Source organism: Nocardioides sp. Soil796, from assembly GCF_001429525.1.
Taxonomy (GTDB): domain Bacteria; phylum Actinomycetota; class Actinomycetes; order Propionibacteriales; family Nocardioidaceae; genus Nocardioides.
Genome location: NZ_LMSQ01000018.1, coordinates 999,111 through 1,111,009, shown reverse-complemented (window position 1 = coordinate 1,111,009; position 111,899 = coordinate 999,111). Strand labels below are relative to the sequence as shown.

At 70.6% G+C, this 111,899-nt stretch carries 107 protein-coding genes, 4 tRNA genes, 1 other RNA gene and 2 pseudogenes (1 of these 114 only partly in view); 70 read left to right on the top strand and 44 right to left on the bottom strand.

Translation table 11 applies throughout. The features are described 5' to 3' along the window. A protein-coding gene (locus ASH02_RS16700) for an enoyl-CoA hydratase-related protein (protein WP_082620916.1) crosses the window boundary here: on the top strand, positions 1 to 579 show its 3' portion. Its footprint begins 168 nt before the window's first position; only the last 579 of its 747 coding nucleotides appear in the window; the start codon falls outside the window, past its left edge; it ends in the stop codon at positions 577 to 579. A gap of 24 nt (positions 580 to 603) precedes the next feature. Further along, positions 604 to 1,221, top strand: a complete 618-nt coding sequence (locus tag ASH02_RS16695) for a rhomboid family intramembrane serine protease (RefSeq protein ID WP_057295111.1) — start codon at positions 604 to 606, stop codon at positions 1,219 to 1,221. Between the two features lie 27 nt (positions 1,222 to 1,248). Here the strand turns inward: ASH02_RS16695 and ASH02_RS16690 are convergent, their stop codons facing one another. Further along, complete coding sequence (locus ASH02_RS16690) at positions 1,249 to 1,668, bottom strand: DoxX family protein (RefSeq protein ID WP_057295110.1); 420 nt, start codon at positions 1,666 to 1,668, stop codon at positions 1,249 to 1,251. Positions 1,669 to 1,823: 155 nt separating this feature from the next. Here ASH02_RS16690 and ASH02_RS16685 point away from each other — a divergent pair, with 155 nt between their 5' ends. Both ASH02_RS16685 and ASH02_RS16680 read left to right on the top strand, forming a co-directional pair. After that, positions 1,824 to 3,974 carry a HelD family protein gene (locus ASH02_RS16685; protein ID WP_056890363.1) on the top strand — a complete coding sequence of 717 codons (2,151 nt, stop codon included), beginning with the start codon at positions 1,824 to 1,826 and terminating at the stop codon, positions 3,972 to 3,974. 24 nt (positions 3,975 to 3,998) lie between these two features. Continuing rightward, entirely contained in the window at positions 3,999 to 4,808 is an 810-nt protein-coding gene (locus tag ASH02_RS16680) for a hypothetical protein (protein WP_056890362.1), read from the top strand. A 10-nt stretch (positions 4,809 to 4,818) separates the two neighbouring features. Here the strand turns inward: ASH02_RS16680 and upp are convergent, their stop codons facing one another. Then, on the bottom strand, positions 4,819 to 5,460 hold the full coding sequence (gene upp / locus ASH02_RS16675; protein WP_056679657.1) for a uracil phosphoribosyltransferase: 642 nt from the start codon (positions 5,458 to 5,460) through the stop codon (positions 4,819 to 4,821). Positions 5,461 to 5,571: 111 nt separating this feature from the next. Between upp and ASH02_RS16670 the strand changes: the two genes are divergently transcribed. Together ASH02_RS16670 and ASH02_RS16665 are read left to right on the top strand one after the other, a co-directional pair. Further along, positions 5,572 to 6,054 carry a tRNA adenosine deaminase-associated protein gene (locus ASH02_RS16670; RefSeq protein WP_056679659.1) on the top strand — a complete coding sequence of 161 codons (483 nt, stop codon included), beginning with the start codon at positions 5,572 to 5,574 and terminating at the stop codon, positions 6,052 to 6,054. 34 nt (positions 6,055 to 6,088) lie between these two features. Beyond that, a complete protein-coding gene (locus ASH02_RS16665; protein ID WP_057295175.1) occupies positions 6,089 to 6,532 on the top strand; it encodes a nucleoside deaminase in 444 nt (147 codons plus the stop codon). Between the two features lie 27 nt (positions 6,533 to 6,559). Here the strand turns inward: ASH02_RS16665 and ASH02_RS16660 are convergent, their stop codons facing one another. Next, positions 6,560 to 7,357 carry a helix-turn-helix domain-containing protein gene (locus ASH02_RS16660; RefSeq protein WP_156409787.1) on the bottom strand — a complete coding sequence of 266 codons (798 nt, stop codon included), beginning with the start codon at positions 7,355 to 7,357 and terminating at the stop codon, positions 6,560 to 6,562. A gap of 86 nt (positions 7,358 to 7,443) precedes the next feature. Here ASH02_RS16660 and ASH02_RS16655 point away from each other — a divergent pair, with 86 nt between their 5' ends. The 4 genes from ASH02_RS16655 (at position 7,444) to ASH02_RS16640 (ending at position 8,678) form a co-directional block, all read left to right on the top strand. Next, positions 7,444 to 7,860 (top strand): hypothetical protein, encoded by a 417-nt coding sequence (locus ASH02_RS16655; RefSeq protein WP_057295109.1) that lies wholly within the window; start codon positions 7,444 to 7,446, stop codon positions 7,858 to 7,860. Continuing rightward, positions 7,857 to 8,255 carry a PaaI family thioesterase gene (locus ASH02_RS16650; protein ID WP_235539061.1) on the top strand — a complete coding sequence of 133 codons (399 nt, stop codon included), beginning with the start codon at positions 7,857 to 7,859 and terminating at the stop codon, positions 8,253 to 8,255. Before ASH02_RS16655 ends, ASH02_RS16650 begins: the two co-directional genes overlap by 4 nt. Before the next feature lie 38 nt (positions 8,256 to 8,293). After that, positions 8,294 to 8,383 (top strand) — tRNA-Ser (locus tag ASH02_RS16645). Positions 8,384 to 8,483: 100 nt separating this feature from the next. Beyond that, on the top strand, positions 8,484 to 8,678 hold the full coding sequence (locus tag ASH02_RS16640; RefSeq protein ID WP_057295108.1) for a hypothetical protein: 195 nt from the start codon (positions 8,484 to 8,486) through the stop codon (positions 8,676 to 8,678). A 3-nt stretch (positions 8,679 to 8,681) separates the two neighbouring features. Here ASH02_RS16640 and ASH02_RS16635 read toward each other — a convergent pair whose 3' ends face one another. Continuing rightward, on the bottom strand, positions 8,682 to 9,317 hold the full coding sequence (locus ASH02_RS16635; RefSeq protein ID WP_156409786.1) for a hypothetical protein: 636 nt from the start codon (positions 9,315 to 9,317) through the stop codon (positions 8,682 to 8,684). 146 nt (positions 9,318 to 9,463) lie between these two features. Here ASH02_RS16635 and ASH02_RS16630 point away from each other — a divergent pair, with 146 nt between their 5' ends. Continuing rightward, positions 9,464 to 10,243, top strand: a complete 780-nt coding sequence (locus ASH02_RS16630) for a hypothetical protein (protein WP_057295106.1) — start codon at positions 9,464 to 9,466, stop codon at positions 10,241 to 10,243. A 3-nt stretch (positions 10,244 to 10,246) separates the two neighbouring features. Here the strand turns inward: ASH02_RS16630 and ASH02_RS16625 are convergent, their stop codons facing one another. Next, positions 10,247 to 12,157 carry a CocE/NonD family hydrolase gene (locus ASH02_RS16625; protein WP_057295105.1) on the bottom strand — a complete coding sequence of 637 codons (1,911 nt, stop codon included), beginning with the start codon at positions 12,155 to 12,157 and terminating at the stop codon, positions 10,247 to 10,249. Positions 12,158 to 12,246: 89 nt separating this feature from the next. On the opposite strand from ASH02_RS16625, the gene ASH02_RS16620 reads away from it, so the two are divergent. Genes ASH02_RS16620 through ASH02_RS16610 form a run of 3 tightly spaced genes read left to right on the top strand, consistent with a single transcriptional unit; the run spans position 12,247 to position 15,217 of the window. Further along, positions 12,247 to 12,912, top strand: a complete 666-nt coding sequence (locus tag ASH02_RS16620; RefSeq protein ID WP_057295104.1) for a TetR/AcrR family transcriptional regulator — start codon at positions 12,247 to 12,249, stop codon at positions 12,910 to 12,912. Positions 12,913 to 12,922: 10 nt separating this feature from the next. Further along, complete coding sequence (locus tag ASH02_RS16615; RefSeq protein ID WP_057295103.1) at positions 12,923 to 13,804, top strand: AAA family ATPase; 882 nt, start codon at positions 12,923 to 12,925, stop codon at positions 13,802 to 13,804. Between the two features lie 9 nt (positions 13,805 to 13,813). Then, complete coding sequence (locus ASH02_RS16610; protein ID WP_057295102.1) at positions 13,814 to 15,217, top strand: vWA domain-containing protein; 1,404 nt, start codon at positions 13,814 to 13,816, stop codon at positions 15,215 to 15,217. A gap of 136 nt (positions 15,218 to 15,353) precedes the next feature. Here the strand turns inward: ASH02_RS16610 and ASH02_RS16605 are convergent, their stop codons facing one another. The 5 genes from ASH02_RS16605 to ASH02_RS16585 form a co-directional block, all read right to left on the bottom strand. Then, the gene (locus tag ASH02_RS16605) at positions 15,354 to 16,658 is read right to left on the bottom strand and encodes a hypothetical protein (RefSeq protein ID WP_057295101.1); all 1,305 of its coding nucleotides are present in this window, start codon (positions 16,656 to 16,658) and stop codon (positions 15,354 to 15,356) included. After that, positions 16,655 to 17,587: a hypothetical protein gene (locus ASH02_RS16600; protein ID WP_057295100.1), complete on the bottom strand. Its 933-nt coding sequence runs from the start codon at positions 17,585 to 17,587 to the stop codon at positions 16,655 to 16,657. The genes ASH02_RS16605 and ASH02_RS16600 overlap by 4 nt, the downstream gene beginning before the upstream one ends. Before the next feature lie 3 nt (positions 17,588 to 17,590). Then, positions 17,591 to 17,962 carry a hypothetical protein gene (locus ASH02_RS26155; RefSeq protein WP_156409785.1) on the bottom strand — a complete coding sequence of 124 codons (372 nt, stop codon included), beginning with the start codon at positions 17,960 to 17,962 and terminating at the stop codon, positions 17,591 to 17,593. A 194-nt stretch (positions 17,963 to 18,156) separates the two neighbouring features. Then, positions 18,157 to 19,323: a pyridoxal phosphate-dependent aminotransferase gene (locus ASH02_RS16590; protein WP_057295099.1), complete on the bottom strand. Its 1,167-nt coding sequence runs from the start codon at positions 19,321 to 19,323 to the stop codon at positions 18,157 to 18,159. Between the two features lie 78 nt (positions 19,324 to 19,401). Next, positions 19,402 to 20,877, bottom strand: coding sequence for an FAD-binding protein (locus ASH02_RS16585; RefSeq protein WP_057295098.1), 1,476 nt, complete (start codon positions 20,875 to 20,877; stop codon positions 19,402 to 19,404). An 86-nt stretch (positions 20,878 to 20,963) separates the two neighbouring features. On the opposite strand from ASH02_RS16585, the gene ASH02_RS16580 reads away from it, so the two are divergent. Further along, complete coding sequence (locus ASH02_RS16580; protein WP_057295097.1) at positions 20,964 to 22,484, top strand: potassium/proton antiporter; 1,521 nt, start codon at positions 20,964 to 20,966, stop codon at positions 22,482 to 22,484. Between the two features lie 2 nt (positions 22,485 to 22,486). Here the strand turns inward: ASH02_RS16580 and ASH02_RS16575 are convergent, their stop codons facing one another. Then, the gene (locus ASH02_RS16575) at positions 22,487 to 23,005 is read right to left on the bottom strand and encodes a LytR C-terminal domain-containing protein (protein WP_056679702.1); all 519 of its coding nucleotides are present in this window, start codon (positions 23,003 to 23,005) and stop codon (positions 22,487 to 22,489) included. After that, positions 23,005 to 23,301, bottom strand: coding sequence for a type II toxin-antitoxin system VapB family antitoxin (locus ASH02_RS16570; protein WP_056679706.1), 297 nt, complete (start codon positions 23,299 to 23,301; stop codon positions 23,005 to 23,007). The genes ASH02_RS16575 and ASH02_RS16570 overlap by 1 nt, the downstream gene beginning before the upstream one ends. 101 nt (positions 23,302 to 23,402) lie before the next feature. On the opposite strand from ASH02_RS16570, the gene ASH02_RS16565 reads away from it, so the two are divergent. Further along, a complete protein-coding gene (locus ASH02_RS16565; protein ID WP_056679709.1) occupies positions 23,403 to 24,059 on the top strand; it encodes a LysE family translocator in 657 nt (218 codons plus the stop codon). A 5-nt stretch (positions 24,060 to 24,064) separates the two neighbouring features. Here ASH02_RS16565 and ASH02_RS16560 read toward each other — a convergent pair whose 3' ends face one another. Then, positions 24,065 to 24,445: a VOC family protein gene (locus ASH02_RS16560; RefSeq protein ID WP_056679712.1), complete on the bottom strand. Its 381-nt coding sequence runs from the start codon at positions 24,443 to 24,445 to the stop codon at positions 24,065 to 24,067. A gap of 96 nt (positions 24,446 to 24,541) precedes the next feature. On the opposite strand from ASH02_RS16560, the gene ASH02_RS16555 reads away from it, so the two are divergent. Next, the gene (locus tag ASH02_RS16555) at positions 24,542 to 26,158 is read left to right on the top strand and encodes a helicase HerA-like domain-containing protein (RefSeq protein WP_056679714.1); all 1,617 of its coding nucleotides are present in this window, start codon (positions 24,542 to 24,544) and stop codon (positions 26,156 to 26,158) included. A 125-nt stretch (positions 26,159 to 26,283) separates the two neighbouring features. Here ASH02_RS16555 and eccCa read toward each other — a convergent pair whose 3' ends face one another. Beyond that, complete coding sequence (gene eccCa / locus ASH02_RS16550; protein WP_056679717.1) at positions 26,284 to 30,267, bottom strand: type VII secretion protein EccCa; 3,984 nt, start codon at positions 30,265 to 30,267, stop codon at positions 26,284 to 26,286. A gap of 147 nt (positions 30,268 to 30,414) precedes the next feature. Between eccCa and ASH02_RS26440 the strand changes: the two genes are divergently transcribed. From ASH02_RS26440 to ASH02_RS16520, 6 genes are all read left to right on the top strand, one after another. Continuing rightward, positions 30,415 to 31,779 carry a hypothetical protein gene (locus ASH02_RS26440; protein WP_056679720.1) on the top strand — a complete coding sequence of 455 codons (1,365 nt, stop codon included), beginning with the start codon at positions 30,415 to 30,417 and terminating at the stop codon, positions 31,777 to 31,779. 122 nt (positions 31,780 to 31,901) lie between these two features. Continuing rightward, positions 31,902 to 32,222: a WXG100 family type VII secretion target gene (locus ASH02_RS26435; RefSeq protein ID WP_162250924.1), complete on the top strand. Its 321-nt coding sequence runs from the start codon at positions 31,902 to 31,904 to the stop codon at positions 32,220 to 32,222. A 28-nt stretch (positions 32,223 to 32,250) separates the two neighbouring features. Continuing rightward, positions 32,251 to 32,547: a WXG100 family type VII secretion target gene (locus ASH02_RS16535; protein ID WP_056679725.1), complete on the top strand. Its 297-nt coding sequence runs from the start codon at positions 32,251 to 32,253 to the stop codon at positions 32,545 to 32,547. A gap of 112 nt (positions 32,548 to 32,659) precedes the next feature. After that, the gene (gene eccD / locus ASH02_RS16530; RefSeq protein ID WP_056679728.1) at positions 32,660 to 34,018 is read left to right on the top strand and encodes a type VII secretion integral membrane protein EccD; all 1,359 of its coding nucleotides are present in this window, start codon (positions 32,660 to 32,662) and stop codon (positions 34,016 to 34,018) included. A gap of 6 nt (positions 34,019 to 34,024) precedes the next feature. Then, a complete protein-coding gene (locus ASH02_RS16525; RefSeq protein WP_056679731.1) occupies positions 34,025 to 35,425 on the top strand; it encodes a type VII secretion protein EccB in 1,401 nt (466 codons plus the stop codon). Beyond that, a complete protein-coding gene (locus ASH02_RS16520) occupies positions 35,413 to 36,633 on the top strand; it encodes a S8 family serine peptidase (protein ID WP_057295096.1) in 1,221 nt (406 codons plus the stop codon). Before ASH02_RS16525 ends, ASH02_RS16520 begins: the two co-directional genes overlap by 13 nt. A gap of 127 nt (positions 36,634 to 36,760) precedes the next feature. Here the strand turns inward: ASH02_RS16520 and ASH02_RS16515 are convergent. Further along, a tRNA-Ser gene (locus ASH02_RS16515) sits at positions 36,761 to 36,848 on the bottom strand. A gap of 96 nt (positions 36,849 to 36,944) precedes the next feature. On the opposite strand from ASH02_RS16515, the gene ffs reads away from it, so the two are divergent. From ffs to ASH02_RS16480, 8 genes are all read left to right on the top strand, one after another. Next, an RNA gene (gene ffs / locus ASH02_RS25700) (signal recognition particle sRNA small type) lies at positions 36,945 to 37,035 on the top strand. 48 nt (positions 37,036 to 37,083) lie between these two features. Continuing rightward, a complete protein-coding gene (locus ASH02_RS16510) occupies positions 37,084 to 38,061 on the top strand; it encodes a hypothetical protein (protein WP_057295095.1) in 978 nt (325 codons plus the stop codon). Between the two features lie 66 nt (positions 38,062 to 38,127). Then, positions 38,128 to 40,356, top strand: a complete 2,229-nt coding sequence (locus ASH02_RS16505) for a DNA polymerase III subunit gamma and tau (RefSeq protein ID WP_057295094.1) — start codon at positions 38,128 to 38,130, stop codon at positions 40,354 to 40,356. Positions 40,357 to 40,372: 16 nt separating this feature from the next. Beyond that, positions 40,373 to 40,765, top strand: coding sequence for a YbaB/EbfC family nucleoid-associated protein (locus tag ASH02_RS16500; RefSeq protein ID WP_057295093.1), 393 nt, complete (start codon positions 40,373 to 40,375; stop codon positions 40,763 to 40,765). Between the two features lies 1 nt (position 40,766). Further along, entirely contained in the window at positions 40,767 to 41,366 is a 600-nt protein-coding gene (recR, locus tag ASH02_RS16495) for a recombination mediator RecR (protein WP_056679745.1), read from the top strand. Beyond that, a complete protein-coding gene (locus tag ASH02_RS16490) occupies positions 41,359 to 41,955 on the top strand; it encodes a DUF5063 domain-containing protein (RefSeq protein WP_056679748.1) in 597 nt (198 codons plus the stop codon). Before recR ends, ASH02_RS16490 begins: the two co-directional genes overlap by 8 nt. 67 nt (positions 41,956 to 42,022) lie before the next feature. Then, a complete protein-coding gene (locus ASH02_RS16485) occupies positions 42,023 to 43,294 on the top strand; it encodes an aspartate kinase (protein ID WP_057295092.1) in 1,272 nt (423 codons plus the stop codon). Then, complete coding sequence (locus ASH02_RS16480; RefSeq protein WP_082563678.1) at positions 43,291 to 44,343, top strand: aspartate-semialdehyde dehydrogenase; 1,053 nt, start codon at positions 43,291 to 43,293, stop codon at positions 44,341 to 44,343. Before ASH02_RS16485 ends, ASH02_RS16480 begins: the two co-directional genes overlap by 4 nt. Before the next feature lie 112 nt (positions 44,344 to 44,455). On the opposite strand, the gene ASH02_RS16475 is transcribed toward ASH02_RS16480, so the two are convergent. From ASH02_RS16475 to ASH02_RS16465, 3 genes are all read right to left on the bottom strand, one after another. Next, entirely contained in the window at positions 44,456 to 45,559 is a 1,104-nt protein-coding gene (locus tag ASH02_RS16475; protein ID WP_156388555.1) for a hypothetical protein, read from the bottom strand. Positions 45,560 to 45,771: 212 nt separating this feature from the next. After that, positions 45,772 to 45,845, bottom strand: a tRNA-Pro gene (locus ASH02_RS16470). A 263-nt stretch (positions 45,846 to 46,108) separates the two neighbouring features. Beyond that, positions 46,109 to 47,023 carry a metallophosphoesterase gene (locus ASH02_RS16465; protein WP_057295091.1) on the bottom strand — a complete coding sequence of 305 codons (915 nt, stop codon included), beginning with the start codon at positions 47,021 to 47,023 and terminating at the stop codon, positions 46,109 to 46,111. A gap of 26 nt (positions 47,024 to 47,049) precedes the next feature. Between ASH02_RS16465 and ASH02_RS16460 the strand changes: the two genes are divergently transcribed. Then, positions 47,050 to 47,511, top strand: coding sequence for a GatB/YqeY domain-containing protein (locus ASH02_RS16460; protein ID WP_056679929.1), 462 nt, complete (start codon positions 47,050 to 47,052; stop codon positions 47,509 to 47,511). 44 nt (positions 47,512 to 47,555) lie between these two features. On the opposite strand, the gene ASH02_RS16455 is transcribed toward ASH02_RS16460, so the two are convergent. Next, positions 47,556 to 49,922 carry a penicillin-binding protein gene (locus ASH02_RS16455; RefSeq protein WP_156388554.1) on the bottom strand — a complete coding sequence of 789 codons (2,367 nt, stop codon included), beginning with the start codon at positions 49,920 to 49,922 and terminating at the stop codon, positions 47,556 to 47,558. A 194-nt stretch (positions 49,923 to 50,116) separates the two neighbouring features. On the opposite strand from ASH02_RS16455, the gene ASH02_RS16450 reads away from it, so the two are divergent. Then, positions 50,117 to 50,398 (top strand): WhiB family transcriptional regulator, encoded by a 282-nt coding sequence (locus ASH02_RS16450; RefSeq protein WP_200949888.1) that lies wholly within the window; start codon positions 50,117 to 50,119, stop codon positions 50,396 to 50,398. 48 nt (positions 50,399 to 50,446) lie between these two features. On the opposite strand, the gene ASH02_RS16445 is transcribed toward ASH02_RS16450, so the two are convergent. From ASH02_RS16445 to ASH02_RS16435, 3 genes are read right to left on the bottom strand one after another with little or no spacing between them, the layout of a single operon-like run. Further along, a complete protein-coding gene (locus ASH02_RS16445) occupies positions 50,447 to 51,628 on the bottom strand; it encodes an ArsA family ATPase (RefSeq protein ID WP_057295090.1) in 1,182 nt (393 codons plus the stop codon). After that, positions 51,625 to 52,641, bottom strand: coding sequence for an ArsA-related P-loop ATPase (locus ASH02_RS16440; protein ID WP_056679765.1), 1,017 nt, complete (start codon positions 52,639 to 52,641; stop codon positions 51,625 to 51,627). The genes ASH02_RS16445 and ASH02_RS16440 overlap by 4 nt, the downstream gene beginning before the upstream one ends. Positions 52,642 to 52,669: 28 nt before the next feature. Then, positions 52,670 to 53,437, bottom strand: a complete 768-nt coding sequence (locus ASH02_RS16435) for an IclR family transcriptional regulator (RefSeq protein ID WP_056679768.1) — start codon at positions 53,435 to 53,437, stop codon at positions 52,670 to 52,672. 171 nt (positions 53,438 to 53,608) lie between these two features. Between ASH02_RS16435 and ASH02_RS16430 the strand changes: the two genes are divergently transcribed. Both ASH02_RS16430 and ASH02_RS16425 read left to right on the top strand, forming a co-directional pair. Next, positions 53,609 to 54,415 (top strand): CoA transferase subunit A, encoded by an 807-nt coding sequence (locus ASH02_RS16430; protein ID WP_057295172.1) that lies wholly within the window; start codon positions 53,609 to 53,611, stop codon positions 54,413 to 54,415. 1 nt (position 54,416) lies between these two features. After that, complete coding sequence (locus tag ASH02_RS16425; RefSeq protein ID WP_056679771.1) at positions 54,417 to 55,055, top strand: 3-oxoacid CoA-transferase subunit B; 639 nt, start codon at positions 54,417 to 54,419, stop codon at positions 55,053 to 55,055. Between the two features lie 217 nt (positions 55,056 to 55,272). Here ASH02_RS16425 and ASH02_RS16420 read toward each other — a convergent pair whose 3' ends face one another. The 4 genes from ASH02_RS16420 to ASH02_RS16405 form a co-directional block, all read right to left on the bottom strand. Further along, positions 55,273 to 57,711: an ABC transporter permease gene (locus ASH02_RS16420; protein ID WP_057295089.1), complete on the bottom strand. Its 2,439-nt coding sequence runs from the start codon at positions 57,709 to 57,711 to the stop codon at positions 55,273 to 55,275. Further along, on the bottom strand, positions 57,711 to 58,475 hold the full coding sequence (locus ASH02_RS16415; RefSeq protein ID WP_057295171.1) for an ABC transporter ATP-binding protein: 765 nt from the start codon (positions 58,473 to 58,475) through the stop codon (positions 57,711 to 57,713). Before ASH02_RS16415 ends, ASH02_RS16420 begins: the two co-directional genes overlap by 1 nt. 263 nt (positions 58,476 to 58,738) lie before the next feature. Next, positions 58,739 to 59,395: a response regulator gene (locus ASH02_RS16410; RefSeq protein WP_057295088.1), complete on the bottom strand. Its 657-nt coding sequence runs from the start codon at positions 59,393 to 59,395 to the stop codon at positions 58,739 to 58,741. Then, positions 59,392 to 60,543: a sensor histidine kinase gene (locus ASH02_RS16405; RefSeq protein WP_057295087.1), complete on the bottom strand. Its 1,152-nt coding sequence runs from the start codon at positions 60,541 to 60,543 to the stop codon at positions 59,392 to 59,394. Before ASH02_RS16405 ends, ASH02_RS16410 begins: the two co-directional genes overlap by 4 nt. A 98-nt stretch (positions 60,544 to 60,641) precedes the next feature. Here ASH02_RS16405 and ASH02_RS16400 point away from each other — a divergent pair, with 98 nt between their 5' ends. The 7 genes from ASH02_RS16400 to ASH02_RS16375 all read left to right on the top strand — a co-directional run bounded on the left by ASH02_RS16400 (position 60,642) and on the right by ASH02_RS16375 (position 65,498). Beyond that, positions 60,642 to 61,376 carry a DNA alkylation repair protein gene (locus ASH02_RS16400; RefSeq protein WP_235539060.1) on the top strand — a complete coding sequence of 245 codons (735 nt, stop codon included), beginning with the start codon at positions 60,642 to 60,644 and terminating at the stop codon, positions 61,374 to 61,376. A 46-nt stretch (positions 61,377 to 61,422) separates the two neighbouring features. Further along, positions 61,423 to 61,575, top strand: coding sequence for a DUF4177 domain-containing protein (locus ASH02_RS26430; protein ID WP_162262596.1), 153 nt, complete (start codon positions 61,423 to 61,425; stop codon positions 61,573 to 61,575). Next, on the top strand, positions 61,572 to 62,030 hold the full coding sequence (locus ASH02_RS16395) for a RidA family protein (protein ID WP_057295086.1): 459 nt from the start codon (positions 61,572 to 61,574) through the stop codon (positions 62,028 to 62,030). The genes ASH02_RS26430 and ASH02_RS16395 overlap by 4 nt, the downstream gene beginning before the upstream one ends. Before the next feature lie 3 nt (positions 62,031 to 62,033). After that, on the top strand, positions 62,034 to 62,906 hold the full coding sequence (locus ASH02_RS16390) for an NUDIX hydrolase (RefSeq protein ID WP_057295085.1): 873 nt from the start codon (positions 62,034 to 62,036) through the stop codon (positions 62,904 to 62,906). A 10-nt stretch (positions 62,907 to 62,916) separates the two neighbouring features. Next, positions 62,917 to 63,723: an MBL fold metallo-hydrolase gene (locus ASH02_RS16385; RefSeq protein ID WP_327152816.1), complete on the top strand. Its 807-nt coding sequence runs from the start codon at positions 62,917 to 62,919 to the stop codon at positions 63,721 to 63,723. A gap of 117 nt (positions 63,724 to 63,840) precedes the next feature. Then, positions 63,841 to 65,055 (top strand): Na+/H+ antiporter NhaA, encoded by a 1,215-nt coding sequence (gene nhaA, locus ASH02_RS16380; RefSeq protein ID WP_057295083.1) that lies wholly within the window; start codon positions 63,841 to 63,843, stop codon positions 65,053 to 65,055. A gap of 47 nt (positions 65,056 to 65,102) precedes the next feature. Then, positions 65,103 to 65,498 (top strand): phage holin family protein, encoded by a 396-nt coding sequence (locus ASH02_RS16375; protein WP_057295082.1) that lies wholly within the window; start codon positions 65,103 to 65,105, stop codon positions 65,496 to 65,498. An 80-nt stretch (positions 65,499 to 65,578) separates the two neighbouring features. On the opposite strand, the gene ASH02_RS16370 is transcribed toward ASH02_RS16375, so the two are convergent. The 4 genes from ASH02_RS16370 to nth are packed head-to-tail and all read right to left on the bottom strand — an operon-like array spanning position 65,579 to position 68,764. After that, on the bottom strand, positions 65,579 to 66,754 hold the full coding sequence (locus ASH02_RS16370) for a MarP family serine protease (protein ID WP_056679800.1): 1,176 nt from the start codon (positions 66,752 to 66,754) through the stop codon (positions 65,579 to 65,581). Next, positions 66,751 to 67,452: an NUDIX hydrolase gene (locus ASH02_RS16365; protein ID WP_056679803.1), complete on the bottom strand. Its 702-nt coding sequence runs from the start codon at positions 67,450 to 67,452 to the stop codon at positions 66,751 to 66,753. The genes ASH02_RS16370 and ASH02_RS16365 overlap by 4 nt, the downstream gene beginning before the upstream one ends. Further along, positions 67,449 to 68,063 carry a TlpA family protein disulfide reductase gene (locus ASH02_RS16360; protein ID WP_056890329.1) on the bottom strand — a complete coding sequence of 205 codons (615 nt, stop codon included), beginning with the start codon at positions 68,061 to 68,063 and terminating at the stop codon, positions 67,449 to 67,451. Before ASH02_RS16360 ends, ASH02_RS16365 begins: the two co-directional genes overlap by 4 nt. Continuing rightward, the gene (gene nth, locus ASH02_RS16355; protein ID WP_235539058.1) at positions 68,060 to 68,764 is read right to left on the bottom strand and encodes an endonuclease III; all 705 of its coding nucleotides are present in this window, start codon (positions 68,762 to 68,764) and stop codon (positions 68,060 to 68,062) included. The genes ASH02_RS16360 and nth overlap by 4 nt, the downstream gene beginning before the upstream one ends. 136 nt (positions 68,765 to 68,900) lie before the next feature. On the opposite strand from nth, the gene ASH02_RS16350 reads away from it, so the two are divergent. Then, positions 68,901 to 69,578 carry a Crp/Fnr family transcriptional regulator gene (locus ASH02_RS16350; protein ID WP_056679811.1) on the top strand — a complete coding sequence of 226 codons (678 nt, stop codon included), beginning with the start codon at positions 68,901 to 68,903 and terminating at the stop codon, positions 69,576 to 69,578. A gap of 174 nt (positions 69,579 to 69,752) precedes the next feature. Here ASH02_RS16350 and acs read toward each other — a convergent pair whose 3' ends face one another. From acs to ASH02_RS16310, 8 genes are all read right to left on the bottom strand, one after another. Next, positions 69,753 to 71,735, bottom strand: a complete 1,983-nt coding sequence (gene acs / locus ASH02_RS16345) for an acetate--CoA ligase (RefSeq protein ID WP_056679814.1) — start codon at positions 71,733 to 71,735, stop codon at positions 69,753 to 69,755. Between the two features lie 158 nt (positions 71,736 to 71,893). Next, on the bottom strand, positions 71,894 to 73,522 hold the full coding sequence (locus ASH02_RS16340; RefSeq protein WP_056679817.1) for a solute symporter family protein: 1,629 nt from the start codon (positions 73,520 to 73,522) through the stop codon (positions 71,894 to 71,896). Next, on the bottom strand, positions 73,519 to 73,881 hold the full coding sequence (locus ASH02_RS16335) for a DUF485 domain-containing protein (protein WP_056679820.1): 363 nt from the start codon (positions 73,879 to 73,881) through the stop codon (positions 73,519 to 73,521). Before ASH02_RS16335 ends, ASH02_RS16340 begins: the two co-directional genes overlap by 4 nt. A 135-nt stretch (positions 73,882 to 74,016) precedes the next feature. Next, entirely contained in the window at positions 74,017 to 75,507 is a 1,491-nt protein-coding gene (locus ASH02_RS16330) for a sodium/solute symporter (RefSeq protein WP_057295080.1), read from the bottom strand. Positions 75,508 to 75,545: 38 nt separating this feature from the next. Further along, positions 75,546 to 75,920, bottom strand: coding sequence for a hypothetical protein (locus tag ASH02_RS16325; RefSeq protein WP_056890326.1), 375 nt, complete (start codon positions 75,918 to 75,920; stop codon positions 75,546 to 75,548). Further along, positions 75,917 to 76,636: a LytR/AlgR family response regulator transcription factor gene (locus tag ASH02_RS16320; protein WP_057295079.1), complete on the bottom strand. Its 720-nt coding sequence runs from the start codon at positions 76,634 to 76,636 to the stop codon at positions 75,917 to 75,919. Before ASH02_RS16320 ends, ASH02_RS16325 begins: the two co-directional genes overlap by 4 nt. Next, positions 76,633 to 77,742, bottom strand: a complete 1,110-nt coding sequence (locus tag ASH02_RS16315; RefSeq protein ID WP_056679832.1) for a sensor histidine kinase — start codon at positions 77,740 to 77,742, stop codon at positions 76,633 to 76,635. Before ASH02_RS16315 ends, ASH02_RS16320 begins: the two co-directional genes overlap by 4 nt. A 25-nt stretch (positions 77,743 to 77,767) precedes the next feature. Next, positions 77,768 to 78,523: a class I SAM-dependent methyltransferase gene (locus ASH02_RS16310; RefSeq protein WP_056890325.1), complete on the bottom strand. Its 756-nt coding sequence runs from the start codon at positions 78,521 to 78,523 to the stop codon at positions 77,768 to 77,770. A 127-nt stretch (positions 78,524 to 78,650) separates the two neighbouring features. Here ASH02_RS16310 and ASH02_RS16305 point away from each other — a divergent pair, with 127 nt between their 5' ends. Next, positions 78,651 to 79,385 carry a hypothetical protein gene (locus ASH02_RS16305; protein WP_056890324.1) on the top strand — a complete coding sequence of 245 codons (735 nt, stop codon included), beginning with the start codon at positions 78,651 to 78,653 and terminating at the stop codon, positions 79,383 to 79,385. Between the two features lie 282 nt (positions 79,386 to 79,667). Here ASH02_RS16305 and ASH02_RS16300 read toward each other — a convergent pair whose 3' ends face one another. After that, on the bottom strand, positions 79,668 to 80,495 hold the full coding sequence (locus tag ASH02_RS16300; RefSeq protein ID WP_056679840.1) for an HAD family hydrolase: 828 nt from the start codon (positions 80,493 to 80,495) through the stop codon (positions 79,668 to 79,670). Positions 80,496 to 80,692: 197 nt separating this feature from the next. Between ASH02_RS16300 and ssd the strand changes: the two genes are divergently transcribed. The 9 genes from ssd to ASH02_RS16255 all read left to right on the top strand — a co-directional run bounded on the left by ssd (position 80,693) and on the right by ASH02_RS16255 (position 87,491). Next, positions 80,693 to 81,757: a septum site-determining protein Ssd gene (gene ssd / locus ASH02_RS26680; RefSeq protein WP_056679943.1), complete on the top strand. Its 1,065-nt coding sequence runs from the start codon at positions 80,693 to 80,695 to the stop codon at positions 81,755 to 81,757. Continuing rightward, the gene (locus tag ASH02_RS16290) at positions 81,754 to 82,914 is read left to right on the top strand and encodes a TadA family conjugal transfer-associated ATPase (RefSeq protein ID WP_414858563.1); all 1,161 of its coding nucleotides are present in this window, start codon (positions 81,754 to 81,756) and stop codon (positions 82,912 to 82,914) included. Before ssd ends, ASH02_RS16290 begins: the two co-directional genes overlap by 4 nt. After that, entirely contained in the window at positions 82,911 to 83,678 is a 768-nt protein-coding gene (locus ASH02_RS16285; RefSeq protein WP_056890323.1) for a type II secretion system F family protein, read from the top strand. Before ASH02_RS16290 ends, ASH02_RS16285 begins: the two co-directional genes overlap by 4 nt. Further along, a complete protein-coding gene (locus ASH02_RS16280) occupies positions 83,675 to 84,397 on the top strand; it encodes a type II secretion system F family protein (protein ID WP_056890322.1) in 723 nt (240 codons plus the stop codon). Before ASH02_RS16285 ends, ASH02_RS16280 begins: the two co-directional genes overlap by 4 nt. Positions 84,398 to 84,535: 138 nt before the next feature. After that, a complete protein-coding gene (locus ASH02_RS16275; RefSeq protein WP_056679849.1) occupies positions 84,536 to 84,718 on the top strand; it encodes a DUF4244 domain-containing protein in 183 nt (60 codons plus the stop codon). Further along, on the top strand, positions 84,715 to 85,074 hold the full coding sequence (locus tag ASH02_RS16270) for a TadE family type IV pilus minor pilin (RefSeq protein ID WP_056679852.1): 360 nt from the start codon (positions 84,715 to 84,717) through the stop codon (positions 85,072 to 85,074). The genes ASH02_RS16275 and ASH02_RS16270 overlap by 4 nt, the downstream gene beginning before the upstream one ends. Beyond that, positions 85,064 to 85,411: an Rv3654c family TadE-like protein gene (locus tag ASH02_RS16265; protein WP_082563681.1), complete on the top strand. Its 348-nt coding sequence runs from the start codon at positions 85,064 to 85,066 to the stop codon at positions 85,409 to 85,411. Before ASH02_RS16270 ends, ASH02_RS16265 begins: the two co-directional genes overlap by 11 nt. 89 nt (positions 85,412 to 85,500) lie before the next feature. Beyond that, positions 85,501 to 86,865, top strand: coding sequence for a sensor histidine kinase (locus ASH02_RS16260; protein WP_057295078.1), 1,365 nt, complete (start codon positions 85,501 to 85,503; stop codon positions 86,863 to 86,865). After that, a complete protein-coding gene (locus tag ASH02_RS16255; RefSeq protein WP_056890320.1) occupies positions 86,856 to 87,491 on the top strand; it encodes a response regulator in 636 nt (211 codons plus the stop codon). Before ASH02_RS16260 ends, ASH02_RS16255 begins: the two co-directional genes overlap by 10 nt. A gap of 28 nt (positions 87,492 to 87,519) precedes the next feature. Here the strand turns inward: ASH02_RS16255 and ASH02_RS16250 are convergent, their stop codons facing one another. Continuing rightward, a complete protein-coding gene (locus ASH02_RS16250; RefSeq protein WP_156388553.1) occupies positions 87,520 to 87,798 on the bottom strand; it encodes a hypothetical protein in 279 nt (92 codons plus the stop codon). 121 nt (positions 87,799 to 87,919) lie between these two features. On the opposite strand from ASH02_RS16250, the gene ASH02_RS16245 reads away from it, so the two are divergent. Both ASH02_RS16245 and ASH02_RS16240 read left to right on the top strand, forming a co-directional pair. Continuing rightward, positions 87,920 to 88,420 (top strand): SigE family RNA polymerase sigma factor, encoded by a 501-nt coding sequence (locus ASH02_RS16245; protein WP_056679867.1) that lies wholly within the window; start codon positions 87,920 to 87,922, stop codon positions 88,418 to 88,420. Continuing rightward, on the top strand, positions 88,413 to 89,060 hold the full coding sequence (locus ASH02_RS16240; RefSeq protein ID WP_057295077.1) for a hypothetical protein: 648 nt from the start codon (positions 88,413 to 88,415) through the stop codon (positions 89,058 to 89,060). Before ASH02_RS16245 ends, ASH02_RS16240 begins: the two co-directional genes overlap by 8 nt. Positions 89,061 to 89,064: 4 nt before the next feature. Here the strand turns inward: ASH02_RS16240 and ASH02_RS16235 are convergent, their stop codons facing one another. Further along, positions 89,065 to 91,383 carry a DEAD/DEAH box helicase gene (locus tag ASH02_RS16235; RefSeq protein WP_235539056.1) on the bottom strand — a complete coding sequence of 773 codons (2,319 nt, stop codon included), beginning with the start codon at positions 91,381 to 91,383 and terminating at the stop codon, positions 89,065 to 89,067. A gap of 146 nt (positions 91,384 to 91,529) precedes the next feature. Here ASH02_RS16235 and ASH02_RS16230 point away from each other — a divergent pair, with 146 nt between their 5' ends. From ASH02_RS16230 to ASH02_RS16195, 8 genes are all read left to right on the top strand, one after another. After that, positions 91,530 to 91,865, top strand: a complete 336-nt coding sequence (locus ASH02_RS16230) for an STAS domain-containing protein (protein ID WP_057295076.1) — start codon at positions 91,530 to 91,532, stop codon at positions 91,863 to 91,865. 141 nt (positions 91,866 to 92,006) lie between these two features. Then, positions 92,007 to 94,316, top strand: a complete 2,310-nt coding sequence (locus ASH02_RS16225) for a sodium-translocating pyrophosphatase (protein WP_056679875.1) — start codon at positions 92,007 to 92,009, stop codon at positions 94,314 to 94,316. Between the two features lie 183 nt (positions 94,317 to 94,499). Further along, on the top strand, positions 94,500 to 95,981 hold the full coding sequence (locus ASH02_RS16220) for a DUF7059 domain-containing protein (RefSeq protein ID WP_057295075.1): 1,482 nt from the start codon (positions 94,500 to 94,502) through the stop codon (positions 95,979 to 95,981). A gap of 66 nt (positions 95,982 to 96,047) precedes the next feature. Further along, a complete protein-coding gene (locus ASH02_RS16215; protein ID WP_162262595.1) occupies positions 96,048 to 97,136 on the top strand; it encodes a DUF2510 domain-containing protein in 1,089 nt (362 codons plus the stop codon). A gap of 114 nt (positions 97,137 to 97,250) precedes the next feature. Further along, the gene (topA, locus tag ASH02_RS16210) at positions 97,251 to 99,977 is read left to right on the top strand and encodes a type I DNA topoisomerase (protein ID WP_056679884.1); all 2,727 of its coding nucleotides are present in this window, start codon (positions 97,251 to 97,253) and stop codon (positions 99,975 to 99,977) included. Positions 99,978 to 100,013: 36 nt separating this feature from the next. Next, on the top strand, positions 100,014 to 100,664 hold the full coding sequence (gene tmk / locus ASH02_RS16205) for a dTMP kinase (RefSeq protein ID WP_056679955.1): 651 nt from the start codon (positions 100,014 to 100,016) through the stop codon (positions 100,662 to 100,664). After that, positions 100,661 to 101,851: a DNA polymerase III subunit delta' gene (locus ASH02_RS16200; RefSeq protein WP_056679887.1), complete on the top strand. Its 1,191-nt coding sequence runs from the start codon at positions 100,661 to 100,663 to the stop codon at positions 101,849 to 101,851. Before tmk ends, ASH02_RS16200 begins: the two co-directional genes overlap by 4 nt. Before the next feature lie 16 nt (positions 101,852 to 101,867). Continuing rightward, positions 101,868 to 103,436, top strand: coding sequence for an alpha/beta hydrolase (locus ASH02_RS16195; protein WP_056679890.1), 1,569 nt, complete (start codon positions 101,868 to 101,870; stop codon positions 103,434 to 103,436). A 125-nt stretch (positions 103,437 to 103,561) separates the two neighbouring features. Here ASH02_RS16195 and ASH02_RS16190 read toward each other — a convergent pair whose 3' ends face one another. Continuing rightward, positions 103,562 to 104,479, bottom strand: coding sequence for a LysR family transcriptional regulator (locus ASH02_RS16190; protein WP_056679892.1), 918 nt, complete (start codon positions 104,477 to 104,479; stop codon positions 103,562 to 103,564). Positions 104,480 to 104,596: 117 nt separating this feature from the next. Here ASH02_RS16190 and ASH02_RS16185 point away from each other — a divergent pair, with 117 nt between their 5' ends. From ASH02_RS16185 to ASH02_RS16175, 3 genes are all read left to right on the top strand, one after another. Continuing rightward, a complete protein-coding gene (locus ASH02_RS16185) occupies positions 104,597 to 104,803 on the top strand; it encodes a hypothetical protein (protein ID WP_056679895.1) in 207 nt (68 codons plus the stop codon). A 119-nt stretch (positions 104,804 to 104,922) separates the two neighbouring features. Then, a tRNA-Thr gene (locus ASH02_RS16180) sits at positions 104,923 to 104,998 on the top strand. A 71-nt stretch (positions 104,999 to 105,069) separates the two neighbouring features. Continuing rightward, positions 105,070 to 106,041, top strand: coding sequence for a TAXI family TRAP transporter solute-binding subunit (locus tag ASH02_RS16175; protein WP_056679898.1), 972 nt, complete (start codon positions 105,070 to 105,072; stop codon positions 106,039 to 106,041). Here the strand turns inward: ASH02_RS16175 and ASH02_RS16170 are convergent. Together ASH02_RS16170 and ASH02_RS16165 are read right to left on the bottom strand one after the other, a co-directional pair. Beyond that, entirely contained in the window at positions 106,020 to 107,396 is a 1,377-nt protein-coding gene (locus ASH02_RS16170) for a sensor histidine kinase (protein WP_057295073.1), read from the bottom strand. The two genes, ASH02_RS16175 and ASH02_RS16170, sit on opposite strands and share 22 nt — an antisense overlap. A gap of 4 nt (positions 107,397 to 107,400) precedes the next feature. Next, positions 107,401 to 108,072 carry a response regulator transcription factor gene (locus ASH02_RS16165; RefSeq protein ID WP_056679904.1) on the bottom strand — a complete coding sequence of 224 codons (672 nt, stop codon included), beginning with the start codon at positions 108,070 to 108,072 and terminating at the stop codon, positions 107,401 to 107,403. A 99-nt stretch (positions 108,073 to 108,171) separates the two neighbouring features. Between ASH02_RS16165 and ASH02_RS16160 the strand changes: the two genes are divergently transcribed. From ASH02_RS16160 to ASH02_RS27570, 4 genes and pseudogenes are all read left to right on the top strand, one after another. Beyond that, complete coding sequence (locus ASH02_RS16160; RefSeq protein WP_082599339.1) at positions 108,172 to 110,328, top strand: TRAP transporter permease; 2,157 nt, start codon at positions 108,172 to 108,174, stop codon at positions 110,326 to 110,328. Between the two features lie 67 nt (positions 110,329 to 110,395). Beyond that, positions 110,396 to 111,397 carry a TAXI family TRAP transporter solute-binding subunit gene (locus tag ASH02_RS16155; RefSeq protein WP_056679907.1) on the top strand — a complete coding sequence of 334 codons (1,002 nt, stop codon included), beginning with the start codon at positions 110,396 to 110,398 and terminating at the stop codon, positions 111,395 to 111,397. A gap of 21 nt (positions 111,398 to 111,418) precedes the next feature. Next, positions 111,419 to 111,706, top strand: a pseudogene (locus ASH02_RS27085) (acyl-CoA dehydrogenase family protein); the annotation flags it as partial. Between the two features lies 1 nt (position 111,707). Beyond that, a pseudogene (locus ASH02_RS27570) lies at positions 111,708 to 111,899 on the top strand (acyl-CoA dehydrogenase family protein); the annotation flags it as partial.

Sequence of the window (111,899 nt, the reverse complement as noted above, 5' to 3'; positions counted from 1 at the left end):
GGCAAGGTCTTCTGCTCGGGCGCCGACCTCTCCGAGGCCGCTGAGGGCTCGATGGAGGAAGGCGCCAAGGGCATCGTCGACCTGCAGCGCCGCATCGTGGCATTCGCCAAGCCCGTGGTGACTCGCGTGTACGGCGCGGTGCGCGCCGGCGGCATCGGCATCGTGGCCGCGTCCGACATCGCCATCTCTGCCGACGACGCGACGTTCGCACTCACCGAGGTGAAGCTGGCCCTGGCGCCGGCCGCCATCTCGTTGACCGTGCTGCCCCGGATGACCTCGCGGGCCGGTGCCTACGCGTGCCTGACCGGTGCGAAGTTCACCGGCGCCGAAGCCGCCGAGTGGGGCCTGGTCACCCGCGCCGTACCCGCCGACGAGCTCGACGACGCCGTGGCCGCCGTGTGCGCCGAGCTGGCCACGGGTGCGGCCCAGGGTCTGCGCGAGACCAAGGCACTGCTGGCCCGCGACCTGCTCGACCGCATGGACGCCCGGGGCGACGACCTCGCCGCACTGTCCGGCCGCCTCTTCGGTTCGGATGCGGCCCGCGAGGCGATGCTGGCCTTCCTGAGCAGGAAAAAGTAGCCGACCGCTGGATACGCTGGAGGCATGAGCCTCCCCGACGCACGCACGTCCTCCACTGCGGAGACCCCGCGGTGGGTGCGGGCCGCCACGGTCATCGGCAGCTTCGTCGCGCTGCTCTACGTGATCGAGTTCGTCGACACGCTGATGGGCAACCGGCTCGACGCCGAGGGAGTTCAACCCCGTGAGACCGACGGGCTTCTCGGCATCGTCTTCGCCCCGCTGCTGCACGGCGGCTGGGACCACCTGATCGCGAACACCGTGCCGACGCTGGTGCTGGGTTTCCTGATCCTGCTGTCCGGCACCCGCACGTGGCTCGGCGTCACCGCGATCGTGTGGGTCGTCGGCGGGGTCGGCACCTGGCTGACCGGCCAGGACAACTCGGTGCACATCGGCGCCTCGGTGCTGGTCTTCGGCTGGCTGGTCTACCTGCTGGTGCGTGGCTTCTTCGCCCGCAAGGCCGGGCAGATTGTCCTCGGCGTGCTCATCCTGCTGATGTACGGCGGCGTGCTCTGGGGCGTGCTCCCCGGACAGCCCGGCATCTCGTGGCAGGGACACCTGTTCGGCGCGATCGGCGGTGGGCTGGCCGCCTGGCTCCTCGCCGAGCGCAAGGGCGCCGAGCGGCAGCGCGACCTGCTTGCCTGACGCAGGTCGGGCGCAGAGCGCGGTGGGTCAGCGCGTGTAGAGCGCCTTGACCCGGTCGTCCCGCAGCCACAGGCCGCCCCAGACCAGGACCGCCATCGCGAAGGCGAAGACGGAGCCGAAGACCGCCTGGTCGTCGAGGTAGATGTTGACCGCGATCGCGCCGCCGAGGTAGCCGGTGATCAACACGGCGCCGAGGACCGCGGTGCGCGGGATCAGATGGACGATCAAGGCGATGCCGAGCGAGATGCCCAGCGGATAGCTGAACCACTCGGGGGCGCCGTACTTCTCGTTCCAGTCCTGCGCGGTCTGCACGTTGAGCAGGTGGCTGATCGAGTCGACGGCGAGGAAGAGACCGACCAGGCCGCTGATCACGTAGCTGACGGTGCGCTTCGTGCTCCTCGTGGTGGCGGTGGTGGTGGTCTCGGTGGCGAAGGTCGTGGTGCTCATGGCGGTTTCTCCTGAAGTGGTGGGTGGGTCGATGCCCATGGAGACCACGCAGGTTTCGGGAATTCATCGCTGGCCGATCTGGTTTTCCGCTGGCAGGCGCGGCCCGGTAGTCTTGCCTGCTTGGTTCTTGTGCATCTTCGAGGGGTGGTCCTGCGTTGTCCGATGACGTTGCCGAGCGGGAAGTCGCTGCGGAACAGGCGTTCGTCGACCGGGTGTACGACCAGCTCGAGGAGTCGACGGCGGCGGCCCAGCAACTGGCCCGCGAGGGCCACGAGCGCGGTCGCCTGGGTCACGAGGGTGGCCTGGTCGAGCGCGACGCCATGGTCTTCCAGGCCGCGAAGCGGATGGCCCAGCTCGACGCGGCCCACGAGGGCCTGGTCTTCGGCCGTCTCGACATGCGCCCCGAGCTCGATCCCGAGCCCCGCTACGTGGGCCGCATCGGTCTGCGCGACGCCAACCGCGACTCGCTGCTGATCGACTGGCGCGCCCCCGCCGCCGCGGTGTTCTACCAGGCGACGGCGGCCGAGCCGCACTCCGTCGTACGACGCCGGGTGCTGCGCGCGACCGGCCCGAAGGTGGTCGGTGTCGAGGACGAGCTCCTCGACGACCAGGCCGGGACCGACCTGCCCATCGTCGGCGAGGGCGCCCTGATGGCGCAGCTCTCCCGCGCCCGTGACCGGTCGATGCACTCCATCGTGGCCACCATCCAGGCAGAGCAGGACAAGGCGATCCGGGCCCCCTCGAAGGGCGTCGTCGAGATCTCCGGCGGTCCGGGCACCGGCAAGACGGTCGTCGCCCTGCACCGTGCCGCGTTCCTGCTCTACACCGACCGTCGCCGCTACGAGGGCGGCGGTGTGCTGATCGTCGGTCCGTCCGGCGTGTTCATGCGCTACATCGAGCGGGTGTTGCCGTCCCTCGGCGAGACCGCCGTGGCGCTCCGCTCGCTCGGCGAGGTCGTCGACGGCGTCCGCGCCACCCGTCACGACGAGCCGGCCGTCGCCGACGTGAAGGGCTCGATCCGCATGGCCGAGGTCGTACGCCGGGCCGCGCGCCAGGCCGTCCCGGGTGCGCCCCGCGACTTCCGGATCTTCTACCGCGACGACACGATCGTGCTCGACCGCCAGCTGCTCGGCCGACTGCGTCGCCAACTGCTCAACCAGGGCCACCGCAACCGCCAGATGCCGCGGGTGGCGATGACCCTGCTCGACGCGATGTGGCGTCAGGTCCGCGGTGAGCGTGGCCGTGAGCGGGGTCGCGACTCGTTCAACGACGAGATGCTCGGCGACGACCAGTTCCTCGAGTTCGCCCTGCAGTGGTGGCCGCCGCTCGACGCCGCGCAGGTCATGGCGTGGCTGCGTGACCCCGACTTCCTGGCCCGCGTCTCCGACGGCGTGCTCGGCCAGGAGGAGCAGGCCCTGCTCAACAAGCACTGGTCCGAGACGCTCACCATCGAGGACATCCCGCTGCTCGACGAGGCCCGCTACGAGCTGGGCGACCTGCCCGAGAAGTCCAAGGACGGCGACGAGTTCTCCGACCACCTCGGCGGCGACCTGCAGGAGCTGACCACCGCCTCCGAGCGTGAGTTCGCCACCGGGCCGTCGTGGAAGCCGCCGACGAACCGCATCGAGGACGACCCCTTCGCCCACGTGCTGATCGACGAGGCACAGGACCTCACCCCGATGCAGTGGCGCATGGTCGGCCGCCGTGGCCGCGCTGCGTCGTGGACCATCGTCGGCGACCCGGCACAGTCGTCGTGGCCGGTGCCGTCGGAGTCCGACGCTGCACGCCGTACGGCGCTCGAGGGCAAGCAGGTGCACCGGTTCCACCTGTCGACCAACTACCGCAACTCGTCCGAGATCTACGAGTTCGCCGCGGCGTACGCCTCCCGCGTCGGCCTCGACGCCGACCTGCCCACCGCAGTCCGCTCGACCGGCATCCCGCCCACGGTGCTCGGTCCGGTCGACGACCTCGAGGTGTCGGTGCGCAGCGAGGTGGCCCGCCTCTCCGGCGAGGTCTCGGGCACCGTCGGCATCGTGGTGCCGGTGGCCCGTCGCGCCGAGGTCAACGCGTGGCTGGCGTCCTGGCCCGAGTTCGCCGGCGACGCGCCCTCCGCCGCATCGCCCGGCGTCACGCCGAGCGGTGACGACCGCATCGTCGTGCTGACCGGCCTCGACACGAAGGGCCTGGAGTTCGACGGCATCGTCGTCGTGCGCCCCCAGGAGATCGAGGACGAGTCCCAGACCGGCCGGGCCGTGCTCTACGTCGTCCTCACCCGCGCCACCCAGCTGCTCTCCACCGTCAGCTGAGCGAAGGCGTTAGGGTCAGGCGGCATGAGCGAGCAGCCGCCGTACCCGCCCAGCGACCCGAACCAGCCCGGTTGGGGGCAGCCGCCGCCGGCCGGTCCTCCAGGCTGGGGCCAGCAGCCGCCCGGCTGGGGCCAGCAGCCTCCCGGTCCGCCGCCGGGCGGGCGGGGCTTCGCGGCAACCGAGGCGATCGGCTACGGCTGGAAGGCGTTCACCACCCACACCGGGGCGCTGCTCGGGGCCGCGCTGATCGTGCTGCTCGTACCGATCGCCATCCAGGTGGTGAGCGCACTGACCACGGGTGGGCAGACGTTCTCGTTCACCGCCGACTCCTCCGGGGGAGGCTTCGAGTTCGACTTCCACCCGATGGCACTGGTGCTCAACCTGCTCGGCAGCATCATCAGCCTGATCCTGTCTGCGGCGATGGTGCGCCTCGCGCTCGACGTGGTCGACGGCCAGCAGGTCAGTGTCGGCGCCATGTTCTCCCGCTTCGACCTGGTGCAGGTGCTGATCGCCGCCGTCGTTCTCTCGATCGCCACGACCATCGGCCTGGCGTTGTGTGTCCTGCCCGGCCTGGTCGTGCTGTTCCTGACGTTCCTGACCAACTACTTCATCGTCGGCAAGGGGCAGGACGCGTTCACGGCGATCAGGTCCAGCGTCTCGCTCACCACGGCCAACGTGGGTGAGCTGCTCCTGTTGGCGCTGCTCTGCTTCCTGTGCATGCTCGGTGGTGCCGTCGCCTGCGGCGTCGGGCTCCTGGTGGCCTTCCCGGTGATCACGGTCGCGACTGCGTTCGCCTTCCGCGCACTGCAGGGGGAGCCGGTCCGCCCGCTCTGACCGTGGTCGGTCAGTGGGCGACGCCGTACAGCCGGTCGCCGGCGTCGCCGAGGCCGGGCACGATGTAGCCCTTCTCGTTGAGCTTCTCGTCCATCGCGGCGGTGACGATGGTGACTGGGACCTCGAGGTCGGCCAGCTCCTGCTCCAGCCGGGCGCAGCCCTCCGGCGCGACCAGCAGGCAGATCGCGGTGATGTGGTCGGCGCCGCGGTCGACCAGGAAGCGGATCGCCGCGGCGAGTGTGCCGCCGGTGGCCAGCATCGGGTCGAGCACGTAGCACTGGCGCCCGGAGAGGTCCTCGGGCAGGCGCTCGGCGTACGTCGACGCCTCGAGCGTCTCCTCGTTGCGGATCATGCCGAGGAAGCCGACCTCGGCCGTGGGCAGCAGGCGGACCATGCCGTCGAGCATGCCGAGCCCGGCGCGCAGGATCGGGACGACGAGCGGCTTCGGGGAGGCCAGCTTCACGCCGGTCGCGGGCGCGACGGGAGTGGTGATGGTGACGTCGTCGACGCGCACGTCGCGGGTCGCCTCGTAGGCGAGCAGCGTCACCAGCTCGTCGGCCAGCCGGCGGAATGTCGGGCTGTCGGTGTCCTGGTCGCGGAGGGTGGTCAGCTTGTGGGCCACCAGCGGGTGGTCGACGACGTGGGTACGCATGGAGAAAACCTAGTCCAGTCCGCGTGACGTTTGGGAAAACAGGCTTGGAACCACCCCCAACCTCTGTCACTCTGGACATCGGAGTGCGGTTCACGAGCTGGAGGGACAGCCATGGTTGACGAGTTCGACGTCGACTTCGCCCTGGCCGCATACCGTGAAGAAGGCGTCTGGCAGCTCCAGGAGCTGGTCGATCCGGTGCTCGAGGACCTCGAGACGCTGTCCGGTGCCCTCCGGCGTTTTCCCGGTGACGGCGGCGCCATCGCACTGATCGGCTTCGACGAGGACGTCTTCCTGATCGTCCGGGTCACCGGGCCGACCGTGCGCGTGCTGCTCTCCGACATCACCGCCGTCGACGAGTGGGACCTCGCCCGCACCGTGATCGAGCACCTCGCCCTGCCCTACCCGGAGGAGGACGACGAGTCCGCCCCGGCCGGCGACCTCGACATCCTCGGCGACCTGGGCATGCACGCGATGGACATGGGCGTGCTCATCGACGACTACGACCTCTACCCCGACGAGATGCTCTCCGACGTGGCCGGCCGGCTCGGCTTCGGCCCCGCGTTCGACGACGCCGTCGACCTGACGACTGCGTGAGCGTTCCTTGATCACCGACAGGTACGACGAGGCGATGGGCCTTGCCCTGGACGAGGCGCGTGCCGCCCTGACCACCGACGACGTACCCATCGGCGCCGTCGTGCTCGACCCGTCCGGCGCGGTGATCGGCCGCGGCCGCAACACCCGTGAGGTCGAGGGCGACCCGACCGGCCACGCCGAGGTGGTCGCGATCCGCCGGGCCGCGCAGGCAGTCGGCGAGTGGCGGCTCACCGGCTGCACGCTCGTGGTCACGCTCGAGCCGTGCACCATGTGCGCCGGCGCGATCGTGCTGTCCCGCCTCGAGCGCCTGGTCTTCGGGGCGTACGACGCCAAGGCCGGCGCCGTCGGTTCGCTCTGGGACGTCGTGCGCGACCGGCGGCTGAACCACCGGCCCGAGGTGCTGGCCGGGGTCAGGGCCGACGAGTCCGCCGCCCTCCTCGACTCCTTCTTCCGCAACGCGCGAACCGTGGATGATTGATGCGCGAGCCGTGGGTTCTTGACGCCGTCAGGTGTTGATGCCTCCGCGCAGTGCAGCAGCGGTGAAGGCGTCCGCCGGCAGGAACGCCTCGACGGTGAGCTCGGCGACCGAGATGTCGACCGCGGTGCCGAAGGTGGTGACCGTGCTGATGAACGACAGCTCGCCGGCGTCGGTGCGCAGCCGCATGGGTACGGCGATGCGACCGTCGGGTGATGCGTGGGACAGGCCGCCGGGGTAGTCCATGAGCTCGTCGTGCAGGGCCATCGTGCTCGGCGACCCGGTCACCGCGAACTCCCGCGCCAGCCGGTCGATCAGGTGACCGCGCCACTCCGCCAGGTTGACGATGCGTGAGCTCATCCCGTCGGGGTGCAGGCTCAACCGCAAGACGTTGAGCGGTGGTTCGAGCAGCTCCGGAGCGACGTCGGCGATCAGCGGACCCACCGCGTTGTTGGCCTGCACCAGATTCCAGTCGCGGTCCACGACCAGCGCCGGGAACGGCTCGTAGCCGGTCAGGATCAGGTCCAGCGCCTCACGGATCGCGGTCATGTCGTCGTCCTCCAGCGTGCGTTCGTCGTACGCCGGGGCGTAGCCGGCCGCGAGCAGCAGGGTGTTGCGCTCGCGCAGCGGGACCTCGAGCTGGTCGGCGATCCGGAGCACCATGTCGCGACTCGGCCGGGACCGCCCGGTCTCGACGAAGCTGAGGTGCCGGGTCGAGATGCCCGACTCGTTGGAGAGCTCCAGCTGGCTGCGCCGGCGGCGCTGCCGCCAGTCCTTGAGCAGTACGCCGACTCCGCCGGTCTCCGGACGCGTTTCGGTGATCGTCATGCGCCCATTGTGTCGGCCGGGGGTAGCCGGCTCCATTACCTCCGACGTCATCGACAAGCCTCGCCGCGCGCTTCACGGTTGATGCCATGACCACTCGAACCGAAACCCAGCCCCTGTCCACCCCGACCGCCCGCCGGTCCCCGATCGCCAGGCTGCTGCTGCTCGACGCCGGCGTCTCCGGCCTCAACGCGGTCGCCTACCTCGCCGGCGCCACGCTGCTCGACGACGTGCTCGGCCCGTCCGTGCTGACCCTCGAGCTGCTCGGTGCGTTCCTCCTCGTCTGGGCCGGCGCGCTGGCCTGGATCGCCACCCGTGACCCCGTGCCGACCGGCCTCGCCCGCGAGGTCGTGATCGGCAACCTCGTGTGGGTCGCAGGCTCCGTCGCAGTCGCCTTCGGGCTCCTGTCCCTGACCGGGATCGGCCTGGCCTGGTGCCTGATGCAGGCCGTGGTCGTGGCCGGCTTCGGGGCGGCCCAGTACGTCGTCCTGCGAGGCCGGGCGTGAGCGCACCCGCCGACCTGGTCGCGCTGATGCCCTTCGCCGAGGCCACGGGCGTGGTCCTCGACTCCGCCGACGCAGATCGCGTGGTCGGGCACCTTGACTGGGCCGAGAACCGGTGCACCGCCGGCGGCGCCCTGCACGGTGGAGCGCTGATCACGTTGGCCGACAGCGTCGGTGCGGTGTGCGCGTTCCTCGGGCTGCCTCCCGGCGCCGGTACGGCGACCACGTCCACGAGCACGCAACTGATGCGGGCCGTGCACGACGGAACGGTCACGGCGACCGCCCGACCACTGCACCGGGGCCGCACCCAGGTCGTCGTACAGACCGAGCTGCGGGACGCCGACGGGCGCCTCGTGGCGGTGACCGTCCAGGTGCAGGCCGTGCTGGCGGCGTCCTGATTTCGGCCTCGGGCCGCCGATCTAGTAATCTCTCCGGCGGTGGCGTGTCCGAGCGGCCGAAGGTGCATCACTCGAAATGATGTGTGGGGTCAAACCCACCGTGGGTTCAAATCCCACCGCCACCGCCAGTTGATCTCAGCAGAGATCCGAAGGATCCGAACCCTCGCCGGGTTCGGATCCTTCGCATTTCCGAACAGGTGGCCTGGCGTCCCCGCTACTGTGAGGTGCATGGGGATCTACGTGGCTGTCGGACTAGGTGTCCTGGTCATCGCTTCGCTCGCCGCGGTCTGGGTCTTCGAGGGGCGGCAGAAGAAGCCCGGCTGGAACCTCGACAAGGGCGGCAGCTCGGCGGGCAACTACTCCGCCCTCGAGGCACAGGCGTCCGCCACCCGCAACGGCAGGGGTGGCAGAGGCGGCCTCTGAGTCTCACTCGGTCCGGTCGAGCACGTTGAACGGGTAGTCGATGTTGCCCAGGTGCCACAGGCCGTCGTCCAACGAGATCTCGTAGCGAGCCTTCTTCAGCGTCGCGACCGACAACCGGGCCGAGCCGGACCCGTCGGTGCGCAGCGTCCGTGCGATGACCTCCTTGCCGTTCTCGGTGCGGATCAACGCCTTCACCGTGCGGTCGGCTCCCCACCCCGAAAGGCGTACGACGTCTCCGTCCGCCTGCCACGTGGGCTGGTAGTCCGCGATCGACGTGACGCTCACCATCGCGGTCGACGTACCTTCGCTCGGCACTCCTTCGTCGATCACCTGTACGACGTACAGGCCGTCGGTGAGCCCGTCGGTCGGGCAGGAGAACTTCTCGTCGTCGTAGGAGCAGGCCTGCTCTCCCTGGTCGCGGTGCCCGGCGTACTTGTGGTCCTTCACCACCGGCGAGCTCGCCGACACGATGGTCACGCGGATCTTGCCGTCCGGGTAGATCACCCGGCCCTTCACCGCATCGCCGGGCGCAACTGCCGTGTCGGTGACCTCGGTGCCGAGCGGGGTGTCGGTGGTGCAGCCGGTCGCAGCGAGGAGAAGGAAGGCCGCTGCGGCACCGGCGAGGAGTCGTGTCGTCATGCCCTCCATGCTGGCCGACCCGGAGATCCGACGCATGCGCCCGCGTACTCATCCGGCCGGCCACTCCTGCTGCGCGGGATCCGCCGGCCACGCCCGGTCGGGCGCGACTACGGTGCCGAGCACGCACCCTCGGCAAGGAGAGCTGCATGACCCCGCTCGTCTTCTTCTCGTTCGTCTCCCTCGGGCAGGCCGGTGCCGCTGAGCACCGGGCCTACAACGAGTGGCACCAGCTCGACCACCGGCCGGAGAACCTGGCCCTGCCCGGAGTCGCGTGGGGGGATCGGTGGTCCCGCCCCGACGACTTCAAGGCGGTGTCGAGCGCGAGCGACGAGCACGCCGGCACCGACTACGTGGCGATGTACTGGTTCCGCGATCCGGTGTCCGAGTCGGTGCGCGCCTGGGACCAGCTGGGTGCCGACTCGTTCCAGTGGGGTCGGGGGCCGATCATCCCCGGTGTCTCCAGGTCCCTGCTGGCGTTCTTCCGGCCGGTGCGCGGCTACGTCAATCCGGGCTCGCTGGTCGCTGCCGACGTCCTCCCCTTCCGTCCGGTGCGGGGCATGCACGTGCAGCTCGTGAAGCATGCCGAGCCGATGTCGCTGGCCGTGCACGAACGGCACACCTTCGCCGACCGTGTCGAGATGCCCCGGCTGACCGGTCTCGACGGCGTGGCCGGCGGCTGGACCTTCAGCTTCGACCGCCACCAGCAGCACAGCACGCTGACCTTCGGCGCGGACAAGCAGGACGCCCGCGGATCGATGCGGTTGCGGCTCCTCTACCTGGACGGCGATCCACTCGAGACCACGGACCGCATCGCCCGGGCCGAGAACGAGCTCGCCGAGCACGAGATCGCCGGGCACGACGCCCCGGGCACGGAGATCCTCCTCGACACACCGGTCAGGACGATCATCCCGTGGCAGGACTGGTGAATCTCACCTTCCGGTCGGCAGCGCTCCCGACGCGATCGGCAGGTCGACGTACGACGCCGCCACGGCGTTGCGTTGTACGTCGTACACGCCGCCCAGCGCGCTGAGCAGCCGGCCCGGCGAGGTCAGCAGGTGCGGGGTGTCGCCGCTCTGCACCAGCAGCCGCAGCCGGTGGCCGGCGGGCAGCGTCGAGAAGACCGGCCTGATCTCGATGTCGTAGCGGGTCACCCTGCCGACCGGCACCGGCTGCTCGGCCGCCTCGGTGTGCGGGTGGTAGGGGAGTGCGTAGGAGCCGCCGCGGGAGGCCCAGCTGCGACCCTGCGTGATCGCGCGCGCCGAGCCGAGCAGCGCCCCGGCCGAGAGGTCGGTGACCGAGCCGTCCGGCGCCACGTCCTGGAGCGTCACCACGAACATGGTCTGCGGGCGGTTCGCCCTGACCCGGAGGGTGAGGCCGACCGGGCCGGCGAGACGGGTGTCCCGGGTCAGCGGTGCCGTGTCGTAGGAGAGGTCGCCGGGCTGCGGTGCGGTCAGCTCCTTCACCTTCGAGCACTGGGCGTAGAGGTCGCGGGCCAGACCCGCGGTCCACTGCACGATCGCCCGCTGGCAGGCCAGCGAGACCGGCTTGTAGAGCATGCGGTCGGAACCGGTGGACGCGGTCGGCGCCGCCGTGCCGAGTGACTTGCTCCCCTGCAGGTGCAGGCGTTCGTAGGTCGCGGCCTCCGACGGATACCGCGCCACGGAGTACGACGCACCGTCCGGCTCCTGCACGTGGAACGGTGTCTTCGTGTCGGTGATGCCGTTGTCGACGCCCTTGAGCCAGTGGTCGAACCAGGCCAGCTCGATCGCGTCGAGGTCGACGGTGCTGCCCTGGTTGCCGTGGTCCCAGGGGCCGGTGAGCAGCTGGTAGCGGCTGGTGACCGGCTGCGTGCGGTTCATCGGCGCGTGGACGGACCGGCCGGCCCACGCGTTCTGGAGGCCGCTGTAGAGCAGCGGTTCGCCGCGCTGGAACACGTCGTACTGCCCGCCGACCACGTACGCCGGCACGCCGTTCGCGACGACCTTGTCGAGCACGTTCTGCGGAGCGCGCTCCTGCCAGTAGGGGCCGTCGTACACGCGACCGTTCTCGAGCAGTGCGTTCAGGCCGGTGGTGAGCTCGAACGGAATCCCTGCCAGGCCGTGCTGCAGCGAGAGCCTGAGCGCGTCGAGTGGATCGGAGGCGCGTTCGGCGAACGGGGTCAGTGTGCGCAGGCCGAAGTAGCCGGCGATCAGGCCCAGGCTGGAGGTCATGTTGACCAGGCCACCGGCCACGAACAGGTCGCGGTAGGGATCGGACGCGGTGGCGATCGGGAAGATCGCCTTGAGCGGCGAGTTCTTCCCGACCGCCGCTGCGGTAAAGACCTGGTCGATGCCGAGGTAGGAGCCGCCGAGCAGCCCGACCTTGCCGTTGCTGCCCTCCAACGCGGCCGACCAGCGCACGAGCTCGGCGCCGTCGAGCGCCTCGCTCCTGCCGAACAGCATCGACTGGCCCTCGGACCCGCCGGTCCCGGCGACGTCGACGATGACGCCGATGTAGCCGCGCTTGACGAGGTAGGGGTTCATCGCGCCCAACCCCGAGTTGCCGACACCCTTGCCGTACGGCGTCTGGACCAGGATCACCGGGAACGTCCCCTGTGCGCGCTCGGTGGTCCCCTTGGTCGCCGGTCGGTGGATGTCGGCCCGCAGCACGCGCCCGTCGCGCATGGTGATCGGCACGTCGCGCTCGACGACCACGTCGTACTTCTCGGCCTGCTCTGCTCCCGTGAGGGCACCGACGTTCGTTCGTACGACGACCCGGTCGTCGGCCGATGCCGTGGCGGGTGCCAGCATCGTCAGTCCGAGCAGCAGCGCGACGAGCACGCTCTTGAGAGATCGGGTCATCGGTGTCCTCCGGTGCGGCCGGGAAGTAAACTTGGACGAACGTACAATTTTTTTTGTCCACGGGACAACGAGAAAGGTGACGGGGTGAGATGACGGCCCCCACGAAGGCCTCCTCGAAGGCGCGGCTCAGCCAGGAGCGCAGCCGGGTGCGCCGCGAGCAGCTGCTCGACGCCACCATCGCGCTCTTTGCCGAGGGCGGTGCGCGCGCGGTCACCCATCGCGCCGTGGCCGCCCGGGCCGGGCTGCCCCCGGCCACGCCCGGCTACTACTTCGACTCGGTGGGCGACCTGCTCACCACCGCGCTGACCCGGCACGTCGAGACGTGGATCGAGGACATGACCGCGATGGCCGACCTGTCCCTGGGCCTCGAGATCGACCTCGACGACGCCCGCGGACTGGTCTCGATGGCGTTCGGCGAGCGGAGCCTCGACACCGTCCACCTCCAGCTCTCGACGTTCCTGGCGGTCAGCGCCGACCCCGAGCTCCAGCCGCTGGCGACCCGGGCCCTGGGGGCGGTCGAGAGTCTGGCCGCACGCATGCTGGCCACGGTGGGAGTCACCGACGCCCAGGCGATCGCCGAGTCCCTCGTGCACCTGATGATCGGCTCGGCGGCCACGCGGCTGACCGGCCGGCACGACGACGAGCACACCGCCGACGTGCTCTTCGACGCCGTACGACGCCTGGTGGCGACGGCCACGATGGACCCGCAGGCGATCACGGACGCCCTGCCCAGGGCGGAACGGCCCGCCGACTAGGCTCGCGGGCGTGACCACCGTCGAAGCACAGCCCTGGTTCAAGTCCCCCGACGACGCCCTGAAGCGGCTGGAGGCGACCGGCTACCTGGCCGACCCGGCGACCACGACGACCGCGTTCCTGGCCGGCGAGCTCGGCAAACCGCTGCTGATCGAGGGCCCGGCCGGGGTCGGCAAGACCGAGCTCGCGAAGGCGGTGGCGGCCGCGACCGGCGCCGAGCTGATCAGGCTGCAGTGCTACGAGGGGCTCGACGAGGCCCGCGCGCTCTATGAGTGGAACTACAAGAAGCAGCTGCTGCGCATCCAGGCCACCGGGCCGGACCAGGCGTGGGAGCAGACCCACGACGACATCTTCACCGACGAGTTCCTGCTCAGTCGGCCGTTGCTGACCGCGATCCGCCGCGAGGAGCCGACCGTCCTGCTGATCGACGAGGTCGACAAGACCGATGTCGAGGTCGAAGGCCTGTTGCTCGAGGTGCTCTCCGACTTCCAGGTCACGATCCCCGAGCTCGGCACCGTCGAGGCGGTACGCCGACCATTCGTGGTGCTCACCTCCAACGCCACCCGCGAGCTGTCCGAAGCAGTCAAGCGACGCTGCCTCTACCTGCACCTCGACTACCCGGATGCCCAACGGGAGCAGGAGATTCTCCTCTCCCGGGTGCCCGGTCTCGACGACAGGCTGGCCCACGAGCTGGTCGCCGTGGTGGCCCGGCTGCGCGAGCTCGAGCTCAAGAAGGCGCCGTCGATCGCGGAGTCGATCGACTGGGCCCGCACCCTCATCGCGCTCCAGATCAGGAACCTCGACCCGGCGGCGATCAGCAGCACGCTCGGCGTCGTGCTCAAGCACGTCTCCGACCACGACCGCGCAGTGCGCGAGCTCAAGCTGAGAGGTTAGGACTAACCCATGGGCGGACTCCTGGACCGGCACGTCGAGTTCATCGAGGCGTTGCGCGCCGCGGGGATCCCGGTGTCGCTGGCCGAGGACATCGACGCGGCGCGGGCGGCAACGGCTCTCTCGTGGTCGGGGCGGGACCAGGTCCGGACGGCGTACGCCGCGACGCTGGTCAAGCGGTCCGGTCACCGGGCCCCGTTCGACGCACTCTTCGACCTCTACTTCCCAGCCCTGACTGGCGAAACTCGCGCGCGCGGCCTCGACGAAGAGGTGGAGGGCGAGGATGCACCGGACGGGAGCATGCCGAACGACACCGGCAAGGCACTGAGCAGCTTCCGCGACGAGCTGGCCGACGCGATGATCGGGGCCCAACCCGACGGCCAGCCCGACGCCCTGCGCGACCTGGCCATCGAGGCCGTCGGCACGTTCGGTGCGATGCGCGGACGCGCGCCCGGCCTGTCGTCGTGGAGCGCCTACCAGGCGTTGAAGCGGGTGGCTCCCGACGAGCTCGTCGACCAGATCGTCGCCGGACTCCTGATGCAGGGCGACGACACCCGCACCGCCCGACGCCGGGCCGCCAACCGGGTGCAGCAGTTCACCGCCCTGGTCGAGCAGGACGCGCTGCGCCGCATCGCCGAGGAGAAGGGCGCCCAGCACGTCGCCGACACGACGGTCCGCCCGACGATCGACAACCTGCCGTTCCTCAGCGCTCGCCGTACCGACCTGGAGGCGATGCGCCGGGAGATCCAGCCCCTGGCGCGCAGGCTGGCCACCCGGCTGACGAAGGAGCAGCACGCCAAGCGTCGCGGCCCGCTCGACTTCCGGCGTACGGTCAGGGCCTCGATCTCGACCGGCGGGGTGCCCCTCACCACGCACCACCGGCCCAAGCGGCCGCACCGCACAGAACTGGTGGTGCTGTGCGACGTCAGCGGTTCGGTGGCCAACTTCGCGCAGTTCACCCTGCTGCTGGTCTTCGCACTGCGCGACCAGTTCACCAAGGTGCGCGCGTTCACGTTCATCGACCACGTCCACGAGGTCACCCACCACTTCAAGCCGGGCGCCGACGTGGTCGACGTGATGGCCGACCTGGCCGCGGCGACCAGTCACGCCGCCCTGTGGGGCCGCACCAACTACGGGCGCGCGTTCACCAAGTTCGTCGAGGAGCACGCCGACGCGCTCGGCCCGAAGACCTCACTGCTGGTGCTCGGTGACGCCCGCTCCAACTACAGCGACCTCCAGCTCGACGGCTTCAAGGCGATGGTCGCGCAGTGTCGCAACGCGTGGTGGCTCAACCCCGAGCACGCCCGCAACTGGGGGACCGGGGACTCCGCCGCGCCGCAGTACGCCGAGCTGGTCTCGATGGTCGAGTGCCGCAACCTCGCCCAGCTCGGCGAGTTCGTGCACGACATCGTCTGACGAACCGTGCCTTCTTGATGCGCCAACCGTGGATTCTTGATGTTCGAACACCGGGTCCTTGACGGATCGCATCAAGAACCCACGGTTCGAAGCACAAGAAGCCGGTGTTCGCGCATCAAAAGGGCGGGGTTGGTGATCAGCCGGCGAGGAAGCCCAGCTCGTGGATCCGCTGGATCGCGGCCTTCAGCTCGGGGTGCGTGGCGGTGTCGGCGGCCCGGCCTCCGGCGACGTACGCCGACGCGCCGGTCTGGAGTCCGCCGTCGAAGACCACGGTCAACCGGTTGGTGACCCGGGCGTTGATCAGCGATCCCAACAGTGCGACCGGGTCGGCGCGGTCCTCGAGGGACAGCACCGTGGTCGGCTCCGGGATGTGGGTGACCTGGGCGTTGGGGGCGCCGGCGGTGATGACCTGGTCGACCACGAACTTGTCGGAGCCGGCTGCCGCGGCGATCTCGGCGGCGGCCACGCCACCCTGGGCGTGGCCGACGACCATCACCCGGGCGCCGGGCTCGTCACCGACGGCGGCCTCGAGGGCGTCGATCACCGAGGAGACCCGGCCGGCGACGTCGCTGCCGACCAGCTGCAGGTTGCCGGGCGTGCGCTGGGCGTGGCTCGGCAGGTAGGCGATGAACCGGCCGCCGGGCAGGCGCTGCACCAGCAGATCGCCCTCGACCTGGCTGAGTGAGGTCATCAGCTCCTCGATGGAGGACGGGGTCGGCAGGGTGGACGCGTCGCCGGCAGAAGCAGGCGCCGCCTCCTCCTCACGGAATCCGCCGGCGACGTCGCGCAGGGCGGAGGTGAAGTCGTCGGCGAAGTCGGGGGCACCGACCGCGCGCAGGCCGCCGTGGGTGACTGCCGGACCCTCGTCGCCGCCGAGCACGGCGGCGGTGAGCAGCGAGCGCATCTGCAGGCCCTCGATCAGGCCGCCGCCACCACTGACGAAGTGGTCCATCAGCTCGGGGTTCTGGTCGGCCAGCTCGTTGAGGTAGGCCGCGAGGCCTTCGCGGTCGAGGGCGTCGGTCTCGATGAGGCCGGCCGAGAAGATCGCGCCGCCGAGCGCCACCTCGGGCGCCAGGTAGCCCACCGCGCGGGCCGCGATCGAGCCGAGCGTCTTGTACGCCGCCAGCTGGAGGTCGTCGATCCAGCGGTAGGTCAGCACCGTGGCGCGCACGATCAGCGCGTCGGCGTCGAGCTCGACGGAGCGGACCATGAGCCCGGTCTTGCCGGTGGTCGCGCCGATGATGTCCTGCTCGGCCTGGGTGAAGGTGGCCTTGGAGAGCTCCTCGGACTCCGCGACCGCCTCGTCGGCGAGGATCTCGGCGCCCAGGGTGGCGCGTTCGCGCATCTCGTCGCCGGAGGAGTCGAAGAGGTCGGCCAGACGCATCATCTGGTCGTACTTGTCCTGGGCGGCTGCGGCCTGGGCCTGCTGCTGCTCGCTCATGCGCTGACCTCCGCGAGGATCGGGCCGAGGGTGGCGGCCAGTTCGGTGGCATCGACTCGACGGACCTCGACGCGGTTTGCGCCGTCGACCTGGTGGGATCGCAGGACGTGCCAGCCGTCGGCCAGCAACACCCAGGACACGACACCGACGACGTCGCCGCCGGCGTCGATGTCGGCGACCAGTCCGCGGAGCCGGCCCTGGGTCTCGGTGACCAGAGAGCTGATCACCGACGAGACGGTGGCATCAGGTACGGCGTCTCCGGCGGCATCGCGCACGTCACCGGCGTGGTGGGCCACGATCGTGCCGAGCAGGTCGGCCCGGCCCGAACGGACCGCCTCGCCGCCCGCGTCGAGCAGCTCGTAGGGCAGGTCGATCGCGGCGGGCACGGTGGAGTCGGTGAGCACGTGGTCGTCGGGGAGCCCGGCGACCCGGCCGAGCTCGGCCGGCCAGTGCGGCGCCTCGAACCACGCGAGCTCGAAGACGACGCCGTCGGTGGTGGCCAGGGTGGCCACGGCTCCGCCGCGCTGGCGGTGCCAGGCCCGGGCTCGGATGCCGCTGATGTTGACGTCGAGGTCGAGGGCGACGGCCGGGGTGGCCAGCAGGCCGAGGGCGCCGACGACGCCCGCGTCGGCGGTGCCGTCGACCAGGAGGCCACGCTTCTCGAGGCCCTCGGCGGGGTCGTGCAGGGTGGCCAGCGCCTCGACGTACGACTGGTCCTCTGCGGCACCGCGCGACTGGCCGAGTCGGCTCTCGAACGCGTTGGCGGCGGCGCTGGGTGTCGGGTCCTCGGGAGCGAAGGGCAGGGGCGCTCCGCCGGCGGACTCGGCCAGGAACTCGAGCTCGGGACGGGTCAGGGCGAGCCGGCGCGGCAGGCCTTCGAGGGTCCCCTCGGCCACCGGGCCGGGAGTGGTCAGGTCAATGGTCGCCATGTCTCAGAGTCCCGGGAGGTTGACGGTCAGCCAGTCCTTGTGGCCCGGGGCGGGCGGCACGAACTGGTCGAGGGTGCGGTCGACGTCGGTCGCGTCGATGGTGACGCCGGCCGGAGTGTCCTGGGCCTGTTGTGCGGCGATGCGGGTGCGGGCGTCGGCGACCAGCGAGTGGGCCTTGCGCTCGATGCCGTCGATGGAGTCCTTGAGGCGTTCGACCTCGGCGACGTGCCGGGTGAGTGACTCGGCCGCGGTCTCGTGCTGTGCGGCACAGTCGCGGAGGTGGGCGGCCCGGTCGTGGATGCGGGCCCGCATGTCGGCGGCCGCCCTGCCCTCCCAGTTGATGGACTCGATCTGTGCGATCAGTCGGTCGGCCATCGCACGGATGTCAGTGCACTGCTCTCGCAGTTGGGATGCGCGCCTGCGCATGGCGGCAGAGTCGCCGTACATGGATCACCTCTCAAGTTGCCGGGTGTGTACCCCCGTCTGAGCGGTTCAAACCACTCAACCGAACTTCTCTTCCCCGAGTGGTCAAGCCCTAAACCTTCTCCCGCGCCGAGACTAGCCGAGGCTCAGCCGAGGTACGTCGCCAGACGGTCGAGTCCGGTCGCGATTTCACCGGAGGACCCGGCGAAGCTGAACCGGATCGTGCGGTTCCCCTTCTCGGTGTCGAAGTCGACGCCGGGGGCCACGGCGACGCCCGTCGCGTCGAGCAGGTCCAGGCACCAGGCCATCGAGTCGTCGGTGAGGTGGCCGATGTCGGCGTACGCGTAGAACGCGCCGTCTGCCGGCGCCAGCTCGGTGATCCCGAGTCGCGGAAGTCCCTCGAGCAGCATCGCCCGGTTGTGCGCGTAGCGTCGGACGTGGCCGTCGAGCTCGTCGTACGACGCCTCGGTGAAGGCCGCGATCGCCGCGTGCTGGGCGATCGCCGGAGGGCAGATCGTGAAGTTCCCGGTGAGTACGTCGACGGGCCGGCGCAGTCGCTCTGGAACCAGCATCCAGCCGATCCGCCACCCGGTCATGGAGAAGTACTTCGAGAACGAGGAGAACACGATCGCCTCGCGCGAGGTCTCCCAGGCGCTGCGGCTCAGCGGCTCCTCGGCGTACTCGATGCCGTGGTAGATCTCGTCGCTGACCAGCTGCACCGCGTGGGTCTCGCACCAGGTGGCCAGCGCGGCCAGCTCCTCGGGCAGCAGCATCGTGCCGGTCGGGTTGGCCGGGCTGGCCACCACCAGGCCCTTGATGTCGTCGAGCTGTTCGAGCTGGGCCACGGTCGGCTGGAACCGGGTCTCGGCGCCGCAGTCGAGCTCGACCACCTCGCAGCCCAGGGCGCGGAGCACGTTGCGGTAGCAGGCGTAGCCCGGCCGGGCCATCGCCACCCGGTCGCCCGGCTCGAACGCGGCGAGGAAGGCCAGCAGGAAGCCGCCGCTGGAGCCGGTGGTGACGACCACGTCGTCGCGGTGCACGTCGATGCCGTGCATGCGCTGGTGGTGTCCGGCGATCGCGTCGCGGAGGTCGGGGATGCCGGTGGCCACGGTGTAGCCGAGCGGGTCGCCGCTGCCGAGCAGTCGGATCGCCTCGGCCAGCACCGGTGCGGGGGCGCCGCTGCTGGGCTGGCCGGCGACGAAGTTGACCATGTCGCCGTGGCTGCGCTGGCGCTCACCTGCCGCAGCCAGCAGGTCCATCACGTGGAACGGCGGGACGTTGGCGCGGCTGGCGACGGTGTAGCGGTCGGTCATGGGCCCCAGTGTGGCGTGCGCGTCCGCGGGCGCATCAAGAACCCGGTGTTCGCGCGTCAAGAACCCACGGTTCGCGCATCAGGAAGGCACGGGTTGTGCGGCGTGGCGGCCGGCCCGGCGTCCGAAGTAGGAGCCCTCCCCGAGCTGGGTCCCGGAGGCGTAGCCCTTGGCGTCCTGGGCGATGTTGGACGCGCAGGCGCCGGCGGCGTACAACCCGGTGATCGGCGCGCCGCCCTCGCGCAACACCCGGCCGTCGACGTCGGTGACCAGGCCGCCCATCGTGAAGCCCGCATAGAGCGCCGTGCCGAGGGTGAGGTCGAAGGCGCCCCACGGGCCGGTGTCCTGCGGCTCCAGCCATTCGGGCTGCTTGTGGAAGTCGGGGTCCTCGCCGCGCGCCGCGTTCTCGTTGTACGCCGCCAGGGTGGCAGTCAGCGACCCGACCGGCAGGCCGAGGGCGGTCTCCATCTCCTCGACGGTCTCCCAGCCGTCGATGAACGGCGCCAGCGGGAAGGCGGGGTGCTCGATGTGCGCGCTGTCCACTATGAGGTACGCCGCGTGGTCGGGCTGGTCCATCACGAACGCCGAGGTGCGGGAGTGGTAGGAGTCCTCGGCGACGAAGCGCCGGCCCTCCTTGTTGACCACGATGCCCGTGACCAGCCGCGACGGCGGGTAGAACGGCGCGGTGATGAACGCCTCCTCCATGAAGGCGGTCGCGGCGCCCACCGACTCCCCGAGCCGGATGCCCAGCCCGTCGTCGTACGTCGTCCCGAGCACGAAGGGCTTCTCGGCCAGGTTGGGGGTGAACTTCGCGACCATGTCCTTGTTCATCACGAAGCCGCCGGCGGCCAGCACGACCGACCGGGTCCGGATCAGGCCGGTCTCGGTGAACCTCCGCCAGCGGACGCCGACCACGTCGCCGGCCCCTTCTCCGTTCGAACCGCTGGTGACCAGCGCGTTCGCACCGGTCTCGTAGCGCACGTCGACGCCCTCGTCGGCGAGCCGGTCGCGCAGCAGGTCCATCACCAGCCGGGTGCCCTCGGTGTCACCGGCGACCGGGACCTTGTGGCCGCGCGGTGCCGGCATGGCCTCGGTGAGGAACGGGTGGACCTTCTCGTTGCCGGTGTACATCAGCCCTTCGGTGCCGGGCTGGATGACGGCCTTCTTGTCGTGGAAGGACCGCTCGAAGGAGAAGCCCAGCGCCTCGAGCCAGGTGAAGTGCTCGACGCTCTCCTCGCAGTAGGCGCGGATCTTGGCGGCGTCGGGCTCGCGGGAGACGGCGGTCAGGTAGTCGACCATCGCCTCGACGGAGTCGGGGTGGCCGGTGGCCTCCTGAACCGGCGTACCACCGCCGAGGTAGAACGCGCCGCCGCTCATGGCCGACGTGCCACCGTGCACCGCGGACCGCTCGAGGAGTACGACGCGAGCGCCCGAGCGAGCCGCCTCGAGGGCCGCGCACCCGCCGGCGATGCCGAAGCCGACGACCACCACGTCGCAGTCCTCGTGCTCGGTGAGGGTCGCAGCGTCGAGGACCTCGGGCAGGTCGGTTCCACTCATGCCGAGCAGGTTAGGCGAAAACTAGAACAAGTTCCAGATTTTGTCCACGATAGGATTCAGGCCCGCTCCCGAACTGCGAGGTGCCCTTGACCTTCGACGCCCACCAGCTCGATCAATTCCTGTTGTTGGGCTCGATCGTCACCCTGGCCGCGATCCTCGCGGTGCGCCTCTCCAGCCGGGCCGGGCTGCCCAGCCTGTTGATCTACCTGCTGATGGGCGTCGCTCTCGGGGAGGCCGGCGTCGGCATCGCCTTCGAGGACGCCGCGATGGCCCACGCCATCGGGTTCGGGGCGCTCGCGCTGATCCTTGCCGAGGGTGGCATCAGCACCAAGTGGTCCGAGATCCGGCCGGTGATCGGCCTGGGTGCCTCGCTGGCCACCCTCGGCGTGGTCGTCAGCGTCGCGGTGATGGCGGTCGCCGGCCACTTCCTGCTCGGACTCCCGTGGGAGCTGGCCATCCTCCTCGGCGCGGTGTGCTCGCCGACCGACGCCGCGGCCGTCTTCTCGGTGCTCCGCGTGGTGCCGCTCCCTCGACGGATCACCGGAACCCTCGAGGCCGAGTCCGGCCTGAACGACGCCCCGACCGTGGTGCTCGTCGCACTGATCTCCAGCGGAGCACTGGCCGAGGACTCGATCTTCGAGATCGCCGGCATCATCGTGTACGAGCTCGTGGCCGGTGTCGGGATCGGCCTCGCCGTCGGCTTCGGCGGGGCCTGGATCATGCGCCGCATCGCGTTGCCGTCCTCCGGCCTCTACCCGCTGGCGATCCTCTCGCTGGCCACCGGTGCGTACGCCGTCGCGGCAGCCGCGCACGCCTCCGGATTCGCCGCGATCTACGTGGCCGCGCTGGTCCTCGGCAACACCGAGCTGCCCCACCGCGCGGCCACCAAGTCGTTCACCGAGGGCATCGGCTGGATGGCCCAGATCGGCCTGTTCGTGATGCTCGGGCTGCTGCTCTCCCCCGGGCGCATCACCGCGCAGACCGTCGGGTTCGCGCTGGTCGCCGGCATCGTCCTCACCGTGGTCGCCCGCCCGATCTCGGTGCTGGTCAGCTCGGTGGTGCGCCCGATGCCGTGGCGCGACCTCACCTTCATCTCGTGGGCCGGCCTGCGCGGGGCGGTGCCGATCGTGCTCACCACGATCCCGCTCGCCGAGGGCGTCGACGACTCCCAGCAGCTCTTCGACATCGTCTTCATCATGGTCATCGTCTTCACGGTGGTGACCGGCCCGACGCTTCCGTTGCTGGCCCGGGTGCTGCACGTCGCCCGCCGGTCCGAGCCGCGCGACCTCGACGTCGAGGCCGCGCCCCTCGAACGCATCGCCGCCGACCTGCTGCAGGTCACCATCAGCCCGGTCTCACGCATGCACGGGGTCGAGGTGGGTGAGCTGCGGTTGCCCCAGGGCGCTTCGGTCGCGCTGGTCATCCGCGACGGGGAGTCACGGGTGCCGGAACGACGTACGGTCCTGCGACGCGGTGACGAGCTGCTCGTGGTGACCCCGCGCCGGCTGCGTGCGCGCACCGACGAACGGCTTCGCGAGGTCTCGCGCGGTGGACGGCTCGCCCAGTGGCTCGGCCAGGACCACGACCGCGGCGAACCCGACGACTGACGTCAGTCGACCGGGGGACGACACACGACGGTGTCCTTGGTGACGGGGACGGACTTCTTGGCGCGCTTGCTGAGCTTGGTGTACTTGTCGCCGACCACCACGACGATGCCGATGCCGAGCATGTCCTTGCCGGTGACGACGGGGGTGCCGGGTCCGAACTGTGACGCGACCAGGCGCGCGGCCGGGTTGTTCCTGGCGTCGGCGCGGACCTCCACACGGTCGACCTTGGCCGAGCTGGCGTTGCCGCTGGAGCCGGTGCCGAACCCGCGCAGGATCAGCTTCTCCATGGTCTGGCTGGCCAGCCCCGACGTGCGCCCCGCGTTGTAGACGCTCACTGTGATGTCGCCCGGCCGCACCTTGGTGCCGGCCTTGAGGGTGTGGTCCTCGCAGGCAGGCTTCTCGTCGGCGACGATCGAGTCGGGCAGGCCGCGGGTCAACTGGGAGAACCCGAAGACCGCCATGAGCACGCAGATGACACCGAGCACGGCCAGGGTCACGGTCGAGGTCTGGCGCTCGCCCATCAGTCCTCCAACACGTGCACGCGGGCGTGCAGCACGTTGCGTTGCTGGAGCGCTGCCCGCAGGGCGCGGTGCAGGCCGTCCTCGAGGTAGAGCTCGCGGCGCCAGTAGACGACGTGGGCGAAGAGGTCGCCGTAGAACGTGCCGTCCTCGTCGAGCAGGGAGCCCAGGTGGAGGGTGTCCTTGGTGGTGATCAGCTCGTCGAGGCGCACCTGTCGCGGCGCCACCTGCGACCAGCCACGGGAGTCGAGCCCGTGGTCGGGGTAGGGGCGGCTGTCACCCACGCGCTTGAAGATCACGCGGCCGACTATAACGAGACCGCCCCACGTTCACGGCTTCGGCGGTGCCCGGGAGGCCGGGGACCGGAATCACGTGGCGGACTCTCGGGACAGACCGCACAATGGATTCCGTGCCGTCGACCAATGCCCTGATCGCGTTCGTGATCGCCTCGATCCTGTTCATCCAGGTGCCGGGGCCCAGCCTGCTGTTCACGATCGGCCGCGCGCTCACCGTCGGCCGCCGTGAGGCGCTGCTGTCAGTGCTCGGCAACGCGCTCGGGCTGATCGCCCAGGTGCTCGGGGTCGCCCTCGGTCTCGGGGCGCTGGTCGCCGCGTCGGCCGCGGCGTACACCCTGCTCAAGCTCGTGGGTGCGGCGTACGTCGTCTACCTCGGCGTCCAGGCGATCCGGCACCGGGCCGACGCTCGCCGGGCGATGGAGTCATCCGAGGAGGTGCGCGCGTCGGGCTCGACGCTCGGCTCGGTGTGGACCGGCTTCCTCGTGGGCGCCACCAACCCGAAGTCGATCGTCTTCTTCGCGGCGTTCCTGCCGCAGTTCGTCGACCCGACGGCCCCCGCAGCTCCGCAGCTGCTCCTGCTCGGCGCCGTCTTCGGGGTCCTGGCGGTCTGCTCCGACTCCTGCTGGGCGCTGGCCGCCAGCCGGGCCCGCGACTGGTTCGCCCGCAAGCCGCAGCGGCTCGACCGCCTCGGTGTCACGGGCGGCGTGATGATGGTCGGGCTGGGCGCCGGGCTCGCCGCGACCGGCAACACCACGCACTGAGCCGCTCAGCCGCCGCCGTACGGCACGGTGATGATCTCCATGCTGTGCCCGTCGGGGTCGAGCCAGTAGAGGCCCTTGCCGCCGTCGTTGGTGTTGATCTCGCCCTCGACCCGGTGGAACGGGTCGGCCCAGTAGGTCAGGCCCCGCGCGACGATCCGCTGGCGGATCGGCTCGAACGAGGCGTCGTCGACCAGGAACGCGTAGTGCTGCGGATGCGGCGTGCCGTGGTCGTCGGCGTAGTCGAGGGACACGTCGTTGTCGATCTGCACCACCACGAACGGGCCGTACGTCGTGGGCTCGGGCAGGTCGAGGATCTCGACGAGGTGCCGTGAGGACGCTGCCTTGTCGGTGCAGTGGACGATGGTGTGGTTCAAGCTGATGCTCATCTGTCTTCGCCTCCGGTTCCATCCTGCGCCGGGTCGCCGCCCGATCGCCACCTGATATCCGGGACGGCCTGCCGGGGCACGACCTAGTCTTCGGTCATGAGCGAGACGCCCGCAGCTCCTGAGGCCAGTCCGATCGTCGACGCGGTGCGTCCCGGCTATGCGTTCGAGGGCCCCGCCCTCGAGCTCGGCGGGTTGATGCTGAACGCCACCGACCTCTCCGACGTGCACATCCGCATCCCGCTCGCCATGGTCAACCGGCACGGCCTGGTCGCCGGCGCCACCGGCACCGGCAAGACCAAGACCCTGCAGCTGCTGGCCGAGCAGCTCAGCGCCAACGGGGTGCCGGTCTTCGCAGCCGACATCAAGGGAGACCTCTCGGGTCTCAGCGTGCCCGGCGAAGGTGGCGAGAAGATCAGCTCCCGTGCGGCGAGCGTCGGCCAGCAGTGGACCGCCACGGCCTTCCCGGTCGAGTTCTTCGCCCTCGGTGGCGAGGGCACCGGCTCTCCGCTGCGGGTCACGATGAGCGCCTTCGGGCCGCTGCTGCTCTCGAAGGTGCTCGGCCTCAACGCCACCCAGGAGTCGTCGCTCGGCCTGGTCTTCCACTACGCCGACAAGGCCGGGCTTCCCTTGCTGGACCTGGCCGACCTGCGCGCCGTCGTACAACACCTGACCAGCGACGAGGGCAAGCCCGAGCTGAAGGAGCTCGGCGGGCTCTCGTCGTCCACCGCGGGGGTGATCCTGCGCGAGCTGATCGGCTTCCAGGACCAGGGCGCCGACGCGTTCTTCGGCGAGCCCGAGTTCGAGTCCAGTGACTTCTTGCGTACGACGTCCGAGGGCAAGGGCGTCATCTCTCTTGTCGAGCTGCCGAACCTGCAGGACCGTCCGGCGGTCTTCTCCACCTTCCTGATGTGGCTGCTGGCCGACCTGTTCCACGACCTGCCCGAGGTCGGCGACGTCGACAAGCCGAAGCTGGTCTTCTTCTTCGACGAGGCGCACCTGCTCTTCAAGGACGCCTCCCCGGACTTCCTCGACCAGATCGCCCAGACCGTGCGGCTGATCCGCTCCAAGGGCGTCGGCGTCTTCTTCGTGACCCAGAGCCCGACCGACGTGCCCGACGAGGTGCTGGCCCAGCTCGGCTCGCGCGTGCAGCACCAGCTGCGGGCCCACACGCCCAACGACGCCAAGGCGCTCAAGGCCACCGTCAACACCTACCCCAACTCGGCGTACGACGACCTCGGTGAGGTGATCACCTCGCTCGGCATCGGCGAGGCGGTCGTGACGGTGATGAACGAGCGTGGCGCCCCGACACCGGTGGCGTGGACCCGCCTGCGCGCACCCGAGTCGCTGATGGGCACGGCCGACGCCACGGCGATGGACGCGGCGGTCAAGGCGTCGCCGCTGTTCGCGAAGTACTCCGCCACCGTCGATCGTGAGTCGGCTCGCGAGATCCTCGCCGCCAAGCTCGACGCGGGTGCCGCGCAGGCCGAGGCCGAGGCGGCGGCGAAGGCCGGCGCCGAGGAGCAGACGGCCCTCCAGAAGGAGGCCGACCGGCTGGCGAAGGAGTCGCGCAAGCGGACCACGAGCCGGTCATCGACAAGGAGGGAGAAGAGCACCGTCGAGGAGGTGCTCGGCAACACCGCGGTCAAGCAGGTGCTGCGCACCGCGGCGCGTGAGTTCGTGCGCGGCATGTTCGGGGCAGGCCGCCGCCGATGACCCGTCGCGAACTCTGATCGACCTGTCGCCAGTTCTGATCGACCTGTCGTGAGTTCTGGTCGACCTGTCGCCAGTTTCCGCACGGCGCAGAAACTGGCGACGGGTCGACCGAAACTGGCGACAGGTCAACTCGTGGGGTCGGTCCAGGCGAGCTGAACGGCCTCGACGCCCTGGTCGCGTGTGATCAGGCGACCCCGGCCCGGCGGCGAGGGCGTGGGCCGCAGGTTGCCGAGCAGGGCGCCCTCCTCGGGGTTGCCGGACAGCATGATGCCCGGCATGGCCAGGTCACGGAGGGTCTGGATGACCGGGTCGTACATCGCCCGTGAGGCGCCACCGGAGCGACGGGTGACGATGAGGTGGAAGCCGGTGTCACGGGCCTGGGCCAGCAGCGGGGCCAGCGCGTGCACCGGTGATCCCTGCTGGGTGGCGACCAGGTCGTAGTCGTCGACCAGCACGTAGGCGTCGGCGCCGGTCCACCACGACCGGTTGCGCAGCTGGTCGGGCGTCACGTCGGGCCCGGGCAACCGGTTGGTGAGGTAGGCCGCGAGGTCCTTGAGCGCGGGCGTCGCCTGGGTCGCGCTGGTGAGGTAGTCGAGGTTGTAGTCCTCGGGGATCTCGCCGAGCAGCGAGCGCCGGTAGTCGACCGCGATGATCTGGGCCTCCCTGGGCGACTTCGTGCGCACGATCTCCTGCACGATCGACCGGAGCAGCGCGCTCTTGCCCGACTGGCCGTCGCCGAGCACCAGCAGGTGCGGCTCGGTGTCGGGGTCGAGCATGACCGGGGCCAGCTCCTTCTCGTTGACGCCGAGCAGCAGCGAGCGCGCGGCGGAGTCCCCGGCCTGCTCGCGCAGCTGGTCCAGGGTGATCTTCGACGGCAGCAGGCGCACCTTCGGCCCGGCCGGTCCGCGCCAGGCCGCGGTCGAGCGACGGACCAGCGACTCGATCCCGTCGCCGAGCGTGGTTCCGTCGGCGACGCCGTCGATGCGGGGCAGGGCGCCGAGGAAGTGCAGCTTGCCCGTCAACAGGCCACGCCCGGGGCGTGAGGCGGGCACCAGCTGGGCCGCCTTGCGGTCGATCTCGGAGTCGAGCGGGTCGCCCAGGCGCAGCTCGAGCCGGGTGCCGAAGATGTCGCGCAGCGCCGCCCGGAAGTCGGCCCAGCGTCCGGCCGCGACGAGGAGGTGCACGCCGAACGTGAGCCCGCGTTGGGCCAGCGCCTGGAGCTCCAGCTCGATGTCGTCGAAGTCGGAGCGCAGGGTGCTCCACCCGTCGACGACCAGGAACACGTCGCCGTACCCGTCGTCGGCGCGGCCCTGGGCACGTCGGCTGCGGTAGGTCTCGATCGAGTCGATGCCCTGCTCGCGGAACCAGGCCTCGCGCCGGTCGACGACGCCCTTCACCTCGGCCACGATGCGGCGTACGACGTCGGGCTCGGAACGGGTGCCGATGCCTGCGACGTGGGGCAGGTCGGTGAGCGGGGCAAAGCTGCCGCCGCCGAAGTCGAGGACGAAGAACTGGCTCTCGAGCGGCGTGGTGGTCAACGCGAGGCTGGTCACCATCGTGCGGAGCAGGGTGCTCTTGCCGCTGCGGGGGCCGCCGACGACGGCCGCGTGGCCGGCCGCGCCGGTGAGGCTGACCGTCATCGTGTCGCGGCGCTGCTCACGGGGGCGGTCGACGGTGCCGATCGGGATGGTCAGGCCACCCACGGAGCGCCACAACCGGCTGGTCAGCCCGAGGTCCGGGTGCTCGGTGAGGTCGCCCATCAGCTGGTCGAGGGTGTCGGGGACGTCGAGCGGCGGCAGCCAGACCTGGTGGGCAGGCTTGCCCTCGCCGACCATCTTGTCGACGGCGATGTCGAGCAGGGAGTCCTGCTCGCCCTGTGGGGGCATCGGAGCCGGGCTCGCCTCGACGTCGTCGTCGGCCGGCTCGAGTGACTGCACCTCGGCGATCGTGAACGGGAGAATGCCGCGCAGGTTGCCGCCCTCGTCGCGGCGGATCCGGGCCCGCCCGGACGGTGCACCTGACACGTAGGCGGCCTTGAACCGCAACAGGGTCGACTGGTCGGGCTTGAGGTAGCCGAGGCCGGGCACGGCGGGCAGCTCATAGGCGTCGGGTACGCCGAGCACCGTGCGCGACTCCACGGCCGAGAACGTGCGCAGGCCGACCCGGTAGGAGAGGTGCGACTCGAGCCCGCGCAGCCGACCCTCCTCGAGTCGCTGGCTGGCCAGCAGCAGGTGGAGGCCCAGGGAACGACCGAGCCGTCCGACCGCGACGAACAGGTCGATGAACTCGGGCTTGGCCGTGAGCAGCTCGGAGAACTCGTCGACCACGATGAACAGGGACGGCATCGCGGGAAGGTCCTCACCGGCCGCGCGCGCCTTCTCGTAGTCGCGGATCGAGGCGAAGTTGCCGGCGGCGCGCAGGATCTCCTGGCGCCGTACCATCTCGCCGGAGAGTGCGTCCTGCATGCGGTCGACGAGGGTGAGCTCCTCGGCCAGGTTGGTGATCACCGCCGAGACGTGCGGCATGCCGGACATGCCGGCGAAGGTCGCGCCGCCCTTGAAGTCCACCAGCACCATGTTGAGCTGCTCGGGGGAGTGGGTCATCGCGAGACCGAGCACGAGCGTGCGCAGGAACTCGGACTTGCCCGAGCCGGTGGCGCCGATGACCAGACCGTGGGGACCCATGCCCTGCTGGGCGGACTCCTTGAGGTCGAGGTGCACGGGCGACCCGTTGTCCATGACGCCGATCGGCACACGGAGCCGGTCGCGGGCGGGACGCTGGCGCCACGAGGCACGGGTGTCGAACGAGAAGACGTCGCCGAGGCCGAGCAGGTCCATGAAGTCGGTCGGGCCGGCGGACTCGGTGCCGCCCTCGGCGCCGATCGCGACCCTGTTGAGCGGGGCCAGTCGACGGGCGAAGGCCTCCGCGGTGGCGAGGTCCATCTGGTCGGCGAGACCGGCCATCGGGTCGGCCCGCACCCGCAGCGCGTTGATCGGGAGCCGGCCGCCGACGGCAGGTCGGGCGGCGAAGTCGAGGCGCAGCCGGGTCGGGTCGTCGAGCTCGTCCCAGCGCTCGGGGAGGTCGATCAGGGTGACGCCGTGCAGCCCGTCGGGCGGGATGACGTGGTTGCCGGGTGGCAGGAGGGCCCCGTCGATGACGAGCACGATGTGGGGTGTGGACACCCCCTCGTCGGCGCCGAAGCGGGGACGCTCGGAGAGGTCCGGCGGAAGCATGGAGCCGAGGTCGTCGAGGGAGGTCGTGACCATGCGGCGGGGGCCGACGGCGTCACCCTGCTGGCTGCTCAACGAGTGGGGGAGCCACTTCAGCCAGTCCCACTCGGCCAGGCGGTGGGCGCTGCAGAGCACGGCGACGATCAGGTGGTCGGGGCTGTGGAAGGCGGTCGCGGAGCAGATCATCGCCCGGGCGAGGGCCCGTGCCGCCGGCGCCGGTCCGGTCAACTCGATGCGGTCGAACGCGGCCAGGTCGACGGAGGCCGGGAGGTTCGGCTGCACCCGGTGTACGGCGAGGAGTCGGTGCAGTGCGGACGCCGCTGCCGGGTCGACCTGCTCGATGGGTGCGCTCTCGGGCGGCACGAGCTCGAGGCAGAGAGGCTGGGAGGAGAGTCCGTAGCGGACGTGGAGGAAACGGTCGTCGGAGGGCGTGTGCTCCCACAGGCGGAGCCGGTCCTCGGCGATCGACGGCAGGGCCGACGGGTCGGGGTGGTGCCAGTTCAACGCCGCGCGCTGCTTGTCGGCTGCGTCTCGGGCCACCTCGCGGACTCCCGCCAGGTAGCGGAGGTACTCGGTCCGCGACCCGCCGACCTTCTGCTGGCGCTGTTTCCGCTGCCGGTCGATCTGGAGGACGATGAAGCCGAGGGTGGCGAAGAGGAACAGGCCACCGGCGACCAGCCGCTTGCTTCCCCCGCCGTCGTCGCCGCTCATCGTGGCCAGCACCAGGATCGAACCGACGCTGCCCAGCAGCGGGATCGCCATCATCATGGCGTTGCCGGCGCCCTCGTGGGGCTCCAGCTCCGGCGGGGCCTGGAGCGCGACCTTCCCGGTGGGCACCTCCGGCGGGTCGAGCCGGTGTCCACTGCGGAGCGTCGTCACGGCGGCATCCCCCCGAAAAGTCTGATTGAAGAACGTGTGGTTGAGAAAGCGTGGCTCGGTCTCGACGATCCTAGAGGCAATGACTGACGGGTACGGGACGTCGAGCGCTCGTACTACCCTTCCGGCAACAGCCGAAGGGAGTGCGTCGTGTCGGAAGCGGACGTCGCGGACACCGTGGCCATGACGGTGCACGGACCCTCCGGTGCCGTGGACCTCGTGGTCCCCAACGCGGCCTCGGCCGGCGACGTGGCGCGGGAGTACGCCGTGCAGTGCGGGCTCCAGCACGCGCCGGCCCTGTTCACCACCACCGGAACGGCCCTGGCTCCGACCACTCCGATCGCCCTTGCCGGCCTGCGGTCCGGGGCGATGCTGGTGGCCCTCGACGGTCCCCTGCCCACCGGTCCGACCACTCGTCACCCGTCACCGGTCGACGACTCCAGCCTGGCCACGCCGGGTCGGTCGGTGCTCCCTGTCCTCCTGGCCACGCTCGCCGCGGGCCTGGCCGGACTGCTTGCCGCGCACACCGAGTCCGATGGCCTGCGTGAGGCGACCCTCGTGCTGCTCGCCGCCACGGCCGCGGTCGGCGTACTGCCGCTCGGGCGGTTCGTCGACCAGCGCGCGGTGGCCGCGCCGGCCTTCGGTGCCGCCGCGGCGTGGGTCCCGGCCTGGGACCCGTCGCCGTCGACCCTTCCGTTGACCTTCGGCATCGCCGGCCTCGGCGCCGCCGTCACGGCCGCCGTGGGATGCGCCGGCGGTGCCGGCCCGGCCGTCGTGCAGCAGGTCTGGATCGCCAGCGGGGTCGGCGTCTTCGCAGTCTCCGGAAGCTGTGTCCTGGCCGGCTTCGACCCGCAGGTCGCCTGGGCCGCACTGCTCGTGGTCGCCCTGCTCGCCACCCGGTCGGTGGCCGGCCTGGCCGTGAACGTTCCCGACCAGGTGCTCCTCGACCTGGACCGCCTCGCGGTCTCGGCCTGGTCGGCCCGCGACAAGGCCCTTGCCGGGCGCGGCAGCCTGATGATCAAGCAGCCGGCAGTCGTGGCGATCCTCGCTCGTGGCGCCCGCGTCGTCGATGCGTCGGCCGCCGCGATCCTGGTGGTGACGGTGTTCGCCGCGCCGAACCTGCTGCGCTCGGCGACGTACGACGTCGACCGGCCGGGCGCCCGGTGCCTGGTCCTCTTCGCCGGAGCCGGCCTGTTGCTGGCCGCCCGCAGCTTCCGGCACCCGCGGGCCCGGGGGCTCCTGCGTTGCGCCGGCCTCTTCGCCTGGGCCGTGCTCGTGCTCGACGTCGCGACCACGCTGTCGCACCGCTCGCTCCTGTACGTCGCGCTGGCCTGCCTGGTCCTCGGTCTCGGCACGCTGCTGGCTGCGGTGGCGACCGGCCGCGGCTGGCGCTCGGCGCGATGGGCCCGCCGTGCGGAATGGGCCGAGACGGTCGTCGGCGTCCTGGCGATCGGCTCCCTGGTGGTGGCCAGCGGTCTGGTCAGGATCGTCTGGGAGATCCCCTTCACGCGCTGAAATCGGGCGTTCTCAGGCGTGGCCTGTGGACAACCCACATTCGCCGTTTTCCGGGTGGGGGCCCGGGCAGACCTTCCCCGTCGGCACCCGCACCGGGTCGCCGGAAGACGGAAGGAATCCCGATGAGCACACCCGGATCCGGGTACAAGACAACAGACGTGGTCCTCGCCGAGGCGGCCCACGACGTCGAGGGCACCAAGCTCGACCTGCAGGGCATCATCTCCGAGCTGCGCAGTCGCCTCGACGCCCTGAACGGCTCGTGGCAGGGCCGCGGTGGCACCGCGTTCCAGGGTGCGATCCAGGCCTGGCAGCACACCGCTGACCGAGTGGTGGGGGCGATGGGCAACTTCCACGCCAGCCTGACCGGCACCGAGGCCACCTACACCGAGACCGAAGACATCGTGGCCAGCGGCCTCAACCGCTACCAAGACGGCAAGCTTTGAGCTGCCGACCCGACGGAGGAGATGAGACATGGGCGAGAACATTGCAGTCGGATACGAGGCACTCGACGGTGCCGCGGCCTACATCAAGAACCGCGCGATCGACATCGAGGAGAAGCTCGACGCGATGGAGCGGCGGATGCTGGGCCGGGCCGACCAGTGGACCGGTGACGCGTCGCTGGCCTTCAACGAGGCGCGCACCGCGTGGGATGCCGCGATGAACGACATGAAGGAGGTGCTCCAGGACGTCGGCCTGACCGTCGGGCTGTCCAACTCCGAGTACCAGGCCGCCGAGGCCCGCAACGCGCGGCGCTTCCGAGGAGCCTGAGCGCGCTCGGAGTCAGGTGCCGGGGCGGACGTTCCGACGACGGTAGGCTGCACCCGCGGCCCGTCCGCGTACGCCGATCAGCCCGCTCCGAGCACAGAACTGGGGAGAGAGGATGTCCCAAGCCGCGACTCCCGCGAGCACGTCCGGCCTGGTCCGGGTCACGGTCGCCTCCGGCACCCGCCGCGTCGACCTGGTGCTGCCCGGGTCCATCCCGGTGGCGGAGCTCGTGCCCGAGCTGGCCCGCAGCGTGGGACTCCTCGACTCCTCGACCGTGCACGGCGGCTACCGCGTCGTCACCGGTGACGGTCGCGAGCTGGTCAACGACGCCGGCCTGACCATGCAGGGTGTCGAGGACGGCGGCCTGCTGACGGTCGCGGCCGGTGTCGACGATGCGCCGCCACGGGTCTACGACGACGTGGTCGAGGCGATGGCCGATGCCGTCGAACGCGACCTCGAGCCGTGGCAGCCCGCAGCCGGTCGGCGGACCGCCCTGGTGGCCTCGGCCCTGCTGCTCGCCGTCGGCGGCCTCGCCGTCCTGATGCAGCGGGGCTCCGACGTCGCCGCCGCCGCGGCCGGCATCATCTCCGCACTCCTCGTGGTCGGCGCGATCGTGCTCAGCCACGCGCAGCGCGAACGTGAGGCCGCGGTCTGCCTGGCCTGGATGGGTGCGGCGTACGGCGCCGTGGCGGGCCTGATGCTGGTGCCCGACGCGAGCCTGCTCGGCACGCCGCTGGCCGCGGCCGGTCTCGGTGCCCTGGTCGCCGGAGGCGTCGCCCTGGTCGGCCTGGCCGAGGGGCGCGCACTGGTCATCCCGACCGTCGTGGTGGGCAGCGTGTTCGCGGTGGTGGGGCTCGTCTCCGAGGCCGCCGACCTGGACGCCGCGAAGGCGTTCACGATCGTGCTCGCCCTGGTCGTGATGGCCGGCAGCGTGCTGCCGTGGCTGGCCCTCGGTGTCACGCGCACCCGTGTGCAGCAGCTCTACTCCGAGGCCGACATCACCCGCGACCCCACCTCGATCGACCCCGAGACGGTGCGCGACGACGCCCGGCTCGGCCACGAGATCCTGCTCGCCGTCACCGCGGCGGTCGGGGCACTCCTCGTGCTGTGTGCCCCGCTGGCCGTCTCGCTCGGCCTCGCCGGCACGCTGCTCGCCGTGGCAGCGTCCGCCGTGGTGATGCTGCGCACCCGTCAGTACCTCTCCGGCACCGAGGTGCTCGCCGGGCTGGTCGCCGGCACCCTCGGCCTGGTCTCGACCGCTGCGGCGACGCTGGTGCTGCACCCCGACTGGCGAGCGACCGAGGCCGTGGTGCTTGCCGCCGGTGCCGCCGTACTCCTGGCCAGCACGCTGGTCCCGTCGTCGGCATCGGTGCGCCGTGGCCGACTGGGCGACCTGGCCGAGGTTGCTGCGCTGCTGTCGTTGATCCCCCTGCTGGTCCTGGCCAGCGGCCTGTTCGAGCAGCTGCGCGGGTGATGCGCGGTGTCCACCAAGCGTGACCTGGTTGAGGCACACGCCTTCAGCCGCCGGCGCCTCGTCACCGCCTTCGTCAGCGGCGTCCCGGGTGGGCGCGAGGTCGAACCGGTCCGCCAGTCCCGGGTGGTGATCGGCGGACTGGCCCTCGGCGTCCTGCTGGTCGCCGGCGCGGCACTGGCCGCCATCCTGGGCGGCGGCCGCTCGCCGTCCGACTGGCTCGACCCCGGCGTGGTGATCTCCAAGGAGGAGGGCAGTCGCTACGTCGTCCTCACCGAGGGCGGGGACCTCCACCCGGTCCTGAACCCGGTCTCCGCCAAGCTGCTGATCGGCGACTCCGAGCCCAAGGTGGTCCGGCAGGAGCTGATCAACGACCAGCCGCTGGCCGCCCAGATCGGCATCTACGGTGCCCCCGACGGAGTGCCCGACCCCGACTTCCTGCGCTCGACCAACTGGACCGCGTGCACCACTCCCGAGGCGGCCAGCCAGCTGCACATCGGCGACCACCCCACCGCGACCCCGACGCCGGGCGAGGCGATGGTGGCCGTCGTGCGCACCGGCAGGTCCCGCGAGACCCTCTATCTCGTGGCGCCCTCGGCGGAGGCAGAGAACGGCTACTTCCGTTATGAGCTCGGCGCCCGCTCGGTGGCCGGCCCGTTGCTCGGCGACCTCGGTCTGGTCGGTGCCGAGTTCGCGGTCTCGACCCGCTGGATCAACCTGTTCCCTGAGGCCCCGGCCCTGACCCGGGCCAGCTTCGGGCTCCCGTCCGGTTCGCCCCGGATCACCTACGACGTCGGGGCCGGGGCGCGCAGGCTGAAGGTCGGCGACCTGGCCCGCAACCCCAGCTCTGGCCAGGTGTACCTCCTCGGCCCCGACGAGCCGTTGCTGCTCACCGAGTTCTCCGAGCGGGTCTACGGTGCAGTGTCCGATGTCGGCGAGCCCGCGGACATCGAGGGACTCTCCGGGGCGACCCCCGACGATCTGGCCGACTGGCCGGCCACGCTGCCCACCCCGCTCCAGGCCGACGAGGCGTGTGCGCTGCTCGAGTCCGATGCCGGAGAGCCGGCCCGGGTCCTGCTGGCCAGCGATCCCTCCGAGGACGAGAGCGCCGAGGCACTCGACCCCGGCATGGAGAACGTGTCGGTCGAGCCGTCCTACGGCGCCTACGTCAACGTCGGCCAGTTCGGTGACGCCACCGGCGGGTCGCCGGTGCTGATCGACATGAACGCCACCCGCTACCGCCTCGGCGGTGAGGCGGGGCTGGCGGCGAAGATGTTCGGGTACGCCGACTACGACCCGCCCACGGTCCCCGATGCGTGGACCGAGGGGTTCGACTGCGGCCCGGAGCTGTCACAGGAGGCGGCCCGACGGGCTCCGGATCCCCGCGGCATGGCGCGATGCGACGGCTGAGCCTGCTCGCCACGGCCCTGCTCGCGTCGTCCGTGGTGCTCGCGCCCGTGCCGGCGTACGCCGACAGCACGGTGTGCACCACGTCGTCCCCGGGCGACGACGCGCGTTCCACCGATGTCAGCCCGCGTGACGACGAGGAGAACGCCGCCCTCCGGTCGCTGCGCCTCGACGACGTGCACGAGCTGGCCACCGGCGCCGGCGTGGGCGTCGCGGTCATCGACTCCGGCGTGCAGTCCGGCACGGACCTGGTGGCCCGCGAAGGCGCGTCCTTCGCAGGCAAGGGTGCGGTCAAGGACGGGCACGGCACGATCGTGGCCGGCCTGATCGCCGGACGCGGCGACGCCACCGGCCTGGCGCCCGACGCCGACATCGTCTCGGTGCGGGTCAGCTCCTCCGAGCCCGAGCCCGACGACCCCCGGTCAGGGTCGGTGTCGCCCGACGCCGTCGCCTCGGCGATCGAGTGGGTGGTGGCCCACCCCGGCAACGTCCGGGTGATCAACCTGTCGCTCGGTTTCACGTCCCCACACCCCGCGATCACGTCCGCGCTCGACAAGGCGGTCGAGGCGGGCTTCGTCGTCGTGGCCGCGGCCGGCAACCGACCTTCGGTCGACGGCGAGACGCAGACCGACGAGGGCGCGCCGGGCTCGGTGCTCGACGAGGTGCTGTTCCCGGCGAGTCTCGACGAGGTGATCGCGGTGACCGCCCGCGACGCGAGCCTGGCGATGACTGCCGAGTCGGTGCTGACCGGGCCCGAGATCGACGTCTCCGCGCCCGTCGTCGGCCTGCGGTCGGTGATGCTCGACGGCATCGTCTGCGACATCTCCGAGACCGCGTCGAGCTGGGCGGCCGCCGAGGTGTCGGGTCTGGCGGCGCTGATCCTGCAACGCGACCCCGACCTCACTCCGGCCCAGGTCAAGACCCGCATCGAGGTCACCGCGCAGGGCGGCTACCGCGACAGTGCCCTCGACGGGCACGGCATGATCCAGCCGCACGAGGCGCTGACCGCCGTGCTCGACGTCGCGGCCGACGGATCCCTTCGCGGTGCCGGCGACCGTGAGCGGCTGGCGTACCAGGCCCCGCGGCCGCGGGCACAGCACGACGACTTCGCCGAGGGACGCGATCGCGTGCTGTGGTGGGGGATCGGCGCCGGCGGACTGCTGGGGCTGGCCCTGCTGCTGCGTCCGTTGACCGCCCGCCGCCGCTCCTGACCCGCGCCTCACCCCGCATGTAACGCGCCGTCCATGACACTTCGCTCCTGACTGGCAGGGGGCAAAGTGTCAACAGGGGCGCACAAGTGCAAGAACGCCCGGACTGCGAGCAGTCCGGGCGTCCAGGTGGCGGAGGTAGGGGGATTCGAACCCCCGAGGGCGTTAACCCAACCCGCTTTCCAAGCGAGCGCCATAGGCCACTAGGCGATACCTCCGCGGAGGAGATTACCGGTGACTCACGATGGGGAGAAATCCGGCCGACGTGTGCGGCCGCTTTGGCCCTCGCGGAGGCGCTGACCTAGACTCTCCGCAACCCCCCGCGTGGCGGCATCTCGCTGAACTCCCCCAGGGCCGGAAGGCAGCAAGGGCAGGTGAGCTCTGTCGGGTGCGCGGGGGGCCTTTTCGTTCCCGGGCCCGCCCCGACTCGTCGACGCCGCCTATCCTCACCGGATGGACTTCCGACGACGCGGCCTCTCGCTCCTGCTCGTCGGAGCGCTCGGCTTGGCGCTGTCGTCCTGCTCGGACGGCGCCGGCGACGCCTCGTCGGAGTCGCCCACCGGCTCTGCTCGGGCGTCCAGCACGCCGCCGCCGGACGCCGTACGCACCGAGGACCTGCCCGCCACGACGGCACCCACGGAGAACCTCGTGCCGAGCGACCTCGCCTCGATCGTCGACGACTACAACGCCAAGGCCAAGCGTCGCCTCGACCACCTGCGCGGGGCCGACGTCAGCTGGCCGCAGTGTCCTGAGGGCGTCGGCATCCCCGAGAAGCGCGGGCAGGGCCAGCCGATGCCGCTCGAGACCGCGCAGTTCGTCATCATCGGCCTCACCAACAGCCCGTCGTTCACCCGCAACCCGTGCCTGGCCGACCAGGTCGCCTGGGTCCGGGACCGCAAGCTGCTCGCGGCGGCGTACGCGATCGTCAGCTACCCCGACGCAGCCACCCTCGAGAAGCTCTCTGACGAGGGGCCGTACGACGGCAGCACCCGCCTCGGCGCGCTGAAGAACGTCGGCTACCAGTCGGCGCTGTTCAACCTCGTCACGATGTCCGACGCCGGCCTCGAGAGCCCGATCGTGTGGCTCGACGTGGAGCCGGTGCCGCTCTTCGAGTGGAGCAACGACAAGCAGGCCAACGCGGCAGTCGTCGAAGGAGCAGTGCGCGGGTACGGCGACCGCGGGGTGCGCGTCGGCTTCTACTCACTTCCGTCGATGTGGAGCAGGATCGTCGGTGACCTGGCCTTCGACGCTCCCGAGTGGCGGCCCGCAGGGATCACCTCGGAGTCCGCCGCACGCGCCCGGTGCGGGGCGGAATGGTCCTTCCAGGGCGGCGACGCGGTGTTCGGGCAGTGGGTCCAGGACAGCCGCGACGTCAACGTGACCTGCCCCGGCGTACGCCTCCAACCCGACCGCTGGTTCCACAAGTTCTGACCCCTGACCGAGCCGGCCGAGCAGTCCGCCTTTCGGCTGTCGGGGCAGGTGGTTAGGGTTCACAACGTGGAAGCACCCCTCGCCCTCTATCGCCGCTACCGGCCCGAGACGTTCGCCGAGGTCATCGGCCAGGAGCACGTCACCGAGCCGCTGCGCGCTGCCCTCGCGAACAACCGGGTCAACCACGCCTATCTGTTCTCCGGTCCACGGGGGTGCGGCAAGACCACGTCGGCACGCATCCTGGCCCGCGCACTGAACTGCGAGAAGGCCCCGATCGCCGACCCGTGCGGCGAGTGCGACTCGTGTCGCGACCTGGCTCGCGGTGGCCCCGGGTCCATCGACGTGATCGAGATCGACGCCGCCTCCCACGGTGGTGTCGACGACGCCCGTGACCTGCGCGAGAAGGCGTTCTTCGCCCCGGTGAAGAGCCGCTACAAGGTCTACATCATCGACGAGGCCCACATGGTCTCCCCGCAGGGCTTCAACGCCCTGCTGAAGCTGGTCGAGGAGCCGCCGCCCCACCTGCGGTTCATCTTCGCCACCACCGAGCCCGAGAAGGTCATCCCGACCATCCGCTCGCGCACCCACCACTACCCGTTCCGGCTGATCCCGCCGCGCCTGCTCTCGGCGTACCTCGGCGAGCTCTGCGAGAAGGAGGGTGTCTCGATCGAGCCCGCCGCGCTGCCGCTGGTCGTGCGCGCCGGCGCCGGGTCGGCTCGAGACACCATGTCGGTGCTCGACCAGCTGCTCGGCGGCGCCGGGCCCGAGGGTGTCACCCACGCGCTGGCCACCGGCCTGCTCGGCTACACGCCCGACTCCCTGCTCGACGAGGTGATCGACGCCTTCTCCGCCGGTGACGGTGCCTCCGTCTTCGGCGTCGTCGACAAGGTGATCGAGACCGGCCAGGACCCACGCCGATTCACCGAGGACCTCCTGCGCCGGCTGCGCGACCTGGTGATCATCGCGGCGGTGCCCGACGCGTCCACGACCGGCCTGATCGACGTCCCCGAGGACGCCGCCGAGCGCCTCACCGCCCAGGCCAGCCGGTACGGCGTCGCGGGGCTCAGCCGCGCGGCCGACCTGTTCGCCACCGGCCTGACCGAGATGCGCGGCGCCACCGCGCCCCGACTCCTGCTCGAGCTGATCTGCGCCCGCGTGCTGCTGCCCGGAGCCGACCACTCGACCGACGGGCTCATGGCGCGACTCGACCGTCTCGAGCGGCGCGTCGACATCACGGGTGGCGTGCCTGCTGGTCCTGCGACCGTGCAGCCCTCCGGGCCTGTCGGCGAAGCAGCCGCCGCTCGCACCGCGACGCCGCCGCCGGCCTCCGGGGTTCCAGGCGAAGCAGCCGCCGCCAACATCGCGACGCCCCAGCCGGCCACTCCGCCGTCCGGCCCTGCGGCCCGCGACCAGCAGCCGGCGCCTGTCCTTTCCGAGCCCACGCCTGAGACTTCCGCGCCGGCGCCGGCAGCGTCGGCTCCCGTCGTGCCGGAGCCGACCCCCGAATCCGTTGCCCCGGCCGCTCCGTCTGTGGCGCCCGAGCCCGCTGCGCCGGAGCCCGCTGCGCCCGAGCCGCCTTCGGCCGCGCCGGCGGCGCCGAGCGGCGGGCTCAGCCTGGGTGACGTACGCCGGCTGTGGCCCGACGTGGTCGAGGCGGCCAAGCTCAAGCGGCGCGTCACCTGGATCCACCTCACCCAGAACTCGCAGGTCGTGGCGGTCGACGGCAAGACGCTGACGCTCGGGTTCACCAACTCCGGTGCCCGGGAGTCGTTCGTCAACGGTGGCAGCGACGAGATCGTCCGCCAGGCAGCGATCGATGTGATCGGCACCGACTGGCGCATCGAGGCGATCGTCGACCCGGGTGCCCAGGCGCAGGGGGCAGGGCCTGCCGCCCCACAGGCCCCGTCGCGCACGGACCCCGCGCCCGAGCAGCAGCAGGCGGCCAGTCAGCCGCAGGGCGACCCGTTCGGTGGCGATGCGGCGCAGGCAGCCCCGGATGCGCCGCCGCCGTGGGCCGACCCGTCGACGCCGGTGCCCGAAGCCGGCCCGCCCTCGGAGGCCGCGGAGGCCCCGACGGCCGAGGCCGTGTCCCCGAGCGCGGTGGCAGCCGCCCGGGAGGCCATCCAGCCGACCCGTTCGGGTGCCGCGGAGCCCAAGGCCGCACCCGACCACGGGGCCGCGGACGCCGACGTCAGCCGCGACGACCCCGACATCGACAGCTCCGGGCTGTCGGCCGCCGAGCTCCTCCAGCGAGAGCTCGGCGCGAAGATCATCCAAGAGATCAAGAACGACTGAGGCGAGAGGCACGACGATGACCGAGAACCCGTTCGGATCCGAGCAGTTCGGCCAAGGTGGCTTCGACATGAACGCGCTGCTCCAGCAGGCCCAGCAGATGCAGGAGCAGCTGATGAGCGCGCAGGCTCGCCTGGGCGACACCGAGGTCGAGGGCACGGTCGCCGGGGGAGCGGTCACCGTGAAGCTCAGCGGCACCGGTGACCTGCTCGGTGTCGCCATCACCGCCGGCAACTTCGCGGGCGACGACGCCGACGACCTCACCGACCTGGGCGACCTCATCGTGGCCGCCTGGCGCGACGCGAAGGCGAAGGCCGACGCGCTGGCCGCCGAGACCCTCGGCCCGCTGGCCGGCGGCGGCATGGGCGGCGCCGGTGGTGGCGGGGACTCCCTGCCCGGCTTGGGGTTCTGAGTTGTACGAAGGAATCGTCCAGGACCTGATCGACGAGCTCGGTCAGCTCCCCGGAGTGGGCCCGAAGAGCGCCCAGCGCATCGCGTTCCACCTGCTGCAGGCCGACCCGGTCGACGTACGCCGCCTCGCCGACGTGCTGATCCAGGTCAAGGCGAAGGTGAAGTTCTGCTCGGTCTGCTTCAACGTCTCCGAGGACGACCAGTGCCGCATCTGCCGCGACCCGCGACGTGACCCGTCGGTGCTGTGCGTGGTCGAGGAGTACAAGGACGTCGTCGCGATCGAGCGGACCCGCGAGTTCCGGGGCCGCTACCACGTGCTCGGCGGGGCGATCTCGCCGATCGACGGCATCGGGCCGGAGCAGCTCCGCATCCGTGAGCTCATGGTGCGACTGGCCGACGGCACGGTCACCGAGGTCATTCTCGCGACCGATCCGAACCTCGAGGGCGAGGCCACTGCGACGTTCCTCACCCGCAATCTCAAGCCGATGGGGTTGCGCGTGACGCGTTTGGCGAGTGGACTGCCTGTGGGCGGAGATCTCGAGTACGCCGACGAGGTGACACTCGGGCGGGCCTTCGCCGGGAGGAGATCAGCCGATGACTGACCAGACCGTGGACCCCCAGCTGGAGGAGTTCGCCCAACAGATTTCCGACCAGGTCGAGAGCTTCCTGGTCGCACTTCAGGCCATCACCCGTGACGCCGACGGCAGCCGGGCGATCTCGCTCCTGCTGCTCGAGGTGTCCCAGGTGCTCCTGGCCGGTGCACGACTCGGCGTGCAGTCCGACTTCACGCCGGCCGAGGAGTTCCAGCCCGACGCCGGGCCCGACCCCGACCTCGACGGCATGCGGCTGCGCCTGGCCCGCATGCTCGACGGCGTCGACATGTACGCCGAGGTGTTCGACACCTACGGCGAGCCTGAGATCGTCACCTCGATGCTCTCCGACGACCTGACCAGCGTCGCCTCGTCGCTGGCCCACGGCCTGCGGCACTACAAGGCCGGCCGGGTCGACGAAGCCCTCTGGTGGTGGCAGTTCTCCTACGTCTCGACGTGGGGCAGCGAGGCCTCCGGCGTACTCCGCGCGCTGCAGTCGATCGTGACGCACGACCGGCTCGACATCGACTTCGAGATCGAGCAGGAGCAGGTCGCCGCCGCTGATGAGATGCTGGAAGGTGCCGAGCCCGAGCCCCGGTAGAATTCAGGCAGCGTGGCCGAGCAGCGTCGCCGGCCCAGTTGTGTCATCACACCGTGAGGAAGATTTCGTGGGCATTGTCGTGCAGAAGTACGGCGGCTCCTCCGTGGCTGACGCGGCCGGCATCAAGCGGGTCGCCCAGCGCATCGTCGCCACCCGCAAGGCCGGCAACGATGTTGTCGTCGTGGTCTCCGCCATGGGCGACAGCACCGATGAGCTGCGAGACCTGGCCGAACAGGTCACCCCGTTGCCGCCCCCGCGCGAGCTCGACATGCTGCTGACCGCCGGTGAGCGCATCTCGATGGCGTTGGTGGCGATGGCGATCGCGCAGCTGGGCCACAAGGCGCAGTCGTTCACCGGCTCGCAGGCCGGGGTCATCACCGACTCCGCGCATGGCAAGGCCAAGATCATCGACATCACGCCCGGACGCATCGAGAACGCCATCAAGAGCGGCGCGATCGCGATCGTGGCCGGCTTCCAGGGCGTCTCGCAGGACACCAAGGACATCACCACGCTCGGACGCGGCGCCTCCGACACCACCGCCGTCGCGCTGGCCGCGGCGCTGGGTGCCGACGTGTGCGAGATCTACAGCGACGTCGACGGCGTCTTCACCGCCGACCCGCGCATCGTCCCGGCGGCTCGCAAGCTCGACCGCGTCTCCACCGAGGAGATGCTCGAGATGGCCGCCTCCGGCGCCAAGATCCTCCACCTGCGGTGCGTGGAGTACGCCCGCCGCTACAACATGCCGATCCACGTCCGGTCCTCCTTTTCCGAGAAGGAAGGCACCTGGATCATTCCCGACATCGAAGGCGAGACCCCCATGGAACAGGCGATCATTTCCGGCGTCGCCCACGATCGAAGCGAAGCCAAGATCACCATCGTCGGTGTCCCCGACAAGGTGGGCGAGGCGGCTCGCATCTTCGAGACCCTGGCCGAGGCCGAGGTCAACCTCGACATGGTCGTCCAGAACGTCTCGGCCGCCGCGACGGTCCGCACCGACATCTCCTTCACCCTGCCCCGCGAGGACGGCCAGGCCGCGATGAGCGCGCTGGCCCGCATCCAGGGCGAGGTCGGCTACGAGGAGCTGCTGTACGACGACCAGATCGGCAAGGTCTCGCTGATCGGCGCCGGCATGCGCTCGCACCCGGGCATCACCGCGAAGTTCTTCGCGTCGCTGGCGAGCGCGGGCGTCAACATCGAGATGATCTCCACCTCCGAGATCCGCATCTCCGTGATCGTCGACGAGGCCCAGGTCGACACCGCCGTACAAGCCACGCACACCGCCTTCGACCTCGACTCCGAAGAGGTCGAGGCCGTCGTCTACGGAGGAACCGGACGATGACTTCACCCCACGCCTCCCGCCCCGTGCGTCTCGGCATCGTCGGCGCCACCGGCCAGGTCGGCGACGCCATGCGTCGCATCCTCGCCGAGCGCGACTTCCCGCTCGAGTCGATCCGGTTCCTCGCCTCGGCCCGCTCGGCCGGCACCACGCTGCCGTGGGGCGACGGCGAGATCACCGTCGAGGACGCCTCGACCGCCGACATCTCCGACCTCGACATCGCGATCTTCTCCGCCGGCGGCTCCACGTCGAAGGCGCTGGCCCCGAAGTACGCCGAGGCCGGCGTGATCGTGGTCGACAACTCGTCGGCCTGGCGGATGGACCCCGACGTACCGCTCGTGGTCTCCGAGGTGAACCCGGAGGCGATCGGCGAGGCCCGCAAGGGCATCATCGCCAACCCGAACTGCACCACGATGGCCGCAATGCCCGTGCTCAAGCCGTTGCACGAGGAGGCCGGGCTCCAGCGGCTCATCGTCTCGACCTACCAGGCCGTCTCCGGCTCCGGTCTCGCCGGCGTCGAGGAGCTGGCCGGGCAGGTCGAGGCCGCCGGTGACGCCCGCAGCCTGGCCACCGACGGTTCGTCGGTGGAGTTCCCCGAGCCGGTGAAGTACGCCCGCACCATCGCCTACAACGTGGTCGCGCTGGCCGGCTCGATCGTCGACGACGGGCTGAACGAGACCGACGAGGAGCAGAAGCTCCGCAACGAGTCCCGCAAGATCCTCGGCCTGCCCGACCTGCGGGTCTCGGGCATCTGCGTGCGGGTGCCGGTCTTCTCCGGCCACTCGCTGGCGATCAACGCCGAGTTCGAGCGGCCGCTGCCGGTCAAGCGCGCCGAGGAGCTCCTCGCCGACGCCCCCGGCGTCGAGTTGTCCGAGATCCCGAACCCGCTCGAGGCCGCCGGCCAGGACCCGTCGTACGTCGGACGCCTGCGCAACGACCCCGGCGTCGATGACGAGCGTGGCCTGGCGTTGTTCATCAGCAACGACAACCTGCGCAAGGGTGCCGCCCTGAACGCCGTGCAGATCGCCGAACTGGTCGCCGCCACCCTCTGATCGCTCCGCGGCCAGCTGCCCCGCGCCCTGCCCCGTGTAACGCGGGGTTACGGTCGCTCCACACGCGTTGTGACGCGTGGGGAGCGACCACAGCACCGCACAAGTCGCGCGGCTACTCCGGTGTGCCGTGGTCCTCGATGAACAGCGAGGTCAGCCACTGCGAGACCACGAAGGTGACCACCGCGACGGCCGGGATGACCACGACCATCCACGGCGAGAAGATCACCCGGATCAGGAACAGCAGCGCGATCACGGCGACGAGGCCGACGGCCAGGAAGCTGGTGCTGCCGGGGTCGGCGACCTTCCATGCGCCGAGCAGGGCGCTGCCGATCACCACGAGCAGGATCATGATCGCGATCAGCAGGAAGAAGCCGGGCGTGCCACAGCTGCTGGTGCCCTTGACCGCCTCGCAGCCCTGGACGGCCAGGTAGGTCATCGCGACGGCGAGGGCACCGATCACCAGGCCGGTGATCGCTGCGGCGACCCGTCCCGGAAGTGCCGGCAGGGTGAACGTACGCCGCTCGCGGGGCGCGCGACGCCTGGCCGCAACAGCTGATTCGTCCTCGTCGTCTTCGTCGTCCGTGAGGTCCTCGTCCGTGACGTCGCCAGCGGGTTCGGGCGACGGCATGGCGGCGGCCGGCTCGGTCACCTCGTCGGTGAAGAGCGGCCGGTCGTCGATGTCGTCGTCCGCTGCTGGTGCCTGGGCAGGAGCAGCCGGCTCGGCCGTTGGTGCCGGTGCAGCTGTTGCGGGCGACTCCTGCACGGGTGGGGCCGGCTGCGGGTCGACCGTGTCGAGGTCGTCGAGCACCGCGGTGTGGGACGTGTCGTCCGCGTCCGGCGTACTGCCCAGGACGACGGTGGGCTCCGCGTCCGGTTCAGTGGGGGTCTCGGTGACGGTGGTCTCGGGCGCGGTGGCGTCGACAACGGCCGGCGCGGGTGACTCCGGCTCAGCGACGGCTTCCGCGACCGGTTCCTCGGCCACCTCGGGCGTCTCCGTGACGGGCTCCGGGGACTCGTCCGCGGGCGTCGCACTGTCCGCGGGGGGCTCGCTCGCCTCCGAAGGCTTCCGGCCGCGTACGACGGCGTCCAGCTCCTCCTGGGTCGGCGTGAGCGAGTCGTCCGGCGCAGGCTCCTGCTTGCCCTTCTTGCGCCGGAAGAGATTGCCGAGTGAGGGCATCTCCAGTGAGGGGCCGTCCCCAAGATCCTTGTCAGCCATGGAGCGCAGTCTGCCAGAGGTGCAACGTGTCCTACCTGGCATCCGGGTGTTGGGCGTACAGGTGTGCACCGGAGCAGGTTCGTCTTGTGCGCCTCTGTTGACGCTGTGCACCCGGCCGGCAGGGTGCACAGCGTCATGGACAGCGCGTTACACGACGGAGAGGGTCGGAAATGCGTGATGGCCGGACCATGGAGGTCCGGCCATCTACAGGGTCGGGCTGACAGGATTTGAACCTGCGGCCTCTTCGTCCCGAACGAAGCGCGCTACCAAGCTGCGCCACAGCCCGATCGCGGAACGTGCCCGCGAACGGACGCGAGCATACCCGAGGGCAACCGGCCCCCTGAAATCGGTGCCCGGGGACGAGACCGATGTACCGAAGAACGGGCAATCCGCCGGAATGGAGCGGGCCGTCGGGCGTGCGCGGCGTGCGCCGAGCGCGTTGTGCCCGTTCTTCGGCACGGCCCTACGGAACTGGCGACAGGTCGACCCGAACTGGCGACAGGTCGACCCGAACTGGCGACAGGTCGACCGGAACTGGCGACAGGTCGATCAGTTCTCGCGACAGGTCAGGGTGAGGAGGGTGGCCTCGGGGCGACAGGCAAAGCGGATCCGCGTGTAGGGGTTGGTGCCCACACCGGCCGAGACGTGCAGCCAGGCCGAGCCCGGATCGCCGGGCGCCGACTCCGCCGGGTGCCGGTGCAGGCCCTTGGCGCGGGCGTTGTCGAGGTCGCAGTTGGTGGTCAGTGCACCCTTGAACGGCAGGCACACCTGCCCGCCGTGCGTGTGGCCGGCGATGATCGCGTCGTACCCGTCGGCGGCGAACTGGTCGAGCACCCGCAGGTACGGCGCGTGCGCGACCGCCAGGCGTACGTCGGCCCCCGCTGGTGCCGGTCCGGACACGGCCGGGAGGTCGTCGTACGAGAGGTGGGGGTCGTCGACACCGGCGAAGGCGAGCGCGGTGTCGCCGATGGTGAGCGAGCCGGTCGTGTTCGTCAGACCCGTCCAGCCGGCCTCCTCGAAGCCCCGCTGCAGGTCCTTCCACGGCAACTGGGGCGAGTCGACGGCGCGAGTGCCGTCGTCGGGCATGAGGTACCTGAACGGGTTGCGCGGAGCCGGCTCGAAGTAGTCGTTGGACCCGAAGACGTAGACGCCCGGCGCCTCGAGGAGCGGTTCGAGCGTGGAGAGCACCACGGGTACGGCGTCACGGTGGGCCAGGTTGTCACCGGTGTTGATCACCAGATCGGGCTGGAGCGCGGCCAGCCGGCGTACCCAGTCCTGCTTGCGTGACTGGTCAGGGGTCATGTGGATGTCGGAGAGGTGCAGCACCCGCAGCGACCGTTGCCCGGCCGGAAGGATCGGCAGTTCCACCCGCCGGAGCGTGTAGGCACGGGCCTCCGTGGCGGCGTACCCGAGCGTGGCGACGCCGGCGAGCACGCCGAGGCCGAGAATGCGGGTGAACGACATCCCTCAAGGCTGCCACAATGGTCCTCATGAGTGCTCTCAAGGACCGCATGCGCAGTGACCTGACCACGGCCATCAAGGCCCGGGACGAGGTGCGCTCCTCCACTCTCCGGATGCTGCTCACCGCGATCACGAACGCCGAGGTGGCCGGCAAGACCCAGGTGGAGCTGTCCGACGACGACATCATCGGCGTGCTGTCCACCGAGGCCAAGAAGCGGCGCGAGGCCGCGACCGCCTTCGACGACGGCGGCCGGGCCGAGATGGCCGACAAGGAGCGGGCCGAGCTCGTGGTGATCGGCGACTACCTGCCGGCCCAGCTGAGCGAGTCCGAGATCGCCGACCTCGTCACCGCCGCCGTCGAGAAGACCGGCGCCGCCGGCGAGGGCATGCGCGCGATGGGCAAGGTCATGGGCATCGTCTCGCCGCAGGTGAAGGGCAAGGCGGACGGTGGCCTGGTGGCGGCCGAGGTACGCCGCCAGCTCGGCGCCTGAGTTCCACGCGGGCGCCCTGTCGCTCGCGTCAGTGAGTCGGTGAGTCAGCGGCCGCGTCCGCGCCCTGGCTTCTTCTTTTTCTTCTTGGGCGGGTCCTGCTTCGGCGGGACGTACGGCGAGCCGTCGGAGACGTAGATCGTCACCACGTCGCCGGAGGACTGCTGGCCACCCGACCCGGGGTCGGTGTAGGCGACGGTGCCCTGGTTGTAGCTGGAGTCGACCTGGCCGCTGGCCACGATCACCTTGAAACCGAGGTCCTCGAGAGTGGCCTTGGCGTCGTCGACGTTCATGCCACCGGTCGGCGGGATGTCGACGAGCACACCGGAGATCTCGGTCGAGGACGGCGGGGTGAACGTCTCGTCGTCGAGCCACTGCTCGATGACGTGCATGGCGTCGCCCCACATGGGGCCGGCCGTGCCGGAGCCCGAGGCCGAGTAGAGGGTGCTGCCGCCGATGGTCTTGCCGATCAGGGAGTCGGGGCCGCCGTCCTCCTTGACCCCGGCGATCATCGACGCACCGGCCAGGTTGGGCGTGTAGCCGACGAACCACACCGAGTTGGCACTGTTCGTCGTACCGGTCTTGCCGGCCGACTGCTGGCCGAGGGCGAGACCGTTGATGGCACCGAAGCCGTCGCCTTCCTGCACGCCGCGCAGGACGTCGTTGACGGCGTCGGCGACCGCGCTGGGCAGCACCTGCGTGCACTTGCGCGGGTAGTCCTTGAGCAGGGTGCCGTTGGCGTCCTCGATCTTGGTGACCGGTCGCGCGTCGCAGTGCAGGCCGCGGGCGGCGAACGTCGCGTAGGCCTCGGCCATCTCGAGCGGGGTGGCGTCGGCAACGCCGAGCGTGAAGGTCGGCACTCGCTCGGCCGAACCGGAGCTGCTGTCGACCGGGTTGGTCAGGTTGACGCCCATCTGCTTGGCCAGGCGGTACGGCGTGCAGATGCCGGTGAGCTGTTCAAGGGCCATGTAGAAAGTGTTCACGGACTCGCGCGTGCCGGTGTAGAGGTTCTTCGGACCGGAGGTCGTGGAGTTCGGGATGGAGAAGCTGCCGTAGCCGTAGGGCTGGCCGTCACAGTTCTTGTAGTCGGCCTCCTGGAACGTGCGTTCCTTGGGCGAGTCGATCGTGGTGTTGAGGGAGATCTTCTGCCGGATCGCATCGGCGAGCACGAACGCCTTGAACGTCGAGCCGGCCTGGAAGCCCCGGGCGCCGCCCTCTTCCTTGGGCACCGCATAGTTGATGGACGTCTCGCCCATCTTCTCCTTGAGCCCCAGGGGCCTGGACTGGGAGATCGCCTTGACGTTGCCGGTCCGTGGCTGGATCAGGGCCAGGGACCCGATGGCCGACTCGTTCTGGCGCACGTGGTTGCGCACCGACGCGTCGGCGGCGTCCTGGAACCGGAGGTCGAGGGACGTGCGGATGGTCAGGCCGCCGGACTTCAGCAGGGTGAGGCGGTCCTCGGGGGTCTTGCCCAACGCGGGGTCACGCGTGAGGTAGTTGACCACGTAGTCGCAGTAGATCGGTGCCCGCGCCAGCAGGCAGCCGTTGCGGCTGGACGTGATCTTGAGACGCAGGCCCTGGGACTTGATCTTTTCGGCCCGCTCCTCGCTGATCACCTTCAGCTGGGCCATGCGGTCGAGCACGACGTTGCGACGCGAGAGCGCCTTGTCGGGGAACGTGATCGGGTCGTAGCCGACCGGGTTCTTCACCAGCCCGGCCAGGGTGGCCGCCTCGCGGAGGTTCAGCTTGCGGGCGTCCTTGCTGAAGTAGTGCTTGGCCGCCGCCTGTACGCCGTACACGCCGTCACCGAAGTAGGCGATGTTGAGGTAGCGCTCGAGGATCCAGTCCTTGGAGTAGTTCTCCTCGAAGGCGATCGCGTAGCGCAGCTCGCGCAGCTTGCGGGCGATCGTCTCGGCCTGGGCGGCCTTGCGCTCGTCGTCGTCCTTGGCCTGGCTGATCAGGGTCAGCTTGACCATCTGCTGGGTGATCGAGGAGCCACCCTGGCGGGTCGAGCCTGACGCCTGGTTGGTGATGAACGCGCGCAGCGTGCCCTTCACGTCGAGGGCGCCGTGCTGGTAGAAGCGGTAGTCCTCGATCGAGACGATCGCCTGGCGCATGACCTTGGCCATCTGGCGCAGCGGCACGTTCACCCGGTTCTCGTCGTACAGGGTGGCGATCGTGGTGCCGTCGCTGGCGAGAATGCGGGACGACTGGGCCAGCGCCTCGGTCTCGAGCTCGTCGGGCAGTTCCTGCAGGGAGTCCGAGACGTTGCCCGCGGTGAGCCCGGCGACCGCGGCGAACGGGATGGCCAGCCCGGCGGCGACGACTCCCAGGATCACCGAGACAGCGAGCATCGAGCCGAGGTGGGAGAGCACGGAAACCGGGCGGGAGCGGCCGTCATCGGGGGCGGACATGCACCTCAGGATACGTGACAGGGCCATATCACCCGCATTGGTGCGGGTTGGCGACTAGTCCTTTCTGACTAGACGAAGTGGCCAACTCGTGTCTGTTTCAACCACCGATCATTGCCTACCTTTACTTGTGGGGATTGGCCCGTGGTGAGTTTCAGATTGGAGCTCATCCATCTCGGTTTGGATGTGGGGACATCATGTGGGTTGAAGACTGGGCGCCGGCAGCGGCGTGTCGACAGGCGCAGCCGGACGAACTCTTCGTCCGTGGTGCGGAGCAGAACAAGGCCAAGCAGGTCTGCGCGGGTTGTCCCGTGCGCACCGAGTGCCTGGCCGAAGCGCTGGACAACCAGATCGAGTGGGGTGTGTGGGGAGGCATGACCGAGCGCGAGCGCCGGGCACTGCTTCGTCGTAGCCCCGCCGCGTCCTGGCGCAGCGTGCTGGAAGCCGCCAAGGCCGGCCACTCGGGCGCACTCGTCTGAGCGACTGGCCACTGGGGTCGACCCGGTCCTGACTGACTACTTCGGACGTCAGGCCGCCGGGCCGGCCAGCAGCGAGCCGATTCGACGGAGCCCGTCGAGGTCGTGCACGTCGGTGGCCAGTGCCGGGACGACCGCCGTGGCGACCCTGGGGTTGGCCGCGGCGAACCTGGCCCGCAACCCGGTCTCACGCTCGACGATCCGCACCCGGTCGGCGTGCAGCCGCAACAGGCCTGCCGTGACCTCGGCCCCGCCGTCACGCCTGGCGAGCCGCTCGACGGCGGCCATCGCCTCGTCGGCGCTGAGCTCGCTCTCCGGCCTGATGCCGGCCCGGTTGACCACCAACCCGGCGAGCGGCATGTTCTCCCCGCTGAGCCGGTCGACGAAGTACGCCGCCTCGCGCAGCGCGTCGGGCTCCGGAGCCGCGATGACAAGGAACGCCGTACCTTCGGCCTGCAGCAGCTCATAGGTCTTCTGGGCCCGCTGGCGGAAGCCGCCGAAGAGGGTGTCGAACGCCGCGACGAACATCTGGAGGTCCTGGAGCACGGTCGCCCCGAGGATCTTGGTCAACGCGTTCGTGATCAACCCGAAGCCGGCGGTCATGATGCGTGCCGGGCCCCGCGCCGGCGCCAGCAGCAGCCGGATGAACTTGCCGTCGAGGAAGCTGCTCAGCCGCTCGGGAGCGTCGAGGAAGTCCAGCGCCGAACGCGACGGGGGCGTGTCGACGACGATCAGGTCGTAGGCCCTCGACTGCTTCGCGTCGCGGTAGAGCTGCCCGAGCTTCTCCATCGCCATGTATTCCTGGGTGCCCGCGAACGAGCTGGACAACGCGATGTAGAAGGGGTTCTCCAGGATCTGCTTCGCCTTCTCGGGGCTGGCCTGGCTCTCGACCACCTCGTCGAAGGTCCGCTTCATGTCGAGCATCATCGCGTCGAGCGACCCGGTGCCCTCGGCGACGCCGGCCACCGGCCGGGGCGTGTTGTCGAGGGCCTCGATGCCCATCGACTGCGCCAGCCGTCGGGCCGGGTCGATGGTGAGTACGACGACCTTGCGGCCACGCTCGGCCGCCCGCAGTGCGAGGGATGCCGAGGTGGTGGTCTTGCCTACCCCGCCGGACCCGCAGCACACGATGATCTCGGTGGCCGGGTTGTCGAGCAGTGCGTCGATGTCGAGGGTCGGGGCGACCTCGCCCGTCGAGGCCAGCGGGCCGACCCGGGTGCGTTGCCGGCTCATGCCATCCCTTGCTCTCGCAGCGTCGCGGCCAGTTGGTAGAGGCCGCCCATGTCGACTCCGGACGGGAGTCGGGGCAGCTCGTAGATGGGGACGCCGATCTCATGGACCAGGGCCCGTTGGCTCTCCTCGAGGGCGCGCCGCTCGGCGTGGTCGTGGGCCTCGGTGAGCAGCCCGTCGACGAGCACCTTGTCGACCTCGACGCCGGCCGAGCGGAGGTCCGCCTCGATGCCGTCACGGTCGAGGGTGCCGTTGCGGGCCGCGTCGAGCTGCTCCGCGCTGAGGTCGCGTGGCCGGACCAGGTTCACGATCACCCCGCCGACGGGGAGCTTGGCCTGATGCAGCTCGCCCACGCCGTCGGCGGTCTCCTGGACCGGCATCTCCTCGAGCACGGTGACCAGGTGGATGGCGGTGCGGGGAGAGCGGAAGAGCGTCATCACGGTGTCGGCCTGCTTCTTGATCGGCCCGGCCTTGGCCAGCCCGGCCAGCTCGCCGTTGACGTTGAGGAACTGGGCGATCCGGCCGGTCGGAGGAGCGTCGAGCACGATCGCGTCGTACTGCTGGCCGGCCTTGCTGGAGGTGCCCTTCTTGCGGCCGTCCTTGGCGGCCTCGAAGACCTTGCCGGTGAGCAGTACGTCGCGTACGCCGGGGGCGACCGTGGTGGCGAAGTCGATGACGCCGAAGCGGTCGAGCGCCCGCCCGGCACGACCGAGCTTGTAGTACATCGCGAGGTATTCGAGTAGGGCGGACTCGGCGTCGATGTGCAGGGCGTAGACCTCGCCGGCGCTGCCCTCGGAACCGGGGAGCCCCGACGCGATGCGGCGCTCCTCGTAGGGCAGGGGCGAGACGTCGAACATCTGGGCGATGCCCTGGCGACCCTCGACCTCGCAGAGCAGCACGCTCTTGCCACGGCTGGCCAGGGCAAGTGCCAGTGCAGCGGCGACCGTCGACTTGCCGGTTCCGCCCTTGCCGGTGACGACGTGCAGCTGGACCTTCGGCCAGTCGGTGGTGCTCACGGGACGAGAGCCTAACCGGGCGGTCGGACTACTGGGAACGGAACCGGCGGATGCGACGCGACAGGTCATGGGCCTCCTGGAGCAGGAGCCGGCCGAGCTCGGGACGCCGGTCGTCGGCGAACCGGTGGTCGATCCCGGTCAGGCTCAGCGCCCACTGGGGTGACTCGTCGGAGTCGAAGACCGCGGCACCTATGCCCCAGCTGCCGCGCACGATCAGCCCGGGGTTGAACGCGTAGCCCTGGCGCTGCGTCTCGGCGATGCGTTGCTCCACCGCCTTGCGGGCGTGGGTGGCGCCGTACCGCTCGGTGAGGTCGTGGTCGTCGAGGTACTCGGTGATCTCCCGCTCCGGCAGGTAGGACAGGATCACCTGGCCGGCCGAGGCGACGCCGAGCGGGAACCGGATGCCCTCGTGCAGCACGTGGGAGCGGATCGGGAAGCTGCCGTCCTCGCGGACCAGGCAGATCGTCTCGTCGCCGCGCCGGGCCGAGAAGAACGCGCTCTCGCCGGTGGCCTCGCTCAGCCTGCGCAGGCTGGCGCCGGCCAGGTGGCTGACGTCGTAGCGTGCGGCCGCGGCGCTGCCGAGCAGGAACGTCTCGGGCCCGAGCTGCCACAGGCCGGCCGGCGTCCGGTCGACCAGACCCTCCTGCTGCAGCGCGACCAGCAACCGGTGGGCGGTCGGCCGGGCGAGATCGGCGGCGACCCCCGCAGCGGTCGTCGTGACACCGTCGGGCTCGTGCTGGGAGACCGCACGCAGCACCCGCCCGATGCGCGCGACCACCTGGTGTGAGGCCTGCATGGGACGACGATACTGCGCGTTCATCCAGTGAACGCATCCGCTCGAATGTGTGCGTCGTACGAGAGATCCGCGTCCATCTCCCGACCGGACGTTGACGCCGTCCCCAGGGTGCGGCAGAACAGGGGGTGGGCCTTCCGGATCGGTGGGCACGTCGAGGAGGAGGAGACCTTCGTGGACAAGGTGATGGCCAACGCCGCCGAGGCGGTCGCCGACATCGGCTCGGGGGCGACCCTGGCCGTGGGCGGCTTCGGACTGTGCGGCATCCCGTCGGTGCTGATCGACGCCCTGCTGACCCAGGGAGCCGACGAGCTCGAGGCGGTCTCGAACAACTGCGGCGTCGACGACTGGGGTCTCGGCCGGCTGCTGATGGCCCGACGCCTGCGCCGGATGATCGCGTCGTACGTCGGGGAGAACAAGGAGTTCGCCCGGCAGTACCTCTCCGGTGAGCTCGAGGTCGAGCTCACGCCGCAGGGCACCCTGGCCGAGCGCATGCGCGCCGGCGGCTCGGGCATCCCGGGCTTCTACACCGCCACCGGCGTCGGCACCCAGGTCGCGGACGGCGGCCTCCCCTGGAGGTACGACGACGCCGGCAACGTCGTGGTGGCCTCGCCGCCCAAGGAGGTGCGCAGCTTCGGGGGTCGTGACTTCGTGCTCGAGGAGGCGATCGTCGCCGACTTCGGGCTGGTCCGGGCCTGGAAGGGCGACCGGCACGGCAATCTCGTCTTCCGCGACTCCGCCCGCAACTTCAACCCGCTCGCTGCGATGTGCGGTCGCCTCACGATCGCCGAGGTCGAGGAGCTCGTCGAGCCGGGCGAGCTGAACCCCAACGACGTGCACACCCCCGGGGTCTACGTGCAGCGCGTGGTCGCGCTGACTCCCGAGCAGGCTGCCGACAAGCGGATCGAGAAGAGGACTGTCTCTGCTCCGTTGGTTGAGGAGGTTGCGCAGCAACCATCTCGAAACCAGGAAGGAAACTGACATGGCATGGACACGCGAGCAGATGGCGGCCCGGGCGGCCGGGGAGCTGAGCGACGGCTCCTACGTCAACCTCGGGATCGGCCTGCCGACCCTGGTGCCGAACTACGTGCCCGAGGGCACCGAGCTGGTGCTGCAGTCCGAGAACGGCATCCTCGGCGTCGGGCCCTACCCGACCGAGGAGAACGTCGACGCCGACCTGATCAACGCCGGCAAGGAGACCGTCACGCTCAACCGTGGCGCGTCGTTCTTCGACTCCGCCACCTCGTTCGGGATGATCCGCGGCGGCAAGATCGACGCCGCGATCCTCGGTGCGATGCAGGTGTCGGTGAAGGGTGACATCGCCAACTGGATGATCCCCGGCAAGATGGTCAAGGGCATGGGCGGCGCGATGGACCTCGTGCACGGCGCCAAGAAGGTGATCGTGCTGATGGAGCACGTGGCCCGCGACGGCTCCTACAAGATCGTCAACGAGTGCTCGCTGCCCTACACCGGCCTCGGCGTCGTACAACGCATCATCACCGACCTCGGCGTCATGGACATCCTCCCGGCAGCCGAGGGAGGCGGGCTGAAGCTGGTCGAGCTGGCTCCCGGCGTGACCGAGGACGAGATCCGCGAGAAGACCGAGCCCGAGCTGCTCTGACCTGCTCGTCGGTCGAGGGGCGAGCGCTGCCCTCGGTGGTCGAGTGGCGAGCGCTGCCCTCGGTGGTCGAGTGGCGAGCGCCAGCGAGCGTATCGAGACCAGGGCCAGTTGCCGAAGGTCTCGATACGCCGCTCGTTCCTCGCGGCTACTCGACCACCGAGAGGGCGCGCTGGCCACTCGAACGACGCGAGGCACTCGACCGACGAGGAAGGCGCGCTCACTCCATCGTCAGGCCCGCGGCCGGCGTCACCCGTGCCGCGCGGCGGGCAGGCAGCACACAGGCCAGGAGCCCGGCTGCAGCGGACACGAGTACGACGATCGCGAGCTGGCCCAGCGGCAGGGTCATGGACGCGTTCTCGACGTACTTCGCCAGCATGGTCTGGACGCCGACCCAGGCGAAGCCGATGCCCAGTGTGGTGCCGAGCAGGGTCGCCACCACGGAGAGCAGCACCGCCTCGGTGGCCAGCGTGGCCCGAAGCTGTCGACGGGTCAGGCCGAGGGCCCGCAGCAGGGCGTTCTCCCGTCCTCGTTCGAGCACCGAGAGACCGAGCGTGTTGGCGATGCCGATCAGCGCGATGACCACGGCGATGCCGAGCAGGCCGACGATCGCGCCGGTCATCACGTCGAGCTGGAGGTCGACGAAGGCCCACTTGCCCAGGGTCGAGACCACGTCGGCGTCGGAGGCCGCGGCCACGGCGGACAGGTCGCCGCTGAAGTCCTCGGCGTCGGTGTCGAGATCGGCCCGCACCCAGATCGCCTGCGTGGACGGTGCCGCGTCGAGCCCGGCCAGCGTCTGCGGGGCGACGACGGCGACGTTGCCCCAGTCCTCCCCGGCGTTCACCCGCAGGGTCTCCGTGCGCTCGCCGACGGTGACCGTGACCGTGCGTGGCACGTTGCCGTTCTCCAGTGCGTCGATCGGCAGGTAGATCTCCCCGGCGCGGGGCGCGGCGAAGTCCGGCGTGCTCCGCATCAGGTCGGCGGTGTCCGGGCCGGGGGCGACGACCCGCATCCGGCCGATCCCGCGGTCGAGGGTGCCGACCGTGCCGGGGACCTCCACGGCACTCTCGACGGCGGGCAGGTCGCGCACTCCGGTGAGCACCTCCGGTGCCAGTCCGGCCCCCGTGGTCGCCGAGACGGTGGCGTCGAGAGGATGGTCGGTGGCCATCTCGTCGTCGATGATGCTGCGTCCACTGGCCAGCCCGGTGAGGACGGCGGTCGTGAGGGTGACCCCGACGAGCAACGAGGCGGTCGTGGCCGCCGTACGCCGTGGGTTGCGGACTGCGTTGGAGGTGGCCAGTCGTCCGGGCGGGCCCATGACGCGGGCGGTGAGCGATCCGGCGACCCGGATCAGGGCGGGAACGATCGTCGGCCCGAGCAGGACCACCCCGAAGAACGTGGCGCCTCCGCCCACCACCATCAGTGGGACCGCGGCTCCGGCGATGGCCGCGGCCATCGCCAGCACCCCGGCGGCGACGACGAGGATGCCGAACCCGATGCGGAGACGGCCGGCCGTCGTGCGTACGTCGACACCGGTGTCCGGACGAAGTGCGGCGAGCGGGCTGACCCGGGTGACCCGGCGGGTAGGAAGCCAGGACGCCATGACCGTGACCGCGGTGCCGACAAGGAAGGCGCCGGCGAACCAGACGGGGGAGAAGGACGCCTCGCCCAGTCGAGCGCTCGGGGCGAGGTCACGGATCAGCGCGACCAGGCCGAGTCCGAGTCCAGCGCCGGCCACCAGGCCGACCAGGGCGGAGACGACACCGAGCGCGAGGGCCTCGAGGCGGATCGAGCGAAGCACCTGCCGCCGGGTGGCGCCGACGCAGCGCAGCAGGGCGAAGTCGCGGGTCCGCTGCGCGAACAGGATCGAGAACGTGTTGGCGATGACCATCACCGAGGTGCCGATGGCGATCGCCGCGAAGAGCAGCAGGATGAACGCGATGACGTCGACGCCGTTGGTGGCCGCCTTCTGCTGGTCAGCCACGAAGTCGTCGGTGGTCTGCACGGTCGCGTCCGGGTAGGCGCTCTCGAGGGCACGGATCTGCTCGTCCGCGGAGCCGGCGCCGTTCCAGGCGACGCTGTTGATCATGCTCTGGTCGAGCCACCGGTCCTGGGCGTCCTGGGTGAGGTAGACCGCGGACCAGACCATCGACGACGGGCTGTCGACGCTGCCGACGACCTTCACGTCGAGGGCCTGCTTGCCGGTTCCGATGGTGAGGGTGTCGCCGATCCCGACGTCATTGGCCTTGGCCGCGTTCGCGTCGACGACTGCCTCGTGGTCGGTGGAGGGGAAGCGGCCGTCGACCAGCTCCTGCCAACGCATCGCGTTGTCGCGGGGGAGGGCGCCGACGTCGGCGCCGTCGGTGATCTCGGTGCCGTCGCGTGACACGGAGAGCCACGCCCAGCCCAGCACGGAGGCCGAGGCGCCCTCCTTCTCGGCGCGGTCCAGGAGTCGGGCCGCGTCGGGGCCGTCGATCCCGGAGACCACCACGTCGGCATGTGCGAACGGCGCGTCGAGGCCCGAGGTCAGGCCGTCGCGGGCCGCGGAGGAGAGCGCGTTGGTGACGATGATGAAGGTGACCCCGATGGCCACGGCCAGGCTCGCGGCGACGTACCGCCGGGTGTGCCGCCGCATCGAGGCGAGCAGGACGGTGCGCATCACGCCGCCCGGTGGCGCAGGGCCGCGACGAGCTCGTCGCGGGTGGGCGTGGTGAGGTGGGTGCGGATGGCGCCGTCGGCGATGACGAGCACGTCGTCGGCATAGGCGGCGGCGTCGAGCTCGTGGGTGACCATGACGACGGTCTGGCCGAGCTCGCGCACCGAGTGGCGCAGGAAGTCGAGGACCTCGGCGCTCGCGGTCGAGTCGAGGTTGCCGGTCGGCTCGTCGGCGAAGACGATCGCGGGCTGGGCGACCAGGGCGCGGGCGATCGCCACGCGCTGCTGCTGTCCGCCGGAGAGCTGGCTGGGGAGGTGGCCGGTGCGGTCGGCGAGTCCGAGCACGTCGACGACCATCTCGAACCTGGCCCGCTCCTCGCGCCCGACCTTGCGACCGGCGAGCTCCAGCGGGAGCAGGATGTTCTGGCCAGCGGTCAGCATCGGCAGCAGGTTGAACGACTGGAAGACGAAGCCGACGTGGTCGCGCCGGAACTTCGTCAGCGCGGTGTCGTCGAGCGACTCCAACGCCACGCCCGCCACCTCGACCGTGCCGGCGGTCGGCTGGTCGAGCCCGGCCAGGCAGTGCATCAGTGTCGACTTCCCGGAGCCCGAGGGGCCCATGATTGCGGTGAACCGGCCGGCCGGGAGGTCGAGGTCGACTCCTCGAAGCGCATGCACCTCGGCGTGGGTTCCGACGCCGTAGGTCTTGGTCAGGCCGCGGGCAGTCGCGGCGGTTCGGAGGGCGGTGGGGACGGTGGTCTCGATCATGACCACCACGCTAGGAATTCTGCGGCTCCCGAACGTCAGGCCGGCGGTGGAACCCGTCGTACGACCTGGGGATGACGCGGGCGTTCGTCGTACGACCCGTGGGTCTCGCGCCCGCCAGCGGGGGCCGCTCAACGGCCCTAGGTGGTCCGGCCCGGTCGGACCGAGTGGGCCCCGGCACTCGGCCCGACCGGGCCGGAGTCCCGAGTGCCGGCCCGGTCCTGTTCCAGCGCCGGTGCTTCCGGGCGCTGGTCTCGCCCCGGGCCTCAGCCGACCAGGCCGGACTCGTAGGCGAGCACGACGAGCTGCACGCGGTCGCGGGAGCCGGTCTTGGCCAGGACCCGGCCGACGTGCGTCTTCACCGTCGCCTCGGCGACCACCAGGTCGGCGGCGATCTCCGTGTTGGAGAGCCCGCGCCCGATCAGGGTGAGGACTTCGTGCTCGCGCTCGGTGAGTACGGCGAGGCGGGAGTCGCGCGAGCGTTCAGCGCCGGGTTCGGGCAGCGTCGAGGCGAAGTGGTCGAGCAGTCGCCGGGTGGTGCTGGGGGCGACGACGGAGTCTCCGGAGTGCACAGAGCGGATGGCGTCGAGCAGGTCGGCCGGCCGGGCGTCCTTCAGCAGGAACGCGGCCGCGCCGGACTTGATCGCGGCGAACGCGTATTCGTCGAGGTCGAAGGTGGTCAGCACGATCACCCGTGGCGAGTCGGGCCGAGCGGCCAGGAGCCGGGTGGCCTCGACACCGTCCATGCGCGGCATCCGGACGTCCATGAGCACGACGTCAGCTGCGGTCACCGCGAGCTTCTCGGTGGCCTCGGCGCCGTCGCCGGCCTGGCCGACGACCGACATGTCGTCCTGGGACTCGACCAGCATCTGGAAACCGGCGCGGACCATCTCCTGGTCGTCGACGAGGAAGACCCGGATCATGTGGGAATCCTTGCAGAGACAGCGAATCCGCCACCATCGGCCGGGGCCGCGGTCAGGGTCCCCCCGTGCACCGTGACCCGTTCGCGCATGCCCAGCAGGCCGAGCCCCTTGCCGTCGGAACGCGACGCGGCTCCGCGGCCGTCGTCGGTCACGTCGAGGTGCAGCTCGCCGTTCCGGTGCACGAGGTCGAGTCGGACGTGCGCCACCCCGGCGTGCTTGCGCACGTTCGTAAGCGCCTCCTGCGCGATGCGGTAGACGGCCAGGCCCACGCCTTCGGGGACCTCGGGCATCGGGTCGGGCAGATGGGCCACGAGGTCCATGCCACTGGCGCGGGTCTCCTCGACGAGGTGGAGCAGGTCGACCAGGCCGGGCTGCGGGGCGGTGCCGGATCCGCCGTCGGAGCGCAGCAGACCCAGCATGCGGCGCATCTCCGTGAGCGCGTCACGCCCGGTCTCAGAGATCGTCTGGAGCGCCGTGGTCGCGGCGCCAGGGTCCTTGGCGGAGGCGTAGCGGGCGCCGTCGGCCTGCACCACGATCACGGAGAGGCCGTGGGCCACGACGTCGTGCATCTCGCGGGCGATGCGGGCGCGTTCGTCCTGTGCGGCCAGCTGCGCCTGCTGGACGGCCTCGCGCTCGAGTCGTTCGCCGCGCTCGACCAACGAGGCGACGTACGCCGCCCGGGTGCGACCGAGGGTGCCGAGGGCCCAGGCTGCCGCGACGATGGCGGCGATGGACAGGAAGTACGCCGTGTAAGCGGTGGGCGTCCCGGCGGTGGGGTAGGGGCTCAGCCAGTCGTACGACGACACGCCGGCACCGATCACGCCGACCGCCAACACGGCGAATCCCCAACGTGCACTGGCGAAACGCGCCACCGAGTAGACCGCGACCGGGAAGGCGACCTGGCCCCAGATCGGCTCGTCGAGCACCACCGCCTGCAGCAGCGACGCCGCCACCACCACCGTCGCCGAGGCGACCGGATGCTGCCGGCGCCAGAACAGGGGCACGAACTGGACCAGGCACAGCAGGCCGACCGCGGGGTCGAAGCCGCCGAGCAGGGTGCCGGCGACGGCGGTGAAGACGAGGAACCCGGCCAGCGAGGCGTCGAGGACGCGCTGTCCGCGCTCGTCGAGTCGCCACGGCTGCCGCATGGCCAGAGACTATGCGGCGCGGGCCCGTCGTACGTCAGACCGTGGTCTGATCCTCGGTGGCGTCGGGCGGGCGGTGTGTGCGCAACTACGCTGACGGCGTGCCGCACGCGATCCGACCCGACGAGCTCGTCGCGATGGTGCGCGACCAGATCGCCGCCGCGGCCGACCCGGAGAAGGCGCCGGCCATGCAGGCCTACATGAAGTCGACGATGCCCTACCGCGGCGTGACCTCGCAGCCACTCACCCGCCTGTGCCGCGACGTGTACGCCGAGTGGGTGCTGCCCGACGAGGAGTCGTGGCGCGAGGCGGTGCTGGAGCTCTGGGACGACGCGGAGTTCCGTGAGGAGCGGTACGCCGCGACGACGCTGGCCGGCCACCGGCTCTACCGCGAGCACCGGCAGCCCTGCACGCTGGACCTGTGGCGGCACCTGGTCGTGACGGGCGCGTGGTGGGACCACGTCGACGACGTCGCGACCCACCGGGTCCGTGAGCTCCTGGAGCGCTTCCCGGACACGGTCACGCCCACACTGCGTGACTGGGCCGTCGACGACGACCTGTGGCTGCGGCGTACGGCGATCATCTGCCAGGTCGGGCTGCGCGAGCGGATCGACCGCGAGCTCCTCACGCACGCGATCGACGCCAACCTCGACGGCTCCACGCGCACCAGCCCGCCGGAGTCGCCGTACGGCCGGGAGTTCTTCGTGCGCAAGGCGATCGGGTGGGCGCTCCGCGACCATTTCCGAACCGACCCGGACTGGGTGCGCGCGTTCGTCACCGAGCGCGAGGGCCGGCTCTCGGGGCTGTCGCGGCGCGAGGCCCTCAAGCACGCGTGACAGGGCTGCTCGAGGTCCTCGGACGGGCGCGAGTAGGGTGCCGAGCATGACGAAGTGGGAATACCAGGTGGCGCCGATTCCGCTCCACAACGAGGCCCTGATGCTGAACAACTTCGGCCAGGACGGCTGGGAGCTGGTGCAGCTGCAGACCAACGCGCAGGGCGGCACCGTCGCCTTCTTCAAGAGGCCGATCGCATGAGCGCCGTCGAGGACCGCCTCGCCGAGCTGGGCCTGGCCGTTCCGGAGGTGGCCAAGCCGGTCGCCGCCTACGTGCCCGCCGTGCGCTCCGGCAACCACATCTTCACCTCGGGCCAGCTGCCCATGCAGGCCGGCGAGCTGATGGTCACCGGCAAGGTCGGCGGCGAGGTCTCCGAGGAGGAGGCGCTCGCCTGCGCCCAGCAGTGCGCGCTCAACGCGATCGCCGCCGTGAAGTCCGAGATCGGCGACCTCGACCAGGTCAAGCGCATCGTGAAGGTCGTCGCGTTCATCGCCTCGACGCCCGACTTCACCGGGCAGCCGCGGGTGGCCAACGGTGCCTCCGAGCTGTTCGGCAAGGTCTTCGGCGACGCGGGTGTGCACGCGCGCTCGGCGGTCGGCGTACCCGTCCTGCCGCTGGACGCACCGGTCGAGGTCGAAGTCATCGTCGAGGTCTGATCCGTGGATCCCACACGCACCCTGCCGCCCGGCTTCCTCGAGCAGGCCCGGGAGTTCATGGACGGCACTCGTGAGCCGGCCGCGCCGCGGTCGGCCTCGACGGTCGTGCTACTGCGCGACGGCGACGGTCGACCCGGCGGCCTGGAGTCCTACCTGCTGCGCCGTCACGTCGGCATGAAGTTCGCCGCCGGAATGAGCGTCTTCCCCGGCGGCGGCGTCGACCCGCGCGACTCCGAGGTCGACCCCTCGCTGTGGGCCGGGCCCACGCCCGAGGAGTGGGCCTCACGCATGGGGTGTACGCCGGTCGAGGCGCGCGAGCTGCTCTGCGCCGCCGTGCGCGAGACGTTCGAGGAGTCCGGCGTCCTCCTCGCCGGCACCGCCGACACCGTCGTCGCCGACACCACCGGCGACGACTGGGAGCGCGACCGGGCGGCGCTCGAGGCGCACGAGCTGGCCTTCTCCGACTTCCTGACCGCGCGCGGACTCGTGCTGCGCACCGACCTGCTCGCGGTGCTCGGCGGCTGGCTGACCCCGGTGTTCGAGCCCAAGCGGTTCCTCACCTGGTTCTTCGTGGCCGCGCTGCCCGAGGGACAGGTCACCCGCGACGTCTCCACGGAGTCCGACAAGGTGGCCTGGTTCAGCGTGCGTGACGCGCTCCGGCTGGCCGACGACGGGCAGATGATGCTGATGCCGCCGACCTACGCGACCCTCTGCGACATGTACGACGCCACGTCGCCGGCCGCGGCGCTGAAGCACGCGACGTCGGTGCCGTTCGAGATGATCACGCCCACGTTCAACCCGGAGACGAACCGCCTCGAGAGCAACGACCGCATCGTGCAGCTGGGCACCCGCGTCGGCGAGGCGCTCGCCCGATGAGCTGGTCGCGTTGAGCTGGGCCGGCGGGTCGTTCGGCGAGCGGGCGGAGTGCGTGCTCGCTCCCAACGCGAACATGATGACGCTCGACGGCACCAACACCTGGGTGCTGCGCGAGCCCGACGCCCGGCGCTCGGTGGTCATCGACCCCGGGCCGTCGATCATGAGCCACCTCGACGCCATCGAGGCCGCCTCCGGGCCGGTGGCCGCCGTACTCCTCACCCATCACCACCACGACCACTCCGAGGCCGCGCGCGAGTTCGCCGAGCGCATGGGGTGCGGGGTGCGCGCGCTCGACCCGGCGTACCAGCTGGGCAGTGAGGGCCTGGGCGACGGAGACGTGGTCGCCGTCGACGGGCTCGAGGTGCACGTGGTCGCCACCCCCGGCCACACCGCCGACTCGCTCTCCTTCCTGGTGCCGGCCGAAGGCGCGGTGCTCACCGGCGACACCGTGCTCGGCCGCGGTACGACGGTCGTGGCACACCCCGACGGGCAGCTCGGCGCCTACCTCGACTCCCTCGACAGACTGCATCGGCTGGCCGCAGAGCACTCGATCACCTCGATCTGGCCCGGACACGGGCCGGTGATCGACGACGCCCTCGCGGCGCTCGACTTCTACCTCGCCCACCGGCGCGAACGGCTGGCGCAGGTCGAGGCCGCCGTCGCCACGCTCGAGGCGCGGCCCCAGCCCGAGGGCGTGGCTGCCGACGACGTGCCCCGCCAGGTCGTCGAGATCGTCTACGCCGACGTCGACCCTGTCCTGTGGGGGGCCGCCGAGCTGAGCGTCCGCGCCCAGCTCGCCTACCTCGCCGCGACCTGAAGGACGCGAACGTCAGGGAGTATCGGTAGGGTGGGTTCTGGTGAGCCGGGAAGTCTGGTCGGCCCGTCGCGCGGAACCGCCGGCGGAAGCTCTGCAACCGACTCCTGAACGAGGACCATGTCCAAGCTCACCCGCCTGAGGTTCCTGCCCGACCCGACCACCCGCGAAGACACCTTCGTCGGCGACTTCCTGCGTCGCGAGACGGTCGGCGGAGCGGTCGCCCTCATCGCCGCCCTTGTCGCCGTGGTCTGGGCCAACTCGACGTTCGGCGACGGCTACGAACACCTTCGAGCGTTCGAGATCGGTCCGCTCAACGTCGAGCAGTGGGCCGCCGACGGGGCCCTGACGCTCTTCTTCTTCGTCACCGGGCTCGAGCTCAAGCGCGAGTTCCTGATCGGCTCGCTCAGCAAGATCTCCGACGCCATCGTCCCGGTCGTGGCGGCCGCCTGCGGCGTCGCCGTACCGGCGCTGATCTACACCATCGTCAACGTGGTGGGCGACGGGCACCGCGGCGGTTGGGCGATCCCGTCGGCCACCGACATCGCGTTCGCCCTTGCCGTGCTGGCGATCGTCGGTTCGTCGCTGCCCGGACAGCTGCGCGCCTTCCTGCTGACCCTCGCGGTCGTCGACGACCTGATCGTCATCGTGATCATCGCCGCCTTCTACGCCCACGGCTTCGACTTCGGGGCCCTCGTGCTCGCGGTCCTGTGCTGCGCCGCGTACGCCGCACTCCAGTACCTGCGCGTGCCCAACGTCCTGGTCTACCTTCCGTTCGCCGTGGGAGCCTGGTGGTTCACCCACGAGAGCGGCATCCACGCCACCATCGCCGGTGTGGTGCTCGGCCTCCTGACCCGCGTGCGCACCGACAACGCCGAGGACAGCAGCCCGGCAGAGCGGATCGAGCACGTGCTCTCGCCCTGGTCCTCCGGGGTGGCGGTGCCGTTCTTCGCCCTCATGTCGGCGGGCGTCGTCATCGGTGGTGGAGCAGAGCTGGTCGGCGACCCGGTGGTGATCGGCGTCGTGCTCGGCCTGGTCCTCGGCAAGCCGATCGGCGTGTTCGGCGGCTCCTGGCTGCTGACCAAGCTGACCCGCGCGGAGATCGACGAGGACATCAACTGGGTCGACGTCTTCGGCATCGCCGTCCTGGCCGGGGTGGGATTCACCGTCTCGCTCCTGGTCTCCGATCTCTCCTTCACCGGAGCCGAACGTGAGGCCGCCAAGACGGCCGTGCTGTTCGGTTCACTGATCGCCGCATGCCTCGGCGCGGCGATCCTGGTCGGCCGCAATCGCGTGCACCGTAGGGTCGCCGAGCAGGCCCGTGGTGACGTGTAGAGTCCGCAACGGACTGACTGACCGCGAGACACCAGGGAGCAAACCGCATGTCCCTCGACGAGGTGAAGGGCGAAGAGCCGACCATCGGAAAGCTGGTCGTCGACGCGCAACGTGACATCTCGAGCCTCATCTCCAACGAGATCAAGCTCGCGAAGTCTGAGCTCAAGGTCAGCGTCAAGGCTGGTGGCATGGGCATCGGGCTCTTCGCTGCCGCCGGCTTCATGCTGGTGCTCGCCGTCATCATCTTCTCGATCTTCCTGGCCGAGCTGATCCACTGGAACGGCGACGGCCTCGACCGCCACTGGGCCTACCTGATCGTGTTCGTCCTCTACGTCCTGATCGCCGCACTGCTCGGCTTCCTCGGCGTGCGCTCGGTGAAGAAGGTCAAGGGCCCCGAGAAGGCGATCGCCCAGGCCACCAAGACCGCGCTCAAGCGCTCCTGACGGGCCGGCGCTTCGGCCAGTTTCACAGGTGAGCCTGTGAAACTGCCCAGACGACACGATTCTGCCGCGTGGGCTGGCCTTCAGCCGGCGCAGTCGCCGGTGCTGACCTCGTTGTTGCTGGTCAGACCCTGGGCGGCGGCCTCGGTCACCGCGCCGGCGGTGAGTGCGTAGCCGGTCTGCTCGTCGGTCACCGACGCCGCGAAGATCACTCCGGTCACCTGCCCCTTGGAGTTGACCATCGGCCCACCGGAGTTGCCCGGCCGGATCAGCGCACGCAACGAGTAGACGTCGCGGATCACCGAACCGTGGCCGTAGATGTCGGGTGAGCGCAGGCGTTGCTCGGCGCGCACACGCGCCGGCTGCACGTCGTAGGGGCCGTCCTGCGGGTAGCCCAGGACGGCGGCGTCGTCGTTGGACTCGGCGTTCGTCGCGAAGTCGAGCTTGGGCCGGTCGAGGCCGTCGACGCTGAGCACCGCCACGTCGAGGTCGCTGTTGTAGTAGACGACGTCGGCGTCGACTGTGTCGTCACCGACCACCAGCTCGGGGTCGGAGACGCCGGCCACCACGTGGGCGTTGGTCATCACGCGGCCGGGCGCGTAGACGAAGCCGGTGCCCTCGACGCCACGGCCACAGCTGTTGTCGCCGTGGATCTTGAGCACGCTCTCCTGGGCGTCGGCGACGTCGGGGTCGCGCGCGATGCGTGCGTTCGGCGGGCCGACCTCGACGATGCGCTCCGGTGCGAACGGCTCGAGGTAGCGCGGGAAGAACGTCGTGCCGACCACGTTGTTGAAGGCGTTGAGCGTCTCGTAGGCGCGGGCGGGCAGCACGCTGTCGACCTTGGCCAGCACCACGGACTCGCGCACCATCGGCGTCACCGAGCCGATGCGCGAGCCGGAGACGGCCACGCCCAGCGCCCACGCGACGAGGAGTACGGCGACCGCACTGAGCGCGGCACCGCCCACGGCGTCGACCGCGCGCACGGGTTGCCAGGTGATCTGGTCGCGCACCTTCGCGCCGGCGTACTGGAGCAGCGCCTGGCCGAGGGTGGCCGACAGGACCACGATGAACAGGGCACCCATCGAGACCCACACCGACGGGTCGGCGTTGCCCAGGGCGATCGGCGCCAGCCAGATGCCGAAGAGGCCCCCGAGCAGCAGGCCGGCCGTCGCGAACGCGCCGGTGACGAAGCCCTGCCAGTAGCCCGAGAGCGCGTAGGCGAGAACGAGGAGGACGAGGATCCAGTCGAGGGCGTTCATCGGCCGGGTCCTTCCTGGAAGCGGGTGTTCGGCGGGATCTCCGAACGTGCGGGTTCACCTTGCAGCATGTAGGCGGGCAACTCGCGCACCACGCCGGTGTCCCACTCGCTGGACCACCCGACGTGCTCGAAGAGCCGCGAGATGATGCCGGCGGTGAAGCCCCACAGGATGACGTCGCGGCCGTCGCCGATCAGGAAGCCCGGGCCCAGCCAGCCGCTGGGGTGGCGCACCATGATGCGGTGCGTGGGCTCGACCAGGTCGGAGATCAGCACCCGGTGGATCGCGTGCACCTCCTCGACCGAGTGAGTGGTGACCGGCGACGGGTCGGCCCACCAGGCCAGCACCGGCGTCACTGCGTAGTTGCTCGGCGGCAGCCACAGCTCGGGCAGCTCGGCGAACACCTCGACGCCGTCGGGGTCGAGGCCCGTCTCCTCCCAGGCCTCACGCAGCGCCGCGTCGTGGGCGCTCTCGCCGGCGTCGATGCCGCCGCCGGGGAACGACACCTGACCGGGGTGGCTGCGCATCGTGTGGGACCGCTCGGTCAGCAGCAGCTCACGGCCCTGCTCACCCTCGCCGAAGAGCATGAGGACGGCGCCACGCCGCGGGTCGCTGCCCTCGGGCGGCATGAAGCGGGTCAGGTCGTGCACGGTGATGGACTGCGCGCCCTCGCGGAGCGGCTCGAGCCACTGCGGGATCACAGGGTGACCCCGAGGTGCTTCTCGACGAGGTCCTCGAGCTGGCGGAGCTTCGTGATCTTCTCGAAGCGCTGGTCGACGACCGTGCCGTCCTCGTCGATGAGGATGATGTAGGGCAGCCCGGCGATGTTGGGCAGCGGCTCCTTCAGGCTCAGGTCGGTCTGCGGGTCGGCCAGCTGCGGATAGGTGACCCCCGAGTCGCGGATCAGCTCTAGCGCCGGGCCCGGCTGGGTGTCCTGGAAATCGATGCCGAGCACCGACACCCGGTCGCCGTACTTCTCGTGGAACTGCTGGTAGATCGGCAGCTCCCGACGGCACGGCTCGCACCAGACCGCCCACAGGTTGACCACCATCGGCCCGCGGAGGCTGGAGACGTCGACGTCCTCGCCGCCGCCCAGGCAGGGCAACGTGACCTCGGGGAGGCCGCCGTCGACGTGGTCGCCGGGACCGGGCGCACACGGAGCGACGTCGGCCCGGGCCTTGAGCGTGCGCAGCGCCGGGGTGTCGACGTCGACGTCGGACTTGCCGGCCCGGTCGATCTCGGGCGGCGAGATCTTGTCGCACCCCTGCAACGCCAGGAGGACCAGCAGGGAAGCGGCCAGCGCCCTTCTCATGCGCGGCCCTCGGTGCGGACCAGCTTGGCCGCCTCGTCGGCGTCGGTCGGGCCCTCGCCGTACGCCGGGCACCAGCGCGCGATCGGGCATGCGCCGCAGGCGGGCTTGCGGGCATGGCAGATGCGGCGGCCGTGCCAGATGACGTGGTGCGACAGCATCGTCCAGTCACGCTTGGGGAACAGGGCGCCGATGGCGTGCTCGACCTTCACCGGGTCGGTCTCGTCGGTCCAGCCGAAGCGGCGGACCAGCCGGCCGAAGTGGGTGTCGACGGTGATGCCGGGGATGTCGAAGGCGTTGCCCAGCACGACGTTGGCGGTCTTGCGTCCCACGCCGGGCAACTTCACGAGGTCGTCGAGGCGGGGCGGCACCTGGCCGCCGTGGTGCTCGACGAGCGCGCTGCTGAGCTTGAGGAGCGACTCGGTCTTGGCCCGGAAGAAGCCGAGCGGACCGATGATCTGCTCCATCCTCTCGCGCTCGGCGCCGGCCATGGCAGCGGCGTCGGGATAGGCCGCGAACAGCGTCGGACGCACGGCGTTGACCCGCTTGTCGGTGGTCTGCGCGCTGAGCACGGTGACCACGAGAAGCTCGAAGGGGTTGGCGAAGTCGAGTTCGCACTTGGCCTCAGGGTAGGTTTCGCCAAGGACCCGATCGATCTTGCGGGCCCGTCGAACCAGGACCGTCTGCGATGGAGTCTGGGGCACAGCCACACCCTACGTGGAGACGCCGACAGGGCCCGGATCCTGGTCGCGTTCGGCCTTTTCGCCACCCATGGTTGATGATGTGACGTGGGCCACGGCTAGGATCGGCTCGGAACCCGCTACTACATGGGAGGAACTTGTGGACAACGACGTGCTTCGTCAGGCCCCGCTGTTCAGCGCGCTCGACGACGAGGCAGCGACGGCGCTCCGGTCGTCGATGGCCGAGTCCAGGCTTCGCCGAGGCGAGGTGCTCTTCCATGAGGGCGACTCCGGCGACAAGTGCTACGTCGTACTCGAGGGCAAGGTGAAGCTGGGTCGCACGTCTTCCGACGGCCGCGAGAACCTGCTCGCGATCCTCGGCCCGGGCCAGATGTTCGGTGAGCTCTCGCTCTTCGACCCCGGTCCGCGCTCGGCCACCGTCACCACGGTCACCGACGCCACCTTCGCCTCGCTCTCCCACGAGGACCTGCTCAAGTGGCTCGAGGGTCGCCCGATCGTGGCGCACAGCCTCCTCGGCCAGATCGCGGCCCGGCTGCGCAAGGCCAACGACGTCAACGCCGACCTGGTCTTCTCCGACGTGCCCGGTCGCGTGGCCAAGGCGCTGCTCGACCTCGCCGACCGCTTCGGCCGCACCGCCGACGACGGCGTGCACGTGCACCACGACCTCACCCAGGAGGAGCTCGCCCAGCTGGTCGGCGCCTCCCGCGAGACGGTCAACAAGGCCCTGGCCGACTTCGCCTCCCGTGGCTGGCTGCGCCTCGAGCCCCGCTCCGTGGTCATCATGGACATCGAGCGGCTCTCCCGCCGCGCACGCTGAGGCCACACGCCGTACGACGACGAAACGGCCGCCACTCCCGTGAGGGACGTGGCGGCCGTTTTCGTACGTCGTACGACGAGTGTGGCCCGACTACCGCGCCGGTGTTGACGCTTTGCACCCCGCCAGCAGGGTGCAAAGCGTCATGGACAGCGCGTTACCCGGGAGGGGGCGGGGCTACTCGTCGGAGCCTCCGCCGGACAGGCCGGTCTGGATCAGGCTCATCACCGACGAGTCGGCCAGCGTGGTGACGTCGCCGATCTCGCGGTTCTCGGCCACGTCGCGCAGCAGGCGACGCATGATCTTGCCCGAGCGGGTCTTGGGCAGCTCGGGGACGATCATGATCTGGCGCGGCTTGGCGATCGCGCCGATCTCCTTGGCGACGTGGTTGCGCAGCTCCTGGACGAGGGCGTCACCGGACTCGCCGCCGGCGCTCTCACGCAGGATCACGAACGCACAGACGGCCTGGCCGGTCATCTCGTCGGTGGCACCGACCACAGCCGCCTCGGCGACCTTCGGGTGTGACACCAGCGCGGACTCGATCTCGGTGGTGGAGAGGCGGTGGCCGGAGACGTTCATGACGTCGTCGACGCGCCCGAGCACCCAGATGTCGCCGTCCTCGTCCTTCTTGGCACCGTCGCCGGCGAAGTAGACGCCGGGCCAGCGCGACCAGTAGGTGTCCTTGTAGCGCTCGTCGTCGCCCCAGATGGTGCGCAGCATGGCGGGCCACGGCTTGCGCAGGATCAGGTAGCCGCCCGAGCCGTCGGGCACGGACTCACCCTCGTCGTTGACCACGTCGGCGCTGATGCCGGGCAGGGCCTTCATCGCCGAGCCGGGCTTGCCGTGGGTGACGCCGGGAAGCGGCGAGATCAGGATCTGCCCGGTCTCGGTCTGCCACCACGTGTCGACCACGGGCGTCTTGCCGGCGCCGATGGTGTCGCGGTACCAGATGTAGGCCTCGGGGTTGATCGGCTCGCCGACCGATCCGAGCAGCCGGATCGAGGAGAGGTCGTGCTGGTCGGGTATCTCGCTGCCCTGCTTCATGAACGTGCGGATCGCGGTGGGCGCCGTGTAGAAGATCGTGACGCCGTACTTCGCGACGATCTCCCACCAGCGGCCCTTGCGTGGCGCGTCGGGCGTGCCTTCGTACATCACCTGGGTGGCGCCGTTGGCGAGCGGGCCGTAGACCAGGTAGGAGTGGCCGGTCACCCAGCCCACGTCGGCGGTGCACCAGTAGACGTCGGTCTCGGGCTTGAGGTCGAAGACCGACCAGTGCGTGTAGGACGTGCCGACCAGGTAGCCGCCGGTGGTGTGCAGGATGCCCTTGGGCTTGCCGGTCGTGCCGGAGGTGTACATGACGTAGAGCGGGTGCTCCGCGTCGTGCATCTCGGCCTCGTGCTCGGTCGACTGCGAGTCGACCAGCTCGTGCCACCACACGTCGACGTCGTCGTTCCACGCGACGTCCTGGCCGGTACGGCGCACCACCAGCACGTTGTCCACGAGCCCGTCGACCTTGGTGACCGCCTCGTCGACCGCGGGCTTCAACGCGGAGGGGGCGCCCCGGCGGTAGCCGCCGTCGGAGGTGACGACCAGCTTCGCGCCGCAGTCGGTGATGCGGGACGCCAGCGCGTCGGCGGAGAAGCCGCCGAAGATCACGGTGTGGGGCGCACCGAGACGGGCGCAGGCCAGCATCGTGAAGACGCACTCGGGGATCATCGGCAGGTAGATCGCGACCCGGTCGCCCTTCTGGACGCCGAGCGAGATGAGCGCGTTCGTGGCCTTGTTGACCTCCTCGCCCAGCTGCGCGTAGGTGATGTCGCGGAAGTCCTCCTCGGGCTCACCGACCCAGTGGATGGCGACCTTGTCGCCGTTGCCGGCCTCGATGTGCCGGTCCACGCAGTTGACGGCCGCGTTGATCGTGCCGCCGGTGAACCACTTGGCGAACGGTGGGTTGTCCCAGTCGAGGACACGGTCCCACTTCTGGCCCCAGTCGAGGCGCTCGGCCTGCGTGGCCCAGAAGCCCTCGAAGTCCTCGTCCGCGGCGGCGTAGGCGTCTGCCTTCACGTTGGCGGCGGCGGCCAGCTCCTCGGGGGGAGCGAAGCGTCGCTCCTCGTGGCTCAGGTTGGACAGGGTCTCGCTGGACGTTGGACGCTCGCTCACATTCACTCCTGATTTGATTCGCTCTTCTGTGCCGGCCGTCACATGCAGCCTAGGCCGGTATCCGCTGTGCGACGAGAGCGGTCTCGGCACAAAGCAGGATTCCGGTCCGGAGGTTGCGGCCACGTTGCAGCGACCCCCGGACCGGAATCAGGTGGATCTCACTCCTTGACGGCCGCCTCGGCGCCCGCGCCGGTCAGCGCACGCACCTCCAGCTCGTCGTACGCCGCCTCCGAGTCCGTCTCCTTCGACAGCACCGTGCCGAGCCAGCCGAAGAAGAAGCCGAGCGGGATCGAGACGATGCCGGGGTTGTCCAGTGGGAACCAGGAGAAGTCGACGCTCTTCGGCAGCAGCGCGGCATTGGTCCCGTCGGCGTTCAGCTTCCCCGACACGACCGGCGAGGAGATCACCAGGACCAGGCAGGAGATCAGGCCGCCGTAGATCGCCCACGTCGCGCCCTGGGTGTTGAACCGCCTCCAGAACAGGTTGTAGATGATCGACGGCAGGTTCGCCGAGGCCGCCACCGCGAACGCCAGGGCCACCAGGAAGGCGATGTTCAGCTTCTGGGCGGGGATCGCCAGCGCGATGGCCACACCACCGATCACGAACGCGGAGATGCGGGCCACGTGGACCTCCTGGGTCTCGGTCGCGGTGCCCTTCTTCCACACGTTGGCGTAGAGGTCGTGCGCCACCGACGACGCGGAGGTCAGGGTCAGCCCGGCCACGACCGCGAGGATCGTCGCGAAGGCGACCGCCGAGATCAGGGCCAGCAGTACGGCGCCTCCGGTGGTGCCGGCTCCACCGCCCACGGCTTCGGCCAGAAGTGGTGAGGCCAGGTTTCCGCCGCTCTCCGCGACCTTGCTGCCCGGACCGGTGTCCAGCAGGGCAGCCGCACCGAACCCGAGGGCAAGGGTCATCAGGTAGAACGTGCCGATCAGGCCGATCGCCCACATCACTGAGGTGCGGGCCGCCTTGGCGGTCGGCACCGTGTAGAAGCGGATCAGGATGTGCGGCAGGCCGGCGGTGCCGAGCACCAACGCGATGCCGAGCGAGATGAAGTCGAGCTTGCTGGTCATGTCGATGCCGTACTTCAGGCCGGGCTGGAGGAACGCCTCGCCCTTGCCGGTGTTGTCCGAGGCGGCACCGAGAAGCTCGGAGAAGTTGAAGTCGAACTTCGCCAGGACCAGGAAGGTGATCAGGACGGTGCCGGCCATCAGCAGCACGGCCTTGACGATCTGCACCCAGGTGGTGCCCTTCATGCCGCCGACGGTGACGTAGAAGATCATCAGCAGGCCGACTCCGACGATCACGAGGGCCTTCATGAGCTCGCTCTCGACACCGAGGAGGAGGGTCACGAGTGCACCCGCACCGACCATCTGGGCGAGCAGGTAGAAGATCGAGACCACGACGGTGGACGTGGCGGCCGCCGTACGCACGGGCCGCTGCTTCATGCGGTAGGCCAGCTGGTCGGCCATCGTGTAGCGGCCCGAGTTGCGGAGCAGCTCGGCGACGAGCAACAGGGCCACCAGCCAGGCGACCAGGAACCCGATCGAGTAGAGGAAGCCGTCGTAGCCGTTGAGGGCGATCAGCCCGGAGATGCCGAGGAACGAGGCGGCCGACATGTAGTCGCCCGAGACCGCCATCCCGTTCTGGAAGCCGCTGAACTGGCGCCCTCCGGCGTAGAAGTTCGCCGTGCCCGAGGTCTGTCGGCTGGCCCAGAAGGTGATCGCCACCGTGATCAGGACGACGCCGACGAAGAGGACGGCGGTGAGGAGCTCGGTGCCGTTCATGCGGGCCTCCCCTCGCCCTCGATGACCGCGTCGTAGCGGGCCTCGAGCTGGCGGGCGACCGGGTCCACGTTGCGGTTCATGTGCCGCGCGTAGAGCCAGGCGATCAGGAACGTCGAGGCGAACTGCAGCAGCCCGAAGACCAGGGCCACGTTGATGTGCCCGACGAGCTTGGTGTTCATGAAGTCGTTCGCCCAGTTCGACATGATCACGTAGAGCAGGTACCAGGCCAGGAAGGCCACGGTCCACGGGATGACGAAGCTGCGGTAGCGCCGACGCAGGTCGGCGAACTCGGCCGAGTCGTGGAGCTCTTGGTAGATCGGATGTTGCGAGCGTCGGTGTACGCCGTGTGCATCGGTCACGGGATCGCCTCTCGTGCGGGGGTGTGACACCAGTCACGCTAGGAACTACGGCGCCGCAGCATCAGGGGTGCGACCAGACTGCGCGGCCAGTGGAACGGCCGAATCGGCGGGCGGTGCGATCGGTGCGACGAACGGTCAGCCGCGGTCGAGCGCCACGGCTTCCGGCGTGTGCAGTCGCACCATGAACCGGCGCACGTGTGGCGGCACACGAGAGGCGGTGGCCCGCGAGACGACGTACATGGTGACGAAGGCCAGCGGCACCGACCACGCGGCCGGTTGGCTCAGCAGTGCGTCGACCCAACCGGTGGTCGAGTAGGGGCTCAGGGAGTAGGTGACGCCGATGCCGGACGAGACGAAGCCGGCGCCGAGCCCCGCCAGGGCGCCGACGTCGGTCAGCCCGCGCCACCAGATGCCCAGCACCAGCAGGGGACAGAACGTCGAGGCGGCGACCGCGAAGGCCAACCCGACCGCCTTCGCGATGCCGAGGTCCGGCGCCGAGACGGCGGCCACGCACGGCGTCACCACGGCGACCACGGCCGCGACGCGGAAGGCGCGTACGCCGGTGAGGCGCGTGCCGCGGAAGACGTCCTGGGTGAGCACGCCGGTCACCGCCAGGGACAGCCCCGACGAGGTCGAGAGGAACGCCGCGAACGCGCCGGCGGTGACCAGTGCCGAGAGCAGCTCGCCGGCCGCGCCCGGGACCATCAGCCTCGGCAGCTCGAGCACCAACACGTCGGAGTGGGTCGTGTCGCCGTACACCCGGCCGAGTGCGGCGTACACCGGTGGCAGCAGGTAGAACGCGCTGAGCAGGGCCAGCACCACCACCGTCGTACGTCGAGCCGCCCGGCCGTCGGGGTTCGTGTAGAACCGCACCACGACGTGGGGGAGGCCCATGGTGCCGAGGAACGTGGCGATGATCAGGGACCAGGTCAGGTAGAGGCCCTGCCCGCCGCCCTCGCCGAGGGGGAGGGACCAGTCGCCGCCGGACCCGGCGCCCGGGCCGGGCCGTCCGTCGCCGAGCCACACGCCGCCCATCACCACCGCCGGCACCAGGAGGGCGGTCAGCTTGAGCCAGTACTGGAAGGCCTGCACGAACGTGATGCTGCGCATGCCTCCGGAGAGCACGTTGACCAGCACGACGCCCGCCACGACCATGGCACCGAGCCAGGGCGGCGCCCCGGTCGTCGACTCGAGCGTGATGCCGGCGCCCTGGAACTGGGGGACGAGGTAGAGCCAGCCGATGGCCACCACCAACAGGGTGCACGTCGTGCGCACCCGCGCCGAGGCCAGCCGGGCCTCGGCGAAGTCGGGCAGCGTGTAGGCGCCCGAGCGACGCAACGGCGCGGCCACCAGCACCAGCAGCACCAGGTAGCCGGCGGTCCAGCCGACGGGGTACCAGAGCATGTCGGCGCCGAAGACCAGCACCAGCCCGGCGACGCCGAGGAACGACGCCGCGGAGAGGTACTCGCCGCCGATCGCCGAGGCGTTGAGCGCCGGTCGCACCGACCGGGAGGCGACGAAGAAGTCGCTGGTGGTGCGCGAGAAGCGCAGTCCCCATGTGCCGATGGCCAGCGTGGCGACGGCGACCAGTGCCACCGCGACGACGCTCGGCACCGAGGTGATCATGGCTGCCCCGTCATGGCTGCCCCGTCATGTCTGCACCGTCATGACTCGGCGATCTCGACGAGCTCGGCGAAGTCGCGTTCGTGGCGCTCGGCCCGCCGTACGTAGGACCAGCCGAGCAGGACCAGCACGGGGTAGATGAGGACGCCGAGCAGCAGGATCGCCACCGGGACCCCGGCCACCCGGAGGTCCGAGAACCGCGGGAAGAGGTGGAAGGTCAGCGGCAGCGCGACCGCGAACGCGAAGAGCGGCGCCAGGGTGAGTACGGCGAGCCGCAGCTGGGCGCGCAGCAGCGACTGGATCATCACCGCTCCGAGGAGGGTCTGGTCGTCGATCTCGTGCGCCCGGGTCCGGCGACTCGTCGTACGCCGTGGGGGCCCGGTGACCCGGACCCGCTCGGGGGGACCGGTGCTCATGGCCGGCCCCGGTTGAGCAGCTCGCGCAACGCCGGGGTGTGCCGCCGGCTCACCACGAGCTCGATTCCCTCACCGACCCGCACGGTGCACCGGCCGCTCTCCATGCGCACCTCGCTGATGTGCGCGAGCGCGACCAGCAGGGAGCGGTGGACCCGCACGAAGCCGGCCGGGCCCCACTGCTCCTCGAGCACGGTCAGGGGAGTGCGCAACAGGTAGGAGTCGTGCGGGGTGTGCAGTCGCGCGTAGTCGCCCTGCGCCTCGACGTGCGTGATGTCGCTGCGGTTGATGAAGCGGGTCACGCCGCCGCGTTCGACCGGGATCTGCTCGTCGCCGCTGGCCGCCGGCTGGGCCACGCCCTCGACCACGCGGCGTACCGCCTCGGCGAGGCGCTCCTCGCGCACCGGCTTGAGCACGTAGTCGACGGCCCGCAGCTCGAAGGCGTCGACGGCGTGCTGCTCGTGGGCGGTCACGAACACGATCGGGGGAGGGTTGCGGAAGCGGCTCAGCACCTGGGCGAGCTCCACCCCGGTCAGGCCGGGCATCTGGATGTCGAGGAAGACCGCGTCGATGGTCGTGTCCTGGAGCAGCCGGAGCCCCTCGGTGGCGGAGTCGACGGCCACCACCGAGGCCACGTCTGGGTGGCGCTCCAGCAGGAACGTGAGCTCGTCCAGGGCCGGGCGTTCGTCGTCGACGACGAGGACTCTCAGGGCGGTCATGGGTGCACTCCCGGGGCGAACTTGGGCACCCGGACGATCACTCTCGTCCCGGCGCCGGGGGCGGTCTCGACGATCAGGCCGTAGTCGTCGCCGAAGGTGTCACGCAGCCGGACGTCGACGTTGCCGAGGCCGACCGAGTCGAGGTCGGCGTCGCCGGCCAGCGCCCGGCGTACCCGCTCGGGATCCTCGCCCGCGCCGTTGTCCTCGACCTCGATCACGCAGTCGGCGTCGTGGTCGCGGGCGGTGATCGTGATGTGGCCGTCCCCCTTCTCCGCCAGGCCGTGGCGTACGGCGTTCTCGACGAGCGGCTGGATGCAGAGGAAGGGTACGGCGACCGGCAGCACCTCCGGCGCGATCCGGAGGGTGACGCCGAGCCGGTCACCGAACCGGGCCTGTTCGAGCAGCAGGTAGCGCTCGACGGACCGGAGCTCCTCGGCGAGGGTGGTGAACTCGCCGTGCCTGCGGAACGAGTAGCGGGTGAAGTCGGCGAACTCCAGCAGCAGCTCACGGGCCCGGTCGGGATCGGTGCGCACGAACGACGCGATCGCGCCCAGCGAGTTGTAGATGAAGTGCGGGCTGATCTGGGCGCGCAGGGCCCGCACCTCGGCCTCCATCAAACGGGTGCGCGACGCGTCGAGCTCGGCCAGCTCGAGCTGCCCCGAGACCCATGTGGCGACCTCGTCGGCGGCGCGCACCAGGCCGGCGGTGGCGCTGGGGGTGAACGCCTGCAGGGTGCCGACGATCAGGTCGTCCACGACGAGTGGGGAGACGACGGCGTAGCGGATCGGGCAGTTCGGCACGTGGCACGTGACGCTGCGCTGCGCCACGTGCGTGCGGCCCTCCTCGACGGCGATCGCGGCGAGCTCGGGGCAGTGGGTGGAGTGGTGGTCGCCGGTGCCGTCCCACGCCAGCAGGCCGGCGGTGTCGGTGAGGGCCAGCGCCGGGGCGCCCAGCAGGGCCCGCAGGTGGCGCACGCTGCGCTCGGCGCTGGCACTCGTCAGGCCCTCACGCAGTGCGGGCGAGGCCCGTGATGCGGTGTGCAGGGTGCGGAACGTCGCCCGATCAGCCTCTGTGACGAGGTGGGAACGCCGCCAGCCGAACGCCATGGCCACACACTAGGGCGTAACCGCGCTAGCGGAAGTCGATCAGCAGCAGATCGGACTCCGAGCCGTCCTGCGGTGTGGGCGGCCGCTGGTCGGTGTCGTCACCGGAGTCGTCTGCCTGGTCCGTCGCGTCGGGGTCGTGCTGCTCGTCGAGCCCGTGTGGCGGCGCCCAGGCGTTCTCGACCACGGTCGCCTTGAAGCACCGGCTCAGCCACGGCATCTGCATCCCGTCGGCGCCCCGACCGTAGTCGTCGTACAGCGCGAGTGCGGCCGTCGTACGACGCTCGATCTCGGTGTCACCACGCCCGGAGAGCTCGGTGCGCACCATCGCCTCGAGGGACTCGCGGTTCACGACCTGCCAGTAGCGGAAGGGGGAGTCGCTCACGAAGCCGAAGAGGGTGGAGTTGACCAGGCCGACTGCCGGGGCGTCGCCAGCGGGGGTGTTGCCGAGCACACCGTCGAGCTTGCGGGCCCAGGGGATGCGCTGGTCGCGCTCGTTGCAGACCAGGGCGACCTGGCCACCGGGACGCAGCACCCGCGCGATCGCCTCGAGGTCGTCGGGCACGCCGTGCGTGGAGAGGACGACGTCGATGCTGCGGTCGGGGAACGGAAGCGGCTCGCCGGTGCCCTCCACGTCGGTGACGTCGTGGCCGTCCACGGCGATCGCCTCGGCGACGTCCGCGTCACCCAGCACCACGACGGTGCGCGGCGAGGAGCCCAGCAACCACTGCACGGCCTCGGCCGGGAAGGCGGGTCGGTCCTGGGGAGCGCGCTGGTGGTCCATTGATCCGAGGCTACCTGCTGGACCCGCCGAAGCTGCGTAGCAAGAGGTCCCGCGGACAGGCCGAATGTCGGCTGCCCGCAGCCCCGCTCGACAGCCCCCACCCGCGGCACCTCTAACGTTGCGAGGCATGAGCAGTGTCACGAACGGCGATCCGCTGGCCTCCCTCGCTGCGCTCGAGGGAGTGCCGTCGGCCTTCGCCGGCACCAGGGACGGCGTCGACGCGATGCTGCGGGATCGCGGCCTGCGCAAGACGGCGCCCGAGCTGACCACCGAGTCGCTGCTCCGAGGCGCCTGTGCCAGCGGCGTGCTGGAAGGCTCCGGCTCCAGCCTGGACGAGATCCGCGCCGGAGACGGCGACGAGACCGCACAGGCGGCGATCAGGGTCTCGACCCAGGCGCTCTCGCTGGTGCCGACGCTGAAGACCGCGCCCCTGCAGGCCTTTGCCCGCCTGCACGCCCTGGCCGGCAAGGGCACCCTGGCCGACGAGCAGCTGGGCCGCCCGCGGGACGGCGACGCGGCGGAGCGGCTGAGGATCCTCGGCCAGAGGTTGCTGGCACCCACCACCGCGCCGGCGATGCTGGTCGCGGCCGTCGTACACGCCGAGCTGGCGACGGCGGCACCGTTCGCCTCGCACAACGGCATCGTCGCCCGGGCCGCCGAACGCCTCGTGCTGGTGGCCCGCGGGGTCGACGAGAAGTCGCTGCTGGTGCCCGAGGCGGGCCACCTGGCCCTGCGCGCGGAGTACGAGTCGAACCTGCGCGCCTATGCGAACGCCAGCGGCAGCAGCGGAGTGCACGCGTGGTTGCTCTACGCGGCGGAGGCCTACGCGGCGGCGGCCGAGGCCAGCCCCGTGCGCGGCTGAGTCTGCATCGGTCCGGACATGCGAGCGGCACCCGACTCGCATGGATTCGGGTGCCGCCGCTGACACGCGAAACCCGGGTAACAAGCGTGCACTATCTAACTACTGCCCTCGGGGTCAGACCCGATCTTGGCAAGCGCCCTGAAGAAGGGTAGATCGCCGCGTGGGTACCTGGTTCACGTGCAAACTCTTGAGTTGTATGTCCATGTGTACGCCGGTTCCGGATGCACTTCAAGGGTTGACTTACGGGTCCATTGATGTGTGCCGCGGGGCCACGTGGAGCGGTCAGGCGGGGCCACGCCTGCGCAGGTTCACCGCGATCGCCCCACCGGCTACCATCAGGCCTCCGACCGCCAGTGCGGCCAGTGTCGGCTTGGCCGGAGGCAGCTTCACCCGGCGGCCGAGGTTGACCGGCTTGGTGAAGACCAGCACCGGCCACTCGTGCTCCACGGCCGCCTTGCGCAGCTCCTTGTCGGGGTTCACCGCGTGCGGGTGCCCCACCGCCTCGAGCATGGGCAGGTCGGTGATCGAGTCGCTGTAGGCGTAGCAGTGGGAGAGGTCGAAGCCTTCCTCCGCGGCGAGCTCGCGGATCGCCTCGGCCTTCGTCTCCGCGTAGGCGTAGTAGTCGATCTCGCCGGTGTACTTGCCGTCCACGATCTCCAGGCGCGTGGCGATGACCCGGTCGGCGCCGAGCATCTCTCCGATCGGGCCGACCACCTCGGCACCCGAGGTCGACACGATGATCACCTCGCGGCCGGCCAGGTGGTGCTCCTCGATCAGGCTGACCGCCTCGTCGTAGACCAGCGGGTCGACGATGTTGTGCAGTGTCTCGGCGACGATCTCCCGCACGGTGGCGACGTTCCAGCCGGCGCACAGCTGCGACATGAACTGCCGCAGCTTCTCCATCTGGTCGTGGTCGGCGCCCCCGACGAGGTAGACGAACTGGGCGTAGGCGCTGCGCAGCACGGCCCGCCGCGAGATCAGGCCACCGGCCTGGAAGGGCTTGCTGAACGCGAGCGTGCTCGACTTGGCGATGATCGTCTTGTCGAGGTCGAAGAAGGCGGCTTCGCGAGAGCCGCCCGGATGGTGCGGGCGCTGGGCCGATGCAGGCATGGCCACATCCTAGGTGGACGATTCCAAGGGGAGTGCCGGGCTCGCGGTGCGCCGCTCCCCGATCCGGCACCCTTGGAATCGCCCACCTGGGCAGGCAGCCGGCCGGTTTCCGTGCACAGGCGCGGTCGCGACCAGGTTATCCACAGATGCCGTACGACGAGGAGTCGACCGCCCCTCATGCGGGCAACTCTGGTGGCATGACGAATCCCCTCATCATCACGCGCGACCAGGCCCTCCACGACGAGCTCCAGCGACTGGCCGCGGCGGCCGGTGTGGTTCCCGACGTCACCTCCGACCCGGCCGCCGCCCTGCGGTCCTGGTCGACGGCGTCCGTCGTCCTCCTCGGTGCCGACGTGGCCGACGAGCTGGCCGCGATCGAACCGCCGAGACGCGTGGGCGTCCATCTCGTGGCCTGGGGCCACCTGCCCGACGAGGCGTTCCGCACCGCCCTGGCCCTCGGCATCGAGAACGTCGTCGAGCTGCCGGGCTGCGACTCCTGGGTCCTCGAGGTGCTGGCCGACTCCTCGGAGCGCTTCGACGTCGACGGCGTGACCATCGGCGTGGTCGGCGGGTCGGGCGGTGCCGGGGCCACCACGTTCTCCTGTGCCCTGGCGATGATGGCCGCCCGTGAGGGCCCGGCCTGCCTGATCGACACCGATCCGCTCGGGCCCGGCGCCGACCAGGTGCTCGGCATGGAGCGCCTAGACGGCGTCCGGTGGGACGCGTTGCAGCAGACCACCGGCCGGCTCGGTGCGCGGGCGCTGCGCGATGCCCTGCCCCGGCGAGGCGATCTGGGTGTGCTGACCTTCGGCGCCGGCGGCCCGAGTGGCGTCGAGACCCTGCAGCCGTTCGCTGCCCGGGCGGCCGTGGCGGCGGCGACCCGGGGCCATCGTGTGGTGGTGCTCGACCTGCCGCGCGCCGGGGGCGACCTTGCCGAGGAGCTGATGGCGCGATGCCAGTCGCTGGTCGTCGTGACCCGGGCGACCCTGCCCGGTCTGTCGTCCGCGGCTCGCTTCGCGGAGCTGGCCCGCAGGTCCGGGCCCTTGGCCCTGGTGGTCCGCGGGTCGGGGGTCGACGCGGCCGAGGCCCAGCGACTGGTCGGTGCGCCGGTGCTTGCGGCGATGCCCGACCAACGCGGCCTCGACGAGGCGATCGACCTCGGCCAGGGGCCGGTGAAGTCGCGCCGCGGAGTCCTCGCGAAGGCTGCCCGGGACGTGTTGCGGGCGGTGGGCCCGGCGGCCGCGGCCAGGTCGGCGGCGTGATCGGTGAGGTGCCCGAGGAGCTCCTCGATGAGGTCCGCGAACGCCTGGCCCGCGACGGGCACCTGCTCACCCCGCAGCGGGTGGCGGAGGCACTGCGGTCGGCGGGGCGACCGGTCGGCGACGCCACGGTGCTCGCGGTGCACGAGTCGTTGCGCGCCGACGTGGTCGGCGTGGGCATCCTCGAGCCGCTGCTGCGACAGGAGGGCGTGACCGACGTCCTGGTGAACAGCCCCGACTCGGTCTGGTTCGACCGTGGCCGCGGCCTCGAGTCGGCCGGAGTCCGGTTCCCGAACGAGGAGGCCGTACGCCGACTCGCGCAACGGCTGGCCTCGTCCGGTGGGCGTCGCCTCGACGACGCCACCCCCTACGTCGACGTGCGCCTGCGCGACGGCACCCGCTGCCATGCCGTGCTCGCTCCGGTCGCCCGCCCCGGCACGGTGATCTCGCTCCGGGTGCCGCGGCCGGCCGGCTGGTCCCTCGACGAGCTCGCCGACCGCGGAATGCTGGGTGGCGACGCGCTCACGTTGATCCGCCGGGTGCTGGCCGCGCGCCTCTCGTTCCTGGTCTCGGGCGGCACGGGCAGCGGCAAGACGACCCTCCTGGCCGCGATGCTGGGCGAGGTCGACCCGGCGCACCGGCTGGTCCTCGTCGAGGACTCCAGTGAGCTCCGCCCCGACCACCCCCACGTGGTGGGGCTGGAGGCACGGGTGGCCAACGTCGAGGGCGCCGGCGAGATCCCGATGCGCACCCTCGTGCGCCAGGCCCTGCGCATGCGGCCCGACCGGCTGGTCGTGGGCGAGGTCCGTGGCATCGAGGTGGTCGACCTGCTGGCCGCCCTCAACACCGGGCACGAGGGCGGCTGCGGCACGCTCCACGCCAACTCCGCCGCCGACGTACCCGCCCGCGTCGAGGCGCTGGCCCTGCCCGCCGGGCTCGGGCGCGACGCCGTGCACAGCCAGCTGGCGTCGGCGATAGACGTCTTCCTGCACCTCGGTCGCGACCGCGCGGGCGAGCGCCGGCTGGCAGAGATCGCCGTGCCCGCCCGCGGACCGACCGGCTTCGTCGACGCGCTCACCGCCGTCAGCTTCCCGGTCGACGGCCGGGTGCGTGAGGGGCCGGGCATCGAGCGCCTGGCCGACCGCCTGGCGGAGCCGTGAGTGCCCTGGTCGCGGCTGGCCTCGCCGGAGTCGCCGTGCTCCTGGTCCGGCCGCTACCGCGGTGTCGTCCGCTCGCCAGGCACGTCTGGTTCGCGGGCCTGGTCGTCGCTGTCTGTGCCGTCGCCCTCTCGGGTGGAGTGCCGTGGAGGTTCGCGGCACCCGCGGTGATCGGCGTCGGTGCCGTTGCCGGCCTCGGCTCCCTGCGCACCAAGCGCCGTCGGTCCGTCGAGGCGGCCCGCACCGGCGCGCACATCCAGGAGGTGTGCGAGCTGATCAGCGGTGAGCTCCAGGCCGGCATGCCGGTGGGTCGGTGTCTCTCCGAGGCCGCCTCGGTGTGGCCTCCCATGTCAGCCGTGACGTCTGCCCACACCCTCGGCGGCTCGGTGCCCGACGCGTTGCGTGAGCTGGCGGTGCGCCCCGGAGCGGGTGACCTGCGGCTGGTGGCGGCGGCCTGGCAGGTCGCGGTCCGGTCGGGGAGCGGCCTGGCGGAGGCACTCGCCGGGGTCGCCGAGACCGTCCGGGCTCGCGAGGCGACCCGGCGGCTGGTCCGCTCGGAGCTGGCCTCGGCGCGCTCGACGGCGAGGTTGATGGCAGCACTCCCGGCGCTCACCCTGGCCATGGGGTCCGGCGCGGGCGGCGACCCGTTCCGGTTCCTGGTCGGCACTCCTCTGGGCCTGGGCTGCCTGGCCGTCGGCGTCCTGCTGACCGTGGTGGGGCTGCGCTGGATCGAGTCCATCGCGTCCGGAGTCGAGGCGACGGCGTGACCCCCGCGGTGATGACGGCGCTGCTGGCGGCTGCCGCGGTGTTCCTCGTGTTCCCGCCGCGCCGCACCGTGCGTCGACCAGACCGACACAACCCGGCGGACCTGCAGCGGGAGGCTTCGCTCCTGGTGCGGTTCCGGCCGCTGGTGAGTGCGTGCGCCGCACTCGGGGGAGTGACGTTCTTCTCGATGCCGCTGGGAGGCGTGGTGGCCGTCGTCGGGTTCGTGGCCGCGTGGGTGACCATCGGCCGCTCGGAGCCGGCTGCCGTACGCCGACAACGCGAGGCCGCCGTGCGTGAGCTGCCGCAGGTCGTGCACCTGCTGGGACTCGTGCTGGCCGCCGGCGGGTCCCTGCCCGAGGCGGTGCGACAGGTGTCCCGGGCGCTTCCCGGCCCCGGGGCCGAACCACTGCGTCGGGCCGAGGCCAGGCTCGGCATCGGGATGGCGCCGGTCGACGTGTGGCGCGAGCTGTCCGCCGTGCCGGCGTACGACCGGGTGGGGCGCGCACTCCTGCGGGCGGAGGCGTCCGGTGTTCCCATCGCCGATGTCGTACGCCGGCTCGGCAACGACCTCGAACGCGAGGAGAGGGCCCGGGTCGAGGACCGTGCCCGCACGGTCGGCGTCCGCGCGGCGGTGCCTCTCGGCCTGTTCCTGCTGCCCGCGTTCCTGGTGATCGGCATCGTGCCGGTGATCGCCGCGGCGTTGGGGTCGCTGTCGTGGTGATCCCACCGGTTTCCGTGCACAGGAAGGTTGCTGCAGGTGTTCTCCACAGGGCGGGTCGGGGCGTCCACGAGGGGACCCGGAAACGGCGAGGGTGGAAGCACCGGCCGCGCCCGTGGCCGGAGAAGAAGGAGGTTGTCCATGACAGTGACAGGCACGACGCGCCGCGACGAGCGGGGTATCACCACGGCCGAATACGCGGTGGGCACGGCGGCCGGGGCGGGCCTGGCCGGTGTGCTCTACCAGCTGGTGACCGGCGGCTTCGGCGACCAGATGCTGCGGCAGATGTTCAACCATGTGCTCGGGATGCTCGGCATCGGATGAGGCGCGACGAGCGGGGGGCGGTCACCGCGGAGACGGCGCTCGCCCTCCCGCTCCTGGTCGCGGTGACCCTGGCGATGGTGTGGCTGCTGACCTTCGGCGTCGCCCAGATGAAGTCGACCGATGCCGCGCGTGAGGCCGCTCGTGCGCTGGCCCGTGGTGAGACCGCCGACCGGGCCGTCGCGCTCGCGCACGAGGTCGCTCCCGGTGCGTCGGTGAGCATCAGCGAGGGCGACGGCACGGTGACCGTGGTGGTCAGCGACCAGGTGCCGTCGCCCGGAGGCGTGTTCGACGGGCTGAGCGGCGACACCCACGGCGAGGCGACTGCCCTGCGGGAGGAGTCCGACGATGCGGGGTGAACGCGGCTCGGCGTCCCTGCTCGTGGTCTCGCTGATCGGCGTGGTCGTGCTGCTCGGGCTCGCCGCCGCGTTCATGACGGCGACGGCGGCCGCCCACCGCCGGGCCCAGGCCGGGGCAGACCTGGCGGCGCTCGCGGGTGCGGTGACCCTGCAGGACGCCGGCGATGCCTGCGCGGCCGCGTCGGGAGTGGCGGCGGCCAACGAGGCCGAGCTGACCACGTGTGACCTGTTCGGCGAGGACGTGGTGGTCTCCGTGCGGGTCGAGGGCCCCGAGTTCCTGGGCCACACCTTCGAGATCACCGGCCACTCGCGTGCCGGCCCTCAACCCACCGGGTGAGATCGCCGAGCGGGTGTCGGGTTTCCCCGACAACAGGTGTGGTGCTGGCAGGATCGTTTCCGGACGCCCGAATTCCTAGCGTTGACGACATGAGCCACGCACTGACAGAGCACCCCGCCGAGCCCGCCGTCCCCGGCGAGGACACCACGACCTGGATCGAGCCGATCGCCACACCGTCAGCACCCCACGACACCGCACGACGTTCGCCGTCGTGGGGGCGCCGCGTGCTGCTCGACTCGGCCTACAACGTGAGCGCCCTCGCGCTCGCCGTACCTGCCTTCGTGCTGATGGTCACCGGGCTGGCCGTCGGCGTGGCGCTGGCGGTCACCCTGTTCGGGCTCCCGGTCCTGGCCCTGACGGCGTACGTCGCCCGTGGCTTCGCCCACGTCGAGCGCCGCCGCGTGCGCACCCTGTTGTACGCCGACGCGCCGACGCCGCACTACCGCCGGGCCCGTGACGAGTCGGGCTGGCTGCGACGGGCCGTCGCGCCCCTGACCGATCCGCAGTCGTGGCTCGACATCGTCTGGTCCGTGGTCGGCTTCGCGACCTCGATCCTCGCGTTCGTCGCCACGGTGGTCTGGTGGTCGGTGACCGCCGGCGGCCTGACCTACTGGGTCTGGCAGCGCTACATCCCCTTCGACGACGAGGGCAACCAGACGCTCGCCGAGCTGCTCGGCTTCGGTGACGGGCGCCGGGCCGAGAGCGTGCTGATGCTGATCATCGGCGTCGTGGCCCTGCTGACCCTGCCGTTCGTGATGCGCCTGGTCGCGCTGGTGCAGTCCAGCCTGAGTCGTGTGATGCTCTCGAGCCGGGGCGTGCTGCAGCAGGAGATGACCCGCCTCGAGGACACCCGCCACGCCGCTCGCCTCGCCGAGGCCGGGTCACTGCGCCGCCTCGAACGCGACATCCACGACGGTCCCCAGCAGCGCCTGGTCCGCCTCGGGATGGACCTCGGTCGGGCTCGCAAGCAGCTCGACACCGACCCCGACCTGGCCCGCACCACCATCGACACCGCCCTGAAGCAGGCGCGTGAGGCCGTGGAGGAGCTGCGATCACTCTCCCGCGGGATCGCGCCACCGATCCTCGTCGACCGCGGCCTGGCCGCTGCCCTCCAGGAGCTGGCCGGACGCGCCGCGGTGCCGGTCACGGCGGCCATCGACGACCTGGGTGAGGTGCCGCCCCACGTCGAGACCGCCGCCTACTACGTCGCCTCCGAGGCGCTGACCAACGTCGCCAAGCACAGCGGGGTCGACCACGCCCGCCTCGACGTCCGCCGCGACGGCGACCTGCTCGCGGTCGAGGTCGTCGACCACGGCGTCGGTGGTGCCGCGTCGGGCAAGGGGCACGGCCTGGCCGGGCTCGAACAGCGGGTGCGTGCCGCCGACGGTGTGCTCCGGATCGACTCGCCGGCCGGCGGTCCGACCACGATCAGGGCGGAGCTTCCGTGCGCATAGTCATCGCCGACGACTCCCTGCTGCTCCGCGAGGGGCTGCAGCTGTTGCTCACCGAGGCGGGCCACGACGTGGTCTCCTCTGTGGGCGACGGTCCGTCGTTCGTCGAGGCTGCCCTGGCTGAACGCCCCGACGTGAGCATCGTCGACATCCGGATGCCGCCCTCACACACCGACGAGGGCCTCCGCGCCGCGGTCGACGTACGCCGCGCCTGGCCGGCCGCACCGGTGATGGTGCTCTCGCAGTACGTCGAGGTCTCCTACGCCGACGAGCTGATCGCCGGCGGCCAGGGGAGCATCGGCTACCTGCTCAAGGACCGGGTCAGCGACATCGACGACTTCCTCGACTCGCTCCAGCGGGTCGCCGAGGGCGGCACGGTGATGGACCCGTTGGTCATCTCCCAGCTGATGGGCCGCCGGCCGGACCCGCTCGAGTCGCTGACGCCGCGAGAGCGCGAGGTGCTCGGGCTGATGGCCGAGGGGCTCTCCAACACCTCGATCGCGGAGCGCCTCATGGTCACGCTCGGCGGCGTCGAGAAGCACACCCAGCGCATCTTCGCCAAACTCGGCCTGCTGCCCGACGAGTCCGCACACCGGCGGGTGCTGGCCGTGCTCCGGTTCCTCCGCTGAGGTCTCGCTGAAGCCGTTGAGGTCTCGCTCAGGCCTCGCGACCCGGGTCGGCATCGGCCTGACGCTGCTCGGCGAGCTTCTCGAGCTGCTTGTGCTCGCGACGGGCCTGGATGCTGCGCTTGGTGCCCGAGGCCATCAACTTGGCGCCCAGGCCGATGAACACGACGCTGAGCGCGCCGACCACGAAGAGCGTCACCGGCGGCACCTCCATGCCGAAGTACTCGACGTTGCCGCCGTCGACGAGGAAGACGCCACCGAGGATCGCGATGACCGCGAGGGCGATGAGCAGAAGACCGAGAATCACCATGTCGGTCACGCTACTCCCCGCATCGGTGCAAACCAGATCGATGCAACCGGATCAGCGCGCCATCGCTCTTGTGTTCAGGACTCCGGACACCGTGGAGTCACACCAACCCGGAGGGAGCACCGTGGACGAGGCGGACTTCGACGACTTCTACGCGGCGTCGTTCTCGAGGCTGGTCGGACATCTCTATGTGATGACCGGCAACTTCACCGAGGCCCAGGACTGCGTCCAGGAGGCGTTCGTCCGTGCCTGGGACCACCGACGCACGCTCCGGAACGTCGGTTCGCCCGAGGCCTGGGTGCGCACGGTCGCCTGGCGGATCGCGATCAGCCGCTTCAACCGGGCGAGACGCGGTCGCGAGCTGAACCGGCTCAACGAAGGGCACGCGCCACCCGTGGTCCCCGACGTCGAACACACGGCTTTGGTCACGGCCCTGCGCGGCATCACGGCCGACCAGCGCCGGGCGATCGTCCTCCACCACCTCTGCGACCTCTCCGTCGCGGACGTGGCCCGCGAGACCGGCGTACCGACGGGCACCGTCAAGGCACGGCTGGCCCGCGGACGCGCCGCCCTCGCCGAACTCCTCACAGACAAGTCCGACCAGACGGAGGCACACCATGGCTGACGACGAACTCGGCGCGCTGCTCACCCTCGCGCGCACCGCGCAGGACCGGGCCACACCGGTCAACCCCGGGCTGGTCCGTCGGTCGGGTGCCCAGAGACGCCACCGGCGCACCGCGGCCATCGGCGGACTCGCCGCCGCAGTGCTGATCGGCGGTGCCGGAGCGACCGCCTGGCTGGCCTCGCCCGACGACCACGGTGGCGACAAGGACCAGGTCGTGGCGGCCGAGGCCGACGTGCTCGGACCCGACGGGTACGGCGACCTCAAGCTCGGCATGGGGCTCGACGAGGCCGAGGCGACCGGCGTGGTCGACATCGGCGGGGGCGGTCCGGGACAGACGTGTCGCACGATGTCGCTGACCGCCCACCCGCCGGCCAGGAACACGACGTCCGGCTACTACTCCGAGAAGTACGGCGTCGCGGCGGTCTTCGCGGCCGACGACATGGAGACTCCCGAGGGCATCGGCCTCGGGTCGACCCTCGACCAGGTGCGCGCCGCCTACCCAGGCTTGGAGAGCGGCGTCAACGGGTACTCGATCGCGGTCGACGGGCAGCCCGGGGTGTCCTACTACTTCGGGGTCGCCGAGGACTCGCGCGTCGAGTCGCTTGCCGTCGAGCTCGACAGCCAGGACTGCTTCGGCTGACGGATCACCCCAGCAGCACGTCGAGCAACCGGACCGCCCCCAGCTTGTCGAGGGGGTGGTTCTGGTTGCCGCACTTGGGTGACTGGACGCACGACGGGCAGCCCTCGGTGCAGGCGCAGCTCGCGATCGCCTCGCGGGTGGCGGCCAGCCACTCGCGTGCCACCGTGAAGCCACGCTCGGCGAAGCCCGCGCCGCCCGGGTGGCCGTCGTAGACGAAGACGGTCAGCTGGCCGGTGTCGGCGTGCAGGGCCGTGGAGACGCCGCCGATGTCCCACCGGTCGCAGGTCGCGAAGAGCGGCAGCAGGCCGATGGAGGCGTGCTCGGCCGCGTGTGCCGATCCCGGCAGGTCGGCCTCGGCGAGTCCGGCGTCCTCGAGCACCGCGGCCGGGACGGTCCACCACACCGCAGCGGTGCGCAGCGTGCGCTCGGGCAGGTCGAGCGGCTCCTCCGAGATCACCTCGCCACTGGGGACGCGCCGCTTCAGGAACGAGACCACCTGGTGGGAGACGTCGACCTCACCGAACGACATGCGACAGCGCCCCCACGGCTCGTGGCGCCGCTCCTGGGCGATGCGGATGTCGGTGGTCTCGCGGGCCGACGTGGAGTACGACGGCTCGGCGCGGTCCATCATCGCGACGTTGTCCTCGACGTCGAGCGAGGAGACCAGCCACGTCTCTCCGAGGTGCACGTAGACGGCGCCGGCGTGGGCGGTGCCGTGGGCCGACCCCGCATCGACGGTGCCGATCACGCGACCCGTTGAGCCCTCGATGAGCTGCACGGGCGACCCGCCGGCCGAGCGGATGTCGGCAAAGTCGCTGGCCCGCCGCCGGTCGGTCCAGAACCAGTCCCGGCCGCGCCGGCGCAGGAGGCCGGCCTCGGTCAGCGCGTCGACTGCTTCGCGCGCCGTCTCGCCGAACAGCCCGAGCTCGTCCGGGGAGAGTGGCAACTCCTCGGCGGCGGCCAGCAGGTGCGGGCCCAGGATGTAGTGGTTCGACGGGTCGAAGACGCACGCCTCGACCGGACGACCGATCAGGGCCTCGGGATGGGTGACCAGGTAGGTGTCGAGCGGGTCGTCGCGCGCCACGAGGATGCCGAGCGCGTCCTGGCCCTCACGCCCGGCGCGGCCGACCTGCTGCCAGAGGGCGGCCCGGGTGCCCGGGAAACCGGCGAGCAGCACGGCGTCGAGTCCGCTCACGTCGATGCCGAGCTCGAGGGCGTTGGTGGCAGCCAGCCCGACCAGGTCGCCGGAGCGGAGCCGCTGCTCGAGGGCGCGGCGCTCCTCGGGCAGGTAGCCGCCGCGGTACGGCGCCACCCGGCCGGCCAGCTCGGGGGCGACCTCGCCGAGCGATTCGGCGGCGATGGCCGCGACGGACTCCGCGCCACGGCGGGAGCGCACGAACGCGAGCGTGCGCACTCCCGCGACGACGAGGTCCGTGAGCAGGTCGGCGACCTCGGAGGTCGCGGCCCGGCGTACGGGTGCGCCGTTCTCGCCGAGGTGGGAGACGAACGGCGGCTCCCACAGCGCCAGCGCCACCTGGCCGCGGGGCGAGGTGTCGTCGGTGACCGCGACCATCTCGTGACCGGTCAGGCGCAGGCCGAGCTCGGCGGGTGAGGCGACCGTGGCCGAGGCGAGCACGAACGTCGGGGACGCGCCGTAGAGCGCGCACACCCGGCGCAGCCGGCGCAGCACGTGGGAGACGTGGGCGCCGAAGACCCCGCGGTAGTGGTGGCACTCGTCGATGACCACGTAGCGCAGGGACCGCCAGAACCTGGCCCAGCGGGCGTGCCCGGGCAGCATCGAGCGGTGCAGCATGTCGGGGTTGGTGAGGAGGTACTCGCCGTGGTCGCGGGCCCAGTCGCGCTGCTCGCGGGAGCTGTCACCGTCGTGCGTGGCCGCCCGGACGTCGAGTCCCAGCGCATGCAGGGAGGCCAGCTGGTCCTGGGCCAGCGCCTTGGTCGGGGCGACGTACAGCGCGGTCGCGCCCCGCTCGCCGCGCGGCCCGCGCTGCTCCAGGCAGGCCGTGAGGGCAGGCGCCTGGTAGACCAGCGACTTGCCGGACGCGGTGCCGGTGGCCACCACCACGTGTCGCCCGGAGTGCGCCGCCTCGGCGCCCTCGACCTGGTGCTGCCACGGGCGTACGACTCCCCGAGCGGCGAACGCCTCGCGCACCGGCGCGGCCACCCACGCCGGCCATTCGGCGTACGTCGGGGCGCGCGGGGGCAGCACCTCGACATGACGGAGCCGGTCGGCGCGGGACGGGGTCGCCACGGCGTCGATCAGGCCCCGCACCTCAGGCCGTGAGGGAGGGTGGAGTGGGGGCACGGGACCAGTGTGGCAAGGGCCTCCGACAGCCCGGATTCGCGCCACCACATGCGCGAGGCGGATGTGCATGGTTTGATATGGCGAGAAGTGTCGGGGCAACTGGGGGCTCCGGCGCGCAATGGCCAGCCGGCCCTCGGAGGAGAGACGTGGACCTGACGCTTGTGACACGCGAGGTCGATGGCGCGACCATCGTCGCGGTCGAGGGCGAGATCGATGTCTACACCGCTCCCAAGTTGCGCGACAAGATCACCGAGCTCGTCGCCGACGGGTCCCACCACCTGATCATCGACATGGAGGGCGTCGAGTTCCTCGACTCCACCGGTCTCGGTGTCCTGGTCGGCGGCCTCAAGAAGGTGCGCGCCCACGACGGGTCGCTCCAGCTGGTGTGCAACCAGGACCGCCTCCTGAAGATCTTCCGGATCACCGGCCTGGCGAAGGTGTTCGCGATCCACGCGTCGGCCGACGCCGCCACCTCGGCCTGACCTTTCGTCCCTTCCCGCCGGTTCGTCCCGGTGTTTTCGCGCGCCCTTATGACGAATGTGGCGGGGGTCACATGCAGGTCCCGGCGTCATGCGTAGACTCCGGGCCACTCGTGTTACCCGCGTCACACTCAAAGGAGAGCCATGCCCGGGATCTACCCCGCTGCTGTGGATGTCTCCGGAGGCAACCTCGTCCTGGTGATCGTGGTCGGAGCCATTGCGCTTGTCGCACTTGGCCTGGCCGCGATGTTCCGGGCCGAGGTGTTGGCCGCCGGTGAAGGCACCGACAACATGAAGCGGATCGCTCAGGCCGTCCAGGAAGGCGCCAACGCCTACCTCACCCGCCAGTTCCGCACCCTCGGCATCTTTGCCGTGGTTGCGTTCTTCTTCCTCCTCGCCCTGCCAGCAGATGACACTGCGGTCAGGATCGGGCGCTCGATCTTCTTCCTGGTCGGTGCCGGATTCTCTGCCGCGGTCGGTTATCTCGGCATGTCGCTGGCGGTGAAGGCGAACCTCCGGGTGGCCGCCGCCGCGGAGGAGACCGGTCGAGAACCGGCGATGAAGATCGGCTTCCGCACCGGCGCCACGGTGGGCATGCTGACCGTCGGGCTCGGCCTCCTCGGTGCCAGCGTCGTCGTCCTCCTCTACAAGGACGAGGCGCCCCACGTGCTCGAGGGCTTCGGCTTCGGCGCCGCCCTGCTCGCGATGTTCATGCGAGTCGGTGGCGGCATCTTCACCAAGGCCGCCGACGTCGGTGCCGACCTGGTCGGCAAGGTCGAGCAGGGCATCCCCGAGGACGACCCCCGCAATGCCGCCACGATCGCCGACAACGTCGGCGACAACGTGGGCGACTGTGCGGGCATGGCCGCCGACCTCTTCGAGTCGTACGCCGTGACGCTGGTCGCCGCGCTGATCCTCGGCTCCCAGGCCTTCGGTGACAAGGGCCTGGTCTACCCACTGCTGATTCCCGCCATCGGGGCCCTGACCGCAGTGCTCGGTGTCTACCTGTGCAAGCCCAAGGTCGGTGAGAACGGCCTCAAGACGATCAACCGGGCCTTCTACATCTCCGCGGCCGTCGGCGCGCTCGGCTCCGTGATCCTCTCGTACGCCTACTTGCCCGGCGACTTCGCCGACTTCAAGAACGCCACCGGCCTCGACATGGCCGACGCGTCCGGCGACCCGCGTCTGATCGCCTCGGCCGCGGTCGTCATCGGCATCGTGATGGCGGCCGGCATCCTCGCGCTGACCGGCTACTACACCGGCACCGAGCACCGTCCGGTCAAGGACGTCGGCAAGACGTCGCTGACCGGCGCCGCGACCGTGATCCTGTCGGGTCTCTCCGTCGGCTTCGAGTCGGCGGTCTACACCACGCTGGTCATCGGCGCCGCAGTGTTCGGGGCGTTCCTCCTCGGCGGCGCCACCGTCACGGTGTCCCTGTTCGCGGTGGCGCTCGCCGGTTGTGGCCTTCTCACCACCGTCGGCGTGATCGTGGCGATGGACACCTTCGGTCCGGTCTCCGACAACGCCCAGGGCATCGCCGAGATGTCCGGTGACGTCAGCGAGGAGGGCGCGCAGATCCTCACCGAGCTCGACGCCGTCGGCAACACCACGAAGGCGATCACCAAGGGCATCGCGATCGCCACGGCGGTGCTCGCGGCAACGGCGCTGTTCGGCTCCTACTCGACGTCGGTCGCAGAGGCCGTCGACGACGCGGGCGACCTGACCAAGGGTGACGAGACCCTGCTGAACTTCCTCGTCTACAACCCCGGCGTCCTGGTCGGTGTCCTGCTCGGTGCAGCGGTCGTCTTCCTGTTCTCCGGCCTGGCCATCAACGCCGTCGGCCGGGCCGCCGGCGCCGTGGTCTACGAGGTGCGGCGCCAGTTCCGCGAGATCCCCGGGATCATGGAGGGCACCGGACGTCCGGAGTACGGCAAGGTCGTCGACATCGTCACCAAGGACTCGCTGCGCGAGCTGGTGACACCCGGACTCCTCGCGGTCCTGGCACCGATCGCGGTCGGCTTCGGACTCGGTGCGGCCTCGTTGGCCGGCTTCCTGGCCGGTGCGATCGGCACCGGAACCCTGATGGCGGTCTTCCTGGCCAACGCCGGTGGGGCCTGGGACAACGCCAAGAAGCTCGTCGAGGACGGCAACCACGGTGGCAAGGGTTCCCCTGCCCACGAGGCGACGATCATCGGTGACACCGTCGGTGACCCGTTCAAGGACACTGCCGGCCCGGCGATCAACCCGCTGATCAAGGTGATGAACCTGGTCTCGCTGCTGATCGCCAGTGCCGTCGTCTCGATGAGCGTCGGCGAGGACCAGAACGACGCATTGCGGATCACCATCGCCCTGGTGGCCGTGGCGATCATCGCGGTCGCTGTCTACATCGCCAAGCGGCGTCCGATCGCGATCGGCGACGACGCCACGGCGTCGGAGGTCTCCGCCAGCGCCTGACCTCATCACCCATCGACCCGTCGCCAGATCTTCGAAGATCTGGCGACGGGTCGATCTGTTGGGCCGGACCTTCGCTGCCACTTCCCACGGAATTCATGTGCTCCCCACGACAAAGGTGCCGTGGGAAGCACATGTTTCCCCGGTGCGCCGGGGAAACCGACAGCGCCCGTCTAGGCTCGGCGCGTGCCTTCCTCGAACCCTCCCGCCTCCGACCTGCCGACCCGACTGCGTACGGCGCTCGCCGCGGCGGACTACACCTACGACGGTGTCGCCGACCTGCTCGGGCCCACGGCCCACGGCGCACTGTCCCGCAACGAGACCGTGCCGGGCCTGCAGCGCACCCGCGGTGGCACACCCCTCGAGACCCTGACCCGGCTGTTCCTCCTGCAGACCCCGGTGTCGCTGGCCGACGCCGAGAAGGCACTGCCCGGCTTGGTCGACCGGATGGCGGTCGAGGGCCTCCTCGAGCAGAGCGTCAGCGAGGTGGCGGCCCGCCTCGACGTGCGCCCGTACTCCGACGAGGAGCGCGACCTCTGGGTGGTCAGCGACCTGACCCCCGGCCTGGACGGCACACCGAACAAGGTCGGCGCCGACCACGTTCTCGGGATCAGCTCGGCCTCCACATCCCTTGCCCAGTTGACGATTCGCGAGGCCGTGGGCAGTGCACTCGACCTCGGCACCGGCTGCGGCGTCCAGGCCCTGCATCTCGCCGGGCACGTCGAGCGTGTGGTCGCCACCGACGTCAACCAGCGTGCGCTGTGGATGACCCGCCTCAACGCCGAGCTCAACGAGGTCGCGAGCCGGGTCGACGTCCGCGAGGGGTCGTTCTTCGAGCCGGTCCGTGGCGAGCAGTTCGACCTGATCTCCACCAACCCGCCGTTCGTGATCTCGCCGGCGACGGGGGAGCGGCTGGTCTACCGCGACTCCGGGCTCCCCGGCGACCGCGTCGTCGAGGACATCGTCCGGGCCGCGCCGGCGCACCTGACCACCGGTGGGTGGTGCCAGGTGCTGGCCAACTGGGTGATCGCCGACGACCGTTCCTGGGACGAGCGCCTGGCCGAGTGGGTCACCGACTGCGACGCGTGGGTCGTGCAGCGCGAGGTGGTCGACCCGGCGACGTACGTCGAGCTGTGGCTCAAGGACGCCGGCCTCCAGGGGTCGCCCGACTACGTCCGCCGCTACGACACCTGGCTGGGCTGGTTCGACGAACAGGGCATCGAGGCCGTCGGGTTCGGCTGGATCAACCTGCGCCGCACCGACAGTGCTCCCACCGTGCGACTCGAGGAGTGGCCCTACGACGTGGAGCAGCCGATCGCGCCCACGGTCCACGACTGGGGCGTCGCCGTCGACCGGCTGGCCGGCCTCGACGACGAGGCACTGCTCGCCGCGCGGCTCGTCGTACGCACGGACGTGCAGCAGGAGACCGTCGGTGCCCCGGGTGCGGAGGACCCGCACACGGTGGTGCTCCGCCAGCAGCGCGGCCTGCGCCGGGCCCGGCAGGCCGACACCCTGGTGGCCGCGCTGGTCGGCGCCTGCGACGGCGAGCTCACCGTCGGGCAGATCATCGACGCACTGTCGGTGCTGCTCGAGGTCGACGCGGAGGAGGCCCGCGCGGCGCACCTGCCGACCGTCCGCGAGCTGGTCGCCGAGGGCTTCCTGGCGTAAGCGCTCCGAGCGCCGGCCCGACGTCGGCCGGACGAGAGGTCCGGCTTCGTCGTCTACTCTGTGGGCGTGTCCCAGCCCGCTTGGTATCCCGACCCCTCCGGCCAGCCGAATTCCTACCGTTACTGGAACGGCCAGTCGTGGAGCGCAGAGACCACCTCCAACCCGTACGCCGACCCGCCGCCCAGTGCGCAGGGTCAGGCTCCGGGCGCGCCGCAGCAGCCCCAGCCGTCGGCACAGCAGCCGCAGCAGCAGTGGTCGCCGCAGGGGCAGCAGTCCCAGGGGTGGCCCGGCCAGGAGCCGACGTCGGGTCAGCAGTGGTCGCCGATGCCCAGCGCCGGCGGGGGCAACGGCGGTGGCGGCAAGGGCAAGCTCTGGGTGCTGATCGGCGGTGTGCTGGCCGTGCTGATCCTGATCGGCGGCGGCATCGCCGCGGTGCTGACGCTCGGTGACGACGACTCCGATGACAAGAAGGCCTCCGACGACTCGTCGCAGACCGACGATCCCACCGACGAGCCCACCGACGAGCCGACCACCGACCAGACCGACGAGCCGACCGACGGGCCCACGGACACCGAGACGTCCGGCGCCCCCGTCCTGGAGACCTGCCCGACCGCCGGGCCGGCCGCCAAGGGCGTGTCGAAGCCCGGTCAGGTCAGCGGCGGCGGCATCTCGTTCCCGCTGACCAACGGCTACAGCGATGGCGCCGACGCCGACCAGAACGAGGACGCGTTCGACTTCCTGAGCGCTCCCAACGGGCAGATGAAGGTCATCGAGAAGACCAAGGACTCCGGCTGGATCTCGATGGTCGTGGTCGGCAGCGTGAAGAGGTCTGACGGCTACACCGACGTGCAACAGGCCGCCGAGAGCATCGCCGGCTGCATGGCCAGGTCCACGCGGCTCTACCGCAACGTGACCGACATCCGTCCGGGCGCCTCCGAGGCGCTCGACGTGGGTGGCCACGATGCCTGGCGGGTCGACACCGAGATCGAGATCAACGAGCCCAAGGTCAAGGCGACCGGTGACACGGCGGTCGTGGTGGCGGTCGACACCGGCGACCCGGAGACCTTCGCGATCTTCGCGGGAGTGGTCCCGATCGGTGACACCCAGCTCCTCGAGCAGCTCAACGCCGCAGTGGCCGGCATCACCGTGGACTGACCACCCGTTGGCCGGTCCGGGTCGGCCCGATTGCTGCACGCGCTACCGTAAGCCGCCGAGAGCCCTGTTCGATTCCCGACGGAGCTCTGCTTCGAGAAGGAGACAACGAGTTCAGTGGCACACAAGTTGGTGATCGTCGAGTCCCCCGCCAAGGCCCGCACCATTGCGGGTTACCTCGGCGCGGGATACGTCGTCGAGTCGTCGATCGGCCACATCCGTGACCTTCCGAACAACGCGGCCGACACCCCGGCGAAGATCAAGGACAAGCCGTGGGGCCGCCTGGCGGTCGACGTCGAGCACGACTTCACGCCCTACTACGTCGTCCCGCGTGACAAGAAGAGCCACATCACCAAGCTCAAGGGCTTGCTGAAGGACGCCGACGAGCTCTTCCTCGCCACCGATGAGGACCGCGAGGGCGAGGCCATCGCGTGGCACCTCCTCGACGAGCTGAAGCCGAAGAACATCCCGGTCAAGCGGATGGTCTTCCACGAGATCACCAAGGCCGCGATCCTGGCCGCCGTCGAGAACCCCCGCGAGATCGCGATGGACCTCGTCGAGGCCCAGGAGACCCGCCGCATCCTCGACCGCCTCTACGGCTACGAGGTCTCGCCGGTCCTGTGGCGCAAGGTGATGAGCGGTCTCTCCGCCGGCCGCGTGCAGTCGGTGGCCACCCGCCTCGTGGTGGACCGCGAGAAGGAGCGGATGGCCTTCCGCTCCGCGTCCTACTGGGACATCGACGGCTCCTTCGACGCCGGCGCCGGTCTCGACCCGCGCATCTTCCCGGGCAAGCTGCACTCCATCGACGGTTCGCGGGTCGCCCGCGGCTCCGACTTCGGCGACGACGGCCAGCTCAAGGCGTCCAGTGCCAGCAAGTCCGTCGTACACCTCGACCGCGCCCGTGCCGAGGCCCTGGTCTCGGGTCTCCAGGACACGACGTACGACGTCCGTTCGGTCGAGTCCAAGCCCTACAAGCGGTCGCCGTACGCCCCGTTCCGCACGACCACGCTCCAGCAGGAGGCCAGCCGCAAGCTCGGCATGAGCGCCTCCGGCACCATGTCGGTGGCGCAGCGCCTCTACGAGAACGGCTTCATCACCTACATGCGTACCGACTCCACGACGCTGTCGGGGTCGGCGATCGGTGCCGCCCGCGACCAGGTCCGCGAGCTGTACGGCGCCGAGTACCTCCCCGACAAGCCGCGGGTCTACGCCTCGAAGGTCAAGAACGCCCAGGAGGCACACGAGGCGATCCGTCCCGCCGGCGAGAGCTTCCGTACCCCGGCGCAGACCGGCCTGACCGGTGAGCAGTTCCGGCTCTACGAGCTGATCTGGATGCGCACAGTCGCCTCCCAGATGAAGGACGCCGTCGGCAACTCGGTCTCGATCCGCTACGGCGGGGCCGCCACCTCGGGCGAGGACGTCGTGTTCTCCTCGAGCGGCCGAGTGATCACCTTCCACGGCTTCCTCAAGGCGTACGTCGAGGGCACCGACGACAAGGCCGCCGCACGTGACGACCAGGAGACCCGCCTTCCGCTGCTCGTGGAGGGCAACCGGGTCACCGCGGCGTCGCTGCAGGCCCAGGGCCACGACACGAAGCCGCCGGCCCGCTTCACCGAGGCCACGCTGATCAAGGAGCTCGAGGAGCGCGAGATCGGCCGCCCGTCGACGTACGCCTCGATCATCGGCACGATCCTGAACCGCGGCTACGTCTACAAGAAGGGCACCGCGCTGGTGCCGGCCTGGCTGGCGTTCTCCGTGGTGCGGCTGCTGACCGACCACTTCACCCGGCTGATCTCCTACGAGTTCACCGCCGGCATGGAAGACATCCTCGACGACATCGCCGGTGGCCGCCGCGACCGCAACACCGAGCTGGCCGAGTTCTACTACGGCTCCGACAAGGTCGCCGGGCTGCACCCGCTGGTCAACGGCCTCGGTGACATCGACGCCAAGGAGCTGGCGACCTTCCCGGTCGGCGGACCCGACAGCGGCATCGCGCTGCGCGTCGGCCGCTACGGCCCCTACCTCGAGGGCCCCGGCGACGACGGGGCGCCGGCCGGCAAGCGGGCCAACGTGCCCGACGACCTGCCGCCCGACGAGCTGACCATGGAGAAGGCCAAGGAGCTCCTGGCCAACCCGGCCGGCGAGGAGATCCACCTCGGCGAGCACCCCGAGACCGGCCTGACCGTGGTCGCCAAGAACGGTCGCTACGGCCCGTTCGTCACCGAGGTGCTGCCCGAGGACGCTCCGAAGAAGGCCAAGCCGCGCACCGGCTCGCTCTTCAAGTCGATGTCGCTCGACACCATCTCGCTCGACGACGCGGTCAAGCTGCTCTCACTGCCGCGGGTGGTCGGCGAGGACGCCGAGGGTGTCGAGATCACCGCGCAGAACGGTCGCTACGGTCCCTACCTGAAGAAGGGCACCGACTCCCGGTCGATCGACTCCGAGGAGAAGCTGCTCTCGATCACGCTCGACGAGGCGCTGGCGATCTACGCCCAGCCCAAGCAGCGTGGTCGCGCCGCGGCCGCCCCGCCGCTCAAGGAGCTCGGGCCCGACCCGGTCTCGGGCCAGCCCGTGGTGGTGAAGTCCGGTCGTTTCGGTGACTACGTGACCGACGGCGAGTACAACGCCACCCTGCGCAAGGACGACACCGTCGAGGCGATCACCATCGAGCGCGCGGCCGAGCTGCTGGCCGAGCGTCGCGAGAAGGGCCCGGCGAAGAAGACGGCCAAGAAGGGCGCGAAGAAGGCCCCGGCGAAGAAGACCGCCAAGACCTCCGCCAAGAAGGCTGCGGCCAAGAAGACGACGAAGAAGGCTGCGGCGAAGAAGACTGCCAAGAAGGCGTGAGGCCACCAGTGGGTGGCACCTCATAGGGTGTACGACGTGACGTCACCGGGCAGTTATTCAAGTGTGGGCGTCTTCGTCTGCTTCGAGGGTGGCGAGGGCGCCGGCAAGTCGACCCAGTCGACGCTGCTGCGGGCGTGGCTCGAGGAGCAGGGCTACGCCGTCGTCCTCACCTTCGAGCCGGGCGACACCGCGGTCGGTCGCCAGATCCGGCAGATCGTGCTCGACCCGGCGACCGGCGAGCTGTCCCACCGCACCGAGGCGCTCCTCTATGCGGCCGACAAGGCCGAACACATCGACACCGTGGTCTCGCCGGCGCTGGCCCGCGGCGAGGTCGTGATCACCGACCGCTACGTCGACTCCGCACTGGCCTACCAGGGCGCCGGCCGTGACCTGGTCGTCGACGAGGTCGAGCAGGTCAATCGTTGGGCCACCCACGACCTGCGTCCGCACCTCACCGTCGTGCTCGACCTCGAGCCGCAGCACGGGCTCGGCCGTTTCACCGAGCGCGACCGCATCGAGGGCGAGACCGACGACTTCCACCAGCGGGTGCGCGGGGCGTTCCTGCGGATGGCCGAGGCCAACCCCGATCACTACCTCGTGTGTGACGCCCGGCTGCCGATCGACGCGATCGCCAAGGCGGTGCGCGAACGCGTCGAGCCGATGCTGGGCCAGGCGGCACGCCGATGACCAGCACGACACAACCCGCGACGCGGCCCGGCGACGTCTGGAGCAGCCTGGTCGGGCAGCGGCCGGTGATCTCCGCGCTGCGCACGGCCGCCGGGGGCCACGGCATGAGCCAGGCGTTCCTCTTCACCGGCCCTCCAGGCTCCGGGCGCTCCAACGCCGCGATCGCCTTCGCCGCGGCCCTGCAGTGCGAGAGCGACGCCGGCCCGGGGTGCGGGGTGTGCCACTCCTGCCACACGGTGCTGGCCGGCTCCCACGCCGACGTCTCGGTGATCCGCACCGAGCGCCTCTCCATCGGCGTCGACGAGGTGCGTGACCTGGTCCGCCGCTCGGCACTCGCCCCGGTCGGCCGGCGTTGGCAGATCCTGATCGTCGAAGACGCAGACCGGCTCACCGAGCAGGCCTGCAACGCCCTGCTCAAGGCCATCGAGGAGCCGACCGACCGCACCGTCTGGATGCTCTGCGCGCCCACCGTCGACGACGTGCTGCCGACGATCCGCTCGCGGTGCCGGCTCGTCACGCTGTCGACCCCGTCGACCGCCGACGTCGCGTCGTTCCTCGTGCGCACCCTCGGGGTCGGCGAGGCCAAGGCGTCGTACGCCGCACGCGCCAGCCAGGGCCACATCGGGCGGGCCCGAGCGCTGGCCACCGACGAGGCCACCCTCAACCGGCGACGCGACGTCGTGTCGATGCCGGTGACCCTCACCTCGCTCGGTTCCGCGATGACCGCGGCCACCAACCTGCACGAGGTGGCCAAGGAGGAGGCCGAGGCGATCACCGCCGAGCTCGACGTGCGTGAGAAGTCCGACCTCGACACGACGTACGGCGTGGTCGACCGCGGCCGACGACCGCGCGAGTACAACCCGGCCCTCTCCGCACTGGAGAAGGGGCAGAAGACCCGGGCCAAGCGCCGGGTCCTCGACGTCATCGACCGTGGGCTCATGGACCTCGTCTCGGTCTACCGCGACGCCCTCGTGATCGCCACCGGCGCCGGCACCGACCTGGTCAACGAGGAGCTGCGGCGTGACCTCGACCGACTGGTCCGGGTGACCACGCCCGAGGAGAACCTCCAGCGGATCACCGCGATCTTCACCGCCCGCGAGCAGATGCTCGAGTTCAACGTGCCGCCCGCCCTGGCGCTGGAGTCCATGATGGTCGCCCTGCGCCTGCCCGAGGGGACCCGTCCGTGACCCAGGAGAAGCCAGCGTGAAACGAATCGTCGCCATCGTCTGCCTCGCCGTCCTGGTGCTGTTCGTGGTCGGCACCACGGTGTGGAACCTCGCCCTCGACAACGAGGACGACTCGTCCGGCACGATCGGCGAACCGGCGGTCCCCGACGACGAGAACGGTTCGGTGACCGGTGGCGACCAGGCGGCTCCCGATCCCGCGCTCCAGACCTTCTACGACCAGCGGGTCGACTGGTCGGCCTGCGGTGCCCGCAAGTGCGCGACCATCAAGGTGCCGCTCGACTATGACGACCCGACCGGCGCGACGATCGACCTCAACCTGCTGATGCGCCCGGCCGACGACGACGCCGGCAAGGTCGGCTACCTGGTCGTCAACCCGGGCGGCCCCGGCGCACCCGGCACCAGCTACGCCGACCAGGCCGACTATGCGTTCGGCGACCCGGTGCGCCAGAAGTTCGACATCGTCGGCTTCGACCCGCGCGGCACGGGCAAGAGCTCGCCGGTCGACTGCCTCAGCGACGCCCAGCTCGACCGCTACATCGCCGGGGACCCCGACCCCGACACCCCCGCCGAGGTGAAGGCGTTCCGGCAGTGGAACCTGCGCATGGGCGCGGGCTGCAAGAGGCTCAGCGGTGACGTCGCGGCCCACGTCTCGACGGTCGAGGCCGCCCGTGACATGGACGTCCTGCGCGCTGCCCTCGACGAGGACAAGCTGACCTACTTCGGTGCGTCGTACGGCACGAAGCTCGGTGCGACGTACGCCGACCTGTTCCCCGACCGCTCCGGCCGGCTCGTGCTCGACGGCGCCGTCGACGTGTCGCTGAGCTCGAAGCAGGCCAGCCTCGGCCAGGCCGAGGGCTTCCAGCGGGCGCTGACGGCGTACGTCGACGACTGCGTGGACGGCGGCGACTGCTACCTCGGTGACACCCGTGCCGCGGCACTGAAGACGATCAAGGACTTCCTGGCCGGGGTCGACCGGAAGCCGATGACGGTGGGCAGCCGACAGCTCGCCATCGGCAACGCGTTCTACGGCATCGTGGCGCCGCTCTACAACGCCGACTACTGGACGCTGCTCGACAACGCCCTAGGCGACGCCCTCGACGGCGACGGCACCGGGCTCCTGCAGCTCTCCGACCTCTACTCCTCGCGCAACGCCTCGGGCGGCTACGACGACAACAGCTCCGAGGCGATCTTCGCGATCAACTGCCAGGACGACCCGTCGTTCACCCCGATCCGCAAGGTGCCCTCCACGTTCGCCGCGTTCCGCAAGGCGTCGCCGACCTTCGGCGAGGTCTTCGCCTGGGGCATGGCGGGCTGCGAGGGCTATCAGGGACCCAAGCCGGCCAAGCGTCCGCCGCTCACCGCCGCCGGTGCCGACCCGCTGCTGGTGGTCGGTACGACGCGCGACCCGGCCACGCCCTACGAGTGGGCCCAGGCGCTGGCCAAGCAGCTCGACCCGGCGATCCTGGTCAGCCGCGACGGTGACGGCCACACCGGCTACAACATGGGCAACGACTGTGTCGACGACGTGATCGAGTCCTACCTGATCGAGGGCGAGGTCCCCACCGCCGACGTGGAGTGCAAGTAGCTTCCTCGGTGTGAGGGAGTGGGGAACGAGCGCCCTTCGAGAGGGCTCGTCGCTTCGTTGGTGGATGCTGGTCGTCTCGGCGCCTTGCAACAGCCATGAGCCACCAACGAGTGTTCCCAGGCTGGTCAGATCGGCTCCGCGATCGCCTGGATCCGCGCGGTCGCCAGCTCGATCATCAGCTTCGCGGCGGGGGAGAGCGTGGCCCCCACCCGGTGCACGATCGCGATGGTGTCGACCTGACGCGGTCGCAGCGACACGAACCCGGCCTTGGGTGCCAGCCGGGGGAGCAGCGAGTCCGCCGCACCGCGCGGGATCACCGAGTCGGCCAGTCCCATGCCGACCAGCTCGACGGCGGTCTCGACGTCCTCGACCTCGATGCGGGTCTGTGGGTTCAGGCCGGTCTCGTGCATCATCCCGCGCAGCACGATCCGGGTGGAGTCGTCGGCGCGCCAGGTCGTCTCGGGCATCACCAGTGACGCCTTCGCGAGCCGCTGTGCGGTCACCGGGGTGCGCAGCCGTTCGGGATGGGCGCTGATGTAGACCAGCTCGTCGTGGGCCACCGGGGTCACGGTCATGCCCTCGCTGCTGACCTGCGGTACGGCGATCATGGCCGCCTCGATGCGACCGCGGCGGAGGTCCTCCTGGACGTCGGAGGAGTTCTGGCCGACGAGTTCGACGCGGACGCCGGGATGCCGTTCGAGCACGTCGGCGATCAGCGAGGCGCCGGCGTACAACCGGGCGGTGCCGAACATGCCGAAGCGGATCGTGCCGGTCTCGAGGGCGGTCACCGACTGCACCGCGCGCCTGGCCTCCTCGGCGGACTCGACGGTCCGCTCGGCGTGCGGACGCAGGGTCTCGGCCGCGGCCGTGGGCGTGACGCCGCGACCGACCCGGGCGAAGAGCTGCACGCCGAGCGTCTTCTCCAGCGTGCGGATCTGCTCGGAGATCGAGGGCTGGGCGTAGCCGAGGTGCTCGGCGGCCGCGGTCAGTGAGCCGCGTTCATAGACGGTGAGGAAGCAGCGCAGCTGGTGCAGGGAAAGCATAGGGACTCCCTTGAGGATCTACAGGAAAGAGAGGCTACCCCTATTGGTTGTTCCGTCGGAGAATTGGTAGTGCCAGTTTCAACCAACCGGCATCAACGAGACCTTGAGGGGGTCACCATGTTCGTCAACCACTGCACCGCATGCGACCAGAAGATGCTGATCTTCCCGAGCCAGGTCACGGGCATGGCCCAGATCGACGGCGTCACCGCAATGACCTACACCTGCTGGTGCGGCTCCGAGCAGCTCTGGCACAACGGCACCACGGGCGGACAGTCCGAGGTCGCTGCCAAGCCCGCCGCCAAGACTGCCGCCAACGCGGCCTGATCCACCGGATCCTCCCCCTCGACGACCGGCTCCGGGGCCGGTCGTCGATCTGATTTCGACGGGCGGCGCCAGTCACCGTATACTTCCCCGGGTTGTCCGGGATCCGTCCCGGACAACGCGCCGCCTTAGCTCAGTCGGTAGAGCGAATCACTCGTAATGATTAGGTCGTCAGTTCGATTCTGACAGGCGGCTCCACCACGCAACGACCTCCCTAGGGAGGTCGTTCTGCGTTTCCGCGGCACGTTCCACGCCACTAACCTCGGGTCATGCCCTCCCTCGTCGTCTCCCGCAGGCGACTGCTGGTGACCGGCCTGGTCGCGCCGGCCGCCTGGTCGTTGGCCGGGTGCCTCGGTGACGACTGGTCCGACCTCGCGGACGTCGACCTGACCCTGGCCACCGGCAACCCGGGCGGCGTGTTCATGCGGTACGGCGAGGCGCTGGCGACCGTGCTTGCCCGCCGCCTCGACGGGCTCACCGCGAGGACCATCGCGACTGATGCGTCGGTGGAGAACCTGCGCCTCGTCGCCGAGGGCGGAGCGGACCTCGGGTTCTCGCTCGGCGACACCGCCTCGGACGCCAGCAGAGGCAACGGCAGCTTCGCGGAACCACTGGACGTGCAGGCGCTGACCCGCTCCTACGACAGCTTCGTGCACCTCGTGGTCAGGGCCGACTCGCGCATCACCGCGGTGAAGCAGTTGGCCGGACGCCGCGTCGGTCTGGGTGCGCTGTCGTCGGGAACGCGGGTCACCGCCGAACGCATCCTGGGCCGCAACGGCCTCAGCCTCGACGACGTGTCGGCCTCGGGCCAGTCACTGCAGGACGACACCGCGGCCCTCGAGGCGGGTGACCTCGACGCGTTCTTCTTCGTCAGCGGGCTGCCGAACGAGGCGGTGCTCGACCTGAGTCGGCGTACGACGATCCGCCTGGTCGATCTGTCCGAGTCCGTCGACCCGATGGCCGAGACCTACGGCCCGGAGTACGTCGACGGTCTGGTGCCGGCCTCGACGTACGACCTGCCCGACGTGGTGCCGACGGTCAGCGTGAAGAACTACCTCGTCGTGTCGTCGGGCATGTCGGACGACGTGGCCTACGCCGTCTGCCGGGTGATCTTCGAGGCACAGGACGCGATCGACCGGATCGCACCGGGTGTGCCGCAGCCGAACCTGAACGCGGCGATCTTCACCAGCCCGCTCGACCTGCACCCCGGCGCGCTGCGCTACTTCAGGGAGCGGGGCTGAGCCCCCGTCCAACGCGGCAGCATCACCTCGGCGACCAGCCCGCCGCCCTCGGCCGGACCGATCGCGAAGTGGCCACCGAAGGTCTCCACGCGCGCCCGCACGATCGCCAGGCCGAGCCCGGTGCCGCCGATGTTCTGGTGCTCGCGGCCCCGGAAGAAGCGGGCACCGACCTGCGAGAGGTCATCGGCATGCAGGCCCCGACCGTGGTCGCGCACGCTGAGCACGACGTGGTCGTCGAGCGTGCGCAGCCGCACCTCGACCCGGGACCCGGCGGCGAACTTCGCGGCGTTGTCGAGCAGGGCGTCGAGGGCGACGTCGACGATGTCGGGCGTGGCCAGGGCCGACGCGCTCACGGGCAGGTCGACCTCGAGGTGCTCGATCACCGGCGCCCACATCTCGCAGCGGTGCCGGGCCTGCGCGGCCACGTCGACCGGCTGCGCCGTCACCTGGTGGGCACCCACCTGGCTCAGGTCGAGCAGCGACTCGACGATCGAGTTGAGCCGGTCGGCCTCGTCGAGCGCCAGGTCGGCCTCGCCCTCGTCGCCGGTCGTCGCGCGCAGGTTCTCCAGGCGCAGCCGTAGGGCGGTCAACGGGTTGCCCAGCTGGTGGGAGGCGTCCGCGATCAGGTCGCGCTGTTGCTGCTGGGAGGTCTCCACGTTGTCGGCCATCTGGTTGAACGACCGTGCGAGGTGCCGCAGCTCGGGTGGCCCGGCCAGCGCCGGCACCCGGGTGGACAGGTCTCCCTCGGCCAGCTTCAGGGCCGCCTCGTCCAGGCTGCTGACCGGTCGGAGCACCCAGCGCACGAACGGCCCGACCACGCCCACGGCGGTCAGCACCAGCACGGCCAGACCGGCCAGGACCAGCAGGCCGAGCCGCACCCCGACGTCGGACCGGATGTCGTCGGTGGGCGTCACGAGGATCACCGAGCCGAGGACCTGGGCGTCGCGGCCCACCGGTGAACCGAGCACGATCGGGTTGCCCTGCCACGGCCACGCGGTCGGGGGCGGTGAGGTGCCACTGCCGGACAGTGCCTGCTCGACGGCCCGGGCGACGTCCGGGTCCCGGGCGTCGGCGCCCGGCGTCGATGCGGCGATCACCACCGAGTTGGCGTCGGTGACGACGACGGTGCCGCCGTACACGTCGGCGTAGCGTTCGAGGTCGGTCTCCAACTCGTTGAAGTGGCCGTCCTCCAACGCCCGCTCGGCAAGCACCGCGAAGCGGGTCACGTCGGTGAGGCGGCGGACGAAGACGTCCTGGGTGCGATCCTCGGCGTACGCATTGACCAGCGGCACCATCAGCGCGACCAGCAGCATGCCGAGCAGGGCGGCCGCCACCGTGACGAGTCGGCGCCTCACCCGCTCACGTCCCCTCGGCGCGAGCGGGAGCCACCCGGTAGCCGGTGCCGCGCACCGTCTCGATGAGCTCCGGCCGGCCGAGCTTCCCGCGCAGGCTTGCGACATGTACGTCGATCGTGCGGGAGGCGCCCACCCACGAGGTGTGCCAGATCGCCTCCATGATCGACTCCCGGGTGACCACGTCGCCATTGCCCTGCACCAGCAGGGCAAGCAGGTCCAGCTCCTTGGGCGCGAGCGCGACCGGCTCGTCGTCGACGTACGCCTGGCGGGCCCCGGTGTCGACCCGGATGCCGCCGAACTCCGCGCGCTCGGAGACCGTACGCCGACCGCTGCGGCGCATCACCGCCTCGATCCGCGCCATCAGCTCGGCGAGCCGGTAGGGCTTGGTGACGTAGTCGTCGACCCCGGCACGCAGTGCGGCCACGACACTGGACTCCTCGCGGCGGGCGGTGACCGCGATGATCGGCACGGGGTTCACCTCGCGGATCTGGCGGCACAGGGCGAAGCCGTCCTGGTCGGGGAGCCCCATGTCGAGCAGGATCAGGTCGGCGGCCGCATGCATCGTCATCGCCTGGGCCGCGGTCGCCGCCCGGTCGACGATCAGGTTGGCCCGTTGCAGGGCCGGTTCGAGGGCGGCGACCACTCGGTCGTCGTCCTCGACGAGAAGGATGCGCATGGGTCCTCAGGAGGGATCGGAGCGGCGTACCTCAAGGCTCTGTAAAGTCTCGCAGCCAAGTGTGGATGTGACGTGGTTCACGTCCATACGTTACCCAGCATGCCTACCCCAACCGCCACCCCCCGCGACCGCACGGACGGCCTCGAGCTGTCCGCCGCCGACGCCGAGAAGCTGGCCGCAGAGTTCGACGAGGAGCGGCCCGGCCGACGGCTGTCGCTGCGGGTCGACCGGTTGGTCAACCTCTGGTGCTTCCTGGTCGCCCTGTTCGTGCTCAAGCAGGTGTTCTGGCCGCTGACCCTGGGCAGCCAGTACTACCTCGTGCTGTTCCTGGCCACCACGCTCCCGCTGGCCTTCGTCTGCTACCGGTTCCGGGCCTCACGACACGACCCGATCGAGGCGCTCAACGCCACCGAACGCAACGACAACCCGGGCATCGTCGACTGGGCCCTGGCGTTGATCACCCTGGTGGTCGGGCTCTATCCGGTGCTGCCGATCGCGCAGACGTCGTACGGGTTCGGTGGCTACGAAGGCTTCCTCGACCGGCAGGGATCACTGCTCGACCTCGACATCGCGGCCGGCCTGCTGCTCATGGTGCTGGTGCTCGAGGCCACGCGCCGCACCACCGGCCTGGTCCTGCCCGCCGTCTGCCTGGTCTTCTTCGCCTACGCCTACTACGGCGGCTACCTGCCGATCCACTGGACCATCTCGCACATGGGCCTGAACATCGACCAGATCGTCAACGCCCTCTACAACGAGGCGAGCGGATTCTTCGGGGTGCCGCTCGACGTCGCCGCGACGTACATCGTGCTGTTCACGATCTACGGCGCCGTCCTCGAGCGGATGGGCGCCGGCCGGTTCTTCGTCGAGTTCGCGTTCTCGCTCTTCCGCAAGTCCTCCACCGCGCCGGGGCGCACCGTGGCCACCTCGGGCTTCCTGCTCGGCACCGTCTCCGGCTCCGGTACGGCGACCGCGGTCACCCTCGGCTCGTTCGCCTGGCCGATCCTCAAGCGGGCCGGCTACCCCAAGGAGTCCGCCGGTGGCATGCTGGCCGCCTCCGGCATCGGCGCGATCCTCTCGCCGCCGACCATGGGTGCTGCCGCGTTCATCATCGCGGAGTACCTCAGCGTCTCCTACATCACCGTGCTCGGCTGGGCGATCGTGCCCACCCTGCTCTACTACGTCGGCATCTTCATCGCCGTCGAGATCGACGCCCGGCGCTTCGGCGCGAAGCGGGTCGAGCTGGCGATCGGCAGCCCCTGGCAGCTGCTGGCCCGCTCCGGCTACCACTTCCTCAGCCTGGGCGTGATCATCTTCTTCCTCGCCATCGACGTGCCGCCGTTCAAGGCCGTCGTCTACGCCACGCTGGTCGCCGCGGCCTTCGGCCTGGCCGAGGCGTTCCTCTCCCGCCGCCCGGTGGTCAGCGGGTTCAGTGAGACCGACGAGGGCCCCGGTGAGCGGATGGAGCTGAAGGCCTCGCTGGTCAACTTCGTCTCCCGCCTGTACGGCGCCCTGGCCGGCGGCATCCGCTCCGGACTGCCGGTGATCGCCGTCTGCGCGGCGGCCGGTGTCATCACCTCCACCATCGCCAAGACCGGTCTCGGCCAGGTGCTGGCCGACTTCCTGGTGCAGGCGGCCGAGGCGATCGCGCCGAACCACGCCGTGCTGATCCTGCTGTCGGCGATCTTCTCCGCCATCGCGATCCTGATCCTGGGCCTGGCCGTGCCGGTCACCGCGTCGTTCATCCTCAGCTGGGTGGTCATCGGCCCGGCCCTGATCTCGCTGGGGGTCGGCGCCCCCGAGGTGGCGATGTTCATCTTCTACTACGCCGTGCTCTCGGAGGTCTCCCCGCCGACGGCGCTGGCCGCGGTCGCGTCCGCCGCCATCACCGGCGGCAAGGTGATCCCGACGATGATGCAGGCCTGCAAGTACACCCTGCCGGCCTTCCTGGCACCGCTCGCGTTCGTGGTCACCGACAACGGGTCGCTGCTGCTCGGCCGGGGGAGCCTGGCCGGCGTCGTCGGTGCCACGGTGGTCTGCTGCCTCGCCGTCGCCGGGCTCGCCGTCGCCACCACCGGGTGGATGTTCGGCCCCACCCGCCTCGTCGAACGGCTCCTGTGCCTCGCCGCCGCGCTGCTGCTGCTCTACCTCGAGCCGCTCTCGATGATCGCCGGCGGCGTCGTGCTGGCCGTCGCCGTACTGCTCCACCTGGCGGTGCGTGGGCGCGACCGCACCGCAGAGCCCGCCCCACAGTCCTGAGCATCCCCATTCCCGCCCACGCGTCACCTTCCCTCCGTCCCACCCCATCAGAGAAACGGTCACTCCCATGAAGAAGCAGAAGAAGCTCGCCCTCCTCACCGCCGGCATCGCCACCGCCGCCCTGACCCTGGCCGCATGCGGTGGTCAACAGGCCGGGGACGAAGCCGGCAGCGGAGCCGACGAGTCCAGCTGTGACGCCGGCGAAGGGCGCCTCAGCATCGCCACCGGCAACTCCACGGGCGTCTACTTCGTGGTCGGCGGCGGCCTCGCCAAGCTGATCAACGACGAGACCGACGTGCAGGCCACCTCCGCGGAGACCGGGGCGTCGGTGCAGAACATCCAGCAGCTGGTCGAGGGCGACTACGACGTGGCGTTCTCGCTGGCCGACACCGCTGCCGACGCGGTCAACGGCGAAGGTGACTTCGACTCGGCCGAAGACGTGTCGACGATCGGTCGCATCTACTCCAACTACACCCAGATCGTGGTGCGCACGGACTCCGGCATCGACTCGGTGGCCGACTTCAAGGGCAAGCGGATCTCGACAGGCTCGCCGCAGTCCGGCACCGAGGTGATCGCCAACAAGCTGATCGAGGCCGCCGGGTTGAAGACCAGCGACGTCAAGGCCCAGCGCCTCGACCTGACCAAGACCATCGACGGCATGAAGGACGGCAGCATCGACGGCCTCGTGTGGTCCGGTGGCATCCCGACCCCGGCGCTGACCGACCTGGTCACCTCGGTCGGTGACGACGTGAAGTTCCTCGACGCCACACCGCTGCTGCCGAAGCTGAAGAAGATCAACCAGGTCTACGAGGCCGGCACCGTGCCCGCCGCCACCTACGAGCTCGACAAGGACGTCCCGTCGATCGTGGTGCCCAACCTGCTGATGGTCCGCAACGACATGCGCGACAACCTGGCCTGCGCGCTGACCACCCTGGTCTTCGGCGAGACCGACAAGCTGGTCGACGTCCACCCGGCGGCCAAGGAGATCGCGTTGGAGAACGGTGAGAAGAGCGACCCCGTGCCGGTGCACCCCGGTTCCGAGCGCGCCTTCGCCGACCTCGCGAAGTAGCGCCCGGCCCGACCGTTCCGCATGACCCCCCCACCGATCCCGCCCAGGAGAGACCCCGTGAACGACCACCCCACCACCGCCGTGTCGAAGGCATCCATGACGCCGCTCCAGTTCTTCGACACCGACGCGTTGCTCTCGGAGGAGGATGTCGCGATCCGCGACACGGTGCGCAAGTACGTCGAGTCGAAGGTGAAGCCGCAGCTGGCTGGTTGGTATGAGTCGGCGTCGATTCCGGCCCGTGAGCTGGCCAAGGAGCTCGGGTCGTTGGGTGTGTTGGGAATGCATCTGGAGGGTTATGGGTGTGCGGGTNTTGCGGTCGTTGGTGTCGGTGCAGGGGTCGTTGGCGATGTTCGCGATCTGGAAGCACGGGTCGCAGGAGCAGAAGCTGGCGTGGTTGCCACGGATGGCTGCTGGTGAGGCGATCGGGTGTTTCGGGTTGACCGAGCCGGGGTTCGGGTCGAATCCGGGTGGGATGGTGACCCGGGCGAGGCGGGACGGCACG

Bases quoted from the DNA above. Each gene is read 5' to 3' on its own strand.
- ASH02_RS16695 (WP_057295111.1), top strand. From the start codon at position 604: ATGAGCCTCCCCGACGCACGCACGTCCTCCACTGCGGAGACCCCGCGG.
- ASH02_RS16690 (WP_057295110.1), bottom strand. From the start codon at position 1,668: ATGAGCACCACGACCTTCGCCACCGAGACCACCACCACCGCCACCACG.
- ASH02_RS16680 (WP_056890362.1), top strand. From the start codon at position 3,999: ATGAGCGAGCAGCCGCCGTACCCGCCCAGCGACCCGAACCAGCCCGGT.
- upp (WP_056679657.1), bottom strand. From the start codon at position 5,460: ATGCGTACCCACGTCGTCGACCACCCGCTGGTGGCCCACAAGCTGACC.
- ASH02_RS16670 (WP_056679659.1), top strand. From the start codon at position 5,572: ATGGTTGACGAGTTCGACGTCGACTTCGCCCTGGCCGCATACCGTGAA.
- ASH02_RS16665 (WP_057295175.1), top strand. From the start codon at position 6,089: ATGGGCCTTGCCCTGGACGAGGCGCGTGCCGCCCTGACCACCGACGAC.
- ASH02_RS16660 (WP_156409787.1), bottom strand. From the start codon at position 7,357: ATGACGATCACCGAAACGCGTCCGGAGACCGGCGGAGTCGGCGTACTG.
- ASH02_RS16655 (WP_057295109.1), top strand. From the start codon at position 7,444: ATGACCACTCGAACCGAAACCCAGCCCCTGTCCACCCCGACCGCCCGC.
- ASH02_RS16640 (WP_057295108.1), top strand. From the start codon at position 8,484: ATGGGGATCTACGTGGCTGTCGGACTAGGTGTCCTGGTCATCGCTTCG.
- ASH02_RS16635 (WP_156409786.1), bottom strand. From the start codon at position 9,317: ATGACGACACGACTCCTCGCCGGTGCCGCAGCGGCCTTCCTTCTCCTC.
- ASH02_RS16630 (WP_057295106.1), top strand. From the start codon at position 9,464: ATGACCCCGCTCGTCTTCTTCTCGTTCGTCTCCCTCGGGCAGGCCGGT.
- ASH02_RS16625 (WP_057295105.1), bottom strand. From the start codon at position 12,157: ATGACCCGATCTCTCAAGAGCGTGCTCGTCGCGCTGCTGCTCGGACTG.
- ASH02_RS16620 (WP_057295104.1), top strand. From the start codon at position 12,247: ATGACGGCCCCCACGAAGGCCTCCTCGAAGGCGCGGCTCAGCCAGGAG.
- ASH02_RS16610 (WP_057295102.1), top strand. From the start codon at position 13,814: ATGGGCGGACTCCTGGACCGGCACGTCGAGTTCATCGAGGCGTTGCGC.
- ASH02_RS16605 (WP_057295101.1), bottom strand. From the start codon at position 16,658: ATGAGCGAGCAGCAGCAGGCCCAGGCCGCAGCCGCCCAGGACAAGTAC.
- ASH02_RS16600 (WP_057295100.1), bottom strand. From the start codon at position 17,587: ATGGCGACCATTGACCTGACCACTCCCGGCCCGGTGGCCGAGGGGACC.
- ASH02_RS26155 (WP_156409785.1), bottom strand. From the start codon at position 17,962: ATGGCCGACCGACTGATCGCACAGATCGAGTCCATCAACTGGGAGGGC.
- ASH02_RS16590 (WP_057295099.1), bottom strand. From the start codon at position 19,323: ATGACCGACCGCTACACCGTCGCCAGCCGCGCCAACGTCCCGCCGTTC.
- ASH02_RS16585 (WP_057295098.1), bottom strand. From the start codon at position 20,877: ATGAGTGGAACCGACCTGCCCGAGGTCCTCGACGCTGCGACCCTCACC.
- ASH02_RS16575 (WP_056679702.1), bottom strand. From the start codon at position 23,005: ATGGGCGAGCGCCAGACCTCGACCGTGACCCTGGCCGTGCTCGGTGTC.
- ASH02_RS16565 (WP_056679709.1), top strand. From the start codon at position 23,403: ATGGATTCCGTGCCGTCGACCAATGCCCTGATCGCGTTCGTGATCGCC.
- ASH02_RS16560 (WP_056679712.1), bottom strand. From the start codon at position 24,445: ATGAGCATCAGCTTGAACCACACCATCGTCCACTGCACCGACAAGGCA.
- ASH02_RS16555 (WP_056679714.1), top strand. From the start codon at position 24,542: ATGAGCGAGACGCCCGCAGCTCCTGAGGCCAGTCCGATCGTCGACGCG.
- ASH02_RS26435 (WP_162250924.1), top strand. From the start codon at position 31,902: ATGAGCACACCCGGATCCGGGTACAAGACAACAGACGTGGTCCTCGCC.
- ASH02_RS16535 (WP_056679725.1), top strand. From the start codon at position 32,251: ATGGGCGAGAACATTGCAGTCGGATACGAGGCACTCGACGGTGCCGCG.
- eccD (WP_056679728.1), top strand. From the start codon at position 32,660: ATGTCCCAAGCCGCGACTCCCGCGAGCACGTCCGGCCTGGTCCGGGTC.
- ASH02_RS16520 (WP_057295096.1), top strand. From the start codon at position 35,413: ATGCGACGGCTGAGCCTGCTCGCCACGGCCCTGCTCGCGTCGTCCGTG.
- ASH02_RS16510 (WP_057295095.1), top strand. From the start codon at position 37,084: ATGGACTTCCGACGACGCGGCCTCTCGCTCCTGCTCGTCGGAGCGCTC.
- ASH02_RS16500 (WP_057295093.1), top strand. From the start codon at position 40,373: ATGACCGAGAACCCGTTCGGATCCGAGCAGTTCGGCCAAGGTGGCTTC.
- ASH02_RS16490 (WP_056679748.1), top strand. From the start codon at position 41,359: ATGACTGACCAGACCGTGGACCCCCAGCTGGAGGAGTTCGCCCAACAG.
- ASH02_RS16480 (WP_082563678.1), top strand. From the start codon at position 43,291: ATGACTTCACCCCACGCCTCCCGCCCCGTGCGTCTCGGCATCGTCGGC.
- ASH02_RS16475 (WP_156388555.1), bottom strand. From the start codon at position 45,559: ATGGCTGACAAGGATCTTGGGGACGGCCCCTCACTGGAGATGCCCTCA.
- ASH02_RS16465 (WP_057295091.1), bottom strand. From the start codon at position 47,023: ATGTCGTTCACCCGCATTCTCGGCCTCGGCGTGCTCGCCGGCGTCGCC.
- ASH02_RS16460 (WP_056679929.1), top strand. From the start codon at position 47,050: ATGAGTGCTCTCAAGGACCGCATGCGCAGTGACCTGACCACGGCCATC.
- ASH02_RS16455 (WP_156388554.1), bottom strand. From the start codon at position 49,922: ATGTCCGCCCCCGATGACGGCCGCTCCCGCCCGGTTTCCGTGCTCTCC.
- ASH02_RS16450 (WP_200949888.1), top strand. From the start codon at position 50,117: ATGTGGGTTGAAGACTGGGCGCCGGCAGCGGCGTGTCGACAGGCGCAG.
- ASH02_RS16445 (WP_057295090.1), bottom strand. From the start codon at position 51,628: ATGAGCCGGCAACGCACCCGGGTCGGCCCGCTGGCCTCGACGGGCGAG.
- ASH02_RS16435 (WP_056679768.1), bottom strand. From the start codon at position 53,437: ATGCAGGCCTCACACCAGGTGGTCGCGCGCATCGGGCGGGTGCTGCGT.
- ASH02_RS16425 (WP_056679771.1), top strand. From the start codon at position 54,417: ATGGCATGGACACGCGAGCAGATGGCGGCCCGGGCGGCCGGGGAGCTG.
- ASH02_RS16420 (WP_057295089.1), bottom strand. From the start codon at position 57,711: ATGCGCACCGTCCTGCTCGCCTCGATGCGGCGGCACACCCGGCGGTAC.
- ASH02_RS16415 (WP_057295171.1), bottom strand. From the start codon at position 58,475: ATGATCGAGACCACCGTCCCCACCGCCCTCCGAACCGCCGCGACTGCC.
- ASH02_RS16410 (WP_057295088.1), bottom strand. From the start codon at position 59,395: ATGATCCGGGTCTTCCTCGTCGACGACCAGGAGATGGTCCGCGCCGGT.
- ASH02_RS16405 (WP_057295087.1), bottom strand. From the start codon at position 60,543: ATGCGGCAGCCGTGGCGACTCGACGAGCGCGGACAGCGCGTCCTCGAC.
- ASH02_RS26430 (WP_162262596.1), top strand. From the start codon at position 61,423: ATGACGAAGTGGGAATACCAGGTGGCGCCGATTCCGCTCCACAACGAG.
- ASH02_RS16395 (WP_057295086.1), top strand. From the start codon at position 61,572: ATGAGCGCCGTCGAGGACCGCCTCGCCGAGCTGGGCCTGGCCGTTCCG.
- nhaA (WP_057295083.1), top strand. From the start codon at position 63,841: ATGTCCAAGCTCACCCGCCTGAGGTTCCTGCCCGACCCGACCACCCGC.
- ASH02_RS16375 (WP_057295082.1), top strand. From the start codon at position 65,103: ATGTCCCTCGACGAGGTGAAGGGCGAAGAGCCGACCATCGGAAAGCTG.
- ASH02_RS16370 (WP_056679800.1), bottom strand. From the start codon at position 66,754: ATGAACGCCCTCGACTGGATCCTCGTCCTCCTCGTTCTCGCCTACGCG.
- ASH02_RS16360 (WP_056890329.1), bottom strand. From the start codon at position 68,063: ATGAGAAGGGCGCTGGCCGCTTCCCTGCTGGTCCTCCTGGCGTTGCAG.
- ASH02_RS16340 (WP_056679817.1), bottom strand. From the start codon at position 73,522: ATGAACGGCACCGAGCTCCTCACCGCCGTCCTCTTCGTCGGCGTCGTC.
- ASH02_RS16330 (WP_057295080.1), bottom strand. From the start codon at position 75,507: ATGATCACCTCGGTGCCGAGCGTCGTCGCGGTGGCACTGGTCGCCGTC.
- ASH02_RS16325 (WP_056890326.1), bottom strand. From the start codon at position 75,920: ATGAGCACCGGTCCCCCCGAGCGGGTCCGGGTCACCGGGCCCCCACGG.
- ASH02_RS16320 (WP_057295079.1), bottom strand. From the start codon at position 76,636: ATGACCGCCCTGAGAGTCCTCGTCGTCGACGACGAACGCCCGGCCCTG.
- ASH02_RS16315 (WP_056679832.1), bottom strand. From the start codon at position 77,742: ATGGCGTTCGGCTGGCGGCGTTCCCACCTCGTCACAGAGGCTGATCGG.
- ASH02_RS16310 (WP_056890325.1), bottom strand. From the start codon at position 78,523: ATGGACCACCAGCGCGCTCCCCAGGACCGACCCGCCTTCCCGGCCGAG.
- ASH02_RS16305 (WP_056890324.1), top strand. From the start codon at position 78,651: ATGAGCAGTGTCACGAACGGCGATCCGCTGGCCTCCCTCGCTGCGCTC.
- ASH02_RS16300 (WP_056679840.1), bottom strand. From the start codon at position 80,495: ATGCCTGCATCGGCCCAGCGCCCGCACCATCCGGGCGGCTCTCGCGAA.
- ssd (WP_056679943.1), top strand. From the start codon at position 80,693: ATGACGAATCCCCTCATCATCACGCGCGACCAGGCCCTCCACGACGAG.
- ASH02_RS16275 (WP_056679849.1), top strand. From the start codon at position 84,536: ATGACAGTGACAGGCACGACGCGCCGCGACGAGCGGGGTATCACCACG.
- ASH02_RS16270 (WP_056679852.1), top strand. From the start codon at position 84,715: ATGAGGCGCGACGAGCGGGGGGCGGTCACCGCGGAGACGGCGCTCGCC.
- ASH02_RS16265 (WP_082563681.1), top strand. From the start codon at position 85,064: ATGCGGGGTGAACGCGGCTCGGCGTCCCTGCTCGTGGTCTCGCTGATC.
- ASH02_RS16260 (WP_057295078.1), top strand. From the start codon at position 85,501: ATGAGCCACGCACTGACAGAGCACCCCGCCGAGCCCGCCGTCCCCGGC.
- ASH02_RS16250 (WP_156388553.1), bottom strand. From the start codon at position 87,798: ATGGTGATTCTCGGTCTTCTGCTCATCGCCCTCGCGGTCATCGCGATC.
- ASH02_RS16240 (WP_057295077.1), top strand. From the start codon at position 88,413: ATGGCTGACGACGAACTCGGCGCGCTGCTCACCCTCGCGCGCACCGCG.
- ASH02_RS16225 (WP_056679875.1), top strand. From the start codon at position 92,007: ATGCCCGGGATCTACCCCGCTGCTGTGGATGTCTCCGGAGGCAACCTC.
- ASH02_RS16200 (WP_056679887.1), top strand. From the start codon at position 100,661: ATGACCAGCACGACACAACCCGCGACGCGGCCCGGCGACGTCTGGAGC.
- ASH02_RS16190 (WP_056679892.1), bottom strand. From the start codon at position 104,479: ATGCTTTCCCTGCACCAGCTGCGCTGCTTCCTCACCGTCTATGAACGC.
- ASH02_RS16185 (WP_056679895.1), top strand. From the start codon at position 104,597: ATGTTCGTCAACCACTGCACCGCATGCGACCAGAAGATGCTGATCTTC.
- ASH02_RS16175 (WP_056679898.1), top strand. From the start codon at position 105,070: ATGCCCTCCCTCGTCGTCTCCCGCAGGCGACTGCTGGTGACCGGCCTG.
- ASH02_RS16165 (WP_056679904.1), bottom strand. From the start codon at position 108,072: ATGCGCATCCTTCTCGTCGAGGACGACGACCGAGTGGTCGCCGCCCTC.
- ASH02_RS16160 (WP_082599339.1), top strand. From the start codon at position 108,172: ATGCCTACCCCAACCGCCACCCCCCGCGACCGCACGGACGGCCTCGAG.
- ASH02_RS16155 (WP_056679907.1), top strand. From the start codon at position 110,396: ATGAAGAAGCAGAAGAAGCTCGCCCTCCTCACCGCCGGCATCGCCACC.